This is a genomic window from Gottfriedia sp. ABJ_BB2_2 (genome assembly GCF_055484705.1).
In genome coordinates, this window is record NZ_JBVFKR010000003.1 from 115,344 (window position 1) to 230,686 (window position 115,343).

95 protein-coding genes and 1 pseudogene (2 of these 96 cut by a window edge) are annotated in these 115,343 nt (G+C 32.9%); 61 read left to right on the forward strand and 35 right to left on the reverse strand.

Annotated elements, in window-relative coordinates:
* Nucleotides 1-621: the 3' end of a uracil/xanthine transporter gene (locus tag ACX6U0_RS09290; protein ID WP_464959673.1), read on the forward strand. It extends 663 nt beyond the left edge of the window; only the last 621 of its 1,284 coding nucleotides appear in the window; its start codon lies beyond the left edge, outside the window; it ends in the stop codon at nt 619-621.
* Between the two features lie 761 nt (nt 622-1,382).
* Here ACX6U0_RS09290 and ACX6U0_RS09295 read toward each other — a convergent pair.
* The 3 genes from ACX6U0_RS09295 to ACX6U0_RS09305 all read right to left on the reverse strand — a co-directional run bounded on the left by ACX6U0_RS09295 (nt 1,383) and on the right by ACX6U0_RS09305 (nt 3,930).
* Entirely contained in the window at nt 1,383-2,021 is a 639-nt protein-coding gene (locus ACX6U0_RS09295) for a FusB/FusC family EF-G-binding protein (protein WP_464959674.1), read from the reverse strand.
* A 144-nt stretch (nt 2,022-2,165) separates the two neighbouring features.
* Entirely contained in the window at nt 2,166-2,429 is a 264-nt protein-coding gene (locus tag ACX6U0_RS09300) for a CD3324 family protein (RefSeq protein WP_464959675.1), read from the reverse strand.
* Nucleotides 2,430-2,898: 469 nt separating this feature from the next.
* Nucleotides 2,899-3,930, reverse strand: coding sequence for a UvrB/UvrC motif-containing protein (locus ACX6U0_RS09305; RefSeq protein ID WP_464959676.1), 1,032 nt, complete (start codon nt 3,928-3,930; stop codon nt 2,899-2,901).
* A gap of 242 nt (nt 3,931-4,172) precedes the next feature.
* Here ACX6U0_RS09305 and ACX6U0_RS09310 point away from each other — a divergent pair, with 242 nt between their 5' ends.
* The 3 genes from ACX6U0_RS09310 (at nt 4,173) to ACX6U0_RS09320 (ending at nt 6,614) form a co-directional block, all read left to right on the forward strand.
* Nucleotides 4,173-4,508: a hypothetical protein gene (locus ACX6U0_RS09310; protein ID WP_464959677.1), complete on the forward strand. Its 336-nt coding sequence runs from the start codon at nt 4,173-4,175 to the stop codon at nt 4,506-4,508.
* Nucleotides 4,509-4,589: 81 nt separating this feature from the next.
* Nucleotides 4,590-5,321 carry an AAA family ATPase gene (locus tag ACX6U0_RS09315; protein WP_464959678.1) on the forward strand — a complete coding sequence of 244 codons (732 nt, stop codon included), beginning with the start codon at nt 4,590-4,592 and terminating at the stop codon, nt 5,319-5,321.
* 130 nt (nt 5,322-5,451) lie between these two features.
* Nucleotides 5,452-6,614 (forward strand): IS3 family transposase gene (locus ACX6U0_RS09320; RefSeq protein ID WP_464959679.1). Its coding sequence is split into 2 segments (ribosomal slippage): nt 5,452-5,731 and nt 5,731-6,614, totalling 1,164 coding nucleotides; the frame shifts between segments, so codons are not numbered across the junction.
* Between the two features lie 68 nt (nt 6,615-6,682).
* Here the strand turns inward: ACX6U0_RS09320 and ACX6U0_RS09325 are convergent.
* Nucleotides 6,683-7,228, reverse strand: a complete 546-nt coding sequence (locus ACX6U0_RS09325) for a GNAT family N-acetyltransferase (RefSeq protein WP_464959965.1) — start codon at nt 7,226-7,228, stop codon at nt 6,683-6,685.
* Between the two features lie 539 nt (nt 7,229-7,767).
* Here ACX6U0_RS09325 and ACX6U0_RS09330 point away from each other — a divergent pair.
* From ACX6U0_RS09330 to ACX6U0_RS09340, 3 genes are read left to right on the forward strand one after another with little or no spacing between them, the layout of a single operon-like run.
* The gene (locus ACX6U0_RS09330) at nt 7,768-9,213 is read left to right on the forward strand and encodes a spore germination protein (RefSeq protein WP_464959680.1); all 1,446 of its coding nucleotides are present in this window, start codon (nt 7,768-7,770) and stop codon (nt 9,211-9,213) included.
* 25 nt (nt 9,214-9,238) lie between these two features.
* On the forward strand, nt 9,239-10,330 hold the full coding sequence (locus ACX6U0_RS09335; RefSeq protein ID WP_464959681.1) for a GerAB/ArcD/ProY family transporter: 1,092 nt from the start codon (nt 9,239-9,241) through the stop codon (nt 10,328-10,330).
* Complete coding sequence (locus ACX6U0_RS09340; protein WP_464959682.1) at nt 10,327-11,448, forward strand: Ger(x)C family spore germination protein; 1,122 nt, start codon at nt 10,327-10,329, stop codon at nt 11,446-11,448. Before ACX6U0_RS09335 ends, ACX6U0_RS09340 begins: the two co-directional genes overlap by 4 nt.
* A 41-nt stretch (nt 11,449-11,489) precedes the next feature.
* Here ACX6U0_RS09340 and ACX6U0_RS09345 read toward each other — a convergent pair whose 3' ends face one another.
* Nucleotides 11,490-13,715 carry a heparinase II/III domain-containing protein gene (locus tag ACX6U0_RS09345; protein WP_464959683.1) on the reverse strand — a complete coding sequence of 742 codons (2,226 nt, stop codon included), beginning with the start codon at nt 13,713-13,715 and terminating at the stop codon, nt 11,490-11,492.
* 165 nt (nt 13,716-13,880) lie between these two features.
* A complete protein-coding gene (locus tag ACX6U0_RS09350) occupies nt 13,881-14,120 on the reverse strand; it encodes a hypothetical protein (protein ID WP_464959684.1) in 240 nt (79 codons plus the stop codon).
* 190 nt (nt 14,121-14,310) lie between these two features.
* Here ACX6U0_RS09350 and ACX6U0_RS09355 point away from each other — a divergent pair, with 190 nt between their 5' ends.
* Nucleotides 14,311-14,868 carry a GNAT family N-acetyltransferase gene (locus ACX6U0_RS09355; RefSeq protein WP_464959685.1) on the forward strand — a complete coding sequence of 186 codons (558 nt, stop codon included), beginning with the start codon at nt 14,311-14,313 and terminating at the stop codon, nt 14,866-14,868.
* A 69-nt stretch (nt 14,869-14,937) separates the two neighbouring features.
* Here ACX6U0_RS09355 and ACX6U0_RS09360 read toward each other — a convergent pair whose 3' ends face one another.
* The 6 genes from ACX6U0_RS09360 to ACX6U0_RS09385 all read right to left on the reverse strand — a co-directional run bounded on the left by ACX6U0_RS09360 (nt 14,938) and on the right by ACX6U0_RS09385 (nt 21,284).
* Entirely contained in the window at nt 14,938-16,269 is a 1,332-nt protein-coding gene (locus tag ACX6U0_RS09360; RefSeq protein ID WP_464959686.1) for a cytochrome P450, read from the reverse strand.
* A gap of 183 nt (nt 16,270-16,452) precedes the next feature.
* On the reverse strand, nt 16,453-16,752 hold the full coding sequence (locus tag ACX6U0_RS09365) for a hypothetical protein (protein WP_464959687.1): 300 nt from the start codon (nt 16,750-16,752) through the stop codon (nt 16,453-16,455).
* Between the two features lie 149 nt (nt 16,753-16,901).
* A complete protein-coding gene (locus ACX6U0_RS09370; RefSeq protein ID WP_464959688.1) occupies nt 16,902-18,083 on the reverse strand; it encodes an MFS transporter in 1,182 nt (393 codons plus the stop codon).
* Nucleotides 18,076-18,531: a MarR family winged helix-turn-helix transcriptional regulator gene (locus ACX6U0_RS09375; RefSeq protein WP_464959689.1), complete on the reverse strand. Its 456-nt coding sequence runs from the start codon at nt 18,529-18,531 to the stop codon at nt 18,076-18,078. Before ACX6U0_RS09375 ends, ACX6U0_RS09370 begins: the two co-directional genes overlap by 8 nt.
* Before the next feature lie 400 nt (nt 18,532-18,931).
* The gene (locus ACX6U0_RS09380; protein WP_464959690.1) at nt 18,932-19,690 is read right to left on the reverse strand and encodes a hypothetical protein; all 759 of its coding nucleotides are present in this window, start codon (nt 19,688-19,690) and stop codon (nt 18,932-18,934) included.
* 136 nt (nt 19,691-19,826) lie between these two features.
* Nucleotides 19,827-21,284, reverse strand: a complete 1,458-nt coding sequence (locus tag ACX6U0_RS09385) for a S8 family peptidase (protein WP_464959691.1) — start codon at nt 21,282-21,284, stop codon at nt 19,827-19,829.
* 294 nt (nt 21,285-21,578) lie between these two features.
* Between ACX6U0_RS09385 and ACX6U0_RS09390 the strand changes: the two genes are divergently transcribed.
* Both ACX6U0_RS09390 and ACX6U0_RS09395 read left to right on the forward strand, forming a co-directional pair.
* Nucleotides 21,579-23,231 carry an FAD-binding dehydrogenase gene (locus tag ACX6U0_RS09390; protein ID WP_464959692.1) on the forward strand — a complete coding sequence of 551 codons (1,653 nt, stop codon included), beginning with the start codon at nt 21,579-21,581 and terminating at the stop codon, nt 23,229-23,231.
* A gap of 134 nt (nt 23,232-23,365) precedes the next feature.
* A complete protein-coding gene (locus ACX6U0_RS09395) occupies nt 23,366-24,232 on the forward strand; it encodes a LysR family transcriptional regulator (protein ID WP_464959693.1) in 867 nt (288 codons plus the stop codon).
* Between the two features lie 41 nt (nt 24,233-24,273).
* Here ACX6U0_RS09395 and ACX6U0_RS09400 read toward each other — a convergent pair whose 3' ends face one another.
* Entirely contained in the window at nt 24,274-25,170 is an 897-nt protein-coding gene (locus tag ACX6U0_RS09400; RefSeq protein WP_464959694.1) for a PhzF family phenazine biosynthesis protein, read from the reverse strand.
* A 263-nt stretch (nt 25,171-25,433) separates the two neighbouring features.
* Between ACX6U0_RS09400 and ACX6U0_RS09405 the strand changes: the two genes are divergently transcribed.
* The 7 genes from ACX6U0_RS09405 (at nt 25,434) to ACX6U0_RS09435 (ending at nt 30,405) form a co-directional block, all read left to right on the forward strand.
* Nucleotides 25,434-26,360 (forward strand): DUF2716 domain-containing protein, encoded by a 927-nt coding sequence (locus tag ACX6U0_RS09405; protein ID WP_464959695.1) that lies wholly within the window; start codon nt 25,434-25,436, stop codon nt 26,358-26,360.
* A 360-nt stretch (nt 26,361-26,720) separates the two neighbouring features.
* Nucleotides 26,721-27,107: a hypothetical protein gene (locus tag ACX6U0_RS09410; protein WP_464959696.1), complete on the forward strand. Its 387-nt coding sequence runs from the start codon at nt 26,721-26,723 to the stop codon at nt 27,105-27,107.
* A 29-nt stretch (nt 27,108-27,136) separates the two neighbouring features.
* The gene (locus ACX6U0_RS09415) at nt 27,137-27,457 is read left to right on the forward strand and encodes a YbjQ family protein (RefSeq protein WP_430509689.1); all 321 of its coding nucleotides are present in this window, start codon (nt 27,137-27,139) and stop codon (nt 27,455-27,457) included.
* Nucleotides 27,457-27,684, forward strand: coding sequence for a hypothetical protein (locus ACX6U0_RS09420; RefSeq protein ID WP_464959697.1), 228 nt, complete (start codon nt 27,457-27,459; stop codon nt 27,682-27,684). The genes ACX6U0_RS09415 and ACX6U0_RS09420 overlap by 1 nt, the downstream gene beginning before the upstream one ends.
* Nucleotides 27,685-28,056: 372 nt before the next feature.
* Nucleotides 28,057-29,043 carry a cation diffusion facilitator family transporter gene (locus ACX6U0_RS09425; protein ID WP_464959698.1) on the forward strand — a complete coding sequence of 329 codons (987 nt, stop codon included), beginning with the start codon at nt 28,057-28,059 and terminating at the stop codon, nt 29,041-29,043.
* A 154-nt stretch (nt 29,044-29,197) separates the two neighbouring features.
* Nucleotides 29,198-29,569, forward strand: a complete 372-nt coding sequence (locus ACX6U0_RS09430; protein ID WP_464959699.1) for a VOC family protein — start codon at nt 29,198-29,200, stop codon at nt 29,567-29,569.
* Nucleotides 29,570-29,775: 206 nt separating this feature from the next.
* Entirely contained in the window at nt 29,776-30,405 is a 630-nt protein-coding gene (locus tag ACX6U0_RS09435; protein WP_464959700.1) for a class I SAM-dependent methyltransferase, read from the forward strand.
* A gap of 34 nt (nt 30,406-30,439) precedes the next feature.
* Here ACX6U0_RS09435 and ACX6U0_RS09440 read toward each other — a convergent pair whose 3' ends face one another.
* Complete coding sequence (locus ACX6U0_RS09440; RefSeq protein ID WP_464959701.1) at nt 30,440-30,598, reverse strand: hypothetical protein; 159 nt, start codon at nt 30,596-30,598, stop codon at nt 30,440-30,442.
* A gap of 189 nt (nt 30,599-30,787) precedes the next feature.
* Here ACX6U0_RS09440 and ACX6U0_RS09445 point away from each other — a divergent pair, with 189 nt between their 5' ends.
* Together ACX6U0_RS09445 and ACX6U0_RS09450 are read left to right on the forward strand one after the other, a co-directional pair.
* Complete coding sequence (locus tag ACX6U0_RS09445; RefSeq protein ID WP_464959702.1) at nt 30,788-31,081, forward strand: hypothetical protein; 294 nt, start codon at nt 30,788-30,790, stop codon at nt 31,079-31,081.
* A gap of 204 nt (nt 31,082-31,285) precedes the next feature.
* Entirely contained in the window at nt 31,286-31,645 is a 360-nt protein-coding gene (locus ACX6U0_RS09450; RefSeq protein WP_464959703.1) for a hypothetical protein, read from the forward strand.
* Between the two features lie 63 nt (nt 31,646-31,708).
* On the opposite strand, the gene ACX6U0_RS09455 is transcribed toward ACX6U0_RS09450, so the two are convergent.
* The gene (locus ACX6U0_RS09455) at nt 31,709-32,257 is read right to left on the reverse strand and encodes a helicase (protein WP_464959704.1); all 549 of its coding nucleotides are present in this window, start codon (nt 32,255-32,257) and stop codon (nt 31,709-31,711) included.
* Between the two features lie 277 nt (nt 32,258-32,534).
* Nucleotides 32,535-33,491, reverse strand: coding sequence for a phospho-N-acetylmuramoyl-pentapeptide-transferase (gene mraY / locus ACX6U0_RS09460; RefSeq protein WP_464959705.1), 957 nt, complete (start codon nt 33,489-33,491; stop codon nt 32,535-32,537).
* Between the two features lie 390 nt (nt 33,492-33,881).
* Here mraY and ACX6U0_RS09465 point away from each other — a divergent pair, with 390 nt between their 5' ends.
* The 6 genes from ACX6U0_RS09465 to ACX6U0_RS09490 all read left to right on the forward strand — a co-directional run bounded on the left by ACX6U0_RS09465 (nt 33,882) and on the right by ACX6U0_RS09490 (nt 38,430).
* Nucleotides 33,882-34,193, forward strand: coding sequence for a hypothetical protein (locus ACX6U0_RS09465; RefSeq protein WP_464959706.1), 312 nt, complete (start codon nt 33,882-33,884; stop codon nt 34,191-34,193).
* 591 nt (nt 34,194-34,784) lie between these two features.
* Nucleotides 34,785-35,687 (forward strand): DMT family transporter, encoded by a 903-nt coding sequence (locus ACX6U0_RS09470; RefSeq protein WP_464959707.1) that lies wholly within the window; start codon nt 34,785-34,787, stop codon nt 35,685-35,687.
* A gap of 107 nt (nt 35,688-35,794) precedes the next feature.
* On the forward strand, nt 35,795-36,082 hold the full coding sequence (locus ACX6U0_RS09475) for a DUF3784 domain-containing protein (protein ID WP_464959708.1): 288 nt from the start codon (nt 35,795-35,797) through the stop codon (nt 36,080-36,082).
* 164 nt (nt 36,083-36,246) lie between these two features.
* Complete coding sequence (locus tag ACX6U0_RS09480) at nt 36,247-36,996, forward strand: Dph6-related ATP pyrophosphatase (protein WP_464959709.1); 750 nt, start codon at nt 36,247-36,249, stop codon at nt 36,994-36,996.
* Nucleotides 36,997-37,194: 198 nt separating this feature from the next.
* The gene (locus ACX6U0_RS09485) at nt 37,195-37,569 is read left to right on the forward strand and encodes a spore coat protein (protein ID WP_464959710.1); all 375 of its coding nucleotides are present in this window, start codon (nt 37,195-37,197) and stop codon (nt 37,567-37,569) included.
* Between the two features lie 297 nt (nt 37,570-37,866).
* The gene (locus ACX6U0_RS09490) at nt 37,867-38,430 is read left to right on the forward strand and encodes a hypothetical protein (RefSeq protein WP_464959711.1); all 564 of its coding nucleotides are present in this window, start codon (nt 37,867-37,869) and stop codon (nt 38,428-38,430) included.
* 127 nt (nt 38,431-38,557) lie between these two features.
* Here the strand turns inward: ACX6U0_RS09490 and ACX6U0_RS09495 are convergent, their stop codons facing one another.
* The gene (locus ACX6U0_RS09495; RefSeq protein ID WP_464959966.1) at nt 38,558-39,952 is read right to left on the reverse strand and encodes a PQQ-dependent sugar dehydrogenase; all 1,395 of its coding nucleotides are present in this window, start codon (nt 39,950-39,952) and stop codon (nt 38,558-38,560) included.
* Between the two features lie 253 nt (nt 39,953-40,205).
* Between ACX6U0_RS09495 and ACX6U0_RS09500 the strand changes: the two genes are divergently transcribed.
* Nucleotides 40,206-40,385 carry a hypothetical protein gene (locus tag ACX6U0_RS09500; protein ID WP_464959712.1) on the forward strand — a complete coding sequence of 60 codons (180 nt, stop codon included), beginning with the start codon at nt 40,206-40,208 and terminating at the stop codon, nt 40,383-40,385.
* A 46-nt stretch (nt 40,386-40,431) separates the two neighbouring features.
* Here the strand turns inward: ACX6U0_RS09500 and ACX6U0_RS09505 are convergent, their stop codons facing one another.
* Both ACX6U0_RS09505 and ACX6U0_RS09510 read right to left on the reverse strand, forming a co-directional pair.
* Nucleotides 40,432-41,010: a hypothetical protein gene (locus tag ACX6U0_RS09505; RefSeq protein ID WP_464959713.1), complete on the reverse strand. Its 579-nt coding sequence runs from the start codon at nt 41,008-41,010 to the stop codon at nt 40,432-40,434.
* A gap of 108 nt (nt 41,011-41,118) precedes the next feature.
* Nucleotides 41,119-42,462, reverse strand: a complete 1,344-nt coding sequence (locus tag ACX6U0_RS09510) for a D-serine ammonia-lyase (protein WP_464959714.1) — start codon at nt 42,460-42,462, stop codon at nt 41,119-41,121.
* 369 nt (nt 42,463-42,831) lie between these two features.
* Here ACX6U0_RS09510 and ACX6U0_RS09515 point away from each other — a divergent pair, with 369 nt between their 5' ends.
* Complete coding sequence (locus ACX6U0_RS09515) at nt 42,832-44,847, forward strand: extracellular catalytic domain type 1 short-chain-length polyhydroxyalkanoate depolymerase (protein ID WP_464959715.1); 2,016 nt, start codon at nt 42,832-42,834, stop codon at nt 44,845-44,847.
* A 66-nt stretch (nt 44,848-44,913) separates the two neighbouring features.
* Here ACX6U0_RS09515 and ACX6U0_RS09520 read toward each other — a convergent pair whose 3' ends face one another.
* Both ACX6U0_RS09520 and ACX6U0_RS09525 read right to left on the reverse strand, forming a co-directional pair.
* Entirely contained in the window at nt 44,914-45,114 is a 201-nt protein-coding gene (locus ACX6U0_RS09520; RefSeq protein WP_464959716.1) for a cold-shock protein, read from the reverse strand.
* Nucleotides 45,115-45,271: 157 nt separating this feature from the next.
* Nucleotides 45,272-45,988, reverse strand: coding sequence for a 3-ketoacyl-ACP reductase (locus tag ACX6U0_RS09525; protein ID WP_464959717.1), 717 nt, complete (start codon nt 45,986-45,988; stop codon nt 45,272-45,274).
* Between the two features lie 357 nt (nt 45,989-46,345).
* Here ACX6U0_RS09525 and ACX6U0_RS09530 point away from each other — a divergent pair, with 357 nt between their 5' ends.
* The 3 genes from ACX6U0_RS09530 (at nt 46,346) to ACX6U0_RS09540 (ending at nt 49,492) form a co-directional block, all read left to right on the forward strand.
* The gene (locus ACX6U0_RS09530) at nt 46,346-46,852 is read left to right on the forward strand and encodes a protease inhibitor I9 family protein (protein WP_464959718.1); all 507 of its coding nucleotides are present in this window, start codon (nt 46,346-46,348) and stop codon (nt 46,850-46,852) included.
* Nucleotides 46,853-47,352: 500 nt separating this feature from the next.
* Nucleotides 47,353-48,654: a cell division protein FtsZ gene (gene ftsZ / locus ACX6U0_RS09535; RefSeq protein WP_464959719.1), complete on the forward strand. Its 1,302-nt coding sequence runs from the start codon at nt 47,353-47,355 to the stop codon at nt 48,652-48,654.
* Nucleotides 48,655-48,844: 190 nt separating this feature from the next.
* Entirely contained in the window at nt 48,845-49,492 is a 648-nt protein-coding gene (locus ACX6U0_RS09540; RefSeq protein WP_464959720.1) for a glucosaminidase domain-containing protein, read from the forward strand.
* Nucleotides 49,493-49,537: 45 nt separating this feature from the next.
* Here ACX6U0_RS09540 and ACX6U0_RS09545 read toward each other — a convergent pair whose 3' ends face one another.
* Entirely contained in the window at nt 49,538-50,044 is a 507-nt protein-coding gene (locus tag ACX6U0_RS09545) for a hypothetical protein (protein WP_464959967.1), read from the reverse strand.
* 100 nt (nt 50,045-50,144) lie between these two features.
* On the opposite strand from ACX6U0_RS09545, the gene ACX6U0_RS09550 reads away from it, so the two are divergent.
* The 3 genes from ACX6U0_RS09550 to sstT all read left to right on the forward strand — a co-directional run bounded on the left by ACX6U0_RS09550 (nt 50,145) and on the right by sstT (nt 53,256).
* Nucleotides 50,145-50,729, forward strand: coding sequence for a vWA domain-containing protein (locus ACX6U0_RS09550; protein ID WP_464959721.1), 585 nt, complete (start codon nt 50,145-50,147; stop codon nt 50,727-50,729).
* Between the two features lie 204 nt (nt 50,730-50,933).
* The gene (locus ACX6U0_RS09555; protein WP_464959968.1) at nt 50,934-51,617 is read left to right on the forward strand and encodes a YwaF family protein; all 684 of its coding nucleotides are present in this window, start codon (nt 50,934-50,936) and stop codon (nt 51,615-51,617) included.
* A 400-nt stretch (nt 51,618-52,017) separates the two neighbouring features.
* Nucleotides 52,018-53,256, forward strand: coding sequence for a serine/threonine transporter SstT (gene sstT, locus ACX6U0_RS09560; RefSeq protein ID WP_464959722.1), 1,239 nt, complete (start codon nt 52,018-52,020; stop codon nt 53,254-53,256).
* A 217-nt stretch (nt 53,257-53,473) separates the two neighbouring features.
* On the opposite strand, the gene ACX6U0_RS09565 is transcribed toward sstT, so the two are convergent.
* Nucleotides 53,474-53,851, reverse strand: coding sequence for a hypothetical protein (locus tag ACX6U0_RS09565; RefSeq protein WP_464959723.1), 378 nt, complete (start codon nt 53,849-53,851; stop codon nt 53,474-53,476).
* A 207-nt stretch (nt 53,852-54,058) separates the two neighbouring features.
* Here ACX6U0_RS09565 and ACX6U0_RS09570 point away from each other — a divergent pair, with 207 nt between their 5' ends.
* The 3 genes from ACX6U0_RS09570 (at nt 54,059) to ACX6U0_RS09580 (ending at nt 58,005) form a co-directional block, all read left to right on the forward strand.
* On the forward strand, nt 54,059-55,018 hold the full coding sequence (locus ACX6U0_RS09570; RefSeq protein WP_464959724.1) for a nucleotidyltransferase family protein: 960 nt from the start codon (nt 54,059-54,061) through the stop codon (nt 55,016-55,018).
* A gap of 234 nt (nt 55,019-55,252) precedes the next feature.
* A complete protein-coding gene (locus ACX6U0_RS09575) occupies nt 55,253-57,580 on the forward strand; it encodes an Ig-like domain-containing protein (protein WP_464959725.1) in 2,328 nt (775 codons plus the stop codon).
* Between the two features lie 146 nt (nt 57,581-57,726).
* On the forward strand, nt 57,727-58,005 hold the full coding sequence (locus ACX6U0_RS09580; protein ID WP_464959726.1) for a DUF3892 domain-containing protein: 279 nt from the start codon (nt 57,727-57,729) through the stop codon (nt 58,003-58,005).
* A gap of 284 nt (nt 58,006-58,289) precedes the next feature.
* Here ACX6U0_RS09580 and ACX6U0_RS09585 read toward each other — a convergent pair whose 3' ends face one another.
* Together ACX6U0_RS09585 and ACX6U0_RS09590 are read right to left on the reverse strand one after the other, a co-directional pair.
* Nucleotides 58,290-58,985 carry an LptM family lipoprotein gene (locus tag ACX6U0_RS09585; RefSeq protein ID WP_464959727.1) on the reverse strand — a complete coding sequence of 232 codons (696 nt, stop codon included), beginning with the start codon at nt 58,983-58,985 and terminating at the stop codon, nt 58,290-58,292.
* A 450-nt stretch (nt 58,986-59,435) separates the two neighbouring features.
* Nucleotides 59,436-61,838, reverse strand: coding sequence for a bifunctional metallophosphatase/5'-nucleotidase (locus ACX6U0_RS09590; protein ID WP_464959728.1), 2,403 nt, complete (start codon nt 61,836-61,838; stop codon nt 59,436-59,438).
* A gap of 721 nt (nt 61,839-62,559) precedes the next feature.
* On the opposite strand from ACX6U0_RS09590, the gene ACX6U0_RS09595 reads away from it, so the two are divergent.
* On the forward strand, nt 62,560-63,390 hold the full coding sequence (locus tag ACX6U0_RS09595) for an NPCBM/NEW2 domain-containing protein (protein ID WP_464959729.1): 831 nt from the start codon (nt 62,560-62,562) through the stop codon (nt 63,388-63,390).
* A gap of 311 nt (nt 63,391-63,701) precedes the next feature.
* A complete protein-coding gene (locus ACX6U0_RS09600) occupies nt 63,702-64,769 on the forward strand; it encodes an endonuclease NucS domain-containing protein (RefSeq protein ID WP_464959730.1) in 1,068 nt (355 codons plus the stop codon).
* 372 nt (nt 64,770-65,141) lie between these two features.
* Here ACX6U0_RS09600 and ACX6U0_RS09605 read toward each other — a convergent pair whose 3' ends face one another.
* The gene (locus ACX6U0_RS09605; RefSeq protein WP_464959731.1) at nt 65,142-66,524 is read right to left on the reverse strand and encodes a hypothetical protein; all 1,383 of its coding nucleotides are present in this window, start codon (nt 66,522-66,524) and stop codon (nt 65,142-65,144) included.
* Between the two features lie 339 nt (nt 66,525-66,863).
* On the opposite strand from ACX6U0_RS09605, the gene ACX6U0_RS09610 reads away from it, so the two are divergent.
* From ACX6U0_RS09610 to ACX6U0_RS09655, 10 genes are all read left to right on the forward strand, one after another.
* Nucleotides 66,864-68,939, forward strand: a complete 2,076-nt coding sequence (locus ACX6U0_RS09610) for a Druantia anti-phage system protein DruA (RefSeq protein ID WP_464959732.1) — start codon at nt 66,864-66,866, stop codon at nt 68,937-68,939.
* Between the two features lie 18 nt (nt 68,940-68,957).
* Nucleotides 68,958-70,520, forward strand: a complete 1,563-nt coding sequence (locus ACX6U0_RS09615) for a hypothetical protein (protein WP_464959733.1) — start codon at nt 68,958-68,960, stop codon at nt 70,518-70,520.
* 5 nt (nt 70,521-70,525) lie between these two features.
* On the forward strand, nt 70,526-71,989 hold the full coding sequence (locus ACX6U0_RS09620) for a hypothetical protein (protein ID WP_464959734.1): 1,464 nt from the start codon (nt 70,526-70,528) through the stop codon (nt 71,987-71,989).
* A gap of 12 nt (nt 71,990-72,001) precedes the next feature.
* Entirely contained in the window at nt 72,002-76,696 is a 4,695-nt protein-coding gene (locus ACX6U0_RS09625; RefSeq protein WP_464959735.1) for an FtsK/SpoIIIE domain-containing protein, read from the forward strand.
* Between the two features lie 102 nt (nt 76,697-76,798).
* Nucleotides 76,799-77,491 carry a DNA/RNA nuclease SfsA gene (locus tag ACX6U0_RS09630; RefSeq protein ID WP_464959736.1) on the forward strand — a complete coding sequence of 231 codons (693 nt, stop codon included), beginning with the start codon at nt 76,799-76,801 and terminating at the stop codon, nt 77,489-77,491.
* Between the two features lie 186 nt (nt 77,492-77,677).
* Complete coding sequence (locus ACX6U0_RS09635) at nt 77,678-79,396, forward strand: competence protein CoiA family protein (RefSeq protein WP_464959737.1); 1,719 nt, start codon at nt 77,678-77,680, stop codon at nt 79,394-79,396.
* Nucleotides 79,397-81,316, forward strand: coding sequence for a hypothetical protein (locus ACX6U0_RS09640; RefSeq protein WP_464959738.1), 1,920 nt, complete (start codon nt 79,397-79,399; stop codon nt 81,314-81,316).
* Nucleotides 81,303-82,388, forward strand: coding sequence for a hypothetical protein (locus tag ACX6U0_RS09645; RefSeq protein ID WP_464959739.1), 1,086 nt, complete (start codon nt 81,303-81,305; stop codon nt 82,386-82,388). The genes ACX6U0_RS09640 and ACX6U0_RS09645 overlap by 14 nt, the downstream gene beginning before the upstream one ends.
* A 15-nt stretch (nt 82,389-82,403) precedes the next feature.
* Entirely contained in the window at nt 82,404-87,926 is a 5,523-nt protein-coding gene (locus ACX6U0_RS09650) for a DEAD/DEAH box helicase (RefSeq protein ID WP_464959740.1), read from the forward strand.
* A gap of 200 nt (nt 87,927-88,126) precedes the next feature.
* Nucleotides 88,127-88,516, forward strand: coding sequence for a (deoxy)nucleoside triphosphate pyrophosphohydrolase (locus tag ACX6U0_RS09655; protein WP_464959741.1), 390 nt, complete (start codon nt 88,127-88,129; stop codon nt 88,514-88,516).
* Nucleotides 88,517-88,551: 35 nt separating this feature from the next.
* Here ACX6U0_RS09655 and ACX6U0_RS09660 read toward each other — a convergent pair.
* Nucleotides 88,552-88,907: pseudogene (locus ACX6U0_RS09660) on the reverse strand (DUF3427 domain-containing protein); the annotation flags it as partial.
* Nucleotides 88,908-89,077: 170 nt separating this feature from the next.
* On the opposite strand from ACX6U0_RS09660, the gene dcm reads away from it, so the two are divergent.
* A complete protein-coding gene (gene dcm / locus ACX6U0_RS09665; RefSeq protein WP_464959742.1) occupies nt 89,078-90,325 on the forward strand; it encodes a DNA (cytosine-5-)-methyltransferase in 1,248 nt (415 codons plus the stop codon).
* Here dcm and ACX6U0_RS09670 read toward each other — a convergent pair.
* From ACX6U0_RS09670 to dptF, 4 genes are all read right to left on the reverse strand, one after another.
* Nucleotides 90,317-91,654: a Sau3AI family type II restriction endonuclease gene (locus ACX6U0_RS09670; RefSeq protein WP_464959743.1), complete on the reverse strand. Its 1,338-nt coding sequence runs from the start codon at nt 91,652-91,654 to the stop codon at nt 90,317-90,319. The genes dcm and ACX6U0_RS09670 overlap by 9 nt on opposite strands.
* Before the next feature lie 97 nt (nt 91,655-91,751).
* Nucleotides 91,752-96,980: a DNA phosphorothioation-dependent restriction protein DptH gene (dptH, locus tag ACX6U0_RS09675; RefSeq protein ID WP_464959744.1), complete on the reverse strand. Its 5,229-nt coding sequence runs from the start codon at nt 96,978-96,980 to the stop codon at nt 91,752-91,754.
* Nucleotides 96,961-98,343, reverse strand: coding sequence for a DNA phosphorothioation-dependent restriction protein DptG (dptG, locus tag ACX6U0_RS09680; protein WP_464959745.1), 1,383 nt, complete (start codon nt 98,341-98,343; stop codon nt 96,961-96,963). The genes dptH and dptG overlap by 20 nt, the downstream gene beginning before the upstream one ends.
* Complete coding sequence (gene dptF, locus ACX6U0_RS09685) at nt 98,343-100,574, reverse strand: DNA phosphorothioation-dependent restriction protein DptF (protein WP_464959746.1); 2,232 nt, start codon at nt 100,572-100,574, stop codon at nt 98,343-98,345. Before dptF ends, dptG begins: the two co-directional genes overlap by 1 nt.
* 274 nt (nt 100,575-100,848) lie before the next feature.
* Here dptF and ACX6U0_RS09690 point away from each other — a divergent pair, with 274 nt between their 5' ends.
* Nucleotides 100,849-101,424, forward strand: coding sequence for an excalibur calcium-binding domain-containing protein (locus ACX6U0_RS09690; RefSeq protein WP_464959747.1), 576 nt, complete (start codon nt 100,849-100,851; stop codon nt 101,422-101,424).
* 75 nt (nt 101,425-101,499) lie between these two features.
* On the opposite strand, the gene ACX6U0_RS09695 is transcribed toward ACX6U0_RS09690, so the two are convergent.
* Nucleotides 101,500-101,793 (reverse strand): YHYH domain-containing protein, encoded by a 294-nt coding sequence (locus ACX6U0_RS09695; RefSeq protein ID WP_464959748.1) that lies wholly within the window; start codon nt 101,791-101,793, stop codon nt 101,500-101,502.
* A gap of 90 nt (nt 101,794-101,883) precedes the next feature.
* On the opposite strand from ACX6U0_RS09695, the gene ACX6U0_RS09700 reads away from it, so the two are divergent.
* From ACX6U0_RS09700 to ACX6U0_RS09745, 10 genes are all read left to right on the forward strand, one after another.
* Nucleotides 101,884-102,213 carry a pyrophosphohydrolase domain-containing protein gene (locus ACX6U0_RS09700; protein WP_464959749.1) on the forward strand — a complete coding sequence of 110 codons (330 nt, stop codon included), beginning with the start codon at nt 101,884-101,886 and terminating at the stop codon, nt 102,211-102,213.
* A 213-nt stretch (nt 102,214-102,426) separates the two neighbouring features.
* Complete coding sequence (locus ACX6U0_RS09705) at nt 102,427-103,170, forward strand: metallophosphoesterase family protein (RefSeq protein ID WP_464959750.1); 744 nt, start codon at nt 102,427-102,429, stop codon at nt 103,168-103,170.
* A gap of 37 nt (nt 103,171-103,207) precedes the next feature.
* A complete protein-coding gene (locus tag ACX6U0_RS09710; protein WP_464959751.1) occupies nt 103,208-103,732 on the forward strand; it encodes a hypothetical protein in 525 nt (174 codons plus the stop codon).
* Nucleotides 103,733-103,973: 241 nt separating this feature from the next.
* Nucleotides 103,974-105,464, forward strand: a complete 1,491-nt coding sequence (locus ACX6U0_RS09715; RefSeq protein WP_464959752.1) for a spore germination protein — start codon at nt 103,974-103,976, stop codon at nt 105,462-105,464.
* Nucleotides 105,457-106,656, forward strand: a complete 1,200-nt coding sequence (locus ACX6U0_RS09720; protein ID WP_464959753.1) for a Ger(x)C family spore germination protein — start codon at nt 105,457-105,459, stop codon at nt 106,654-106,656. Before ACX6U0_RS09715 ends, ACX6U0_RS09720 begins: the two co-directional genes overlap by 8 nt.
* Complete coding sequence (locus ACX6U0_RS09725; protein WP_464959754.1) at nt 106,656-107,768, forward strand: GerAB/ArcD/ProY family transporter; 1,113 nt, start codon at nt 106,656-106,658, stop codon at nt 107,766-107,768. The genes ACX6U0_RS09720 and ACX6U0_RS09725 overlap by 1 nt, the downstream gene beginning before the upstream one ends.
* A gap of 153 nt (nt 107,769-107,921) precedes the next feature.
* On the forward strand, nt 107,922-108,731 hold the full coding sequence (locus ACX6U0_RS09730; protein ID WP_464959755.1) for a metallophosphoesterase: 810 nt from the start codon (nt 107,922-107,924) through the stop codon (nt 108,729-108,731).
* A 105-nt stretch (nt 108,732-108,836) separates the two neighbouring features.
* The gene (locus ACX6U0_RS09735) at nt 108,837-109,079 is read left to right on the forward strand and encodes a DUF2187 family protein (RefSeq protein ID WP_464959756.1); all 243 of its coding nucleotides are present in this window, start codon (nt 108,837-108,839) and stop codon (nt 109,077-109,079) included.
* A 61-nt stretch (nt 109,080-109,140) separates the two neighbouring features.
* The gene (locus tag ACX6U0_RS09740; RefSeq protein WP_464959757.1) at nt 109,141-109,551 is read left to right on the forward strand and encodes a DUF4275 family protein; all 411 of its coding nucleotides are present in this window, start codon (nt 109,141-109,143) and stop codon (nt 109,549-109,551) included.
* A gap of 224 nt (nt 109,552-109,775) precedes the next feature.
* On the forward strand, nt 109,776-113,333 hold the full coding sequence (locus ACX6U0_RS09745) for an InlB B-repeat-containing protein (protein ID WP_464959758.1): 3,558 nt from the start codon (nt 109,776-109,778) through the stop codon (nt 113,331-113,333).
* Between the two features lie 57 nt (nt 113,334-113,390).
* On the opposite strand, the gene ACX6U0_RS09750 is transcribed toward ACX6U0_RS09745, so the two are convergent.
* Complete coding sequence (locus ACX6U0_RS09750; RefSeq protein WP_464959759.1) at nt 113,391-113,516, reverse strand: hypothetical protein; 126 nt, start codon at nt 113,514-113,516, stop codon at nt 113,391-113,393.
* A 332-nt stretch (nt 113,517-113,848) separates the two neighbouring features.
* Between ACX6U0_RS09750 and ACX6U0_RS09755 the strand changes: the two genes are divergently transcribed.
* Nucleotides 113,849-114,415 carry a hypothetical protein gene (locus tag ACX6U0_RS09755; protein WP_464959760.1) on the forward strand — a complete coding sequence of 189 codons (567 nt, stop codon included), beginning with the start codon at nt 113,849-113,851 and terminating at the stop codon, nt 114,413-114,415.
* A 199-nt stretch (nt 114,416-114,614) separates the two neighbouring features.
* Here the strand turns inward: ACX6U0_RS09755 and ACX6U0_RS09760 are convergent, their stop codons facing one another.
* Together ACX6U0_RS09760 and ACX6U0_RS09765 are read right to left on the reverse strand one after the other, a co-directional pair.
* Nucleotides 114,615-114,818 carry a YbdD/YjiX family protein gene (locus ACX6U0_RS09760; RefSeq protein ID WP_464959761.1) on the reverse strand — a complete coding sequence of 68 codons (204 nt, stop codon included), beginning with the start codon at nt 114,816-114,818 and terminating at the stop codon, nt 114,615-114,617.
* Nucleotides 114,811-115,343: the final stretch of a carbon starvation CstA family protein gene (locus ACX6U0_RS09765; RefSeq protein WP_464959969.1), read on the reverse strand. It continues 1,543 nt past the right edge of the window; 533 of the gene's 2,076 nt are visible here — the last part of the coding sequence; its start codon lies off the right edge, out of view — the gene reads right to left on this strand; its stop codon occupies nt 114,811-114,813. Before ACX6U0_RS09765 ends, ACX6U0_RS09760 begins: the two co-directional genes overlap by 8 nt.

Here is a 115,343-nt window from a genome sequence, read left to right on the forward strand (position 1 = left end):
TTTTCACTATTTCCATTAGGTAAACCAAACCTTGAATTTGGCATTATAGCAATTGCATTCTTTGCAGGCTTAATGAATTTAAGTAATACCTTTGCTTCATTACAAGCGGCATCTGAGGTAACTGGAATCGAAGCGAAGCCGAAGCAATATCGTTACTCGCTTATTTTAACAGGTTTGTTTTCAATGGCTGCTCCGATATTTGGACTTGTACCATATACACCTTTTACATCATCAATTGGATTCCTACAAAGTACGCAGCTCTACGAGCGAAAGCCGTTTTTAATTGGAGGTTTACTTCTTACGTTTGTTGGATTAATTCCGCCAATTATTACATTTCTAGCAACAATGCCAATTACGGTTGGTAATGCTGTATTATTTGTAGCGTATATTCAACTATTTGGCACAGCTTTTAATAGTACAAAAGGTCAAATATTTACATCCAATTCTATTTTTAGAATTGCAGCTCCTGTATTAGTAGGTGTTAGTCTAATGAATATCTCACCTACAATATTCGGTGATATACCAATATATTTACTGCCGTTTTTAACAAATGGGCTTATTATGGGATTGATCATTTCTATTGTGTTAGAGAAATTTGTAAAATGGGATGAATTATCATAATGAACCTGGATGGATCTAAATGAAGAAAAAGACTGATTTCATTTTTTTTGAATCAGTCTTTTTTGTTATCAACTAACAATTACAAAATCACAAGTGGTCTTTCAAATTTCGTACAAAATGTTGTGACGAATTTAGCATATTCCTTAACATTTAAACAAATTATTATTCTGCTGTTATATATTATTAGTAAGTTGATGAATAAATGGAGGTAGTTTAGTCTTTACCAAACAACTGATTTAGTTTCAACTGAACATGGTTCGAATCAATATGCATACAGGTATCAAGATATTGGGGCAAAATTTAACATGCAAACTAAAAAATATGATACAGTTTACACAAGTATATGAAGCTGGTGGTTTGGTTCAAAACCGTATTATGCATTGGTATATATTCCACCCCTAATACATCTCACTTCTTTTATTTGTTTGCGATTTTTCCTATAATCATATTAAACTTTAAAGTTAAGAAATATAAAATGGGTTTATTTTTTATCATTTTCGGTATATTTATTACACTGGTAGGTTATTTTAGTAAAATTGATTAAATGCTTTCTATATTAATAGGATCTGCTTTAAAAGATTGTGTTGATCTGGTTAAGTTAATAAAACATTTAACGATCTAACAAATATCCCTAAGCGTGGCACGCTTCTTCCTCGTTCTTGGTGGGGATATAATTAACTCATATTCTAAGGTCATCTCTGCTTTTCTCTATACAAAAAGGCAAGCTTCATAAGCTTGCCTTTTACATATGCAATACGCCATTAACTATTCACTAATTGTATAAAATCATGCAGTTTATCTAATGAAGTAATATTTTGATTACACTTCCTGCTATCTTGGCAAATGTAATTTCCTCTTTTTGTAAAAGTACCTTGTTCCGAACCTTTTGTTTTTGTCATGAACATTCCGATATCTTCAAATTTGTGGCAAAATGTACAAATTCCTTTTTTGTTTACTACATTAAATGTTCCTTGCAAGCCTATTAATTTTTGATTGTAGTAGGTAACTATATATTTTTTATTTGAGCCAATATCATCCCAGCCTATATAAGTAATTTCTGTTAAATCTAGATTTTCTAATATTGGTGTCTTTAATTTTTTAGCTTTCGGGAATAATTTTTTTATCGTTTGTTCGGTAATCTTCTTAAAAGGAAATACATACGGCTTGATTTGTGCTAGTATTTTTTCAGATTCAGACTTATCTTCAATTGTGATGATTGGTGAAAGTAGCTGAATATGTTCTTCGTTCATGTCTGGAAACATATTAAATACTTTTTCTTGTGTAAGAGATTTTAATGCACGTAACACGATTCGGTCATTAACAGTTGAATGTGCATTCACAAGCACCTGTATTTGTGTTCTGATGAAGTTATATTGATCACTTCTTATAAAGGGTTCCATTTTTTTCACTCCTAATCAAGGTATACCCATATACAATCATTAATTTTAATTTACACAAGATACACCATAATTAATATGTAGAAAATGATTAGCAATCGAACTTGCCATAAAAAAAGCACTGATTTGCATCAATGCTTTTACATTTTATTTCTTATAAATAATTTTTTTGATGGTTTCAATAGATAGGAAATATTCATCAGCCAATTGATCAATTGAGATCCCAGCTTGATAAGCTTTTTTAATTTTAATATTTCTTTCGTCAATGAATTTTCTAGTGCCTGAACGAGAACCCCATTTATTATGTGACATTTCAGGCTTTGGAATATAAATTGTTTCTCCCTGAACATACTTTTGAATTTCCGAAATCAATTTTTCAGGTAAAATAGCCGTTGCTTTTATATATGTCATGACTGTTACGCCCCTTATTTATTTTTTGTTTAAAATAAGGTGCAAAGCCAATATTTAAAAAAGCATACTTGGGCGATTAAATGTAGTACTCACCCCATGCAAAGTATCGCCTTTCCAATATTAGGCTTTGCATGAGACGTTGCAGAATCTGACAAACGCACATTACTTGTCATTTTCTATCACCTCCCTAAGGTAAATTGTTAATTGCATTCTTTTACATTATAAATGATGATTTAGCTAATTGTCGAAGAACGAGTTAGTTAATGAAAACTCCAGGATGCACCCTTACCGTGGGGTATAAGCTGAGAAAGGGAGGCATGCTAATAAAACCACGACGTCCTGTCGTAACGCATGCATGACCCAAATCCTCTGGGCCTCCTGCTACTTCTCAGGCTTCCCGCATCTCCCACAGGAGTCTCTCCCCTTAATTGTAATCAACTTCTGACTAAAATTTCAAATATCTAAAAAGTCATTCCTTAAGAAAAAAACTAAATTTCAAAAGCTCTTTATCTAGAGTTGAAGAGTTCAAAGGTTGTAGCCACTGATCCTCAATCATGACAGAATGACATTTTGGACTGTTAAGATAGCTGTATATAATATGTGCTTCATCTATTTCATCACGACTTACATCATTAGATTCTTTCAATTCACAATTGAGAAAGTATTCTCGAGTTTTTAATTTAATTGTTTCTAAAAATTGGTCAATTGATAAGTTTTTCATTTGGAATATTTTAGTAAAAAGTACTTGAGTACGTTTTACTAAAAACAACTTTATAGAAGTATCATCTAAGCGCTCAATCATAATGATATTATGATTTTCTTCGGTAAATTCAATCACTTTTTCTTTCTTTAGTAGTAAGGAAACAGTGTCAATCCAGTCACGATATTTAGTAGCAGCTTCAAAATTATATTCTTCAGAAGCTTGATGCATCATTTGTTGCATTTCTTCTATTAAGCTCATATCTGTCCGATTCAAAAAGCCAATCAGTCTATCAATAATTGCGTTATATTCATCAACTGCCTTACCGCCTAAACAAACGCCGTTGCATGTACCTAATGAATAATTAAGACATGCACTATTTTTAATCGTTGAAAATGCACAATTAATTTTAAAACAATCTTTAATACCATTAATCGCTCGTTCAACTAAACCTCTACTTGTAAAAGGTCCGAAGATGAAAGGATTGTCAATGTCTGTTGGTTGATTGCAAACTTCAATTTTTCGGACTTTTTTATGTCGATCTATTACTAAGTATGCAAATGACTGAGGACTTTTCATCATCCGATTATAGTGTGGTTTGATTTCTTTTATTAAGTGACATTCCAGCATAAAAGCATCAAATTCTGTATCTGTTTGAATCGTGTCAAAATCCTTTAAATGTGCTACAAGCTTTTTTATTTTTGGGGAATGATTTTTTGTATTTTGGAAGTATGTTTGTACTCGTTTTTTCAAGCTTTTCGCTTTTCCAACATATAAAATATGACCTTGTGAATCTTTCATTAAATATACGCCAGGAGTAAGAGGTAGGTTTTTTACTTTTTCTTGTAGATTGATATTGATTCATTCCTTTTCTAAATATATATTTACCATTTTATCACGAGAATGAAGAGCATAGTGTATTCACTATGTTCTGTTCCATAAAAATTTAATCTGACAAGAAAGAGATAAAGCATAAAAGAAGGAGGAGGCGCGTAAAAATTGACTACAGAGGATATCTGTAAAATAGAAGGAGAAGTGATCAAATGAAAACGATATATACAACATCTTCCTTCTTCACATGGATTGTTGCTTTCATATTGAATGCTGTCATCATTTGGGGATGTTATAAATTCGCTAATGTAGTTGACTGGCGTTATCTAGACATGGCTTTCTTTTTTTACCTTGTCATTTTACTATTTTACTTTATTTGTCTTAAAAAAGATGAAGGCTTTCCAGCACTTTTCAGACAGCATATTCTTCGCAAAAAATTCTTATTGCTTCATGTGTCAGCATTTGAAGTGACACTGGTCCTATTTAGCGTTTTTCATATCGTAAAAGCACTCATATTATATAGAGATGCAATTGTAACGCTTTTTTAAAGGGAACAACAGAGATATTCTGTTGTTTTTTTTGTCCCGAAAATCATTTTAAATATTGTATAATTTGTTTAGGTGATGAACATGTTTTTAAAGAAAATTACACTATTACACGAGGAAGTTCCTTCATTTTCAACCTATCCTTTCTCGATTCCTTCTATTCGAAAGCTAGATGAACTGAATTTAGAAAGTAATATTACATTTTTTGTTGGTGAAAATGGTTCCGGTAAATCAACTCTACTAGAAGCGATAGCTGATAAGTGTGGATTTCATACGGCTGGTGGGGGACGTAATAATAGCTATGAAGTTTTTGCGTCTGGATCAGCGCTCAGTAATTATATAAGACTCTCTTGGTTGCCAAAAATAACAAATGGCTTCTTTTTAAGAGCGGAGTCTTTTTATCATTTTGCAACTTATCTTGATGAAATGGAAGACCCTTTAGCATATACAAGCTACGGGGGAAAATCATTACATGAACAATCTCATGGTGAATCATTTTTGTCATTATTTTTAAATCGATTTAATGGAGATGCAATCTATCTACTAGATGAGCCTGAGGCAGCACTTTCTCCGGCTAGACAATTAACATTTTTAAAAATCCTCCATGATTTAGCTAAAGAAGGAAATTCCCAATTCATTATCGCAACGCATTCACCAATCTTACTTGGCTGTCCAAATGCGAATATATTAAGCTTCGATAATGGTGAAATATCCGAAATAGCATATGAAGACACAGACCATTATCAAATCACAAAGTACTTCTTACAGCACCGAGAAAAGTTTTTAGCTGATTTATTAAGGGAAGATGAAGAATAGTCATTAAATAAAAAGATAGTAAAAAGCACAGTATGTATTAGAGAATTGGAGAGACCCAAATAAGTGAGACAAGGAAAAAACACCCCCTGAATCGTATTAGTTAACTAATCGATTTTGGAGGTGTTTTTTTATGGGGAAGAAAGTTAATTATCCAGAAGAAATAAAATGGGAAGCTGTTCGAATGAGACAAGAAGGAGCGAGTCACAGTCAGATTCAAAAGAAGCTAGGGATTAAAAACAAGGCACAGATTCAAACTTGGATGCGTTGGTTAAATAATGGGGAAACCTATCGGTTTGCTCAACCAGTGGGAAAACAATATAGCTATGGGAAAGGTGTCGCTGAAGAACTTACTGAAATTGAACAATTAAAACTAAAAAACAAACAATTAAGTGTAGAAATAGAAATTTTAAAAAAGTACAGAGAAATCGAAAGGAGATGGTTCCAGAAGCAGTTGTAGAGTTAGTTGAGTGTCTAAAAGAGAAATACCCCATTAAATTAATCTGTGAATGTTTAAATGTACCAAGATCTAGTTATTACCGATGGTTAAAGAAAGGAATTAAAAAAAGAAGTGATTTAGAGATCAAGATTAAAGATATATGTAGAAAACATAAATTTTATATTGGACATCGTACTGTGAAAGCTTGGCTATTAAGAGATTTTAATATCCAAGTTAATCGGAAGACAGTTCAAAAAATTATGCAGAAGTATAATTGGCAATGTAGAGTTAAGCCCAAGAGGAAAGTGAAAATCTCTGGAGAAAGTAAGTGGATTGTGCCAAATCGTTTAAACCAAGATTTTAAAGCGTCTAAGCCGAATACAAAATGGGTTACTGATATAACCTACATTCCGTTCGGTCAAACTATGATGTATTTGTCGTGCATTTTGGATCTGTACAATAACGAAGTTATAGCCTATCAAATAGGTTTAAATCAAGAAGTATCATTAGTAGCTGAAACATTAAAAGAAGCAATTAAGGGGCGAAATGCACAAGGGGTTATTCTTCATAGCGATCAAGGTTCACAGTATACCTCTTACGCATATCAGACCTTAGCAAAAGAAAACGGCATTATCACAAGCATGTCTCGGAAAGGCAACTGCTTTGATAACGCCGTAATTGAATCCTTCCACTCTACCTTAAAGTCGGAAGCATTCTACTCTCATCCACGAGAGCATCTTACAAATCCTATTGTAGTAGAAAAAATAAAAAATTTCATCTATCATTACAATAAAATACGACTTCAGGCAAAATTAAATTACCTGTCCCCTATTGAGTATAGGGAACAGGCAGCATAGGTGTTTTTTCTGTGTCTCAAATCAGTGGGTCAGTTCAAATACTGTGCTTTTTTTTCTTTTTACATCGTTCAAAATTCCTTATTACTACGTAAAACTGTAATAAAGCCATTTAGGATATCATGACTGACTGTAAATCCTTTTCGTTTATAAAATTCTAGGGCTTCTTCATTACCATTAGAAACGTAAATGAAATAGTCATCTATATCATCAAATTGTTTTAACCAGTTCATTGACATTTTAAATAGGACAGAGCCTACTCCATATTTTCTGTATTCTTCTTTTATATAAAACTGGGATAAGCATCCTACAAATTGATTCTCAACAGATGATAGGTCAAAAAAAGTGGCAAAGCTGTTTGAATAAACTTCTTTCGGTGAGATATTTGCATAAACATAACCTACTATTTTATCAGCATCTTTTACGATCACAATATAATTATGTATGGCATTTTTCACTGAAGGAACTAATCTCGTATCGAAATTCATACTATCAAATAATTCTGGTGTAATATATGCTTTTGATTTCTGGAATGTCATTAGTTCATTACATAAATCTCTACAATACTCTATTTTATTTTCTGGTATCACTTCATAAACTAAATTCAAAATTCCCACTCCCATAGGCTATTTTTTCTGACGTTCAATCTCTATTTTCCGAAAGCTATTGTTACGAATCATTTTATTACATAGAGAAAAAGAATCGCAACTATTTCAAATGAGCCGTTTCCTGATACTCTCTCTATTTTTGAGTGCGTTAGTTGATTACAACTCCAGGATGCTCCCTTTCCGTGGGGCGTGAGTTGAGCCTCCTCGGCGCGCCTCCGGGGTCTCAACCTTCCCGCATATCCCACAGGTGACTCGCACTTTCCGTTGTAATCAACTTCTGTCTGAATAGTTAAATACTCAAAAAGTAACAATCTAATAGAAAAAAAGGGTTCTAACCTCAATTGAACCATCAAAAGTGAAAAAGAAGATTGTGAATTAATCTTCAGGAAAAATGAAAATAACAGAAGTGCATCTTTAGTGGTGTTCTTCTTTTTATGTTCACTTCACAAATTATGAAGAAAATACCATGCATATTTAAGCCTTAAAATGCACAAACTTAGTTGCTAGGAGTGAAATTGTTTAAGGTCATTTTTTTGAGAGGTAACTAAATGGATTTACAAAATGGTAGTTTCAAAAATAAATATAAAATACGCTCATCGACAATTAATATCGATGGGAAAATCGAAGAAAATGAGGAATTAATCCGTAAAATCTTTTCAACCTCTGATATCAGAAAAAAAAGTTTAATCATCAATAAAAAACCAGCCTTTCTTTTTTATTTGACGGGTTTAGTAGATGAACAAAAGATTGATTCATTTGTAAATAATATCTCAGCTGGTTCAGATGAACTTGAACTGTTTATGAGTAATCATGCCGTTAGATCCAATAAAATTATAGACATTGAGAAATCGATTTTAGCAGGGAAAAGTATCTTATTTTTAGAAAATGAGCCTTCAGCCTTTATTTATTCAACAGAAAATTTAATGCAAAGACCTTTTTCACCACCAACTATTGATAACTCGCTGAAGGGTACAAAAATATCTTTTGTTGAAACATACCAAACTAATATTGCACTACTAAGACAATATATTACTACGAGTAGTTTTCGAACATATCAAACAGAAATTGGTACCGAAAATAAACGTACTGTTTCCATTTCATATATAGATGGAGTAGTTGATCAGGAATTATTATCTTCAATTCAGAAAAAAGTCTCTGAAATAAAGGAGGATTCTATTTTAAATGTGAATCAATTGGCTCAGCTGATGGAAAGAAATGCATTCTCTCCTTTTCCGCAATTATTAACAACTGAACGTCCCGATGAGGCTGCCTCGGCTTTACTAAAAGGAAGAGTCATTTTGATTTTAGATCGGTCAGCGGAAGTCATTGTCCTACCTTCGAATTTTTTATCTTTTTTTCAAAGTATTGATGACTATTCTTCAAGAACACTAGTTGGTTCATTTAATCGGATTCTTAGAGTTGTCGCTTTATTTATCACGCTTTTTTTACCAGGTTTATATATTGCAATCATCTCTTTTAACTATGAAATTGTTCCTTTGAAGTTACTTATTTCAATCGGAGAATCACGGACAAGAGTGCCATTTGATCCTTTGGTGGAAGCAATCATTATGGAAATTACACTGGAAATGTTAAGAGAAGCCGGTATTCGATTACCGGCTCCGATTAGTACGACTGTTGGAGTAGTAGGAGGAATAGTAATTGGTCAAGCTGCTGTTCAAGCAGCGATTGTTAGTAATATCATGGTCATCGTTGTTGCACTGACAGCAATATCTTCTTTTATTATTCCAAACTTTGAAATGGCGTCTAGTTTAAGGATTATTAGATTTCCAATCATGGTAATGGCATCTTTATTCGGGCTAATTGGTCTTATTGTTAGTTCGATGGTCCTCATTGTCCATGGCTTGACATTAACTAATTTTAAAACATCATACACAGTACCATTTTCACCACTAAAGATTTCACAATTAAATGATACCTTATTTAGAATACCGCTAAGATTTCTATGGAATAAAAAAAACAAACAGAACGAGTAAATAAGTTTGTTGGAAGGGTTATGAAATGAATGGGAAGATAAATATATCAATTTTACAATTCATATTAATGGTATTTGGCGTTCAAATCGGCATAGGCATGTTAGCCCTTCCTCGTGAATTAGCGAATAAATCTGGTACGAGTAGTTGGATTGCAATTATTTTTGGTGGGATTATTTGTACAATTATTAGTATTACTTTTATCAAAATAAGAGAAAAGGCACCAACAAAAAGTTTCGTTGACTTTTTTACTTTTTATTTAGGAAAAATACTTGGAAAAATCATTGTATTTTTATTTTCCATTTATTTTCTGTCTATGGGATATACGGTAATCGTAAGAACGATTCTTTATATTCAATCTTACATACTTCAACAAACTAGTTTAACGATTGTATTATTAATATTTTTAGTTCCAACATTTCAACTTGTGTCTGGTGGAGTGCATTTAATTGCTAAATATATTGAAACGATTTTTCCTATTATCGTATTTGTATTATTAATGCTTCTTTTTACATTAAAAGATATGAATATATATTTTATTTTGCCAATCATCAAAGATGGGTGGCTTCCAATTTTTAAAACGATCCCTACTACAACAATGTCGTTTTTAGGGATTGAAGTTATTTTTATTATTTATCCTTATTTAAAAGAAAAAGAAAAGGCAATAAAGGGAGTTATTATTGCGAATGCAATGAGTACTTTTACATATTTATTTGTGACGTTAATTTGTTTTGTTGTTTATAGTCCTTATGAAATATCAAGAATTTATGAGCCTGTCATCGATATTTTAAGTGTTCTTGAATTTCAATACGTCGAAAGACTAGATTTCGTGTTATTATCTTTGTTTTTATTGGTAATTTCAAAGACCTGGGTAACTTATTTGTGGGTGGGAATGTGTGGGATCTCTGAATTATTTAAATTAAAAGGATACATACTTGTTCTATTTATCCTTTTTCTTGTATTTGTATTGATGAGTTACATATTCATTCCTACCTTCACAACGACGAATATTTGGATCAAGTATATTACAATTACTGGAATTTGCATTATTATAGGAATGCCTATCATTTTATGGTTAGGTGGTTTATTCAAAAAAAAATTTAGGGTGAATAAAGGTTGAAGCTTTTTCAAGTATGCATACTTAGTATTTTCTTAATAATTGGTGTAACAGGTTGTAGGGATAAAATGAATATAGAAGATATAACAATGTCATTATTATTAGGTATAGATGTAAATGAAGAAGGTAAAGTTGAAATGTATATGTCTAGCCCTGTCTTTAGTGAAGAAGCTAAAGAAAAAAATGAACATTTTGAAGTGAAAACTTTGTCAATGAAAGAAGCAAGAAATTACTTTGATACGATGGCAACCGGAATTACTTCTGGTGGTAAGGTCCAAGCTATATTAATCGGTTCAAAGGTGATTGAACATAAAAACTGGTATTCAACTTTAGATTTTCTATATAGAGATCCGAAGTTGAGACTAAACGCAGATATCATTTTTGTGAATGGTCCAGTATCAGATGTTTTTAATCTTGATTTAAAAGATAAACCAAGACTATCAATTTTTTTACCACAATTATTACAAACTGCAAACTTTAGGGATGTTGCTGTAAGAACTTCATTACGAAAGTATTATCAAATGTATTATGAAAAAGGTATCACACCATTTGCACCGGAACTCAGTATAGTGGAAAATAATTTAAAGATGACTGGAACGACATTATTAAATGACCAGAATTTGTATAGTAAGACATTATCAATGAAAGAAACACAGTTCTTCAAAATATTAAATGATAAAGTAGAAGGACAGTTATCATTAACATTAGCTTTAGATAAATTTAAAAAAGATGATGTTGATATTTTTAAAGAAAATGCAGTTAGTTTTTATGTGAAGGATATTAGAAGAAAGATTCATAAAAAATATAAAAATGGTCAATATCAATATAATATCAAACTCAAAATGCCAATTGTGATAAATGAATCGCCAATAAAGTTAAATGATCAAACTGAAAAATCTCTGGCAGTTGAAATTGAAAAAAAATTAGAGAAGAATTTAAACGATTTAGTTACATCATTCCAGGAAGGGAAGGTAGATCCTTTAGGCTTAGGAATCTATGCATCAGCGTTTAATCATTCAGTATGGAAGAAAAATGATGATAAATGGATTTCATTTTATAAAAAAGCTAATATTAAAGTAAATGTTGAAATTATTATCTTTGATAAAGGTATATCAATGTAAAAAAGGTATTGTTCTGATAGAACAGTACCTTTTATTATGTTTCAATTAAGCTTCACAGTTCTTGTATCACTAATATTTCCACTTGAATCTTTGGCATAAACCTTGATTGACATTCCTTTTTTGGGACTTGGTATCTTCAATTGATAATTTCCAGTTGAGTTGGTTGTAGTCGTATATATTTTATTGTCTAATTCTATAAAAACAGTAACAAATTTTTCTGATGTTCCAGAAAGTAAATGAATCGATTGTGTTATTGGATTAATTGTTGGAGTTGTTGGAGCAGTTTTATCTAACACAATTGTTTCGGTCGATGCCTCTTCATAAAATGAATTTTTACTTTTTACATTAACAGTAAGCTTTTTACCTGCTAACTGCTTGTTAATCATAATGTTAAAGTTCCCGGATTGATTCGCAATACCTTTGGCGATTGTATCGGTTCCTGAATGAATACTGACAATTGCATTACCTTGTGTAAAACCACTAATTTTTAAGCTTTTATCAGACACAGTACTTACAAAAGGTGTGGTAATTGGTTTTGTCACAATGTAATTTGTACCATCAGATAAAGTAATTCGATATTGATCTGCAACTAAGGAAAATTGTGAGACTGTTGTTAGAGAAGTACTAATACTAGTAAAATATTGAATATTTTTACCACTAGATTCAAAATCTAATTGTTTAATAGGAAAAATTTCATTAAAAGTTGTTGATGCAAAACCACGGATTGGATTCATTTGTCCATAAAATTCTTTTAATGAAGATGGATGATGCTGTTTCATCGTGATGGAGTTATGTAAGATAACTGTATTTGGATCTATTGTTTTTGTAGGAATATTTTTTCCGATATTAAAGACTTGATTTGCAATATGTTGAGTATCAGAGAGGACTTCGTCTTGTATTAATGTAATTTTCTTTTCTTTTAAGTAAATGATGGTTCGATAAATAGTTACTCCAGAATAAATAGTATGTTCACCAGTCATGATGACACTGTCTTTATTTTCTACTACATTAGAAATTTTTGATTTTCCTGCGTTATCTGATGTAATTGGATATGATTTACCATCAATGGTGACAACGTTGTGAGCAAAGGTTGTACGTAAATATTTTTGAACAGCTTCTCTTGTGTTGTAATTATATTTGCCACTATCTATGAAAATGTCTTGTCCATTTTGAGAAAAAAGGAATGATAAATCATCTGCATGCTTATGAACAACGCTAAAATTACTTGCTGAAAAGACGATAGATGAAGTATCATTTCCCCAGCCATCACGAATGATAGCGAGTGAATCAGATATGTTAGAAACAAGCGGAGGTTGCTTTCCTTTTTCTCCTCTGGTTATGACATATTCAAATTCAGGGTCAAGAACAGAATAAGAGTTAGTAATTGGTGCAGGCGCATAATCTGAATCTCCTAAACCAGGTAATCTAAAGTCGGATAAAACAATTTTTGAAAATGCGTTTTGACCTTTTAAGACTAATTGTGACAATTCTGGATCCCCAGCAATTTTATTAATATCTTCAATTAAGTTCATCACTAGTAAAAAATATAGAGGACTATGCTCTTTATGTAAACCTTCTGGGGTGAAGTCTTTTATCATATGCTGCTTCGTTCGATATAAAGCATGTTCCTTCCAATCAGAGCTAGTTGAAAATTCTGGAAAATAAGAGGCCAATTCAATTAAAGATCGATCTTCATAGATACCATGGTTTGAACGGAAGTTATAGAATTTGTCATCGTTTAAGACAACACCATGTTTTCTAATGATAACTTTTAAATAGTTTTGAAACTCTTTAGTTGCAATAGGTGAACTCACATAGTAGTGGTAAAAATACATTAGATTATTCGTCCGGTTCGCCATTGCATGTGACTCATATGTATAAGAATCTGTAGCTTTTTCAGGGGAATAATTCACTTTCCAAAAAGATTGGATCATCCCTAATCCATAAGTTAAGTATTTTGGATCATTTGTCATTTCATAAGCATTAGTTAAATAGCTTAAAGCATCCAAGCTCTGGTAATATAATCGCCAGGTTGTACTTTTGTAAGGATCTTCTTTCCAACTTATAGGAGTCGTTATCTTATAAGCTGGATAATTAGGAGAAACAAATAATTCCCCATCTAATATTTTTTCTGCATATTTCAATGTGTTATCCGAAACAGCACTTCTCTTTGTTATGTATATTTCCTTATTCTCTTCTGCAAATGTTTGTAATGAAGATGATATCAAAATAACCAAGGTTAAAAAAGTACATAGTATCTGTTTCATAAACCCTCCATTTAATGAATATTCTAACTATTTATTATACAACAAATATAGAATACATACTTATATGAAATGATGGAAACAGTCGAAAAAAAGTGGAAAAAGTAGATTCAATGAACTATTTTATCACCAAAATGTTTTTGCTAAAAAAAGAAATTAATCACCATGCTAATTTGTTTCGGTTGGTTTTCTTTTAAATAGATAAAAGAGTAATGTTGTGACGATAAAACAAAGTACAAATTGGACTAGATTTGTATGAGTAAAAAAAGTGGAAGGGGACTTAAATAAATTCTTTACGCCATTTAATCCATATAAAAACCAAATAATTAGGTGATATAAGACAATACTTGTAAGTATGCCCTGTTTAATCCAACTTGGAATACTTAGCCAGTGCTCTACTAAATTCAATACGAAAACCCCATTCTACAAAATAGTTAGTATCAATTTAAACATTTTCTGCGGAAATATAATTCATGTTATCTAATTATAGCATTCCAAATAAACCCGAAGATGTATAAGTGAACTTATTTTTAAAAGAGTCATAGAAATTTTATGTTAAAATATATTTAATATTTTGAAAGATTGGGAGAAAAGAGATATGTTACTACATAAAATTGATGAAGAAGTTTCATTAAGAATGTTTAATGAAGATGACGCTGAAGAATTTCACAATCTAACGATTCGTTCGAAAGCATATTTGAGAGAATGGTTAGGCTGGCTCGATTATGTTGAAGGTGTAGAAGATACGGCTCAAAATATTAAATCAAGATTAAATGAATATGTAGAAAATAGGGGATATCCTAAATCGTTTGCGATTATTTACAAAGGGAAAATCGCAGGTACAATTGGATTTAATGACATTAATAGAGCGAGTAAAATTGGTGAAGTTGGCTATTGGTTGGGTGAACAATTTCAAGGGGAAGGAGTCATGACAAAAGCACTTAATGCATTGATTCATTATGGCTTTGAAGAATTAGGTCTTAATCGTATTCAGATTAAAGTTGCAGTAGAAAATAAAAAAAGTAAAGCACTGCCAGAACGCTTAGGCTTTACTCAAGAAGGCATTATTAGACAAGCAGAATGGTTATATGATCATTATGTAGACCATGTGTTATATGGACTTTTGGTTAATGAATGGAAAGAAAACGTTAAGTAATGAGAATTTCATAACAAGTGGCAACTAATTGACATACTCATTAGTTGCCATTTTGTTTTATGTTGCCTATCACTTTCTTTTTTTTACAATCATTCGTAAACCATTCTTAGGACGAAGGGTAATGAGAGGTTCTGCTTCGACCTTATGATGATCTGAGACAAGCTCAAACGAATAGTGTTTTACTAATGTTGCGAGTACTAATGTTGCCTCCATGATGGCAAAATGGTTCCCTATACAAACACGTGGCCCACCGCCAAATGGGAAATATACAAATTCAGGAACACCTTGCACTTTACCATTCTGAAAACGTTCTGGCATAAATTCATCTGCATTTGAAAAATACTTTTCAGAGCGATGCATGATATACGAACTCATCATGACTGTTTCACCTTTACGGATTTTATAATTTCCGATTATTACGTCATCTATTGCTTTTCTACTGATTAGCCAAGCGGGAGGGTAGAGACGCATACTTTCCCAAATGATTTGCTGCGTATAGATTAAGTCTTTCATAGAATCATAATCTGCTCGTTTTTTACTAAGAACACGATCAACCTCTTCGTATAAGAGTTTAGCTTTTTCAGGGTGTTGGGAAATCAGATATAGGCACCATGACAATGCATTTGCTGTTGTTTCATGACCAGCAAGGAAAATCGTCATTGCTTCATCCCTTAATTGTTGATTCGTCATTCCTTCATTTGATTCTTCATCTCTTGCTCGCATTAGCACATCTAATAAATCATTTTGTGTGTCTGAGTTACTCCGCTTTTCTATGATTTCAAATAATACATCATCTATTTTCTTTATCGCATCAGTTAGTGATTTATTTTGTGGTGTTTTCAAAGCTAAGGGAGATTTTAAGACTGAGCGGATTCGCTTTGTTGCTATATTCATAATAACATCAAAGTGCTGTCCAACTTTTTCATAACCTTGTTTCATGTCCATACTAAACATTGTTTTGGCAATAATAGCTAATGTGAGTTCCATCATATCTCTGCTAGTGAGACGTTCTTCTTCGTCTTTCCAAGACGAGATAAACTCCTCCGTAACCATCGTCATTTTCTCAGCATATGTTTGTACATGCTGTTTTGTAAAAGAAGGCTGAATTAATCTACGCTGCTTCATATGGAAATCATCTTCGCTGGTCAATAATCCTTCTCCGAGTAACGTTTTCATTTCTTGAAATGGTCTTGATTTATGAAAAGATTGTTGTTTAGAAACTAGTACTTCCTTAATAAGGTCTGGCTCTAAAAGTAAATGGATTTTACGATGAGCAAATCGAAAAGAGACAATCGTTTCATATTGATGATAAAGATCACTTAAAAATAGTAGAGGGTCTTTTCGAAACTCATTTAAATGACCTAATGGTGAAAAAGAAGCCAGTCCTTTTACTTCAAGCATATCGTTTCACTCCAATCAGGAAAGTTTTTTCACAGATATTCCTATTATATTAACGATATGTTGTAACTCATGCTATCCATCGGTATCTTTCATAACATGTCTTTAATTCTTAATTGAAAAACCCCTAAAGTAATTGTTTAGGGGACAAAAAAAATTGGTCAATGATTTGTTTAATGAATGTCTCTATCGATTATTAAAATATACAGATAATGCATCTTTCATATGTTCGAAGTCTCCACTTGTTTGAATCTTATAATGGTCGCCACTTAGAGCAGAAGAAAAATCATGAATTCCTTGAATTCGTAAAAAGTCTTCAATATCTGATAGCTTTTCTCCGGCACTTTTTAATGTTTTGTGTCCGACAAACTCATTATTTACATACACTTCATATGTATCCTCATTTAATTTTACATTGTTCTCTGAATCTAAATTTACACCTACAATTGAAAATGGATAACCGTCGCTCGGATTTTCTGTACTCACTTTGGATTCCTCCATAACATTTTTAGTATTACGTTTTCCTTATTAGAGTTGAATTATGCTGGTATTGGACAAAAGTGACTATGATGATCATTTAAAAAAAGAAAAAACTCGCCAGGAATAGCGAGTTTTGTAAGTTTGTTCTAATTCAATTAAGCTGCTTGTTTGCTAATTTCTGGTACCATTTTTTGTTTTCGATCGTGTAGGAAATAGTAAATAACAGTAGTTACTAAAACAATTATCGCAGATAAAAGGTACATTGAATGGAAAGAAGTTTTTGCAGTGACAATTCCAAGTACGAATGAACCTAATCCAATACCGATATCAAAAAACATAAAATAAGTGGCTGTTGCCATTCCTTTTCTTGCAGGAGCTGCAGTATTAATCGCTAATGTCTGGAAGCTTGGTGCGATTGAACCATAACCTAAACCAATTAACACGGCTGAAAGTAAAAAGATGGAAGGGATATTTGAAAATCCTAACACGATCAGTCCAATTGAAAATATAATGATGCCAGGATAAATGATGATATTTTCGCCTTTACGGTCAAATAATTTACCAGTAAAAGGTCGTGACATTAATACGACAACCGCATAAACGATAAAGAAAAAGCTAGCGATTTCTACAAATCCTAATTCATTCGCATAAAGAGTAATAAATGACATGATACTACTATAACCAAACGAAATAAATGCTGCTGTTAATGAGATTGGTAAAGCTTTTCGTTCAATTAAATTAGAAATTCGTATTGGAGTTTTCGTACTAATGCTTTGTTTTGGGATGTTTGTCGTCATTCCGAACACAAAGGATAGAATTCCAAATATACCACAAACTAAAAATAAAATAGAAAAACTGAAATGGTTCATAAATGTGATCCCTAAAAAGGGACCAAATACCATCGCTAAAATCATTGCCGAGCTAAAATAACTCATACCTTCTCCTCGTCGTTTAGGAGGTATGATTTCTGCTACAATTGTACCTAATGCTGTTGTGGCTAATCCAAATGAAATTCCTTGAATAAAACGAAGTGTAAGTAATCCGAAGAAATTGTTCACGATTAAATATAAAAATGTAGTGATTGCAAAGAAAGCTAATGAAGATATCAATATTTTTCTTCTTCCAATTGTATCAAGCCAAATACCACAAAAAGGTCTGATAATCACTGCTGAAATCAGGAATACTGTGATAACAAGGCCAACCTGACTTTGTTTTTGACCTAAATCATTTAGTACATAGATAGGCAATGTTGCTGTTAATGTATAGAAAACTAAGAATGCAAAGAAAGCACTTAAGCTAACGCTAATAAAATCCTTTGTCCATAAACGTTCATTCAATTAAAATTCCCCCAGTTGTCTCTCCTTCAGATGCTTTCATATTGTTCATCATTTTTTGAAAAACTTGATGTGCAATCTCAAGCTCTTCATCGGATATATCTTTTATCACTTCATTTTCAAACGAAATGATTTTCTCTTGCCAATCGTCAATTTGATTGATTGCCTTTTCGGTAAGGTGAATCATTTTTTCTCTTTTATCGCTACCTTCTTTTCGAACAATTAAATCAAGACTCTCCATTCTGCACAAAGTTCTTGTTAATGTAGGTGGCTCAATATTCAAATTCGAACAGATTGTACGTTGTGTACATGGTCCATGGACGTTAATGTAGCGTATAACAGACCATTGAGCTAAATATAATCCTGTCGGAACAAGATTTTCATTAAATGATTTTGAAAATTGGCGTGTAACTTGATTAAGTGAAAAAAAGAAAGGCTGACGATTTCGCATAATGATTCTCCTAATAATTAAATATAGTTAGCTAGCTAATTAATTTAGTTGTCTAGCTAATTATATTTAAAATTGTAGGGATTGTCTAGTGTTCTAAACTTGAAATGATGATCTGTTAAGTTCGTTGGTGTTTTGTTTTTTATGAAGATATGTGATAGTTTCCACTACAGGACTCGCTTCCCGTGGGGTAGGAGGTGAGCCTCCTGGAAAAGGTGGCATGCTAAAACCACGGCGTCCTGTCGTAACGCATGCATGACCCTCATCCTATGTGCAACCTGTGGGATCTTTAGCTGTCCCAAAACTCTCACAGGAGACGAGCACCTTTCGTTCCAATCAACCATGAAATAAAAAGGTGCTTAAAAACCAAAATAAAGCATCTCAATTTAATTGTTTATTTCATTTAATACTTTGAATTATATCCAAAATAAGTTTTCAATTTATGCTTCATCGCTTCCTTATTATCAGCAAACTGCTTGTGACGATGTCCGTTCCCACCTGATGTATGAGGAAATCCGTGTAGGATTGAGTCTGAATCCAAATAGCTGTTATCTTCAAGGAAGGTTAAGACTTTGGAGACATTTACGCCTAAAGGGATAATGAGTGGATGATGAAGTCTCGTAATTTCATTCGCAAAATTTTGGATGATGTATTTCCTTAGTAATTCAGTATTAATTATATTTGGTGTTGACCCATTATAGTTTTTACCCTTATAGAAGACAGGATAAGTAATCACTGATGTAGTCTGAACTAAATTGCTAGCTGTGCTAAAAAGCTCACTTGTTGATGAGATTCCTAAGTAGTTATGTAATTGTAATTCATCTAACATGGCAATCAAATTTTTGCGCATTGGCCCTTCGAAGCTAGACTGTTTTTTGACCTCGTGAAGAATGAGTTCATCGCTTGCGGGATTTTCTTTAAAGCTAGCTACTGTTGAATAAGCTCGCTTCATTTGATGTAAACCGGGGGTAATCCCGACAATCAAAACCTTTGCTTGTTCATTGATGTACTCAAATGGAGCGTAATAAATTTCTAAATGTTTCTTATCATCTTGATCGAGTAAAAACTGTTCATTCTTTAAGGAATTGTCTTCAAGTGGAGTTGATAAATTAAAAATATGTTTTTTATATGTATCAAATAATGAATAGGGTGCGATTGTCAAAGAAACGTCCTCCATTTTGTATGTCATTCTATTTCATACTATTTTATTCTTTATACTACTATTGACTAGGGTTGGCAAATCAATAAGTATAAACTGAAACAAAAAACCGCTGAGATAGGACTCAGCGGTCTGATGCTTATTTGTCAGTTGATAAGAAATTATAAATATTTGCTTCACCAGATCCATAAAGTGCATCTGCTCCGGATTTTCCATAATCAGTTGCACTTTTTCTAATCGCAGCAGCTACTTGAGAAGGTGAGTATTCAGGATGAGCGGCTTTAATAACTCCAGCAATACCAGCAACTTTTGGTGCTGCCATAGAAGTTCCATGTAAATATGAATATCCATGCCATTTTCCATCGCTAAATTGAGTAGTTGCATTTCCTCCACCTACTGGATATGAAGGATACGTAGACAAAGTACGGTACGTAAAGTCACGTTTATTTAAATAGTTTCCTGCTGGGTTTTGACGATACAGGCTATCATATAATGGTCCATTATCTCCACCTGGAGCTGCAACGTCAATTGCACTTCCATAGTTAGAATAGAAGGCGATGCTGTTTGTTGACCATTCATTTGAAGAAGAAACAGTAATTACACCAGGAATTTGTGCAGGAACTACACGAGATGGACCTTTAATATCTAGACCATAAGTTGCTTTCCAGTAAGCTTGCATATCATGTAAATTGTTAAAATCTTTTGAGTCATTTCCAGCAGATACAACTACCGTAACTCCTTTTTTAATCGCGTATTGGATCGCGCGGTGGTAGGCAACCATTGAAGCAGAATCACCTTTTTCATCTAAGTTATGAGCCATCCAACGCCATCCACCAATTGACATATTAATGACTTCAACACCATCGTTTGCTGCTGAAACAATCGCATCCGTAATCCAAGATTGTTGAGCTCCACCAGTTGCTCCAAATACACGATAAGCTCGAACCGTTAAATTCGGTCCTACTCCTTTAACTACACCATTTGCAGCAATTGAACCAGCAACATGTGTCCCATGACCATTTTGGTCCCATGCATTTGTTGTACCAGGTACAAATGTTTTTGAACCTGCAAGGTCAGCGTTATCCTTTAAATCTGGATGACCAAAATCAATTCCTGTATCAATTACAGCAACAACTGTGTCATGATTTCCTGAATTTATTTTGTACGAGTCGCCATCATGCGTTAAACGCTGCATGTCCCATTGTTTATCCCAATAACTAGTAGCATTTGCATCCAATGTTACCTTACCACCATCTGGTGTACCAGGGGTGAAATTAAGGGAATCATCGGGATCTTTTTCTAAATATGCTTCAAGCTCTTTACCAGCAGACGTGATATTTGTATCATTTTTTATATTTGTAAGGAAGGCAGAATCAGCTGATGCAACCTCAACAATTCCAATTTCTTCGATAATTCGTTCAACTGTACCTCCAGCTTTTGAAATAGTATCAGAGAAATTACTAGGTAGATTTCCCTTATATGCTAATACGTAATGTACCTGTTCGGGTGCAGCCTTAACTTTAGTTGTTTGCGTCCCAACAAGCAAAGAAAATGATAAAGCAGAACAAATTGATAAAAAAGCTAATTTCTTTTTCATTTACATTCCCCTTTATTACTCATATTAACGTGAATCACGTATGACTAGATTTTAATACAAGCTCTTAAGGGCGTTTGTCGAAATAAGATAGCAGTTTTAGTAAAAAAACTGACAAAAATTTTAATGAGTAATTCTTTCATTTTAGGAACAGTAGCAGTAGGAATAATGACTTCAACTTGTAGCACGTTAAAATGTAAGGTATCATTATAAATGACAGAAAATTAAGAATTCAAACAACTCAATCTACATAAATTGATATTCTTTTTAAATTAAGTAAATTGTGAGGTGTTAGAAATGCAAAAATACGATGCAATCGTTGTAGGTGCTGGTTTAGCAGGTTTAGTAGCAACTGCCGAAATTGCAGATGCAGGGAAGAAAGTGTTGCTATTAGATCAAGAACCAGAAGCTTCATTAGGTGGACAGGCTTGGTGGTCATTTGGTGGTTTATTTTTAGTCGATACGCCAGAACAAAGAAGACTTGGTATTAAGGATTCTAAGGAACTCGCATGGCAAGATTGGCTTGGAACAGCGGGATTTGACCGTGAAGAGGATGAGGATTATTGGGGCAAGAAGTGGGCAGAGGCATATGTCGATTTTGCAGCAGGAGAAAAAAGATCATGGCTATATAATATGGGCGTTCGTTTTTTTCCAGTTGTAGGGTGGGCTGAACGTGGCGGTTATCTTGCTGAAGGTCATGGCAATTCGGTTCCACGTTTCCATGTAGTTTGGGGAACTGGTCCGGGAGTGGTCGCTCCTTTTGAAAAAAGAGTCAGAGAACATATGAAAAATGGTTTAGTAGATTATCGGCCACGGCATCGTATTGATCAATTACTAACTCAGGATGGTGCAGTTGTTGGTGTTAGCGGGGCTATACTTGAAGAAAGTAGTGCAAAACGTGGGGAAGATAGTTCACGTGTTGAAATTGGTGAATTTGCGTTTGGAGCACAGTCAGTATTAGTTTCGAGTGGTGGAATTGGCGCAAACTTTGATTTAATTCGTCAAAATTGGCCGAGTCGATTGGGTCAAGCACCTAATAAAATGATTTCAGGTGTTCCAGCACATGTTGATGGGCGAATGCTAGCAATTACTGAAAAGGCAGGTGGACGAATCGTCAATCGCGATCGAATGTGGCATTATACAGAAGGGTTGAAAAACTGGAACCCAGTATGGTCTAATCATGGAATTCGTATTCTTCCGGGACCTTCATCAATTTGGTTAGATGCGCGTGGTCAAAGATTACCAGCACCGAATTTTCCAGGCTTTGACACTTTAGGTACACTAGAAACAATTCAAAAAACAGGTTTTGATTACTCATGGTTCATTTTAACGAAAAAAATCATTCAAAAAGAATTTGCCCTATCTGGTTCCGAGCAAAATCCAGATTTAACTGGAAAAAGCATTAAACAAGTGATCGGCAGAGCAACAGCGGGTATTCCAGGTCCAGTTAAAGCATTTATGGAAAAAGGTGAAGACTTCGTAATTGCAGATTCACTAGAAGAGCTAGTAAAGGGAATGAATCAATTAACTGGAGAAAATTACATACAATTTGAAGAAATTGAGCGTCAGTTAAAAGCGCGTGATCGTGAGATAGATAATAAATTCACTAAGGATTTGCAAATTACAGCACTAAGAGGAGCTCGTAATTATATAGGCGATAAATTAATTCGAGTAGCACCACCTCATAAGATTTTAGATCCAAATAATGGTCCTCTTATAGCTGTTCGGCTAAATATAGTCAGTCGGAAAACATTAGGCGGTCTTCAAACGAATCTTGATGGTAGCGTGCTAAATGAATCAGGTAATGTGATTCCTGGATTATATGCTGCAGGTGAAGTTTCAGGATTTGGTGGCGGTGGTGTACATGGGTACCGATCAATGGAAGGAACATTTCTTGGTGGTTGCTTGTTCTCTGGCAGACAAGCTGGTCGCGCGATTGGAAGAAAATAAATAGAAGTAGGATGAAGTGGAGGCGAGCAATTCGTTCTTCACTTTTTTATGATGAGTAAAATAATTGTAAGGATTATGAATCAATGCGATGATTTAAATGTCGATAAGTGAAAAGCGAAAGGAGGCATTCGGCGTTGAGTACTTTTCAATATGAAGTGTTTTTAGAGGTTGTTGAAACTGGGAGTTTTACGAAAGCAGGCGAAAAGTTAGGCCTTACTCAATCAGGTGTGAGTCATAACATTTTGACACTTGAAACAGAATTAGGTGTTGTACTTCTTCATCGAAACCGCAATGGAATATCCTTATCAGATGCAGGTGAAAGATTGATTCCTTATATTCGTGAAATCATTCAAACTGCCAAACGATTAGAACAAGAAGCAGCACTCATACAAGGTATTGAAATAGGAACTATTAAAATCGGAAGCTTCCCAAGTTTTTCGTCGAAGTTTCTTCCTGGTGTGATAAAAGATTTTCAGAAAATTTACGAAGGCATTAAGATAGAACTGTTCGAAGGTGATTACGGACATATAAAAAAATGGTTGACACAAGGAACAATTGATCTTGGTTTTTTACCCTTACCAATTCAGGATTTTGAAACAATTCCATTACGAAAAGATCAATTATTTGTATTTCTTCATGATCATCATCATTTAAGTACTTTAGAAAAATTGAACGTAGCTACATTACAAAATGAATCTTTTATAATGCCTAAATCAGGCTGCGAGATTTTAGTAAAAGGATTATTTAAAGAGCATCACATCGTACCAAATATTGTATTTGAAATTGAAGATAACCAAACAATCATCTCGATGGTAGAAGAAGAAATCGGTTTGACGATTCTACCAGAGTTGGTATGTCCGAAGCATTTCTCAAATACAAAAGTGATTCCACTTGATCAAGAAGTGTATCGTGAAATTGGATTAGTGATAAAATCAATGAAGCAAGCCTCACCATCCGTTAAGAAATTTATTGAAATTATAAAGAAAAATATAACAGCTTGAATTGAAAACTAAAAAATGGATTTAATTCAAGCTGCTTTTTTTTATAGCGTTAAAATGCCTCTAATTGTAATCGTTGCTTTCCCTGCGACTTTAATTTTTGCAGTATCATTCTCAGGGATAACAGTAATGTATAAAGTTCCTGGTCTGCCAATCGCATGTCCCTGGGCAACCTTCAAGTTTGTTGTTTCATTTTTTGAGATAATCCCTTCTAAAAAGAGAAAGCCTGCTAATGCACCATTTGCTGCTCCAGTTACAGGATCCTCATTAATCCCTATACCTGGTGCGAAATCTCTCGTGTATATATCATATTCATTATTTGTATTAAATGTATAAAGATGAGTCGTACTGATCTGATATTCCTTATTATGTTTGGCTAGAGAAGAAAAATCTGGATCTGCAGCATCAATATCCTCTTTATTTTTCATCGGAACAAGCAAATGCCAGTTACCTGTACTTGCTAATTTAATCGGAAGGTTTACGTCAATACTCTCTTCTTTCACTCCGATGAGAGAACTAAGCGCATCAAGTTGTATCTCAAATCCTTTTGTTTTAGGGGCAACTTGTGTCATTTCAACAGTCTTTATTTTTCCGTTTTCTAAATGCCATATAACAGGGATATGACCTACATTTGTTTCTAAAACGATACCATCTTTCTCATCTGCTAAGCCCATTTCTGTTGCAAGTAACCAAGTTAATCCTACTGTCGCATGACCACAAAAATTAATTTCCTCAGCAGGAGTAAAATATCTCACTTTATAATCAGCAGCTTCATCCGTTGATGGTAATAAAAAAACTGATTCTGGTAAATTTAATTCTTTCGCGATATTTTGCATTTCAGACTCTGTTAGTTTTTCAGCATCTAAAATCACCCCAGCAGTATTCCCACCAAACTTCTCTGATGTAAATGCATCCACATGATAAACACGAATTTCCTTCATTTGAATATCCCCTTTCAAACTCCTTTGATAGTTCTATCATATGACTGGAGGTACTATTAGTAAAATGAATCTTTCTTATGTATTGGATTAGAAAAACTGATTTATTGATGGAAGGGGGAGCGTTATTTGATGAGTAGGAGAAAGTCTCTCTTTTTATTTAGGTATGTGGTAGATAGTTGAACAGGAATAGTGGATAATTGAGAAGAAATATTTAATTAATTGATAACAATAAGTTTGAAAGTAATAATAAGAAGAGGTTATTTATGGATTATGAAGAAAAAAAGTTTGCTATCAACGCATTAAGAATAATGTTTATTGGAAGCCAATTAGATGGAATAAAATTTGGTTTAGCTCCTACTAATACATTTATTTATTTTAAGCACTACAACACTCATGTGCCAGATATGTTTTGGATTGATATCAAGTCAAAATGGGGAATCTATCATCCTAATACTACTGTATTACCAAATTCTGAAGAAGAAATTGAGAGTTTATCAGAAGATGAACAATTTAAATTACTTTTTGATTTAAGAAGAGAAGAAATAGTTGATATAAGATTAGGTGAAAACTCTCCTCATCTTATAATAACTTTTGAATCAGGTAAAATCCTATTTGTTAATGGATACCATGAAACACGTATTTCTTGGTTAGCCGGAGACGGTGGAGGATATAGTGGAAATGAGTGGTTAGTTGAATGCCTACCAGGAAATGGAATAATAGCAGATGTTCCTAAATGGATAGCATTAGACGAGGCAGAGTATAAGTTGGTTTGGAATAACTTTAAAGAAAAATTGAAGTTCAAACCAAGTACTACTAACTTTCCATCATTTCAAGTTCCATCTCCATTTATTACTTTTGATATATCAGATGAATGGTGGTCTGACGAAGATGAAGAGCTTATACTAAAAGCCCTTCAAAACAGTACAACTGAAGGAGAAAATGTTTATGCTTTAGAGTGGAAGCATACATGTTATAAGGGGAATCAGTTACTAGAATTAGAAGTTTTAAATGAATTACCTATTTGTCTGTACCCCGATGGAGATTATTATTTTATTGTAAATGAGAATTTTAGCTGGGGTTTTCTTGCTCACCCATGGGAACGATCAATTACTGTATTTGGTGAACTAGTTTCAAAGATTAATGATGAAAGACCCGAAAATTTCAATAAAATTTTAAGACAAAGCTATTAATTAAACACTATATTTAAAACTCAAATAATGGCTTTGGGATCATATAAAAAAAACAAGTTCGGCTACAGAAAGGTAGAATTAAAAATAATGTCACCAAGATTATTAAGAAATAACATTCTTTTTATCCTTATAATGGGAGTGGGCGGTTGGATGATCATGCATGACTATAAAATCGGGATCTTTGCCGGACCTATTTTATTCTCATAAGGTTAATTTGGGATCTGATTGAGAATAAAGTTAAGAAGAAAAATCTTAAGCAAAATGAATTTAATAGATTGATAAAAAAGGAGAAATAAATTGAGATGAAGAATTGAAACAGAGTATGCATTTATTTCATCTAGATAGTAAGGATGTAATAGGATGACAAAAGTCATTAAAGGCATCTCATACCTGTTTCTAATTGTTTCTCTTTCTGCTTGCTCAATAAATCAAAATAAAGAAAGTTTTAGGGTATTCGATGAATCTCAAAATGAAGCATCAAAAGAAATTAAGAACGAGAACGAGTTTAATAGATTAGAAAAATTATTGAATGAGGCTAATCTACCGAATGTTATATGGCCAGATCGTGAAGAAGACTATACGATTAAGCACGAGAAAGTAGGTCAGGCTGAATTAATAAATAATTATAAAGTTTGGTTTGAGGACAGTCAGGTAATTTTAGTCGATATTCATAATCATAAATATGGCACTCTTGATGGTGTAGATGCACAGGAACTTGAGGAATTATTAAAAATAGAGGGCCTATAAATAATATGCAACAATAGGAGGAGATTCATATGTTGGTAGTAACCACAGAAAAAATAGAAGGCTACAAAGTAGTTGAAGTAAAAGGACCTGCCTTTGGTTTAATTGTTAGAAGTAGAGGACTCGGTGGGGATATTATGGCAGGGCTAAAATCGTTAGTAGGCGGAGAAATCAAACAATATACTGCTATGCTTGAAGATTCGAGAAAAGAAGCCTTGGATCGTATGATTAAAAATGCGAATGAAATGGGCGCAAATGCAATTATCATGATGCGATATGACTCTGGAGAAATTGGTACAAATATGAGTGAAATTGTAGCTTATGGAACAGCTGTCGTAGTGGAGAAAATATAATGGAACTGGTCATAGGTTATTATGTCTTACAAGTTGTCATCATTATCGTTTGCATATTGCTTGGATATTTTATCTATGACAAACGTTTTAAACATAATCATGGGACAAAAATTCCCCATGGTTTTCAATATACGGAAGAAATAAATATCGACCCTGTATCGGGTGAGAAAACAAGGGTATATTATAATCCCAATACAGGTGAACGTTTTTATAAAAAAGAGAAATAAGCGAAGTAGCATGGAAAAATTATCATATCGTAGAACACCATTTGACTGCTTTGGCAGTCTTTTTGTTTTAAAACTAGTATAATTAATAAACTCATTTGGAAAATTATGTTATATTTGAAATGTGTTAAATATATTAGGAGTCTAAATTTATTTTTGTAAAATGAGATTTCTAAATCTTCCTATTCAAAATATGCGTTATTGATTTGACAGTAGCCTATGGCTGCTTATTTTTATTAATTTTATGGAAAAGATAGTGAAATAGGTAAATATTAAGTTCCATAATACACCTTTATTGATAGAACATTTTTAAATAAAAAATAAATAAATAAATAAATAAATAAATAAATAGAAAATTTGAAAAGAGGATCTTGCATGAGGGAATTTATACAACTATTAAAAAAAGGAAATAAATCGGCGTTATTGGCAGCTATTGTTAATACTGTCATAGCTATTTTAAAAGGGATTGGTTTTGCAATGACAGGTAGTGTTGCTTTATTTGCTGAGATGATGCATAGTGCTGCCGATACTGCCAATCAACTTTTTGTATTTACTGGATCTGCATTAAGTAAAAAGTCTCCAACGGATCGTTTTCCGAATGGATTTGGTAGACTTGTTAATTTAGTTTTGTTAGGTGCTGTCTTAATAGTAGGAATTATGGCATATGAAACAATCGTTGAAGGGATTCATCATATTATTAAACCTACTCACCCATCGGGGTTTATTGTTAGCCTAGTTATTTTAGGAATTTCTGTATTGCTTGAATCATTTGTACTTTATAAAGCAATGAAAGAAATTAGTCATGAACTGGGAATAAACTCAAGTGGTTTTGGAGTGGTAACACAAGCAATTTCCAATTTAGGAAAAGCAAAACCAGCTACAAGATTAGTTTTCTTAGAGGATGCTGTTGCTACTCTTGGGGGCTTATTAGCCATGATTGCTGTAATAGTTGCTCATTATTCACCATTTCATGAAGCTGAAGGAATTGCTTCTGTTATCATCGGAATCATGATGTTCACAGTTGTTGGAAAAGTTTTTCTTGATAATGCTGCCGGAGTTATTGGAGAAGCTGACGAAGAAATGGAAAACAAAATTGGTGAGATGGTAATGAGTGATCCAGATGTAAAAGATATCCAAACTCTTACTGTTTTGAAAGAAGGCGAGGATTTACATGTTGAATTAGAAATTGAACTTGATCCTAGCTTAACAGTAGCTGAGGCTGATGATATAAAAGATCGATTAGAAGAAAAAATTATGAATCAAAAGGGCGTAACGGATGTAATCATCGAATTGGACGAAGACGATGGAATTCAAAAATGGGCTGAAGATAAAAATGAGAAAGAGTTAATCGAAAAAAAGTAGATTTTGATAGCCTACTTACATAAACTGTTCGCTAAAGTGAACATTCTTGAAGTAATCTATGAATAAAAGGTATTTCAGGCAATTAAAGAGAAATATTTATTGATTATTAAATCAAATGCAAGAATTTCTAAATACATAAATATTAGGAGGTAGTATGAAACTAGGTGCATTCTCTGTCAGTTTAACTGTAAAAGATATTAACAAATCAAAAGCATTTTATGAAAATCTAGGATTTCAAGTTCTGGGTGGTGATATTACCCAAAATTGGCTTATTTTGAAAAATGAAAATTGCATAATTGGTTTATTCCAAGGAATGTTTGAAAAGAACATTCTAACGTTTAATCCAGGATGGAATGAAAACGGAAAAAATCTTGATGCGTTTACTGATATTCGAGACCTTCAAAAGCAGCTTAAAGAAACAGGAATTAAATTTCAGTCCGAAGCAGATGAAACAAGTGAAGGACCAGCAAGCTTCATAATTGAAGATCCAGATGGTAATCCGATTCTTGTAGATCAACATAGGTGAATAGTGGATTAATTTTAAATTAATTTTCCAAGTTATTGAACAGGGGAGCCGAGAGAAATCGGCTCCTATTTAACTATTCCCAGTAATTTAATTAGAAAAGGTAATATAAGAGCTAATAGGATAATGTTTTGTTATAATCTAATACACAATTGTAATTAAATTAGAAATTAGAGAATGTAAAACTTAAAATAAAAAGGAGATAAAGAATGACAGAAATCTGGGAAGCAAGTTTTATTGAAAATCAAATGATGTGGGGATTTGAACCTTCAGACTCAGCAATTCTAACAAAGGACTTTTTTCTAGAGAAGAAGGTTAAAGATATTTTAGTACCTGGTTTTGGATATGGTAGAAACGCTAAGGTTTTTATAGATAATGGAATAAATGTTACAGGGATTGAGATTTCAAAAACAGCTATTGATATAGCTAGAGATAATGGGCTTGATATTAACATTTTTCATGGTTCAGTTACTGATATGCCTTTTGATGACAAGCTTTATGATGGTATATTTTGTTATGCACTAATACACTTACTGAATAAACAGGAGAGAGAAAAGTTCATTAAAGATTGCTATAATCAGTTAAAGCCAAATGGATTTATGATTTTTACTACTATATCAAAAGATGCTCCAATGTTTGGAAAAGGCAAGAAACTGGATGAAGATTATTTCGAAATCATGGAAGGAATGAAAATGTTTTTTTATGATGCTGACTCGATCAAGCAAGAATTTGAAAGTTATGGACTTAAAGAGTTTTCGGAAATTGTTGAGCCGCATAAGAATATGGAAAATAAACCTCCTTTTAAATTTTTAATGGTAAAATGTCAAAAAGTAATTTAAAAGCGAAAAAGAAAAAACCACATAAAGTGGTTTTTTAATCGCGCATTGCTCCTGCCTCTCGAGAAGTCATTGCTCCTTGACCTTGGCTAACGTCGTTCTGAATTTCTTGTTTTACTTTTTGTGGGTCAGTGCCCGCAACTTTTGGTGTCATCATCGATCCTAAATTTTCTTTACCTTTTTGATTCTGTGGCATAAAAGACCTCCTTAATTTTAATCGGTGCAATTATATTATTTACAAAATGACTTGGTATATGCGGAGGTTAATATGTATTAGTTGAATGACATCAGCATGAATACTAAACGTTTTTATAATTGGAAAAATATTAGAGATGATGCAATATCATTCAATTAGTGGGAACTAACTACAGGGAGGAAAAAGGACTTGTTTACTCTAACGGATTATCAATTTGTTATTTTACTTGTCTTAATGTTTTTATTTCTTCTGGCGCTTGTTAAAAATAAAAAAATGATTGCTCTGTTTATCTCATTTTCATTCTTAGTTATAGGTACAATTATGTTTTTTTCAGGATTTGGTAGGATTAAAGGGTTTGAAGGAATGGCTGTAACATTAGCTGGAATCATATATGGTGTAGTAGGGTTAGCATCGATATTAATAACTTCTTTAACTATTTATTTTCGTTCTAAAAGTGAATCTAACTCAATTGATAAATTCTAACCCCTATACTTGAGTGGAAGATTCCGTTTTAGCGTAACTTAGTTTAATCGATAACACCAAAACTACCTATTAAATTAGTGTTAAAACCATCAAAATAAACGAAGTAAGATACAAGATTAATTGAATTGTTTGTATTATGATAGCTTTTCAAAACATACACTATTCTTAATACTGTATTATTTTTTTACTTTAGGGGATGGGGAAATGAAATTTGAAATGCAAAAAGCAAATATGTTAGCTGAAAGTATAAATGGCTTTATTAAATTTATTCATAAAAGTCATGAAAATAGTAAAAACAACAACTATATTAAAAATACTGATAAAATATTTCAAATAAAACTTCTAATTAAGGAATATAAATTTCAAGTACTAGCGGATGAATTGATTAGAATTAATCGATTTACTTGGGATGAAAAATACAGTTTTTTATTAGTAGACAATTTTGTAAAAGGAATCAATATTATTAGTGAATTTATAGATCGTAACTACGATGAACTATATATTTTTACAGCAAGAGTATATACTTTAAAGAATTTAAGTACATCATTTAGTAGAAAGATATAATCTTCCGAGGACTGCAATCGGCAGTCTTTTTTCTATTTAATGTAGTATCGATCTAATAATTACTCACCTCAGGTTTGTTTGACAAAAGATAAAGTGATCACCAGGATTCCAAACGTGCAGGTGATCAGCACGGTATCCGCGTAGCCAAAGCTCATCGTTTATTCGTCTAAGATAAAAGCCTTTAGGAAATTCATCATCTTCAGTAAGGATTTCGGATGCGATAGTGATTGATCCGGATGGAGCCTGCTGACTTTGTATAGTTTTCCCTGAACTTTTTGGTTGATTAAGATAAACAAGTCTTAAGTAAGGTCCCAGCTCAAGTGGACACAATTTTAAACCAAGTTCGCTTGCTCTATTAAAAATTTGAGCAGTAGTAGCTCCTTCCAAAAAGCCGAGGTCACCAACGGTTAGTTCAACAGTTTGAAGACGGTACTTTGTGTCAGAAGTCGTAAATCTATCATCTGCTAATAACTTTTCACCATACTCATTCATCAAGATAGAATATTCCTGTAGCTTCATTATAAGCTGAGATTTTGTATGTCCGCCAACCTCTACAATTCTAGTAATAATTTGACAGTTTGGATAAATATTATCCTCATTTTCAATACCCATTTGAATTCACTCCTATCTATTTTTGTGAAGTTCCTCGTTTTAACAAAAAAATATTTCAAATTATGCCATATAACAGTAACCCCATAAAGTGTATCTTTTTATAATATTAAAAAGGGGTTCGATGACAATATGGAAATCATCTCCGTTTATTTAATGATCGGGTTATTGATTAGTGGAGCAATTTATGCGGTGGCAGATTTTCGGCCTTGGTATGTTTTTTCTGCATTGTGCATTGCCTGGTTACCTCTAATATTCATTGGAATGATCATAACTTTATTTATGGATTTAGAAGGAATCTCCAATAAGCTAAACAGATAAAAACACAAAACCAAGAAATGAATCCAAAAAACGTGACAATTGTATTTTCGGACCACCCATATTTTAAGCCAAAGTGATAGTGAATGGGTGTCATTCTGAAAATACGCTTACGAGTACGTTTAAAATACCAGACCTGTAAAATAACTGAAAGTATTTCAGTAAAATATATAAAGAACAAAATGGGAATTAAAATTTCAACTTTCTCAAGAACAGCAAGAAATGATAGTGACCCCCCTATAGCTAATGAGCCCGTATCCCCCATAAAAGCTTTGGCAGGATATATATTATAAATGAGAAAGCCAAGTAAACATCCAATCATTATTAAACAAAAAATTTGCACCTCTGATCTGTCTGAAACCATAAAAAAGAAAAAGTATGTAGGGATTGCAACAACTCCTAAAAGACCATCTAATCCATCCGTGAAATTAATTGCATTTGCCGAACCAACGATAAATAATGTGACGATAATAACAAATAACACCATCGGAAGCTCGAATGAAATATTCTTATAAATATTAATGTTGGTGTCTACGCCTAATTCGTTAATCACGTAAAAAAGCAAGGTACTTGTAAAAATAAATTGAAAAATAAGTTTGGTCTTACTTGATACCCCTCCTGGATCTTTGCGAGAAGCTTTCCAAAAATCGTCCAAAAAACCAACAAAACTAAAAAGAATGTAGGTAATTGATAAGAAATACATTAATGGGGTAGGAGAAAAAAGAATTGATACTATGATTCCTACAAACAGAATAATTCCAAACATTAACGGAGTGCCTTTTTTTAACTGATGCTCGGAAGGAAGTTCTTTTCTTATCGGTTGAATGAGCTTAAGTTTTCTCAAAACAGCAATTAATAGAGGAGATAAGATTGCAACAACTACAAAAGAAATTAACGCTGGGGTTATTTGATTAATCACTTTTCAATTACTCCTTTTCACTTATCTATCTATAATAAGTTCTAAAAAAAACATTTATTTCCTCTATTTCATAGAATCAGATATTTTAATAATTTAATTTTCTATTCCCGTAATTTTTACTCGAGTAATACCTTCGATAAAAAAAGAACTTGAAAAATGGAGTTCTTTTTTTAAAGCTTAAGTACTTAATTCAAGCGGATTGCAGATTCCCCCCATTTACGAAAAATTTTAATAGTATTACACTATTAATATTAAAGTTTCGTTTATTGATTTAAAAAACTGGTGACTATTTAATTCTACATACTCAAAGGGATTAAAACTTTAGGAGGCATAGTATGAAAAAAAAAGTTAATGGTACTGGCTTGCACAATTCTTTTATTTGGTTGTTCAATGAAAACAAAGACTGAGAGTAAAATTAGTCAAACTGTCGCAATTGTAGGCGTTACTTCCGTTAATACTATTATTTATTCAGTAGAAAACGATCATAATTTAATTAAATCTATTAAAAAAGGGTTCGAGACAAAAATATCAAAAAACGAATCAATCCAAACACCTAATATAACACTAACAATTATTAACGAAGATGGTAAGAAAGAGGAGTTTCAAGTAAATTACAAGCAAAGTATCTATTTGTACAAGGGGAACGTTTACCAACTTGATACCAAAACAACAAATCTACTTCAAGAGCAGTTTATGAATTAACGATGTTTAAAACTAATTACTTTTTGAAATAAAGACCAGAGCGACCAACTCTTATTTTTACTATCGCAATTAAGCTCATAAAAAGTTCAAAAATGAGCGGGCAAGGAAAAGGAATTTCAATCGTAAAACAAAGAAAAGGCACTAAGTTATCCGTTTATGCGATCGATTCTGCAAAAAATAGAAGCGGAAGCACAATAGTAACCGTGTACTAAGTAAAAAAGAGACTCACAGGATTTTCTGTGAGTCTTTTTTATTTGAATAGTTTAGTTCGTATGATGAACAAAATGGGACCCTTTTAAAAAGGATATTGTTAATATGCTTCATTTTTGTGCTGTAGCAATTTAATTAAATAAATAATAATTGAAACTAATTTCAACCGTGACACTTTAAAGGAAAATCATGTAAGTTCAAGAATTATCATATTATGGAAATTGAAGGTTGTGGAATATGAGTAGGAATTTTCAATTTCGATTATTTTCTCAATGTAAGTACTTTTAATATGTCAAAACTGAGTACTTATATATTAGATTCAGTTATAGTCGTGTGTATCTCTTAAAGGGGTTTGACTAGACATGATTTGGAGTGATTGTTATGAATAAAGTAACTAAAGGCTGGATTAATGGATTCATAGGAGTACTCATCTTTAGTGGTTCGCTACCTGCAACGCGCCTGGCTGTGGCTGAATTTGATCCGTTGTTTTTAACAGTCTGCCGTGCTGGGATAGCTGGTTTATTGGCAGGAGCTCTCCTTTTAATCTTCAAGGTGAAACGACCTGTCAAAAGCGACATTGTTCCATTATTGGTAGTGGCATTCGGGGTTGTGATTGGTTTCCCGCTACTGACAGCCTTGGCGCTTCAGTATGTTACGTCGGCACATGCTATTGTCTTCATTGGGTTACTTCCACTCTCGACGGCAATTTTTGGTGTAATTCGAGGTGGTGAACGCCACAGACCAGCTTTTTGGATTTTTTCAGCTATTGGTAGTATCTTGGTGACAGGATTTGCCCTAATCCACGGAGGAGAATCATCACCAATCGGTGATGCCTTTATGCTGGCTTCTATCATCGTATGTGGCCTCGGTTACGCAGAAGGTGCTCGACTATCACGTCGTCTAGGGAACTGGCAGGTGATCTCTTGGGCTCTCGTTCTGTCTCTTCCACTTATGCTTCCACTTTCATTCTACTTAAATCCAAGCTCGTGGGAGGACATTGGCCGTCCTGCTATTTTCAGTCTTGCTTATGTATCCTTATTCAGCATGCTCATTGGCTTTGTGTTCTGGTATCGAGGTCTGGCGCAGGGCGGCATAGCGGCGGTTGGACAGTTGCAGCTTCTCCAACCTTTTTTTGGACTATTGCTTGCCTCATTAATTTTGCACGAGAAAGTTGGATGGTTACTAGTGGCCGTGAATATCGTCGTAGTATTATGCGTGTTAGCAGCTCGTAAATTTGCAAAGGAACAAGTAACTCCACATAAAAGCGAGATTAAACAGAATTAGTAGCCATGAATAAGAATTAATTTAATGATCGGTAGCTTTGTGAAGGAATATCATTTAAGGGAACGGAATTAACATATTATGGAAAAGTTGTAAGGGAGGTGTATAAATTGATAGATTACTCATTATTGATTATTGGTTTAGCACTTTTATTTGTGTCGTACTTGGTCGCTATTAAAAAACAAACCTGGTTGCTAGCTGGTTTTAATGAGAAAATGATTAAAAATAAGTCATTATTAGCTAAAGTAGTAGGTGGAGGTTTTTTTCTTCCACTCAGCTTATTAATCATTATTAATAGTTTTATCGACTATCCTTATGAAGTAACGGTTCTTCTTATCATAATGTTGATTTTATTAACAATAATTTACTTATTTATAAATAGAAGATTACTAGATTAATTCAATAAATTCATGCATTATTTAAAGAAAAATAGGCTACTTAGGTAGTCTATTTTTAATTTTACCAACAGGCAGTTTAACAGAATTGTAGTGATATAATTAAAATATTAGTAATTAATTACTTATTGATTATAAGGTTATTTCTAAAAAGTCAAATACATTATTTGAACAGCAAAAGTCTTCTCAAAAAAGAAAAGCAGAAAAAGGAGGAGTTCACCATCATTAAGAAAAAAGTAGCCGTATCATTTAGTGGAAAAGATTCAACATTGGCATTGCATGATCTTTTGCATTCAGATGAATATGAAGTAGCTGTGCTGATTGCTTCTGTAACAGAAGGTTTTAATCGTACGAGTATTCATGGTGTTAGGGTTGAGTTATTGGAGGCGCAGGCACAGTCTATTGGACTTCCTTTGCGTAAGATATGGATTCCAGAAAATTGTTCTAATGAAAAGTATCAAGAGATCATGCTTCAGGTAAATACGGAGTTAAAGGAGCAAGGGATTCATCATATTGCTTTTGGTGATTTATTTCTTGAGGATGTACGTAAGTATCGTGAGGATATGTTAAAGCCATTAGGAATCAATCCAATCTTTCCTTTGTGGGGAGAAGATACAACAAGTGTACTAAATCGATTTTTATCTCTAGGCTATAAAACGATCATTACTTGTGTGGATTTAACAAGATTATCAGAAGAATTTTCAGGTAAAGAATTAAACGATCAATTTATTGAAGAACTTCCTGATGGGGTTGACCCTTGTGGTGAAAATGGTGAGTACCATTCTTTTGTTTTTGATGGTCCCATTTTTAATAGGCCAATAGAGTATCTAGTGGGAGAAATGAAGCTGACAGCCGATGTATATACAGGTGAAACTAGATTCTGTTTTACTGACTTGATTCTTGATGAAAAAGTATAATATCAAATGAAGTAGGAACATTTCTACTAATGTAATAGTTTAACTATTACGTACTCAGATGAATTAAGAACATTACCAACCAATATATCGTGTGATTTGCTAATTCTATTAAATTTCCATATTTGTACTAGGAGACTTGTCCAATCTCCTTTTTAATATTTTGAATAAGTTATATTAAATATTAAGGAGGTGATTTACATGGCGCTCTTACCAATCCGTTCCGTACAAAGAACTGATCATTCAATTGAAAACGCACAAGCAGAACTACAAAGATTAGTAATTCGCGATTCACACAACATTGCAGTTACTCAAACTGAAGCTCAAGGTTTAGCTTTAGTACAAGCATCACTACATGCTGCAATTGAGGCTGTGATTATTTTATTTGGTGATGATCCTAGAGTTAGTCAATTACAAAGAGTTTCTCAATCTTTAGAAAATCTTCAATTACAAGCTCAATCAGTTAGAATTGAAAATTCAGATGGAATTGTAGTAACACAAACAGAACTGCAACTTGAAGTAGTCATCCAAGCTGCAATTAATTTATTAGCACAATTAGTAGCAAAAATCGGCTAATAAAATTTGGACAAGCAATGGACAAATTTTTTATGTCCAAGCCCATACAGATTTGATAGATGATTTTTTGCAGGAATATATATTTTTTTTTTGAAGCTATTAGTGGCCACTGAACTTCAAAAGTTATCCTAATTTAGATTCAATTTTGTTTTTTGATACCATCTTTTTTGTGAATGAGACATAAAAGATGGTATTTTCGTTTTCCTCTACGGTATATTGATGTTTAAAGTATTTCTATTGGACTCATCTCATATAAATAGTGAATATCAAAATTGGTACTTTTAATGAGGTGGAAATGTGTATTTTTTTAGAGATATTTCTAAAGAGGTTCGATTCATTCAAATCAAATTCAATAAACATAAAAGTACAATGAAATTCATTTTAGTGTCTATTTTTGCCTGTATTGCAGCGATTTTTCAGGCCGCAGGTGGGTATTTACCAGGGGTTGGATTACTTTTAAGTCCGCTTGCTACAGCACCTATTCTATTGTGTTCGATGTTTTCCGTTTCATCTGGAGTAAAGTGCTATATTTTGACCATTTTATTATTATGTATTATTCAGCCGACTGAACTAATGGTATTTCCTTTTACAACAGGGCTGTTAGGACTAGGGATAGGTACAGGTTTTTACTTTTTTAAGAAGAGAGTTAGTATAATTGTAACTGGTGCAATTCTATTATTGTTAGGCGTATTGAGTCTATTATATATTTTTCACTTTCCAGTTTTAGGTCCGGGGGTTACAGATTCCTTTTCAATTTTTACAACTGGAAGTATCTTTATATTTGCTTTACTTTATAGCTGGCTGTGGGTTGAATTAGCTCTGATTATTTTTAGAAGAGTAAAATTGTTCTTTGATAAGTGATCTTCTAATTCTCTTACGTTTTGGGAACGAGCCATCTTGGTCGGCATAAAGGAGTACCGATTTCTTACATAAAATAAATAAACCACGGGAGCATAATGAAGCCCGTGGTTATTTCAATTTATAGTATTTATTGAACGATTTCAAAAATAGTTCCTTGATGATAGTCAGTCACTTTCATTGAGCCATAAACTCCTAAATATAAACTGGTTTGATTCAGATTCGTACCCAAACTCACATAATATGAAGATTGGGATCCAAAATCATATTCGGTTTGAATTACACTATAATCATTTTGTTTATCATCAGCTCTTACTTTTGTATAAGCTAAGACTCCATGAGATTTCTGGGCTAAATCTGTAAACACAACACTTCCAGTTAAACCTGGAATTCCATTTCCCATATATGGCTGAACACCTGTCAGTGCAATTCCTTCAAATTTATCGGGTCTTGAATCTTTATGAAAGTAACTAGTTAAAGGCTGAAGTCGACTGCCTGAAAGTGATACTGACTCATTGTAAAAAGCAATTGTTTTCTCATCCAATTTCGAATGATCTGGGCATGGACTGATAAATGAAGTAGGGTAAGCACCTTCCCAGCCTCGCCATCCAAAGTTAATCAATCCATCTTCATTCAGTTCGGAATTCATGGAGGAAGCTTGAATAAGCTGAGGAACTGGAATTGGTTTATAATGAACAAATGAAAAAATAGACTCAACTAAATTCTGACCGACATTTCCCGCATATTTAATATACTGATGATAATACTTCTGAAATGAAATGCCTGATATATTGCGAACCCCTTTGGCCATTACCGAGAGTGTTTGTTGAATTGTTGTGGGCAGTTCATTAAAACGTGTAACGATTGGTGGAGTATTGATGTTTGTATTCTGATTTATATCAATTTCAATGATTTTACCAGCGATTTCTAAATTGTCCTGGCTTAAGTTAAATGGATCAAAGCCTGAACCACCATCTCCAGTTGTTAAAACAAGTTTACCTGTTTCAGGTGAAAAGTTTAAACTGTTAAAGCCATTATGATTGGAAAATGGTCTCCTTAAGTTAAGTAATGTCCGTCTTTTTTGAGGCTGGGCATTAGATTGTAAAACCCATTCCTCAACTGTATCAATATGATCATATTGAGTTTCTCTATTCTCCCATTTTAGGTTTAAAGTTTTTGGGTCACATGGATTCGGTTTAAACGTTTTATGAGGAGCACCTGGACCTTGAGTTCCGGCTACCGAGTAATGAAGATAAAACAGACCGTTATGATTAAAATTAGGATGAAACGCTAGTCCTAGTAATCCGCGTTCATCATAACCACCATCAGAACCTAATTTTAAAACTAGCGGGCGAATATCTAAAAAAGTCCTAACATCACCGTTTCCTATGTAAAAGATTTCTCCAACCTGGGTTGCAATAAATAATCGTTCAATCGATTCACCTGGAAGTATAGTTGTTTTCAACACAGTCGGTAAATTAATCTTACTGACAAGGGGACGTAAACGTACCTTCACTTTTTGCACCAACTATACACCTCCTTTATCAATTTTTCTTCTATAAAAATATGTTAAGAGCGGTTTTATTAGTACATATTAAGTTTCTGGGCAAGGTAGTGAAAGTATAAAGTTGGAAGAACATAGTTCAAAAAGTCTTCTAGATTTATATTCAAGGATGGATTTTTATGAAGGCGCTCAATAAATTCATTCATCAAAAAGTGAATAGATGTTTTCGAATTGATACAAACTAAATTTAAAAAACATAAAAGAGGGTGAGCACTTGAGTATCGAATTCGAGGTAGGAAAAGACTATGAAGAGGGTTCAATTCTAGATGTTTTGCATGATTTAGGGTTTCAAGATGATGGCAGGTCATTTGCAAAGGATGGAAAGCGTTATAATTACGTAGGCTGTGATCGTTATCAAAGTTATGTGTTTTCGGTTACAATGGATCAACTATAAGGATTGAAAAAGAGAAACCTGTGTATAGGTTTCTCTTTTTAGTTTGTTATGAAGTTAAGTCTTCTCTTGTACACAACTCTAGTGAGAGTGCATATTCGGTTACGTCCTCTGATACTGCGTTTTTCCAAATCCATTGGAACAAATTATTATGATGAAGAATACCATTAACGATTCCTTTCCCAAGTTTATCTCGCATATCAATAAAAGTTTTTGCCTCTTTTTCTGATGTGATAGATACTTTTAATTCCTTAATTAATTTTTCTGAGAATGCTATTTTTGAAACCATTCGTGGTTGGTTTTTGTATGTTCCAGTACTCATAATATTCTTGTATAAGAGTAATTCTTTTTCTTCGTCTTCCAATTGCTTAATAAAATCTACGCGTAAGGTCGTAGCCCAGGCTATTTGTTTTTCACTACCAATTAAAGCAGGTAATCCCATTTCATTTGAGATTTCCATTGAATACTCATTCTTTTTCTGTTTATAATTCTCAAATTCTGCATTTCTACAATCGTAACATTTTTTCGTAAAAATCTTTTCAACATAAAATTCATTAAAGACTAATTGATCATCTAGCTTTATTTTGCCTGGGTGCCCACAAAGATAAGTTCCATTGTACCAGTTCATATTGTTTATACCTCCACCAATATTCATATTCTTCTTATGAGTATTGACGAGCGATATTGGTTTCATAATGTTTTACACAAGATTTTTCTAACTAGTAGCATGAAATGATTAACGACTTGCTAATTTTGAGCCCGTTTGAACATATAACGCCATTTCTTCCTTTGGTACCATACTGCCACCAGTTCCCCAAATGATATGGGTAGCGTTTTGCATTTTTTTCGTTAAATGATGCTTTTGGATATAGTCTGTTTTTTCATTACATAATTTAACTGGCCCAATCATACCTGCAAGGGCTGAAGGTTCTAAAAAAATCTTTTCAGTATCTAGTAGTTTTTTTAGTAATAAATATAATTGTTCATCACTTACTGTGTAATTCCCACTTAAAAATGGTTCGATTGTTTGTCCGACAAATCCAGAAGCTCTGCCAACAGCAAGTCCATCGGCGGCAGTAATATTATCGATGCCGACATCCTGAACCGAAATTTGATCATGTAAGCCTGTCATTAAACCAAGTAGCATACATGGTGAATGAGTTGGTTCAGCAAAGAAACAGTGTACATTATCTTGGAACAATAATTTTAATCCAAATGCGACTCCACCAGGACCACCACCGACGCCACATGGAAGGTAAACAAATAAGGGATGGTCTTGATCAACTTTTATTTGTAACGCTTCTAATTGCTTTTTTAATCGCGAAGCTGCTACAGCATATCCTAAAAATAGATCGTGAGAATTTTCATCATCAATAAAATGACATGTTGGATCATTTGCTGCCTGCAATCTACCTTCCTCAACGGCTTTGCTATAATCTGCCTCATATTCTATGACTTCAACATGTTTACTCCTAAGTAAATCTTTTTTCCATTGCTTCGCATCGGCTGACATATGAACTGTCACTTTAAACCCTAATTGGGCACTAATGATGCCAATACTAAGTCCAAGATTTCCAGTTGATCCTACTGCAATTGAAAATTGTGAAAAGAACTGTCGGAATTTTTCACTATGTAAAATTGAATAATCATCATCAATTGATAATAACCCATGTTGTAAGGCCAATGATTCAGCAGTTTTGAGTACTTCATAAATGCCACCTCTAGCTTTAATCGAACCTGAAATAGGGAGGTGGCTATCACACTTTAGGTATAATTCACCAAAAATCTGTTGTTCATATGTTTGTTCTAATGAGTTTTTCATTGAAGGGATTTTTACTAATGGAGACTCGATGATTCCATCTGACTTTTCTGTTTCAGGAAAGGCTTTTTTTATATATGGCGCAAATCTTTGTAAGCGATCTTCTGCTTCTTTTACATCCTCTTGAGTGAGAGGGGAGTTTTTGATTGCTGTTTGAAATGGTTCAATATTCGGATTCACCCAAAATACTTCTTGTAGAGAAATGAGATTGTTCAGTAAAGGATGTTGGTTTATTAATGCTTGAATTTCAGTTTCTTTCATAAGTTGTTCCCCCGATACATTTGTGTATGATTTCATTTAAAAAAAATAACTTTTGAATGCTTCGTTTTCCGTAATGACGGAATTTCGAGTCCGTATTTCTGGATTATTCCGAGTTTATGGAATAGTAACAAGTATTATATTTAGAATATTCTTAATTATAAATAAATAATTTTGTAAGTTAATCAAGTACGAATAGGAACATTTTGGTAATGTTACTTATTAAGTTAATAGAATGGCATAGAATTTGCAAATGAAAATGGTAATCGTTTTTACATGTAAACAAAAGGGAGGAGTGGATGATTCTTTTTTTGAAAACGTTTTCCTTGATACTTTTAGTTTCATATTTTATTTGAATTTGGAGGATTGTAAATGAAGAGTCTAAAAAAATGTTTGATGATGGGACTGATCTTTATGCTATGCATGTCATTTCTACCGATGAAGTCTTTTGCGGCAGGGAGTTTTACCTCAAAAACATATAATAGTAGAAACTATAAAATTTACATACCTAGCTCTTATCAAGCAGGACAGAAAGTACCACTAGTCGTCATGTTACATGGTTGTACTCAGGATCCTGATCAATTTGCAGCGGGTACGAGAATGAACGATGTTGCTGAGACCGAGAAGTTTATTGTGATCTATCCAGAGCAACCTTCTTCTGCTAATTCAAATAAATGTTGGAATTGGTTTGAGACAGCTCACCAGTCAAGAGGTAGTGGGGAGCCAGCGTTAATCGCAGGAATGGTCAATCAAGTGAAAACAGACTACTCGATTGATAGTGATCGTGTTTATGTAGGAGGGTTATCGGCGGGTGCTGCGATGAGCGTCATTATGGGAGCTACTTACCCTGATGTATTTGCTGCTATTAGTGTTGGGGCTGGATTAGAGTATAAAGCTGCTACAAGTGTAACAAATGCTTATACAGCAATGAGTAGCGGTGGTCCAAATCCGAGTCAACAAGGTGATGCAGCATTTAGTGCAATGGGAAGTAATAAAAGGGTTGTCCCTGTAGTTGTCTTTCATGGAACATCAGATTACACCGTTTATCCTGTAAATGCGAATCAAGTTATTACTCAGTGGGCACAAACAAATGATCGAGCATCTGATGGCGTCGACAATAATAATATAGATGATACGGCTGATCAAACGATTATTGGTACAGTAGCAGGGGGAAGAAGTTACACAAAATCTATTTACAATGATGCAGCGGGTGTTTCGATCATGGAAAAATACATGATCGATGGTATGGGGCATGCATGGTCTGGTGGAAGTACAGCTGGTTCATATACAGATCCAAATGGTCCAAACGCATCTCAAATCAGTTGGGAATTCTTTAAAAATCATCCGAAAAATGGTGTGATTGATACGACATCTCCAACAACAACTGCCTCACCAGCTGGTGGGACTTATACAAACGCAATCAATGTTGCATTAACTACAAACGAAACTGCAACGACTTATTATACAACTGATGGAACGACTCCTACGACAAGCTCCAGTACTTATTCAAGTCCAATTACAATCAGCGCAAACACGACATTAAAATTCTTTAGTAAAGACTCAGCAGGTAATCAAGAAACGATTAAAACAGAGGTGTATCAAATTAATGTTGGCCCTGATACGACAGCACCAATCACAACTGCTGCACCAGCAGGCGGAACATACACTAATTCGGTGAATGTCACTTTAACAACAAATGAAACAGCAACTACTTATTACACAACGGATGGAAGTACACCAACAACAAGCTCTAGTGTCTATACTAGCCCGATCGTGATTCATTCAAGCTCGACTTTAAAATACTTTAGCAAAGACACAGCAGGTAACCAAGAGAGCGTGAAAACAGAAAACTACACAATTCAAACAAGCTCAGCTAGCTCATATAAATCAGTCGCAGCTGATGATGGCTTTGTTGGTAGTTTAGCTGCAGATGGTAGTAGCACAACAGTTCATAAAATTGGTGACAAAGGAATGTATAATACTGACACATATCGCACTATCCTGTCATTTGATTCCAGTGCCATCCCAGATACTGCAACAATTAAAAGTGTGAAATTAAGAATCTACCGAAAATCATTAACGGGAACTGTAACCAATGTAAGCCTAGATATTAAAAATGGCATGTTCGGGGTGAATAGTAGTATAGAACAAAGTGATTTCAATGCAGCAGCCTCAGGGACAAATATTGTAACACTATCTATTCCTTCAGCGGATAACAGCTATACTGAGGTCGAATTACCAACTAGCGCTTTTGCTTATATTAATAAAACAGGAAAAACACAAATTCGTTTAAAGGGTTCAGCTGCAGCAGATTTTGCATCTGATGTGTTAGAAATTTACGGTGGCGAAGATAGTAACTTTGCACCTTTGCTAATTGTAGAGTATTGATGAGGTAAATGATTTGTCATGAAAAACAAAGTCAGAACCTAAAAGGTTCTGACTATTTTTTGGTAATTATGCTTTTTGAACGTTTGTAGCTTGTGGGCCACGTTGACCTTGCTCAACTTCGAAAGTTACAGCTTGGCCTTCGTCTAATGATTTGAATCCTTCGCTTTGAATAGCTGAGAAATGTACGAATACATCATCTCCGTTTTCGCGCTCGATGAATCCAAAACCTTTTTCTGCATTAAACCATTTTACTTTACCATGTTCCATTTAAAAAAGCCTCCTTGTGTGCTCGGCACACGAATTAATAACTTAATATTACCAGTTATTGTCAAGATAAGCAAATCGCCTTTAATCTTTCACTATAATTGGTTAAACTTCACCTATCAATGAATAGAAAAATTCATGATTCAATGGTCATCGATGCTTATGGATTTGTTGACCAAAGCCCAGCTGTTTTTACAAAAACTCTACGATTAAGTTTTAAACTAGAAACAATTAAGTCAGCTAAATCTTCAGGGTGCATAACGCTTTCTTCATTCCCTTTAACAAGATTTGTATCTATTGCCAAATCTGTTACTACCGTACTAGGTGTTAAAGCCGTTACACGGATATTATGCTTTCTTACTTCAAGCATAAGTGATTCTGTAAGACCTAAAACAGCGAATTTAGAAGCACTGTATGCACTTGTAACCGGAGCACCTTTTTGACCAGCAGATGAAGCGATATTGATAATATCACCAGTTTTATGCTCAATCATACCTGGAAGTACTGCTCTTGTTACATTATATACACCCATTAAGTTAACTTGGATGATTTTTTCCCATTCTTCAGGCGTTAATTCAAGAAATCCACCAAATTTAGCGATACCTGCATTATTGATTAAAATATCAATCGTACCAAGATCTGATTTAATATGTTCAACAGCATGTGTAACGGATTCAAGATCTGTCACATCTGCAACAGCCGCGGACACATTAACTTCAAACTGTGAAAGTTCTTCAGCTACCTTCTCAAGGTTTGACATATTTAAACCAATCAAGCCTAAATGAACACCTTCTTTAGCTAAAGCGATTGCTGTAGCTCGGCCAATTCCTCTACCTGCTCCTGTAATAATTGCAGTTTTTCCATTTAAAGAATTCATTTCATCACTCCTATAATTTAAAAATATTGTTAAATCATACCAAAAGTAAAATGTAATTACGAATAGAATGACTGGCGCTTTAAAAAGTTAGTAGTTTTTATTCAATCTTCATTTCAATTAGTGCACCTAATAATTTTTAAAATTTAGTGTAAATTAATGATAAGTGTAAGACTGTATAAAAAAAGTAGGTTTAACCATTTATTTTTAAGTACAAATTTTTTTATTCATTGAAGTATCTACTAAGGTCATAATTTTGTCGAAATTAGTTGCGAGAGTTTTGAACTATCATGTACAAGAAATTAGGAAGAAAATAATCATTCAAATGAACACTATATGCTAAAAGGAGTTGACATAAATATGAAGAAATATTATAGAGAATGCATTTTATTTATATCAATTCTATCTAGCTTTTGTAATTGGAATGAGCGTACTCTTTTTAAAAAAGATTTGATAAATCAAGTGAAGGTGGTTAAAGATACGATGAGTACTTCTTTCTATGTAGATCCGTCGATTGACCTTTCTAGTAATCAGTTCACTTCAATTATTATTGAATTCAAAACAAAGCCAGCCAAAATAGCTGTTTTGGAGGCTGAAGCCGAGGGGAAGCAGTTATCACTGGAAGAAGCAACTAAACAGGTTGAGGAAAGTCATAAATTATTTCAGAAAGAACTGAAGACTTTACTTGATGATCATCAAATTCCTTATTCTATTAGGCATACGTATACGACTGCCCTTAATGGTGTATCAATGGATTTACCTTCAAAGGAAATAAAAAGATTGTTACAATCAACTGTTATCGAAAAAATCTATCCAAACAGAAAAGTTCATCTAATGCCTCCAATCACACCGTTTAATCAAATGTAAACGTAAAAAACGCAAATCGATTTTTAACTTGTTGGTATAGAAATATTCACCGATATTACTCAAATAAAGGGGAGTATTAAAAAGGTTTATGAATTATTAAAACTCTGTATCAAACATTATCGTTTCATTTGCTTTACGTAATGATACTCGTGAAATTAGTGCAATTACACCACAAAATGAAATATCAAATATCCTACTAAACACTTTAAAATAACTTTATAATAAGGGAGGAGTACTTACTAGAGTAGGGAGCTTGCTTCGTAACTTCGAATGAACTCCTAGTAGCGGAATCTACATGAGCTTTTTTAAGCCATTCTCTTATTTATTTGATGTACTTAAACGTTTTGTAAATTAGATCATCAAAAGTTAGCGATATGTCAGTCTCCTATTCTACAAAAATACATATAAAAAGATAAAAGGTTCGATACATATGAGGGGTTCTTCGGTCAAACTTTGGTCAGCGTAAACCAATGGGATTTGAAAGACAAGGAGGAATAATCATGTTTGAATTTGATGCAAATATAGAACAACTAGCGAAAATTAAGGTCATTGGAGTTGGCGGTGGGGGAAACAATGCCGTGAATCGAATGATTGAAGATGGAGTTGAGGGCGTAGAATTTATTGCCTTTAATACAGATGCCCAAGCGCTTAAACAATCAAAAGCTGGGATTACAATGCAAATCGGAGCATCACTTACTAGAGGGTTAGGAGCAGGTGCAAATCCGGAAATTGGAAAACGTGCAGTAGAAGAAAGTAAAGATCAAATTGAAGAAGTATTAGCAGGCGCAGATATGGTATTCGTAACGGCTGGAATGGGCGGTGGGACAGGCACTGGTGCAGCTCCAGCAATCGCGAAAATTGCTCGTAATCTTGGTGCGCTGACAATCGGGGTTGTCACACGTCCGTTTAAATTTGAAGGCAAGAAGCGTGCAACAAACGCTGAGGGTGGAATTAAAGCACTTAGAGATGCGGTGGACACGCTAATCATTATTCCAAACGATCGCTTATTAGAGCTAGTAGATAAAAAGACACCAATGCTTGAAGCGTTCCGTGAAGCAGATAATGTACTTCGCCAAGGGGTTCAAGGGATTTCAGATCTAATTGCTGTACCAGGGTTAATCAATCTGGATTTTGCTGACGTGAAAACAGTCATGTCACATAAAGGAACAGCTTTAATGGGTATTGGTATTGCAAAAGGTGATGGTCGCGCGGTTGAAGCGGCTAAGAAAGCACTAAATAGCCCATTACTGGAAACATCGATCAATGGAGCTCATGGTGTCATCATGAACATAACTGGCGGTCACAATTTAAGTCTGTTTGAAGTACAAGAAGCAGCTGATATCGTTGCATCTGCTTCCCATGAGGAATTAAATATGATTTTTGGTTCGGTTATTGATGAAAACTTAAAAGATGAAATCATCGTAACTGTCATTGCCACTGGATTCACAGAGCAAAAGGATGCACCAATCAAAACTGCTCCACAGCCTAGGGTTGAGGAAGTGACCAGATCATATCAAAGAGAACAACGTACACAATATGAACCGATCAACCGAAGTGAAAGGGTTCAAGTACAAGAATATGATCGTTATGAATACGAACCAATCAACCGAAACGAACGAGTACAAGAATATGACAGATATCAATATGAACAACCAAACCGTAATGAACGTGTACAAGAATATGAAAGACCACAACGAATCACTCGTAGCGAGCAGGTACAAGAATATGATCGTTACATAGAACAACCAGAAGAATCTTCATATATCCCAGCGTTCTTACGTAAACGAAAAAGACAACAATGATTGAATCAAAAAGCTGATTTCTATTTTGGAAATCAGTTTTTTTGTATTGTATTAGTTTACTATGTTCGGAGCTCTAGTCAGAATAAATCACTTAATGAATTTAATTCAAGGAAAAGTCACAATACATTCAAGAGATTCCTCCAAACTAACTTATTTACATGATGAAATAACAGTTAGGAGGAGAAAATGAATGATTTCTTTTATTGATGAAATTCTGCCACATGCAAAGCGTATTCAAAAAGAATTTAATATTTTAGCTTCTATCATTCTGGCGCAAGCCATTCTTGAATCAAATTGGGGGAAAAGTAGACTAGCTATAAATGGGAAGAATTTGTTTGGTGTAAAGGGTTCTTATTTGGGTAAGTCCGTCACTATGAGAACTGCTGAATACAACGCTAAAAAAGTAAGATATTTCATTGAAACAGCATTTAGAAAATATCCTTCTTGGTATGATTCACTTTTGGATTTAGCTAAGTTATATCAAGATGGGGTTAGCTGGGATCGAAATAAATATAAAAAGGTAATTGGAGAAAAGGATTATAAACGGGTAGCCCAATTCATTCAAGAAGCTGGTTATGCAACTGATCCAAATTATGCTAGTAAGCTGATAAAAATTATTGAATTAAATGATTTAACCCGATATGATATTATGTCTTGTCCATTATTGAAGTTTGGTTCTAGAGGGGAATATGTTGAACAAATCCAACGTTTACTGGGTGTAAAAGTTGATGGGATTTTTGGAGTAAACACATTTACTGCGGTTAAAGCTTTTCAAAAAGAAAAGGGCTTGGTAGAGGATGGAATAGTTGGTAAAGATACATGGGAGAAAATGAAATAGCTAAAGTAAGACCCTATTCTTTTAATCGAATAGGGCTTTTCTCATTTACTTAATCATTGCATTCAACGGCTTTAAACTGAAGTATACCAAAGCTTGATTGACTATATCAATGTCATATATTTTTCTCTCTAAACAGAACTGGATGACTAAATCACTCGTATCACTATCTGATAATGAATAACCGGCAGTACTTAATAGTTCTTCAAATTCATGTTCATTTAGTTCAAGCGCTAAGGCAAGAGCGATAATGGTATTTTTCTTTGGAAGATAGTTTGGATTGGAGCGTATTTTTGAAAAGTGTTTTCGATCAATCCCAGCCTTTTTATATATCACTGGATCGCTCGTATTTTTTTGGTCAATAAACTGAAATAACAACTCGCTAAGTGATGGTTTACGTTTATTTTTTATAAAATCTTCTAATTCCATAGAGTGAAGATCGATACGTTCTTCTTGGAGACTATATTGGTATTCTTCTAAAACATGAGATGAGTTGGGATTTAAATGGCTATCAATATACTCCTGTAATTCTTTTAGTATCTTTTTAGTCAACATTTGAATCAATTACCCTCCTAGAAATGTCGCTTCGCAGGCGACCAATTCATCAATGAATTTCGTTACTATTATAACATCAAGAAACAGGAGGATGATGAGAATGAATCATAATAAAACAGAAATCATTTTTTTACTAGACAGAAGTGGATCCATGGCTGGACTTGAAAGTGATACAATTGGAGGATTTAACGCATTTATTGAAAAACAATGTAAGCTGGAAGGGGAAACTTTTCTGACAGCGGTGCTTTTTGATGATCAATATGAGATTTTATGGAATGGAGTTCAAGCTAACAATACAAAGTTAACTGAAGATGAGTATTTCGTTAGAGGGTCAACAGCATTATTGGACGCTGTAGGAAAGACGATTCTAGATGTAGGTTACAGATTGACGAAAACAATTGAAGAAGAAAGACCAGGAAAAGTAATCTTTGTCATTACGACCGATGGAATGGAAAATGCGAGTAGCGAATTTAAGAATAGAAAAGTACAAGAACTGATTAAACACCAACAAGAAAAATACAATTGGGAATTTATTTTCATGGGAGCAAACATTGATGCCGCAAAAGAAGCAGAAAGTATTGGAATTACGAAGGAAAATGCCTATCATTTTGAAGCTTCTGAAGCAGGGGTTGAGTCTATGTACAATGTCATTTGTGAGGCAGTTTCTGAGAAAAGGCTGAAATGATTTAAAGCTAGATATATTGAGGAGAATATGAGAGTTGAGATCTCGAATCTTAGCTCTCTTTTTTATGTAATATTTTTCATTCGTACTAGTCTGCTAGCGTCTTAGTTCATTGATGATGGAATACAATGGATAGTAAACAGCACTTCATTTTATATTAAGAGGTGAGACATCATGTTTTCTGTTACAGAAATGCGTGATTTCGAAATGTTTTCTTTGTCCCATATTGTTACCCTCATTTTATTCTTACTAACTTTTTTTACTTTAATTTATTACAGAAATAAACTTAAGCCGTACCAAAAAACAATTAAATGGGTGCTTTTTAGTACGCTGCTTCTTTGTGAGGTTTCCTTGCATCTATGGTTAATAGTAACAAATCAATGGGACGCGAGTGATCTTCCAATCCAGCTTTGTTCTCTTAGTACCTTTTTAGCACTGTTCTTATTCCTCAAAAAGAGTGATAAAGTGTTTAACTTGTTATTCTTTATTGGTATTTTTCCTCCTATTTTAAGTATGGTTACACCTGAGATTGGTTTCCATTTTCCTCATTTTCGATTCTTGAAATATTTCCTACATCATTCAGCAATTCCATTGTCCGTTCTGTATTTTATCCTATTTGAAGGCTACAGAGTTCCTAAGAAAGCCATTTTATATAGTTATATAAGTGTGAACATAATTGCCATACCAGTTTTTTTCTTGAATCAACAGCTTGATACAAACTTTTTCTATTTAGCAAGCCCAACCGATTCAAAAACAATCTTATCATTTTTAGGTAGTGACATCATGTACTATATTAATCTCGAAATCATCGCTATTTTTGTTTTTATTATCACTTATATTCCAATGGGAATGTTACTAAGAAAAGAAAATATGAAAAGAGAAAATGGATGATTCATTTTGGGTCATAAAGTATAAAATAGAACATAAAGAAGGGTACTAGGTTTATATCTAGTACTCTTATTTGTCTTATATCGAGAAGTTAGATAAAGTGTCCCAACCATCACTTCCAGTATTTATTACATAAAAAATATATTTAGAGAATAAAACTGAACTTGAACGATTGAGGAATTTTAATGATGAACCGTTTAAGTATTGGGATAACGTGGGAAAAAAGGTAGACACATGAATATGTGTTTACAGGAATGTAAGTTTTTTAGTCTATTGTAAAATAATTAAAAAATCATTATAATACTTTTAATCTAAATTAATAGATTAATTGAAATAATGAAAAGTTTTACAGAGAGAGAAACTAGTAGGATCAGTTAGTATTTTCACAAGGGGGAGAGCTTCAATGACAAATCTGATGAAAAAGTGGAATCAAATTAGTCTGGTAAAACAAATAGCTATAGGTTTGATTATTGGTATTATCTTGGCTATTACAATTCCAGAGGTAGCAAAACCTGTTACCATTTTAGGCTCTTTATTTGTAGGAGCACTAAAAGCTATTGCACCTGTTTTGGTACTGTTCTTAGTTATGTCAGCCATCGCGCAGCATAAGAGTGGTCAACAAACAAATATGAAATCTGTTATTATTCTATATCTTTTAGGAACTTTTTTAGCCGGTCTAATTGCAGTAATTGTAAGTTTTATGTTCCCTGTAGGTTTGACACTTACAAAGGGAGTTGAGGAAGTAACGGCTCCTGGTGGTGTGACAGAGGTCCTTAAAGGCTTACTGTTGAACATCGTTGATAACCCGGTAAAAGCTATTTTTAATGCGAACTATATTGGTATTCTAGCTTGGGCTATACTTCTTGGTTTGACATTAAAGAATGCCTCCGATACGACAAAAACAATGATATCTAATTTTTCAGATGCAGTTTCTCAAATGGTTACATGGGTAATTAAGCTTGCGCCATTAGGAATTATGGGATTAGTGATCGAGTCTATTACAACAAACGGAATCGAGTCTTTGCTAAGTTATGGAAAATTACTGATCATTTTGATTGGTTGTATGCTTCTAGTGGCTCTTGTTGTTAATCCAATTATCGTATTTATTGCGATCAAGCAGAATCCATACCCACTAGTATTTAGATGCTTAAAGGAAAGCGGTATTACAGCATTCTTTACTCGTAGTTCTGCTGCAAACATACCAGTAAATATGAGATTATGTGAAAAACTAGATTTAGATAAAGATACATATTCTGTATCAATTCCACTAGGTGCAACCATTAATATGGCTGGTGCAGCAGTTACAATTTCTGTGTTAACCCTTGCAGCGGTTCACACTCTTGGGATTCATGTAGACATCCCTACAGCAATCATCCTAAGTGTTCTGTCAGCTGTTTGTGCTTGTGGAGCTTCAGGAGTTGCTGGAGGATCTTTATTGTTGATTCCTCTGGCATGTAGCCTATTTGGAATTCCAACTGATGTTGCCATGCAGGTAGTTGGTGTAGGCTTTATCATAGGTGTTTTACAAGATTCTTTCGAAACTGCTCTTAATTCATCAACAGATGTACTGTTCACTGCAACTGCTGAATATAGGATGCAGATGAAGGAAGGAAAAAAAGTTACGGTCAATAAAATAGCATAAAAAAGAATAATAAGGTGCCCTCTGTCTGGTGATAGAGGGTGCTTTTTTATTTGCAATCTGTACGGTACACGAAAGAAGAAATGATATGTATCTTTAAAATTTGAGGGACTCATAGATTAACATGATACGATGAACTGTACCATGTTAATCTGTCCCATGTAAGGTATTCATATTAGATGTTAAAAAGTATATGACCTTAGAATTAAATACAAATCTCTTAGCTTTGGTTTCTATTAAGTCTGGACAATCTTGGTAATCTAAATTGCTCAACTGCCTCTTCCAGAGTTTCAGCACCTTCGTTATGCTGTTCAGTAGATTCTAATACGCTGTCTCTGATTCTACTATCTCGGACCTTAATACCTTGCTGACCACCTAATTCATCATTGTTTCTACCAGCAATACCACTTCTACCATTGCCATCTGCAAACTGTGAACGATTATTTGCAGTTGAGCTATGATCGACCGCTATTTGGCCTCCTTGGTTAGCATTTGCCCCAACATTTCTTAGAATCTGGCCGCCACCTTCAGCTCTTTGTTCAATATTGTCTCCAATATGAAAGTGGAATTCAACATTTACCTCAATCTTTTTTGCCAAAAGGATCATTCCCCCTTTCTCTTCATACTATAAATATTCAATATTTTTAGTTTGGATTAGACAGATTGATAGATTGTAGCTGAATTTTTCATATTTTTAATAGAATTGGGAGGGATTTTTAGATAAGTTATCATGGATGAAGTATGCTTATATAGAAAATATGGTAGTATATGGATAAATGTAATCGTTTTTATAAGGAGAAATTGTATGGACTTAATTGAAAATCAAAAAAGATTCTTTGAAAAATATAAAATAGATGAACAAGAATTTGAGCAGTATGCTTTAGGTTGGGCCAACTATATTGACATATATCAGGATTACTTAGCTGAAATACCGAATCTTGAAACAGTCGCTTCATTTATATCAGAAATACTTCGGAAAAATCCTCAAATTCATACAGTGAAATCAAGAATAAAATATCCTGAACATCTGATCGAAAAGATTATAAGAAAAACCATTAAAGGTAAAAAAAGCGACCCTACATATGAAATAAATGTATCAAATTATAAGTCCGAAATAGGGGATTTAATTGGTATAAGAGCACTACATTTATATAAGCATCAAGCTGCAGACATCGATCAAACGATTCGAATGAATTGGAATTTACATGAAAAAGCGACAATCTATCATCGTCTTGGTGATCTCACAAATGAACAATATATCGACCAAGAAAACTTTCAATTTTTAGTTCACGATGCAGGCTATAGGTCTTGGCACTATGTCATCAAATCGCAAATGACAAAAGTGAACTATCTTGCAGAAATTCAAGTCAGAACTATTTTCGAAGAAGGGTGGAGCGAAATCGATCATCAGTTAAGATATCCATATGATTTGGATAATAAAATATTAAATGAACAGCTGTTAATCTTAAATAGGATTTCCGGTGGTGCTGATGAATTAGTAAATGCCATCCTTCATACAAAAATGAGTATCTATCAACAAGAACAAGAAAAAGAAAATCGCGATCAACAAATTAAGGAGCTACTTAAAGAGATTACAGTTTTATCTGAGGAAGGGAAACTAAGTGCAGATGAAAAAGGATCTTTGGAAGAAAAGCTAAAAAAATTGGAAGAGACTCAAATGGTTACGGATCTTAGTAATTTATATAATTATCGATCGATTGAGAGTCAGTTGAATCCGAAAACAATGCCTTGTGATGATAAGTAAATCATGCGTTTTAATTTAATGGAATAATTGATCCTAATTGAACTGAATCTAATAAAATTTATGTCCTACTGGATCTAGTCCGGTAGGATATTTTTTATCTAAAATATTATGAAAGAGTATTAGTAATAAATAATAATTATATTAAAATTTACTAATTTACTGAAAATAAATAATCTTATATAATTAGAAACGTTGTACATCATCAAAGAATATAAACAGAGGGAAGTTGAACAAATGAAAAAGCTTATATCAATGATTCTTGTTCTATTGCTAGTTTTGCCAGTAAATTTAATTGGCTATGCAGCTAGTGATATTACACCACCAAAATTAATCAATGCTTCTATTAATATGAAAGAGTTAAAAGTGGGCGATGTATTAAAAATTACATTTGAGTTAGCTCCAGATTTAGAATCGGGACATAATACGAACCCTATTTCCCATAGTAGCATGGTTGAATTAAAACATAGTTCAGGCGAAAAAACGAATGGAGTTAATTCTTATATCGGAAATAATAAATTTCAATTTGAAAGAATAATAGATTCTGAATTTTTACAGGGTGAATGGAATGTAGAATCTGTCACATTTAGTGATAATGCAGGTAATTCTTCGAGTTATCATATTGAAGATGATGCGATATTAAAAGCTTTATCGTTTAATGTGAAGGATGGAGCAGTAGTACCAGTAAAGCCCGAATTAAAAGGAGTGACGATTCTTACACCAACAGCATCTGTAGGTGAAGATGTAAAATTAAAAGTAGAGATATATGATCCAAGTAACATAATTGTTCGAGGTTATGTTGATTTAGTTCATAAAAAAACTGGTGGCCGACAAATGGCTTCACTAAGAAAAAAACTAGACGATTCAACTTGGGAAGCCATATTAACGGTCCCAGATGACATAAAAAATGGAGAATGGTATGTTGAAGAAGTAAGTTTAGGTACTAGATATACTTCTTATCGATTCTTTAAAAAAGATTATAACTTTCTGCAAAATAAAAATATTACAATTTCAGGTGGATTAAATGATATTACAGCACCAATATTTCATTCGATAGACATTTCGAAATCGTCTGTTCAAGTAGGAGACTCTTTTGAAGTAACAGTTGAAGCGGAAGATAAAGAATCGAAGATAAAAGATGTAACCGTTGCATTTGGAAATAAATTTACAACACATACTTTGTATACACCAGATGAATGGACTGAAGATGATGGTAAATACAAATTTACAATACAAGTTCCAATTGGACAACAACCTGGTGAATATGTATTAAAGCATATTAACATTACTGATACAGCAAATAATACGAATTGGGTCATGCCAATGCATCTTAAAAATGTCCCTGAAATCAACATACAATCAATTTTCACAGGCACTGATGGAGATTTTAATAGTATTTTAACTGGTTCGACATTTGATCCTATGTATAATGTAAAAGCCATATCAAATTATGAAGGCGATTTAACAAATGATATTACTTACAATGGGAATGTAGATACGCAAACAAAAGGTGTATATTTAGTAACTTATAGTGTGGGAAGTAAAAACCAAAACTACACATATAAAGATTATCGTTGGGTTAGTGTAAATGATGAAAATACTTTAGATAATAGTACAGATGTCTCAACAGCTTATTTTAAATCAAATGTTGATGTAGTTGTGCCAAGTAATGTAAATGTAAGTTTAAAGTCAGCGAGTTCAAGCATAAGTGTGAATGGAAAAGCACAAGTGTCTAGTGAAGGTGAATACACTGCAACAATCAATTCGTCTTCATCTACACAAGCAAGAGCTTTATCGTCAAGCGGTTCTCCACAGACAAGTCAATTTAAGTTCGTTATTGATCGAACTTTACCTACTACAAAGGTAAACAATATTAATTCGACATCAACCTCTGTAACTGGTATAACTGAACCAAATGCAAAGATAGCTTTAAATATAAAAGATATATTATATGCAGGTAAAGCAGATTCAACTGGTAAATTTACCATTAAGTTTCCAAAACAAAAAGTAAATACAAATTATTCTATACAAGCAAAAGACTTAGCAGGTAATATTGGTAAAGCGGTGAGTGGAAAAGTAGTACTTCCATTAACAGTTAATTCAATTAGTAACCGTTCAACAATCGTTTCTGGGACTTCTGTTCCTTATGCTTCTGTTAAGATGTATATAAACAATAAATATGTAAAACAAACAAAAGTTAATAGTAAGGGAGAATTTAAGTTTGCTATTTCAAGCTTATCCCCTGGAAAAAATGTTAAAGTCGTAGTTAATACAAAAGATGCTAGTGCTACTTATACAAGAAAAGTATCTGATAAAATTGCACCAGTTATTCAAAGCATTGATAAAGTAACTAGTAGTTCAACGTATGTTTCAGGTAAGGTTGAAAAATATGCGAAAATTCGCGTAGACTGGATGGAATATCAAGGAGTTATAGGTGAGGGAAAAGCCTTAAGCAATGGTTCATTTAAAATTAAGATTCAAAAACTAAAAAAAGGTTCAACACTTAGAGTATGGGCTATAGATGCAGCAGGTAATGAAAGTTATAAAATCATAAAAGTTAACTAAGTAAAAAGAAGGTATGATAATTTAACACATACCTTCTTTTTTTATATGGAAGGTAAGTTCCAAGACCTCATAATTGAAGGAAAAAGAATAAATATAGCAGCCTCCAACCATACTAAACTTGAATACCTTACATGGAGGTGCGCGAAATGACTTTCCAAAATCGCGGAGCAGGAAATCCTGAACATCATATTGACCCGAATAAATTACAAATCGTGGCAGTTCGAAAAAATGGTGACGGGGATATAGCGGAAGTGAAGTTCCAAAATGGTGAAACAGCAACAATCGAACAAGCCATTGTCATGGCAGAGCAGGATTTAATAGAAGACGTAAACACAGGGACAACGCGAGGGCATCAACATAAAACGCTTCGTTCGTATCCAGATGGTGATCCGTCTAATAATTTGAGTAATTTACCATCATTTTAAAGCGTAAGGAGTCACGATTAAAAGTGGCTCTTTTAACGTTATGATGGGTTTAATAGTTCGAAGCCTGTTAATTGGATCTGAATCATATATATTTTTTTTAGGCTCTGTTAAATATCATTGTTGATTTTTGGAGCAAAAAAAGACTATCGACAAATATGCCGAAAGTCCTGAATTTTTCAAATTGATTTTAAGTTTTTGTTGCGAGTTAATTCTTCATTTTACTCGCCTCTTAAGTTTTGTATCCTCAATTCTCGGATAATTTTTAACCAATCATATTTTTAAAATTAATTATTTTTGGAATCTGGACTTATTTTTATTTGTTTCTCTATAATACTTACAAGATGTTTATCTGCTGTATTCGTAATTCCACTAGCATCAGAGATAATTAATTTTGCATCATTATCCACATAATGATAGTGAGCATGCATCTTTAAACCATACCAATCAAAATCAATTCCATTATTAAAGTCACCTGTATATTTGCTTGTGTAAACATCTGTACTTTCTGTTGTATCAAAAATTGAAATTGTGTGTGCATCTTCATCTATCAGATAACAAATGTCATAATCCTGAAAACGAACCCTATATCCTTTTTCATATTTACTTTTTTCAGTATTTTTAGGAGTAGTATCACTCTCATTTTCTTTTGGGAAAGTATGGTATGTAATGACTACTTCTACGTCGTTAGAGTACCAATCATCTGGTGAATATTCTTTATCTCCATCAACCGAAACAGACTTAACCTCGCCATCTTTTGTTAACCAACCAGTTACTAAATCATCAATTTTTTTTGTTTTAATTTTCTTAAAACCACGTTTCTCAAATTCTTTTACAACATCTTTGTAATCTCTTCCCTTTTGAACACTTGAACCTGACGGTGTCTGTGCTTCGCCCTTATGACTCTTCGAGCCACTATCACCACACCCAACTAACGTAATAATCATAAGACATGCAATAAAAATACATACTATTCTTTTCATTTCTTTCTCCTCTAAAAGACGAATTGTAATTAGCACATTAAATCGCTTGTTTTTGTATAATAAATTTATGGGAAATAAATGTCCTGTGCTAATTCCTTGTTGTTTTATTACATAATTATACTATGTTTTTTTAGAAAACGACTAGATATTGTACGAGGTCACTGATAAAGTGTAACTTTTTCAGTGAGCTCAAGCTATAACAAAAACTTAGGCTATAGTTCCCCTTTTTAACTATGTGCTTGCGACACTAAGCGTATTGATAATACTCCAGCTTACGAATGGTGAAGACGTTTAACAGTTATAGCACTGTTCTGTATAACGAAAACCGAAAAGCCGATCTCTAATTTGAAATCGGCATAAATTATTTTTAATCAACATTATCCTTTAACAGAGCCAAAATTTATGTAAAAAAACCCCTGAAAACGAATTTCAGGGATCTTTCTATGTTTCTTATTTTACGATTACTTTTGTTACAGTACTTACATTTCCTGCTTTATCTTTAGCAGTGAAGTACAGGATTGTACCAGATTTTAATTTTGAAACTTTGAAAGTAAACAATCCTTTTTTATTGCTAATTGCTTTGTAAACTTTCTTTCCAACCTTTAATTGTACAGAAGAACCTACTTCTGCCTTACCTACTAAACTAGTAGTAGTACTTGTTACTTTTGTCACCAATACAGGTGCAGTTGGAGCAGTTTTGTCAACTACTTTTGTAGTAACTGTAGGGCTAGTGTTGCCACCTTTATCTACTGAAGTTACAGATAAATTAGTTCCAGCTTTTAAAGTTTTCGTTAATGTCACTGTGTATGCTCCACGATAGTTAGCGTCTGCTGTGCCTACTACAGTTTTACCAGATTTAATCGTTACTTTTGTACCTGCTTCTGCTTTACCAGTAATCTTAGTGTCATTGTCGTCTACTTGATTAATTACAGGTTTTGCCGGCGCAATAACATCCTTAACCTTAACTTGTGCATTACTTACATTTAGTTTAGCATCACTTGCAATGACATTAATTGTTGTTCCAGCTTTTTGAACTGGAATGTCTACTGTAAAGTTTCCTTCTTTAGAAGCAGTAGTTGTAGCTATTACTTTTCCATTTGCTTGTAATTTAACTAAAGCATCAGCAAAAGCTTTACCTGTAACTTTTGTTGATTTGTTTGTCACTTCACCAACAACAGGAGTAGCAGGAGTTACTTCCACTAGTTGAACTCTACCTTCAACAGTTGAGCTTACTTGTCCTTTAAATGATTTGAAATAATTAACAAATGCATCTAAATCTACAAGACTTGTCACACGGTTTTTCCCAGATTTTAGGACAGTAAAGCCGTCACCACCATCAGCCATAAAGTTATTTACAGTGATTGAATATTCTTTAGTAGGATCGATTTTAGATCCATCTGGAAGATAGATATCAAGTATTTTCTTACCGTAATCATTTTTATCAGTCCAAGTATAATGAAGACCAGCGATTGCCATGATCTTGTTATAACTTGGAGGAGCATTGAATTGTTGATTTAATAAAGTTCTTAGTTGCTCTCCAGTAATCTTCATTGTAACTAAATCGTTACCGAATGGCTGAACCTTGAATAAATCTCCCCAAGTAATTGTTCCTTTTGGTAGTGGGTTACGAATCCCACCAGAATTCATGAAAGCAAAATCTGTACCTGTTGTTGCTTTCATACCGTCAGCAATAAAGTTACCAAGTGCTGACTCACCACTTGCATTAGCGTCTTTGCTCAATATATCTGAAGTTTCACCCATTACTTGACTTGTAATTGGTTTGATATCAGCTTGATAACCATCAAGCTCAGCTTTAATTTTTGCATCAGGTGTAATTTTGCTATGTAAAGTATCAACAATCTCAGCCTTCGCTTCAACGATATCTTGAGTAGCTGGGTCAATTGTTAATTCAACATCTGAGAATGCTGTTCCATAAGACCATGATTGTACTAGAAGCTTACCATTAACTTTTGCATTTAAAAGTTTATGATCATGAGCACCAAAAATCACGTCAACTGATGCGTCTGTTGCATTTGCAATGTCGACAACTCTTCCAGTTGGATTTGAACCGTCTGCTTGTGAAGAACCAGGATTATGTGCAAGAACGACAATTGACTTAACACCTTTATCCGTTAATTCTTTTGCATACTTGTTAATAGCTGCTACTTCATCCGTAAATTTAACACCTTCAACACCTTTTGGAGTTACAATCGATGGCGTTTCAGTTGTTACAACCCCAATAAATCCGATCTTAGCTCCACCAACTTCTTTTACTACATATGGAGGTAAAATAGGTTCATTTTTATCATCTACTACGTTTGCTACAACATAATCCATTGTTGAACCAGTAAACTTGCCATATTTTGCTTCATATTTTTCAGTTTTCGGGTTGCTTCCACCATCGATTAGACGCTTCATTTCAGCAACGCCTTCATCAAATTCATGGTTACCGATTGTACCTACATCAAAGCCAAGTTCATTCATAAAACGAATCGTAGGCTCATCTTGTAATATTGCAGATACTGGAGGACTAGCCCCAACAAGGTCACCAGCTTGAACCATAAGTGTATTTGCAGGGTTTGTAGCTTCTCTTTCTTTTAAATATGCAGCTAAATACTCGATACCACCTGAGTAATCAACTACCTTACCAGTTGCATCTTTAATAGATTTCCAAGTATCAAGCTGACCATGATAGTCGTTAATGCCTAATAATTGAACATGAATGTTACCGTTTGTATCCGCTTTCACAGATTGAGTAGAAATATTTAAAGGAGCCATTGTAATGGCTAACGCAGCTACAAGAGAACCGTTAAACAGTTTCCTCTTAATATTTTTTGATTTATTTCTATTCACAAGTTTCCCACCTTTTGACAAAATATTTTTTATTGCAAGAATATTTTACTAGTATTATAGATAGATTAATAGACTTTTTTGTAATTTTTTGTTAAAAATTTGTTTAGGTGGATTTTTGCTTGAAAATTTAAGGGAGAACCTCCAAGACTAATATTTGAAGAACGACATTTAAAGTTGATATTATTGGTATTCATCGTATAAAATCATCGGTAAAAAGAAGGTGTGTTGCATTCAGGGGAACAATAGATAATAGAATAGAAAGATCACCTAGTAACAAATAATTTTCTCTTGAAAAGAAATACAAAAGACTTAATGATTAAGGTTAATTTATTTATTGAAGAAGCAGAAAAGCCAAGGATATTTCCTTGGCTTATTTTTTTGATTTGGTAAAGGAATCGAATGAAATAGATGTAAATTGGAAAATATCAATCTATCATTACCATAGTAATCTCACAAATGAACAATACATAGAAGAAGAATACTTTCAAATTTTTAGCGCATGATGCAGGGGATTAGATAATATTCGTTAATAAAACATTTTTTAAGAAATTATGTTTTTCGTCAGTTTTCTTTTATTAAATCAATTTTTAAATTGTAAGTGTTCTTTATAATTGTTAAAAATATCCAAAAAGTCCTATTTAACATACAGGAGATTAGGCCGAAAAAAAATAAGGTAAACGTAATAGGGGGACTCTTCTACTTATGTTGGAGAGATTTTTCTGTGATAAATTACATAGAAAGTAGGAATGAAATGAAAAAATCATTAGTCGTTATTGCATTAATTATTTCTTTTATTCTTGGTTCATTTTCGCCAAGTATCATCACAAATGCAGCTGTATCAGTAAGCCAATTACAAAAACAAATTAAAGTATTACAAAGTGAAGTGAAAAAGCTTAAATCACAAAATGCTTCAAAGGATCAGGAAATTAAAACTCTTAAAAATGCAATACCAAAACCTATTAATTCAAAAATTGCATACAATGGTAATATAAAAAGTGGGAATTACCAAGTGGGTAACGTTACTGTGCCAGGTATATTAGAATATAAGGGTATAAAGTATACTCCAATTAACTATTTAAGTAGTATTTTGGAAGTGCCAGTACGATTTAATAGTTCTGAAGATACCTTTATATTTGGAAATTCTCCAACAGGTAATTATTTAACTGATATTATGGAACCATATTATACTTCATATGGAGATTTCTATCAAAATGAAAAGATGGTGTTGGGTGGAAAAACATATTTTAAAGGTTTTAGTAAACAAGTATATGAATCAGATGAAAATAGGATAACGTTTGGATTATATGGAAAATATAAATCTCTTTCTGGTATTGTAGGCATGGATTTTGAATATTACAATGAGTTTGTTGCAAGGTATTCAATTCTAGTCGATGGCAATGAAGTATGGACAGGGGACCAAAGTCCGGGGCAATTACCACTGAACTTTAATGTAGACATAACAGGGGCTGAAAAAATTGAGTTTGTTGTTTACAAATTAGACGGCGAAGGCTCTATTGCAGAAGTTAATTTTGTAAATCCACTAATCAAATAATAATGTAGCGTTTACCTAACCTCCTCAATTTACTGAGGAGGTTTTTATTATAATTAAACGGTTTGTAATGCACCTTAGTATATAATCCAATATTTTAAATTTTGATATATAAGAACTATAGCCCTATCTTAATAATGACCTAACTATATACATTGTTGTATAAGGAGAAATCCTAATAGAGGGAATACCTTAAACTAAAAAGAATATAGAGATGTAGATCTAGTAGTTTTTACTTAGTTCCTAGATTTGGGATGAAGAGTAATATTAATATAAGATGTATTTATCAATTAAAAATTAGGGGAGATTAGTTAATGACTTTGAATATGAATCTTTGGAAAGTAACAAATAACAAATTAAAAGAACTTCCTAAATCAAGATTAGATAGAGAGGAACGACTGGAGAACTGGATTGAAACTGATAGTAATATTACAGGTTTAGATATTTTATTGATAGGAAAACAAGTAGTAACCTTTTTCGGGGGACGAATTGATCTACTTGGAATGGATATTGAAGGTAATATAATAATTTTAGAGTTGAAAAGAGATAAAACACCACGAGATATTGTTGCACAAACCTTAGATTATGCATCATGGGTTAAAGATCTAAATTATAATCAAATCGATGCAATTGCTACAAATTATTTAAATAAAAATATACGTGAAGCTTTTTTTGAAAAATTTCAAACAGATATTCCAAGTGAAGTTAATAAAAGTCACGGTATTGTAATCATAGCTTCAGAATTAGATCCTGCCTCTGAAAGAATAGTCCAATATCTTTCAACTGAGTATGATGTAAATATTAATTGTATTTTTTTTGACTTTTTTGTTGAAGGAGATCAAGAGTTTCTAGGACGTTCTTGGTTGCTGGATCCTGAAGAAGTAGCTGAACGAAATATATCGAAAAAAAGTTCACCATGGTCTGGGTTGTATTTTGTAAATGTAGGGGATGGAGAATACAGAAGCTGGGAAGATTGTAAAGAGTTTGGATTTTTAAGTGCAGGTCAAGGAAATAGGTATAGTAGGGCGATAAAAAATCTAAAAGTTGGAGATAGGGTTTTGGCGTATCTCAAAGGTAAAGGATATGTCGGTTATGGTGAAGTAACTAGTAATGCATTAATGGCAAAGGATTTTAAATTGTCCGATAATACGTTGTTATTTGACAAAAAACTTAAACAACCAAATATTAAAGAAAATAGTGATAATCCAGAGTTATGTGATTGGACGGTTGGGGTTAAATGGTTTAAAGCAGTTGAGCGTGAAAAAGCATTAACTAAACAGGGGATTTTTGCGAATCAGAACATAGTATGTAAATTAAGACATCAACCAACAATTGATTTTCTTAATAGTCATTTTTCAATAGATTCAATAGAAATAGATTAAATCTTTGTATTAGTCGGTCCATTCCATAAACAAGTATAACCCACAGAGATATTACTTCATTTTGAGTTATTGTTTGAAATTAATTCTCTGTAATTGTTAATATGCAGAATTGCTTTAACATTTATCTTTTCTTTTACTTACACGAATAACTTTCTGTTTAAACTATCTTTAAATAAAACCTTGCTTGTTAGTATATTGATAGAAACAAGGTATTATTAAAATTAGTAAGTGAATGTATTAAAGATGAAGAAGAATTATAATCGTAAAATTTAATTTTAAGTGTCCAAATAATAATAATTGAACATCAATTTTAAAAATCATTTTAATAAAAAAACCAAGGATGGTCCTTGGTTTTTTATTTTTCAACTACTTTTATATCAAGAAAATAGCCACAATCGTAGTGACCACTAAACCTATTAACACAGGCAACAAATTCCGTCTAGCCAACTCAAACGGACTTACATTACAAATAGCTGCCGCAGGAATGAGTGCCCAAGGGATTAATGTTCCGCCTCCTACCCAAATTGCCGCAATTTGCCCCATAGCAGTCAATGTTGCAATACCATGACCGATAGCTGTTGCAAATAGAGATGCAACCGATCCAGCAAGTGAAATACCAGAGAAGCCCGATCCATCTAACCCTGTAATCGCACCTACAGTTGTTAATGTTACTCCTGCTACTGCTGGGTTTACTGGTACTGCATGAGCAAGTGCAAACCCTAAGTCATTGACAATACCATTAGATCCTTTTGGTAAGAAGTCCCCGATTATCGTTGTAAATCCACTATCTCCAAGATAGAAGAAAGCTGCGATTGGAATAACCGGACCAAATACTCTAAACCCAAATTTAAATCCATGAATTAAATAGTTAGTTACTTCCTCAAATCCTTTTGATTTATGTCCCATCATTGAAAGTATTGAAAGAATGATCAGTGAAGTACCCCCGATTAATGCAGTAGCATCTCCACCTTGTAAATTAAAATGAACCATCGCCCAAATATCCACTGCGAACAGAATGAATACAAGTGCTGCCATCCATTTTTGTTGAGCCGAAGAAAGTAAATAAGTTTCAGTTTCGGAATCGCTTTCAACAGATTCTACCTTCAGAAGTCCCTTTTTCATGTCTCGTTTTAAAAAGTAGAATGCTGTTACAGTTGTAACGACCCCCATAATGATAATTAATGGCACACTAGCTGAAATGACCTCAGAAACAGGTATACCAGCTGCATCTGCAGTTAATTTTGGTGCGCCTTGAATGACAAAATCACTTGAAAGAGCAATACCGTGACCGAATAAGTTCATCGCCATTGCAACACCTAATGCAGGTAAACCTACACGAAGCGCAACCGGTAATAACACTGCACCAATTAATGCTACTGCAGGAGATGGCCAGAAAAACCACGAAACCACCATCATTACAATTCCTATTGTCCAGTATGCGAGTGAGGCGTTTTTCATTACCCTTGTAAATGGACTGATGAGCGCCTGGTGTACTCCACTTTCAGTTAAAGCTTTACTCATTGATACGATGATCGAAATAACTAGAATTGTAGAAAGTAATTCGGTAATTGCATATATGAAACTTAAAAACAAGATACTGACTGAACTAGTAAGTGATTCTGTTGCTACAAGACCTAAAAGAAAAATCCCAGCTAGACAGACTAAACTAGTGTCTCGTCTTAAGATTAAAAACAAGATGATAATTCCTATAAATGTTACATAAAGCCAGTGTATGGCTGTTAAATCGACATGCATTTAATTTCACCCCTTTATGGCTAAAGATATTGAATAGTAATATATGCATTTGCCTAAAGGTGGTGAATGGTTTAGATTTCTTATATACGAACTAATACTAAAATTAATCGAGTTAAGTAAATAAAGGTTTAAAAAGGTAGGGGATGAAACAGGTAGAGTCTGTGAGATTGATTTATTTTTAAATAGACATTTCTAGTTGAAAAATAAGAAAGTTATTACTGTATAATAAATTTAGGGAAGTTTATGTTTATTCTCTTTCTCCTTTATAATAGATACAAAAATGTGTAATATAGTAAGGGAATGTACGTTCGTTTCAAGGAGTTTTATGGAGGGATTTATATGAATAATTACATTGCAGTTCGAGAATCAAAACATGGTTATGTAAAAAAGGAAATAACCGATAATGTGGGATTTACCTTATTTAATCCAATTCTTGCAGATTCTTATAAGAAAAAATTCTCAAAAATAGTAAAAGGAATCTTAGAAGAATTCCCCAATCAAAGAAGTGTTATGCTTGACGAAGTTATTAATGAAAATATTGGGTTAGTAAAAAACAATGACAATCCCTTAGAAGGCCTTAAATTCTTATCCGCTTTGTCAGTTTTAAGAGACTTACTAGCACAGGGGTGGAGATTAAAATTAAGTTTGGATAATCTTGTAGAACTTGCACCCCCAAATCCCAAAAGCAATGACAGTAAAATTTATCTTAGACGACAACTTCAAGTTGAACGAAATGCACAACTCAAAATAGATAGTGTAGAAAAATTTATTAGAAGAATGGAAAATAAAAAACGGTTTAATGATAAAAAAATTAATATTTCCGTTCTTATAGGTGACAGTGAGTTGTTATCACAAGGTTTAAAAGTAATGGCGGATGAAAAGGATATAAATACAAGATTTGAATTATCCAAAGCAGTCATATCTCCATATTTACAGTTAGTAACAAATGAAAGGTGTGTCTTTACTGGATATAAATTAATGGATATATGGAGGTATTTTAGATATACGTGGTCTATACCTTATAAGTCTACACCAGGTAGAAATATGTTTTACTTAATTAGGGATGCTGCTCAGCCGTTTCACCCGATTATTGGTATAACAGCACTAGGGAATACAGTATTACATCTTACAAAAAGAGATAACTACATTGGATGGACTTTAGATAGTATAAAGCAAAACTTAAAAAAGAAGGTAAAGTTTGAAAATTTTGAAGTTATGCTTAAAGGTGAAATGGGATTAACAAGAGATGTAGAAAAAATTACTCCTTTGGAGACTGATTATGAGTACGAAATCAGAATAAAAGAAGAATGTAGAAAACTACTTACGAATGTTAAGCAATTTTTAAATGAAGCAATCAATGAAATTAATTTAGAAGGCCTTATTACACATGATGAAGTATATCGACTTAAAGATGAAACTATACATCGACTTGAAAATTTAGTTAAACAACTAAGGGAGAACCAATTTAATAATAAAAGGTCAACTGGAAGTATTGACTGGCAAGCAGAGTCACATTCTCCTCTTTTTAAAAAGAAAAGAGCTCAAGAGTTATCTAAACTACTTAGTTCAATGCAAATCATAAAACAAATAGAAGAAAATCACAGCGATCCAGAAGATATCATTAGAAAATTAATATCATATAAAGGTGGTAAAGTAATAAATATAGCCTTACAAGCAAATAGAAAAAAGAAGATTGGGTCTAATGTAATGGAAATTATTGTATGTGGCTCTATCCCACCATATAATGAATTATTAGGTGGAAAGTTAGTAAGTATGCTAGCTATGAGTCCGACCGTGGTAAACGATTATAACAAACGGTATGCAAGTCAAATAAGTGAAATCGCTTCTAGAATGAAGGGAGAAGTGGTTATTAGGGATTCACAGCTTGCATATTTAGGTACAACCTCTTTATATCATATGGGGAGTAGTCAATATAACAGAATTAAAGTTCCTGCAGAGAATGGCGAACTTGAATATAAAAAACTTGGAGAAACAGAAGGATTCGGTTCAGTTTTCTTCACGAACCAAACAAGTTCATTTATTAAAAAAATGCTTTACGAGATGGAAGGAGGTAGAAGAATAAACAACGTTTTTGGTGAAGGAACCTCTCCAAGGATGAGATTAATGAGAACCGGATTATCTAGTTTAGGAATTCCAGAGCAATTTACAAAACACCATACTAGAAGAATCGTATATGGTATTGAACTAGCTTCTAACTCCTTGGAATACTTGACCGGGAATGATAGCAATTTAAATTATTACTCACCCTTAAATGGTGACGAAAGTATTTATACAGTTGAGATGATAGATTATTGGAGGAAACGTTGGCTTTTAAAAAGAATTGATAATGTTGATTTAATAAGTAGGGTTTCTGTATTCAATAAAGAGTCTATCTTAGTTAGCAGTTATATATAATGAGAGGAGGCTATTTGTTTGAGCTTTAACATGGACTTTATATCAAAGATATATAACAACAGAAACAGTTATGCCGAAGTATTTGAAGAAGAAGATATTAAGAAAATACATGTGGAAACTGCTATTGAGCATGTTTTAAATGAATATATAACAAAAAAGAAGTTTATCCTACTTACTGGTAATCCAGGTGATGGAAAAACTCATTTGATTAGATCATTAAAAGGTTTACTAGATGAGAATGGTGCCTTTATCGAACTTGATATAAATGAAGTCGAAGATTATGAAGAATTTCTTGATAATTTAAATCAGGCAATTGAAAATGATAGACCATGCATTATAGCTGTTAATGAATATCCACTTATCTCTATGCTAGAACAATTAAAAGAACAATTTCCATATTATAAAAAAATTCTTGAACTTAAAGATAATTCAATTATTTATAATAACGATGTTAATTCAGATATTGGGAGTTCAAAAGTAGTAATTATAGACCTGAATAGTAGAAATCTGCTAAAAAAAGAGATTTTGACTGCTTCGTTAAATAGAATAATTAAAATCAGTAATGTATGTGATGGCTGTAAGGTAAATAATAAATGTGACACTCCGTATAACCTTGATGCACTAAGTAACACTATTGTACAAGAGAGATTAATAAAGATTGTTAGTATGCTGGGCAATACAGGGACACATGTAGTAATGAGAGACATATTAGGTTTCTTTTCATTTATCATCACTTCGGGTCTAATTTGTGAAAAGAGAAAGGAAGAAGAATACAAATATTATAATCTAATGTTTAATGGGGAAAATGAACTATTTGAAAACTTAAAACAATTTGATCCCTATCATTTTTCCCACCCGGAAATTGATGAAGTACTGTGGAATGGTGCATTAATAGATGACTGGTTATTTGACGCACCCTCAAAAAAACCTATTGATGCTGAAACCGAAGAAGAAGCAAATGAAATTTTTATTTCAATTAAGAGAAAGTTTTTCTTTGAAAATAAAAGAGGCAGCGAATTACTGAATTTAATTCCAGAAGAATATAACGCATTTTTTGACTTATTAAGACATGCAAGTGATAGAGAATTAGATATGATAAAACAAATTGTGTTAGCCATAAACAAATTTTTTAATTCTGATGAAATTGAAGATGAAAAGCTAAAAGTTTGGATAACACATAAGTTTGAACTGAGGAATCATCCCAAGGTTGCAATTTCAAATAAGAGTTTCTCATTAAATGATATTATTCTTTTAGTCCCTAGTCTTCCTAATCATCTTAATGCAATAGAGTATACACCAGACCATTTTCTTTTTAGTGTATATGGACCTAGAGGACAAAAAGAATCAGTAGATTTGAAAATAGATCTAAAATTTTATAGGATGCTCTTTAATATAAGTGAAGGGTATCCCCCTCAAATTGTACCTGACAATTACAAATTCAAATTATATCGTTTTATGAATGAACTTGCGTCATTCCAAAGTAGAATACGATCAAATGAATTTATTATTAGGGATATGAGTAACAGTTATTCATATAAATTATCTATTAGAGATAATAAATATCAACCAAAACGTGGGTGAAGATAATGTCAAACAACAGACTTAAAAGATATAGTAAGGAAGTCCTTGAACTTATCGGGTATGAACCAGTTTCTAATCAAATTAAGCCAGTCCATATTGCAAATGGACTTTTTCGCCATGTTATTGGAGAAGAATATAATATTAAATCTTTAAATGAATGGTCTAAGAGATTTAGTCAAGGTAAAGAAGTTAATACTGCAGAAAAAATAAAGAGTGAATACAAAGATGTTTTAGAACAGGATGTTACTTTTGAAGAATTAAATGAGCTTAGGTATTTTATTGAATTAATTTTTAATGCTGACAATGCTGCTACTCCAAGCTTAAACTTTTCTACTTTAACGATTGCCTCTAAAACACAAGTTACTAAAGCGGTTCAAAATGAATTCGGAATCCCAAAATTTTTATACAAGATATTGTGTGCCAAGATAGATGGGGAAGTTTCACCTTGTTTAAGTATAATAAAGGAGCACCTCAATAATGAGGATGATGAGATTAGTAGACTAGCGCAACCACTAGTTAGTATAGATAGTTCATTAAGTAAAGAGGTTAGCTTTGAAGAGGGTGAAATTAATCTATCTGGAATTGAGCTTAGGTTAAGAAAAGCGTACGATAACATTGCACAGAATGAAAAAGGAAATGGTAATAAATTAATATTCTTAGAAAGAATAGTTTTATTTTCATGCTTTGCAATAATCATTCATTTATCTTCAAGGGTGCTTGATATTTCAGAGAAGTACAATGGAGAAGATAGAATACCTTTACTATTTGATGCAGATGGAAAGCTCGAAACTATAAAGTTTGCTAGCCAGGAAACTCTTTTGCTTTCAAGACTAGGGATAGAGGAATATTTTGAGAAATCATTAGAACATATTCTTAAAAAAGATCAATACAATGAATTATCATTGGAAGTAATGTTAGAAAGAATTGAAGAGACATCATTAACTGTTAGTAATAAAAAGAAAAATACCACATCAGAAGATGAAAAAAGAGATGACTATAAGAAACTATTCTTAGGTTTCTATGAGCAAAGTCAAAATGCTTTTGATTCATTCATAAAAGCAACTAGGTTTTTAATCTTTTCTGATGTTTACTCAACTGATCCATCTGTATTTATTTCTGCACTCGGAGGTAAAATTGGTTTACTTGCGCCTAGAACGGGAGGAAGAGGTAGAAAGAGATTTTCGCCAGACCCGATAATATTAGAAATCATAATACTTAGTCTAATAAGGAAGGGAGAAAAGATTCAGCTTTCTGAGTTCGGAAAGAGGCTATGGAAGTATTACGGCATTATTATTGGATCTAATCCAGATGAGGATTTAAAACAACTGGATCGTTGGAATCTAAGCCAGAGCATTCCTGGAGATTTGGCAGGCGGTCTGACGATAAATGCTGAAAAAATAGCTGAAATGTATATATCCATGGGGTACGCTAGAAGGTATGCAGATGGTGTAACAATGCTGAGTATTTAGGAGGAGTATAATGTGTCAGTAAAAAAAATAATTGCTGAACTGCTTGCGAGTTCAGTTGTAAATAAAATTAAAGATGATGCACATGGAATTATACTAATGGACTTACCTGGATACAGTTATAATACATTTTTAGACACCTTACTTTCAAAGGTAAATGAAAATGAATTATTGATTCCTTATATCTTTTTCGTTGGATTTACTCAAGATGAGCAAATAGAACTGAAAGAAAGAATTGGAAATGATTCAGAATTGAAAATTTACTATACGGTAGAAAGTGCAGAAAAATTTAGACATGATAAAGATGTTCTTTCTACCAGAATTGTTATAGTTAAAAGGCATGTTCCAAAACTATCTTCATTATTATGGTTTGAAAAGATAGAGGTTAAGGATCTTTATAATTCGTTATGTGAATTAGCTCAAGAGGAATTTAAGGTAATAAATAATAATATCGTAAGGCTTTGGAAAGCCTTTAAACATAATAGTATAAGAAATATTATATCGTTAGAAAGATTAGTGGATTACTATCAATTTTTAATTCAATTAAGTGAAGATATTCCTAAGCAGTCAGTTTACCAATTCTTTAGATTAGGCTTACTTATTGATGAATCACTATTTGAAAGCACTAATTTAGAAAGTATTAGAAACAAACTTATTGAAAACTATAGGTCCGTTCAACGTCTTCGCCAATTAGACAAAGGGGATCAAAGGGCTCTCCAATCAAGTGAAATTACAGGTGGAACAAAAATTAGAGCCAATATACTTTCATTTTATAAGACACGTTCTAATGATAGCTTAAAAGATTTAACGCTAAAAGAAGTATTAAATATATTAACTAAAGTAAACAAACAGAAAAAAATTAAGAAAAAAGACGAAACAATTGAAGAAGAGAAAGTAGATACAAAAAGGGAGCCTAAAACAATAACTCCATCAAATCCTGATTCTGTTGGTGTTGACCTAATTATTGAACACGATGAAGAACAAATTAAGGAAATATTAATACAAATAGAGGAACAGTTTGAAGGCTGGGAAAAAGGAAAGAAAGAAACTATTTCAATTGAAAGTGAAGAAGGGATTAAATCAAAAGTAGAATTTATTCCAGAGGTTTTTAACCTTATAGATGCATTCGTTGGTGAGAGTTCCTTTGGAGGTATCATTAGAACAGAAGAAAAAACCCCTACAGATGTATTAAATTCAATAAATAAAAATCAGATATATCAATTCAATGAAGATTATATAGAAAAAATAAGAGAAAAGCTAAATCTATTAACTGAGGAGTTTAGCGAAGAAGCTAGTGAGGTTTTAGATATATTTGATTTATTTATACAGAAAAGAAGGTCTATATGTGACTACGCATATAGATTATCGGATTCACCTATATTAAAGATAGTAGAGTCCGATGTTATCTATAATGAACTAGTAGACTATATTGATACCTATACACAATTTATGAAAATATTACGTAGTAACTTCAACAAGTTCTCGTTATATAGTGCGTCTGGGACAAAAGAACTAGTTGCAACTGTTAATACACTAGATATGGTGTATGTATTGGGAAGAGAAAAATATCATTCAATTTTGTCTCCTTTAAACCCGTTATATTTGTGGAAATATGTTGAACTGACTAGAAGGCTTAGAGAAACCTCTTCTAATTTGAGTGAATTAGATAAAGAGTTTTTAATTAGAGCTTCTGATGATATACCAAACCCTTTAATTACAGTATTCATAAGTAGCATGATATCTAATTCAAAAGACGAAGTCATTGCTGAGGTTGGTAAAATAGGTAGACTACCTATTTATTCTAGCGAACAACAGGTTAACCAAATTTCTGATGGATTAGATGCAATAAGAAAATCATTAGATAAGTTCATTAATCTATATCCACATAGTAAAAACGGATTGAGAATTGCGTATATTAATCCGCCAGACTCCAAAAGTGTTCTTGAATTAGTAAAAGACAAAATAAATAATAAGATCCTAAGAGGAATCCATATTGATTTATTTAAAACAAAAGAAACGTCAAATCGTTGGTCAAACCTAGAAGATGTTGATGAAAGTTTACTAGCACTGTTTGGAGAAACAAATGAATTTACTTTAAAAATCCATTCAAAAACGTATGAGCTAGAGCAATTAGTAAACAAGTTTAAATCAAAGCAATATCATTCAATAGTACTTTTTGATCCAAGTAAAAGAACGGTAAGTGAAGTGAAAACTGAAAGCAGACTAAACCTAAGAATTCATCCATTATGCGTACCGAAAGTATTTCAATATGATCCTATGACGGATCGTTTAGAAATAATTCCTTCCTCAGAAGGGAATATTTTTTCTGATCACCATGAGTTAATAGCTAGGCTAAATGACAGGCCAAGAGGATGGCACAATACAGTGGTAGCAAACACTGATAGCATTAAGGGCACACTTGAAAAATTAATTGATTCTTCGGAATGGCTCGTCATTGCTGACCCTAATCTGAAAAACTTTGAAATTAGTACGATTGGATCAGAGAACTGTATATACTATCAGTCTGGCACTTATCGAGAAGTTGGAGTTTATTCGAAGAACTGGTCTAAGCTTACAAGTGGGATTGATAGAATAATTAGAGAAATTGGAAACTATGACCCTAAACCTAATTGTTTGGAAATGGTATTAAAAGAAATACAATCACTGAATGAAAAAGGTATATTAAATATTGCTTCCTTATCTACAAACCAAACATTTAATCAAAATCATAGTAAAGGTGCTATTGGAACTGCAATTGCATCCTTTTGGTATAAACAAACAAATCAAGAAAGTATCTTAGTAAGCCTTGATACTGATCTGGCAAGACGATGGTTAAGTGAGAGAGAAGACAACACAATTTCAGATCTTATAGGTATTAAGAAGATAAATGACTTTCAGGCAGAAATTGAAATCATTGAGGTAAAAACTTACAAAGCGTATACAGTTGAAAAAGTAATACTTGAAGATGGTACTGAGATAAACGAAATTAAAGGTGAAGCTATAGAACAATTAAACTCTGTCTATAGAATTATCTATGAAATATTTTTCGAGCCTGATAAGATAACCAGTGTTTCAAGAAGAGAATTATTGAGATATCAAGTATTTAAGATTCTACATGGCTTAGGATTGGGTAAGTCAAAAAAGAAGATGTGGACAAACTATATTAATGATCTATTTGCAGGTAATGTTGAAATTAATATAAAATTAGCCTTGTATCACATATGTTTCAATGTTCATGGAAAAACAAATCAAGACGGTATAAAATGTGTTGCTGAAAATGACATAGTATTATATGAAATAAAAGATGATATTATCGAGAACATATTAACAAACTGCAAAATTAATAAGAATATTGAAACAGGAAATAAAGATATTGATGATGATTTTGAAAAACACGTTTCGTGGCCTATATTAGAGAAAAAAACCTCAGAAATAAGTCGTGGAGAAATCCAGGTAAAAACATTAGAAAACGCTAAACGATTATATATGGGGAAGATTGATAATCAAGAAGAAAAAAACACTTCAGATGTAGACGAAAAAAAGGCCTTCGATTTAACGAAATTGGTTGATCTTGAGAATGATAATAAAGTAATGGATGATAATGATTCTATTGATAATGAGTTAAAAGAATTCATTGTATCAAAGGCTGTTTCAATCAAAAGAGCAATGAAGGATTTTTCGATAGATGTTCAGGAAGTTGATCCGTTAAAAGCTTTAATAGCATCTAGATTCGTTCGCTTCAGAGTAAGGCTTCGCCCCGGAGAAACACTCCAAAAAATCATTAGAGTCCGATCTGATATAGCTAGGGAAATAGAAGCAACAAGTGAGATATTAATTGACAACGAACGTGGTACGAATTTTATCTATATTGATGTTCCAAGAGAAAAGACTGATACAGTAAACCTACTGGGCTTTTTAGATGCTATTCCTAAATCTGATATTGGAAATTTAAACGTAATTTTGGGACAGGAGCCAAGTGGTGGGATAAAGATTCTAAACATAGCAAAAGCACCCCATCTTCTTACTGCAGGCTCGACAGGTTCTGGAAAGACAATATTCTTGTATAGTATAATTGTAAGTCTTATTTCTCAATATAATGAAAATGAATTGGAATTAGTAATAGTGGATCCAAAGCAAACCGACTTTATATTCTTTGATGAACTTCCACATTTAAGAAATAATGAAGTAATAATAGAAGCAGAAGATGCAGTTGCTATTCTAAACGACTTAGTTGAGAATGAACTACCTAGAAGAACCAATTTGCTAAGACAATCTAGGAATAGAGATATCTTTACCTTTAACGAAAGCAATCCAGATTGCCGTCTAAAACCTATTTTGGTCATAATTGATGAATATGCGGATTTAGTTTCAGTTGCTGATTTAGAAGGTAATAAAGCAGAATTCGAAAGAAATATGATTAGACTTGCCCAAAGATCTAGAAACGTAGGTATCCATCTTGTGATTGCAACCCAAAGGCCAAGTGCTGATATCGTTACATCTCGTCTTAAAGCTAATGTACCTACGAGAATATCATTTAGTTTACCAGCAAACCAGGACTCTAGAACAATATTGGATGCATCTGGAGCTGAGGATTTACTTGGCAAAGGTGATATGCTTTATTCAGTAAACGGTGAACTAAGAAGGTTACAAGGATTATTTATTAGTGAAGGAGAGTTGCAGGACTTCCTAACTAATAAATTTAAAATTTAAAATTTAAACCGAGCCTCTAGGGATTCTTACCTGAGGCTTTTAATATGCTGTTTTTTAAGTATACTTATAAAGAAAGATAAATATTTATTAGGAGCATTTATTATGTTTAATTTAATTGAAACAGTTGAAGGTATTTTTATAAAAGAAAGTAAAAATAGATTTCTATGCGAAGTATTGATAAATGGGATAAAAGAAGAATGTTACGTTCCAAGCTCCTCTAGAATGGAAAACTATATAAATTTAATAAATAAAAAAGTAATTTTAACCAAGAATACAGGCAATAAAATTAGAACCAAATATTCACTATTTGCAGTAAAATATTATAACAAGTATATTCTATTAAACCTTAATAAAGTGAATGATATACTTAGTTATTATATAACAGAAAATATATTACAGGATTCTATTGTTTACTCAATAAAAAAAGAAGCAATTATTAATGGATATAAATCTGATTTAGTAATAAAGGAGTTTTCAAATAATGGTGACAAAATTATTGAAGCCAAGGCGATTATTGATATAAGAAAAGAGACTCAATTTCCTAAAGTTCATTCTGAAAGGGCCATAACTCAGTTAACTCATATAAAAAATCTTTTGGATAGTGGATATAAAGTTGATTATTACTTTGTTTCATTAAGCCCAATCGTTCGAAGAATTACTATTGACAGGACAGCTTCAGAATATTATAGATTACTTAATGAATGTTTAAACAAAGGTCTTGAGATGAAAGGGATATCAGTTAACCTAGATGGGAAACAAGTTGTGAGCTTTAGAAAATTACAAATAGTTATATAGTTATATATTTTAATATATTATAAATTTAGGAATATTGCGTTATTTAATGAAAATAAAAATTGTAATTATATCATAATATAAATAATTTTAGAGGCATTTTTTTATTTATTACTAGGAGTAAATGCTAGATTACCAAATTAAAAAATGTACTAGACGGAATAAAATAATATTAATTGGAGGTTATACATGGAATACGCAATTAATTCTATAAATGGTAAAAAAGTCATAGCCTCTGATCTAACTATTACAAGAGGACCCTATTATGTGTGTCCGATATGTAGATCTCCTGTTTTTCTTAGAAGAGGTAGCGGAAAGGTTCCGCATTTTGCACATAATTCTAAGCAAGCAAAATTAGACTGTGAGCTTTATATATCCTTAGGAGTTGAGGCGCACTCACAAAACTATCAAAAAGAGCGTGAAGCACCATATCGTACATTAGGGTTATATATAAGACTAGCAAATGAACATAGTCTGACGTTTAAATGGTCATTAGAAATAAGTATTCCTGAGCCTGATGTAAATATCGGAACAGTCCGTTTACCATTTGCTTTAGGAGGTCAGAGAAATATTCCAGCATCAACAATAAAAAGTGGAGGACTACGCGTACCGATATCTCCAAGAGTAGGTCCTTTTTCTTTAGTTTTGGATAATATTCCTGAAGGAAGATGGAGAAATCGAATTAGCCAGCCTATTCTTGGTCTCAGTACAATAAATTTAAATGTTTTTCGATATTCGCCTTTTGGTGGGAAGCTTTTAAACGATGAGGGTTCATTGTATTGGGGGAGATCATACGTATTACTATGGACGATAAATTCTAAACCTAAATGGTTTCCATCGAAGAATGTGGTTCATACTGTACCTTTAAAGGACTATATGGCCTGGGAAGGAGTATATTTACGTTTACCTGAAAAATACAATCAACAGGTTGAAAAGTGGGTATCTGAGAATACAGGGCGCTCGGTTTTACAACCTCCAGCAGAGGTTGAATTAATTAATCCCTTTCCTGAATATAGACTTCCGGATGGCAGTTATGTTATCCAAAACGACAATACGGTTACTTTAGGAATTATTGGAAAGGGTGGAGCAAGTAAATGGAAGGTGGTCAATTGCTATAATGCAAAAACTGGAGTAACTAAGAAGCTTAAAGGAGATGGTAGAGTTCCTACAGTGGTTCAACTTCATCTGGATGCTGGAAGAAATGATATTTGGCTTGATGATCATATAGAAGGAAATCAGCAAATTATAGTTGATGTAAATGCCTCTTACCCCTTAAATATTTCAGGTGTTAAATTGTTTGCGATTGATAATAAGAGTTTAGAGGAATACGAAGTATTTTTGTACAATAATGAGGCAATAGAATTGGTAAAAAGAGCTTATGAAGGTAATGTTACATTTACTAAGGTTTATATTCCAGCATATGTAAAAATTCGCCTTAATTGGCTAGATGCTAATAATGAAGAACAATCTCTTTATATGGCAACAATTGAGGTACAAGAAAATAAGGAACCAACAGATTTTGAAGAAAAAATGCTTGAGTTATTAAATAGCCTAAGTAACCTTAATAAAGGTTATTTTTCAATTGATGCGGGTGTGTTCGGGAGATTAAAAGTTGAACCAACTAAAAAACAGAGTGATTCATCTAATCTTATTTTAGATTTAGGGGATAAATGGAGAGAACGTGCATACAATCTTTTAAATTTATCCAGTTCTAGGACTAATGCACGATATACTATAATTTACAAAAAAATTGAGCTTTCTATATTCTCTGAAATTGATCAAAAAATATTAAGAAAGATAATTTCTCGAAGGAAGTGGCCAGTAGATCTTGCTCCATATTGCTGGAATCTCCTTAATGAAGTTCAAAAGGTAATAAGTATTAATAGAGTGAGGTATGGGGGAAATTAAATGACCAATAAATATACACAAGATGCAAAAGAAAGAATAATAAATGCTGATATTAATGATTTTATGGAGGTTATACATGCATTAGATAAAGGTAGGTTGGAGGTTATCCTCAAGCATTTACCAAAGTTAAACGGCTTTAGATCAGGAAAGGGTACAGATATTCGACTAAATTTGTATTTTAAACGTTCTTCATCCTGGAATGATAAAGACTGGAGTTTATTACAAAATATTTGGCTTGCTTATACGGAATATCAATCTGCTCTTTATAATATCTTTGATATTCAAAATAAAAAGATGCTAGAAAAAGTTATAGACGAATTACTCAGTTCATCGGAAAAGCGACAAGAAGTGATAGAGAAATCTATAAGTCAAAGACACATAGGAAATATCACCCAAAAAAGCCTTACGAATTGGATACTGTTCAGCCCATTTCCTAAGGATGAGGCAGTAGACAAGCTATTAACGTTCGTTCCAAAGGAAAATCCTAGTGAATTAAAGTCTAAAATAAGTTCCTTAGAGGCTCAAATTTACACTATTAAAAAGGAATCAGTTCAGGTTAGTCAACTGCATTCAACAAATAAACTTATTAATAATTTAAATTTGGCCTTAATGGACAATTCAAAGGAGTTAAACAAAACCAAGAAGGAATTAGAACAAATAGTATCAATGATAAATGAAATAGAGAAAATTAAGAGTCAGGATATTGTTGACATAAAAGCTCAAAATGAGTTAAATCAATCCCTGCAGACTGGATATACAGAATTTAAAACATTAGTTAAGGATTTGCGAAATGAGATTAATTTAATTAATAACAGTGTTAATAAACTAGATTTAAATCAGGAAAAGCAAAATTTTTGCATCAATAATTTAATTGCTGATAATGAAAACTTAAATACTAGTGTTGAGATGCTGATGAAGGAAATTGATGATCTGAAAAGTGTGGAAATTAAAACTGAAAAAGATTTTGATAATATTACTAAGGATCAAAATTATAATGAAACAAAAGTCGGTTTTCCAAACAACATAAAACATACTGACATAGTCAATTTAAATTCTTTAAAAGAATCTGTTAAACATTTGGAAATTAATCTAAACCTTTTGGGGATTAAATTACCTCATGCACGACGTTTATCGAGAGAGATTATGGCTGGACTAGTTTCCGGACAAATGGTATCTTTTCAGGGCTCCTTAGCATCAATGGTTGCCGAGAGATGCGCCTCCTGTCTAACTGGTGATTCATATAGAATTATAAAAATTCCATATGGCTGTATTGATTCTTCTATTGATGCAGTAATTGAAAGAATAATAGAAGAATATGAAGCTGCGAATTCTCCTACAGCAGTTATTCTTGAAGGTATTAATCGTTCTGCATTTGATATTTATGGTCTAAGTATTTCTCAGTTTATTATTGATAGAATATTTCAGGTTCGTCCTAACTATAAGTCCTTATTACTTTTTAGTACAATTTCAGAAGGACCATCAATGCTACCTATGGGATCTAATCTTCTTGAACTAGGTCCATTACTTAACATAGATTCAATTAAGTGGATGGACAAACCATCTACAAGTGGTCCTATTGGTTTTGTTGAAAAAGATATATTCAATAGGGAAGTTCCTTCTTCACTTCATGAATATAACTGGGATGAATCAATAATACCTAATTGGCTTTACACCTTAGGTGGTCCGCTTTGGCGTAGATCCTTAATTGTTGCTGACTCTTATGGAAGTGAAATGGCATCAACATTTGACAATCCATTTGAGTTTTCAATATTTGGATGGATAATTCCAATGGTTGTACATCTTGATAGTAGTAAGCTTGTAGATTTTACTGAATTTGTAGAAAACGATGATCGTTTCAGATTTCTTCTAACAAAGTATTCACCTGAGTTGGTTGGTGGTTTTGAACATGCGGTTTATTGATAAACAAGATGAACTACTTAGGCACCTGATAATTGCTTTAAGGCTTCCTATATTTCAATCTGAACTAGTTCAGCAGAATGCTATTATTTCAGAATTTCTAAGAGACTGTATCCAAAAATTAACTAATAACGAATTCAGTGATAATCCAGGCAGTGAAATTAAAGCAGTGCATATAAGAAAAATTATGTATGTATTACGTCAACAACTTGATGCAGTATGGCCTGTAAATGCTTCTATTAAAGATAATTTATTGACGGATGACCATCCATTAGGAACTGAAAATATAAAGCGAATGCTTGATAATTTACAACAGCTGGGTGATATTCTTCATGTTGGGAATGGATATTGGGTTCCTACTCCGATACGTTTAATTCAACTTCCTAATAAAGAAGATATTGCATTTATAGGTGGTTGTTCTACAACAAATGCCTTTAATATTACTGGGTCTATTTTGCAAGAAGGTTTAGGAAGAGTGATTAAAAAGGGTACGATTTTAAAAAGTGCTATAGAGGATAAAGCATTATGGCAGCCCTATTCACAGTGGGTTGGTTGGGTTCCTAAGGACTTATCTGATTGGACTAAGTCTCAGTTAGAGAATGCAATTAAGGAAGGTGCTAATTCCATGTCCTCCTATGAGGATTATGAAGTCTTTACTTCCTTTACTTCAAATCGAAATTTTAGATCACCTTGGATTAGAGTTGTTGAGGTTTGTGGCGACTTACCAAACAAAGCAGTACTTTTATGTAGAACAAGAGATAAACGAGTTTTATACTTTCTTGGTGTATTCCAGAATGGGCAAATTATTAAGGAACTTCCAATAAAAGATAAAGAGATTCTTTCATGGTTAAGACTAGGTTTAAGGAATTTACATGGAAGAAAGCTTACTGGGCGTTGGACTGATGGGAAATTGAAAATATATCCCCAACTACCTCTATCACTTGAGAGAATTATACTATTGTATTCGTACAAAATTAAGTCATCTGAAGAAACAGCTTATTATGTATTAGATGAGAATAGAAAGATAGTTGAAGAGAATTTAAAGAATTATGGGTATGTATTTATTAAGAGGTGAAAAGGGGAGCTTTTAATGAATGAAAATGTATCATATGGAGTGTTCGCTTTAGCGGAAGAATTGCATGAAACACTAAAATCGTATCTAGAATCAGCGTATCATATTCGTGATAATAGCTTAATTGCAGAAAGGCTAAGGCTTTTAGAACAAGTTGGAAATATAGTACAAGACCCTTATGTTGAATCTACACCAAGCTATGAAGTCGGTAAATCCTTTAATGAGTTAGATATCCCTTATTCTGCAAAGGAAGCACTTAATGAGGTGTCGAAACTACAAGTAGGGGTTTATCCAAGGCCATATATGCACCAATCAGAGGCACTTGAAGTTTTTCTAGGAGAAAAAAATGACATTATAGTAGCAACTGGTACGGGCTCCGGTAAGACGGAAAGTTTCCTTATGCCCATTCTTGGTGCTTTGGCTAAGGAGGGGGTTGAGCAGCCCGAAACTGCTTCAATGCCAGGGTGTCGTGCAATTCTTCTCTATCCAATGAATGCATTAGTTAATGACCAGTTAGGTAGAATTAGAAAGCTATTTGGAGATGAAAGAGTTGCCAATATTCTAAAAAAAGGTAGGAATAGACCTGTTCGCTTTGGGTCCTACACTTCCAGAACTCCTTATCCAGGTGAGTCTAACGCTAGTAAAAATATGCTTCACTTAATGCCTATATTTGAAGACTTTTATCTAAAACATGCAGAAAATCAACAGGCTGTTGAGGAGCTAAAGGATAAGGGGAAATGGCCAAGTAAGGATTTAGTAGAGTTTTATGGAAAGGATAAAGAGGTTGAGGGCACATACAATAGTGGTAAAAGAAAAGGAAAAAAAAGAATTCAACGTAACTGGCAGGTTAGATTAAAGACACAGCCTGAGGATAGAGAAATGTTAACCAGACAAGAAATCCAGGCATATTGTCCAGATATACTTATTACAAATTATTCAATGCTTGAATATATGCTTATTCGCCCTATTGAACGTTCAATATTTCAGCAAACAAAGGATTGGCTAATGTCAAATCCAAAAAATCAGCTTATTTTAGTCCTTGATGAGGCACATATGTACAGGGGAACGGGTGGTGCAGAGGTTGCTTTGTTAATAAGAAGATTAACTGCTAGATTAGGCATTAAAAGAGAACAACTACGTTGTATACTAACAAGTGCAAGCTTAGGAGAGGGTATAGAGGCTGAAAACGCCGTGAAAAGCTTTGCACGTGAGCTTACTGGGCTCTCTGAAAATTCAACTTTAAAGCTAAAGCTTATAAAGGGAGTTAAAGAGTTTAGGCAAGGTGAAAGGCCAGGGAACTTGGCGGAAGCTAAGGCACTTTCTATACTAAACCTAGGAGAATTTCAAAAAGCTGGGGTAGATATAAATGCTGCAATGCATGCTGTGTCTTTAATTGCGCCTGAGCTTGGATGGAATCAGCCTAATAATAATTTAGCTGATTACCTATATGAGAAGCTTACAAACTGGGGGCCGGCAGAGCTATTGGTTAAAAATGTTAGTGGGAAGGCTATGAAGCTTAATGAGTTATCCTACACATTGTTTCCAGGAATATCAGAGCAATTAGCAAGATCTGCAACAGAATCCTTAATTGCACTTGGTTCTTATGCTCGTCGAATTTCAGATAATAAGATATTTTTACCAACTAGATTACATCTCTTTTATCGAGGTCTTCCAGGACTGTATGCTTGTACAAATCCTAAATGTACAGAAAGACGTGATAAAGAATCAGCGGCAATGCCCATTCTAGGAAGACTTTATACAGTACCACTTATGCATTGTAATTGTGATGCAAAGGCACGAGTATTTGAGCTATTGACCCACAGAGATTGTGGAACAGCAATTTTACGAGGATATACTCGAGGCCCTGAAGGAAGCTTTATTCTCCACGAGCGTACTAACTTTATTGGCACAGAAGAGGACGAGACTGATGAGCTTTATGAAATAGAGCTTCTAGTTGGACTTGAGCCACATGAAAATGCATTAAAAGATTGTATCGAATGCTGGTTGGATGTAACAACTGGAAAAATGTTTGATAAAAAGCCGAGTACAATGGATGGCTTTATTAAGGTGTTTAAGCCTGTAGGTCAAATAGGAGGGAATCACAGAAAATTCAAATCGTGCCCAGTCTGCCTAAAAAAATGGAGAGGACCTAGTAAAATAATGGATTTAGCAACAAAAGGAGAGGCTCCCTTTGCAAATCTTGTTAAATCGCAGCTTTTTCTTCAACCGCCTAGCAAATCTGAATCTTTAGAAACACCTAATGGAGGTAGAAAGGTTTTGCTTTTTTCAGATGGGAGACAAAAAGCTGCACGTCTGGCTCGGGATATCCCGAGAGAGGTTGAATGGGATTCCTTTAGGCAAGCATTAGCTTTAGCTGCATATAAATTAAAAGTGAATATGAAAAAGAAGCCAGTCATTAATTCATTATTATATCGGTCGTTTATATCGGTAGTATCGCAGTACAATCTTCAATTTTTCGATGGCGAGGATAGACTTGCTTTACTTCGTGCAGTTAATGAACTTAGAGAGGATTATGATAATTCTCTTGATGATGCACTTGAAAATGATTGGGATGTCAAGCCCACACCTAGCTACTACCGTGCATTATTACGTCAGCTATGCAGTAATCAATTCTCTCTTAAAGCTGCAACCGTTGGCTATGTAATGCCAAGCAATATAAAGGCTATTCAAACTGATATTAAAAGGATAAATGATACTATACCAGATTCTGATGTAGAAGCGATTACATTTAAATTCATTGAAGACGTTCTTTCTTTTTTTGCTTTTGAGACTACTCAATTGATATCCGAATCAGTAAGACGTGAAGCTGCTGGTTATCCTCAGGATAATTGGGGGGCGGTAGGTAAGTTTTCTGAAGAGATGCGAGGTTTATTAGAACAAATTTATAATTGTAATAAAAAACAAATTGATGATATTGAAGCTGTGTTTAGGGCAAGGCTTTGTCATAATGTAGGTGATCTATATGTTCTAAAGGGCAATGCTGTTGTACTAACAATAGATACAGATCAAAAATGGTACAACTGTCAGAAGTGCATTAATCTATCACCAGTCAATTTTTCAAATAAATGTATAAATTGTGGAAGTAATCAAATTGAGGAAATCGATCCTAATAATAATGAATACATCCGTTCGAGAAAAGGATTTCTTCGTCAATCAGTGGTTCAAACACTAGTTGGTGAAACGAGACCAAAACATATATCTGCAGAAGAGCATACTGCCCAGCTTTCTAACAAGGATAAGGGCGTCGTCTTTGCTACAACAGAGAAATATGAGCTGCGATTCCAGGATGCAAGTATAGATGATACGGATCAGGGGCCGATAGATGTGCTGAGTTGTACAACGACTATGGAAGTAGGAATAGATATTGGTTCCTTGGTGGCTGTTGGATTAAGGAATGTTCCCCCACAAAGAGAAAACTATCAGCAGAGAGCTGGTCGTGCTGGTCGACGTGGTTCATCAGTATCTACAGTAATTACGTATGCACAAGGTGGGCCGCACGATAGCCATTATTTTCATAACCCTCAGGAAATTGTAGCTGGTGCACCACGTATGCCACTTATCAAAACTGATAACGCTAAAATTGCAAAACGACATATACATTCATTTTTGTTTCAGACCTTCTTCCATGAAATGATAGATAACGGTCATATTTTAAGTACATCAAATAATCTTTTCTCGGTTTTAGGACCTGCTAGCGAATTTTTTAATTTTAGTAGTTCCTCTCCACTTAATCTAAAAGAATTTAAAGCATGGATATTTTCGAATGTTTTAAAGAGTAATTCCAGTAGATTAATGAACCAAATTGTACAGTGGCTTCCGGAGGGGGTATCTGATGAAAAAGTAAAATGGATTGGTCAAGTTTCAAAGGAATTAATAAAAAAATTACAAGATATAGCAGATGCTGGGCAGTATCCAAGAGCAGATTTAATAGAAATAGAGGAGGAAGAAGAAGAAAGTGATAATTCTGACACCTGGGCAGGAAGAGATGAACTCCTCGGTTTTTTATTTGATCAAGGAATACTTCCGAGTTACGCTTTCCCAACAAATCTGTGCAGTTTTGCTATTGAAAAAACTGAATATAAAAGAGGGGGCTTAAAAGTATCAGTAATCGAAAGACCACAGCAGTCAATTGACTCGGCCTTAAGTGAGTATGCTCCAGGCAGACAGATTGTGGTCGATAAGATAACATATAAATCCGGTGGAATTACTGCTAACTCTTCATTAGTAACAGATATTGATAGAGCAGCCCCTTTGTTTAGAGAAAATTTAAATCGTTATGTAACGTGTAGGCGTTGTAATTATGTTCAGGATAGAGAGCTAGATAAAGAAGAACTAGAGAAATGTCCAATTTGTGGGGAACGGGAATTAGATAAAGGAGATATGCTGATACCCGAGGTATTTCATCCCAATGAAGGGAAATCAGCTCAATCAGGAGATAGTAACCAGGAGTATACCTATGCAACTTCAGCTCAATTCCCTGTGCCTTTATCAGAGGACGATCTTACTGATTGGGTTTATCAAGGTGAAAATCTTTCCTTTACTCATGCTCGTGACAGACGTCTTGTAATGGTTAATAAAGGAAATGATGACAATAATGAGGGCTTTTTAGTTTGTACTAAATGTGGCTCCGCTTCCGTATTTGATCCCAATAACCCAAGAAAAGGTTTTCACAATCGACCTTACAGTGTAGAGACAAGACCGGGAATAAACGTTCCATCAAGATGTGATGGGGAATTTAAAAAAGTATACTTGGGGTATGAGTTTAGATCGGATTTACTCTTACTTCGATTAAATATTAAAGCGCCTTTAGTAAAAAATTTAAGCTCGAATACTTCAATTGCAGTTCTTAATGATACATTAAGAACTCTTTCTGAAGCAATTCTATTGGCTGCAAGTCAAGAGCTTGATATTGATCCTACTGAATTCCAGACTGGGTATAGGCTTGTTAACAATGATCCTAAGAAAATGTCCCTACGTGCAGACATATACTTATTTGATACATTGTCTGGGGGTGCCGGTTACGCAGAACAGGCAGGAGAGAATTTAAATACCATTCTTCAGCGCACACATAAAATATTAACTGAATGTCCAGCTAAATGTGATCGTTCCTGTACAGAGTGTCTACGTCATTATAAAAACCAGTATTTTCACACTCAACTAGACAGAAAGCTCGGAATTGAAATGTTAGAGTACATTTTAAATGGGAAAGTACCTGAATTTGACAATATCTCTAATCAAGTTCTCAAACTTAGTCCATTAATTCGATTACTACAGCTAGACGGCTATAAATGTGAGCCTAATGAAATTATTAATGGTATCTTATTTCCTTTTGTTGTAAAAGGAATAAATAATGAACTACCACTTGTTATGTCACCACCATTAATTGAGGAATTAGAAGCAAAAGAACTGCATCCGTTGGTTAAAGAGAATATAGAGCAGATATATATAGCTAACGAATATCTGATAAATCATAATCTTCCTCTTGTGTATAACAAAGTGAAGAATTATTTAAATTTCTAATATTAGTTACGCTCAAATTTATTAAAGGTAAGGGTTAGAAGATAAATGATTATAGTAAAATGGGTAGGTTTTATTCGACTACCCTTTTTTCTCATATTGAGTGTAATTTTTAACTAATATAGTTTCAAAAAAATTATTAAATTGAATTAGTCCCATTAAAAAAAATAATAAAACTAAATAAAGAGGACTGACTTAAATAATTGAAAAAACAAATCAAAGTAGTAGGAGCAGTAATCCGAAACAATCAAAACCAAATCCTATGCGCACTACGTTCACCAGAAATGAGCTTACCGAACCTTTGGGAATTCCCAGGAGGAAAAATCGAAAAAGACGAACAACCAGAAGAAACTCTAGTTCGCGAAATTAAAGAAGAATTAGGCTGCGAAATCTTAGTTGCTGATTTTGTGGAAGAAGTAGTTCACGAATATCCAGCAATTATCGTAAATCTTCTAACTTATGAAGCAAAGATTACTAATGGATCACCAGTCGTAAGTGAGCATGCAAAACTTGAGTGGAAAGAAGTATCAGAACTTCACGAACTCGAATGGGCTCCAGCCGACATACCAACAGTAGAAAAGTTAATGATGTAAAAAAGGCGTTCTCTATTAAGAGAACGCCTTTCGTTTTATTTAATCAAATCAATAAACAAATCTTGAGGTACAGCATCATGAAGTCTCCAATGAATATTCATCGGACTATTTCCTTTACTAGATACAAATCAATTTCACCTAAATAAGTAAATGGAAGCGTCAAGCCATGAATTTCGGTAAATTTTCGTACGAATAAGTGAATGTGAATAACTCTTTCTTTATGATGAATGTAATCTTGACCTCTTGTAGATTCGTGCGTTGTTTGGTTCTGACTTTGCCAATGGAAGTTCATTGGATCCATGAAGTAATTATGATATTTAAGGTGGTCATCAATTTTGTCATGCTTATTAAGATTAATGAATAAACAGTATTGATCTCCAACTCTAATTACATCTTATGCTATTTCCCTCTTTATTTATTTAAGTAATTACCATTTTGTGAATATTATTAATAAATAATACTTAATATTTCTTCATGTTTTCTACAAAATCATATAACATAATGATATAATTAGTGTAGAAAGTATGTTCGTGTTTTGTTTTGTAGAAAGGATGTAAAAAAATGCTTAAAGTAATTGAGTTGTTTGCAGGAGTAGGTGGATTTCGACTTGGTTTAGAAAAAACTAAGTTTTTTAATATAGTACTTGGTAATCAATGGGAGCCATCAAAAAAAGCTCAGGATGCATTTAATTGTTATGCTACTAATTTTAATACTGGAGTACATCTTAATCAGGATATAGCGACAATTGAAATTGAAAATATTCCAGAAGCTGAAGTGTTAGTTGGCGGATTTCCATGCCAAGATTACTCAGTAGCCCGTACATTAAGTGGTGAGCAAGGTATACAAGGTAAAAAAGGTGTATTATTTTGGGAAATTATGAGGTTAGTGAATCAATTAAATACAAAGCCTAAATATATATTATTAGAGAATGTTGATCGACTTTTAAAATCACCTTCTAAACAAAGAGGAAGAGATTTTGGAATTATGCTTAGTAGCTTAAGTAATGCTGGCTATGATGTTGAATGGCGAGTAATTAATGCTGCAGATTATGGTTTATCTCAAAGAAGAAGAAGAGTTTTTATTTTTGCATATAAGAGTAATAGTGAGTATGCAAATTCACTCATCGCTAAAACAAATGATGAAATTTTATTTGAAGATGGATTATTTGCGAATAAGTTCCCTGTTGAACCATGGTTAAATAATTTGACTAAAATTACAGAAGGTAATATTACTTCAGACATTCTTTGGACTTCTGATAATTTTAAAGCCCAATTTTATAATGCTGGTATAATGAGAAACGGAATGTTTTTATCACAAGAGGTTACACCAGTTATTGAAAGTCCAACTCCTTTAAGAAATATTTTAGTTAGCAATGTTGATGAAAAATATTACTTATCTGATGAAGCAATAGCGAAATTTGAATATCTAAAAGGACCGAAGAAAATAGAGCGTACATCAGCAACAGGTCATCAGTATATCTTCTCTGAAGGTGGAATGTCATTCCCTGAAGATTTAAATAAACCTGGTAGAACAATGCTAACTAGCGAAGGTACAACGAATCGTAGTACTCATGTTGTTGCAGATCTGGAAACAAATCGTTTGAGGTACTTAACACCTGTTGAATGTGAAAGATTGAATGGATTCCCTGATAATTGGACAAACACTGGGATGTCTGAGCGTATGAGATATTTCTGTATGGGTAATGCCCTTGTTGTCGATTTAGTAGAAAGAATGGGAGATAGAATTAAAGAGATTGAATTAGAATTTAATAAAGAGTTAAATAAAAAACAAGAAAATGTCTCAATATGAGCCATTTTCTTGTTTTTTTATTTGTTCGAGAATATATGAATTGTTTAACCAGAAGCACTTTTTTACGACGTTTTCTCCATATGGAGTTGGGTATGTGTCCAACGCATTTTTAGCATGTGGTCTAACATGAGCTACACGGCTTTCTGTTTGTTTTGGTAAATCATGAGCTTTACCATTTTGGATTTGAGCAACTGTTTTATTCCAAACATGCTCAACTTCTATTAAGTCTTCAGTTGGTATTGTCCAAAAGAATGCATTTGAAAATACATAATCATCCTGAGATTTTTTGAAAATAACAAACAAAAAGCGCGTATCAAGAAACATATTTTTTAATTCTGATTCATCCCAAGTTTCATTTACGATTTCAGTATATTTAAAAGTAGGGAATGACATGTGTTCTTTTATTTTCCCATTTTCTTCAATACGAATTGCTTTAATCTTAGTATTTGATTTAATGAATTCCTCTGATTTATTTAAATCCGTTAATTCTGAATTCAGCATTTTTGCAGCTACTAAAAATGTTTTGCCTTTACTAGTTTGATTTATATTAAATAAGTCACATAGATTTGATAGGCTTTTACCAAAGTAATTATAATAACTTTCAAGGATAAATTCATCAATTGATCTACCTTGTAAGTCTTGAGTAATTGGTGTATATGTTTGTTTGCGTTTTAATACATACTCATTTAAAACATAAGTCATATAGGACGATTTAAGTGAAAAAGCACGTTGTTTTGCTAGTTCATTTGAAAAAGGCTGTTCTCTAACACTTTCCTTATTTGCACCTTTTGTACAAGCACTTAAATAATAAGTGTCGGATTCAGAGAGTTCATGAGCTTTACCATCTTTAATTTTATTCACGATTGTATTCCAATCTGATTTAATAATTTCTAAATCTTTTTCTGGAAATTGGAATAATTGAGCATGAGTAATTTTATATTCTTCTCTGGAAACATGTTCATCAAATAAATAAAAAATCAATAAGATAAGTTTGTTTTTATTCCAAAAAGAACTATTTTCAAAGTCAAACTTATACTCATTCATATAATTAATAATGTTAAGGACTAATCTCTCTTTAGCTGAGTATGATTTGTTTTTATTTTGTTTGTATGGCGTTACTTTTAGTTCTACACCTGCTTCAGCAAAATCTGCCTCACTGTTAGAATTTGGTTCATAACCAAAATGATATTTTTCAACAATTGTACCAAGACCACCCTTATGGTCCTTATTAGTGCTAATATCTTTTGGCATTATTTCATAAAATGTTTTGTTTTCTAATATTTTAGCATGACGTTCAATATCAATAGGATCATTTACTTTGTAATCCATATAGACTCCTTAATAACAGTATTTTGCTTCTTGAAGATTTCATTAGTTTGAATTTGAAAAATTAGTAACCTCAGTGAGTGAGGTTACTAAAGTTATATTACGTAAGTCCGATTTCAATTTTATTATGAACTGCAATCGATGGTACTTTTACAAAGTGATGTTCAGGTAAAGATAACCCGCCATTTCCTTGTGAAAACTGACCAACAACTAGGCATTGTCCTTTTTGTAAATTTCTTAAATCATCTGGTGACGATAATCCAATCCTATTTGCAATGATTTTTATTTCACTTTCTGCAGGAGCGAAATAAATCTTAGTTCCAGAGTTGTCTAGTACAGATAATTCTTCTTTCGCGAAATTATTAAAGGATTGAGTAGCAAACCAAGCTGACCATCCGAATTTTCGACCTTCTCGCAAAATTTTTGCTGAAGGTGAGCCATCGCTAAATGAAAGATTTTGTGCTTCATCTAATACGACTGGTAGTGGTTTATCTTTCGTTCCATTTTGAGAATAATACCATAAATCCCATAAGATAAATTCTGCTAATAATTTCTTAATCTCATCTTGATCATATCCTGCAAGTTGAATAATAGTCACATTTCCGTAAGGAGCAAAAATTTCTTCCCATTCATTTTCAGCATCGTAGTCGAAAGGATCCATATCAACTAATTGTATAAGTCTACTACTAACAGAAGAGATTACAGCCTTGCTTTGTTTTTCTAGGTTTTCAAGCTCTTCAAGCAACTGTTCCATTCGCATATTGTCACCGTATTTTTCAATACCATGCTTAGTAGCTTCATAAATCGCGCTCTTTTGCTGCTCTCCAAATGACTTATAAACTGCTGCAAAAACAGCTACTACTCTTCTAGCTACTTCCGCAGGTTTTTCAAGTTCGCTTATTCCACCAATTTCTTTCTTACGTCTTTGGAATGGATTAAGAGGGAAGCCTTCATGATAGACTATTCGCTCTTTTAATCGATCACCAATATTTTTAACAAAAATTGGATCAAGTTGTTGTTCGGTATAACTATTTGAGTAGTCAATTACAACTGAAGATTGATTTTGTTTTGACATTTGTAATAGTAAAGATTGAATAAAGTATGTTTTACCTTGACCAGAGCGTCCACCAATCAAGAGATGTCTATTAGATAATTGACCATGACCAAATTCCCAGAAATAACTATCTGTTCGTTCGTTACCAATTAGTAATCGAATATCTTGAAGCGCTGGGTTCGAAGGGATGTGATTACTATTGTTTGGATGAAGAGCAGTATCATCATCTGTTTCAGTTGGTTGAATTGTACCATTATCATTTGGTATATCGTCTGTTTCTTTTATTATTCCACCAGTAACTGTTAAACCTTTAGTTAAAGTTTCATCTGGATTTTCTATTGTTTTACTTGTTTCTTGATCAGAATCATTTTTAAAAGCAGTAGTGCTTTTATTTTTCATTTCATCTTCAAGTTGTTTTATTGATTTAGGTACAGTTGCATATCCCTCAAATTCTGGAACCTCGTAAACAGTAACTCCATTACGACGGACTTTGCTTTCACCTGTTGCTAATTTACGGAACGAGACAACTACACCTGCTCCATATTCAGCTTTTAAAGAATCAACGATATCAAACTCATCATTTAATAATTTATCAATGATTTGCTGCGGAAGATCGTAATCTCGTTCATTCCAAATATTGTTCATTAGCATTTTTTTGGAGTTATTAATAAACAGACGTGCAAAATAATTCCTTAAAAAGCGTGAATCGAATGAGTTTGATTCAACTAGTTGCTCATTTATCCTTCTATTTAATTCAAGTATCTGATTAATACCTTTTTCTATCACAGTTGCTTCATTATTACCGATTTTAACTTCAACAGGGTACATATGAAGATTTAATTTATCTTCAATTATTTCAAGACCTAGCATAAGTATGTCATCACTACAGTTGCCGCGAATTCCAATTGTTTTACCTGAAAACAATCCTTGTTTACGGCTTAATTTAACATTGCCTGTTACACGTACAATTTCCTCCATTGAGATAGGTACCCATAAATAATTTGGACGATCAAAGAATAATAGCATTTTCTTTATTGCAGAAACGATACTCATCTTCTCACGTTTGTCTTGTCCACGGCCCTGAACGGCACGGAGTAACCATTCTCCATTGAAAGTATTGAAAGCTTGAATTGCATGTTCGATATTATCTTCATTAAATGTTACTTTTTGTGAAGATAAAAATTCTTTTATTATATTAAAGTATTGATCAGATTTGTCTGTAATCGTAATAGCATCATAGCTATTTGTAGATGATAATTGATCAGTATAATGAACAATGACTACATTACTTGATGCTTTTTGGAAATAGCTTAAATCTACAGATGGATCAATAAATGTAACCCAATGGGATTGTTGATATAGATCCTTTAAAAATTGCTCATCCTCTAAACCAATATGCATAGATAACGAAATATCTTTCATATATGCATCGTGTCCACCATTATCCATATTTGCAGCTAATTCGTTCATTAGATAAGCGAATCTTGTTAAATCTGTTCGATTAACATCAGCTCCTCCAATACCAAATCCAGCTCTAAATCCTAAGTCATCGGCTTTTGTTGAAACGATAGTTGTAAATAGACCATTTAAATTTAAACTATTAGGTAACTCTTTCATTGGTTGCTTTACAATTCTATCTTCCTGTCCCATTTTAAAGAAGGAAACATGTGCATAATTAATTGGATCATCAAGATTATGTTTCATGTATTGAACAATTTTCTGTGTTGCATGTAAAACGTCATCAGCTTCATAGTTATTCATTGAAAAATCGATGCCAATTGTTTGTTTCAGCAATTCTGCACTTGTTATTTCATTTAATGCATCGAAGGAACTTGTAGTATTTGCCCAATTTCCATAAGCCGAAATTTCAATCTGACGAAGGTTCGTAAAGCCTTGACGTAAAGTAATCTCTTTTTTAATCCACTTAACAATTCCATTTAGTACTTCACGGTCATTTGGAATATTAATGATATTAAGTCGAATTGGTGCGGTTTCATCAATTGCGAATAAATAATCATAATGATCACAAAATTGTTCCATTTTTTCTTGTACCACTTGCGCTAAATAACTATTTGTTTCACCAATTGTTACAATTTCACGTTTCTTAAATAGATGCCATTCTGGAAGCGAGCTGTCATCTGTTGGTTTACAGATGTTTCCTTGTGTATCAGTGATATAAGGGAGTGTATAAGCAGCCTTCAGTTTTTTTATGATATTTGAATCTATCATTTCATCTCCAACTTCACTCATTAATTGCAATTGATAAGCTACATTTAATGGAGAAAACGGAGTCATGTAAAATTCAGTTTCAGATTGTAATGTACCTAATTGAAACAGATTACGATGACTATTATCCATAATTCTATTTGCTTCAATATCTTCAATTGCATTTAAATAAGCACGAAGATATTCTGTTGCAACATGTTTAACTTCTTCATCATAGAAGAGTAGGGAAGGAATGGTGTTTTTTTCTAGAATTATATTAATAAATTTCTCATATGCTTCCTCAACTAAGTTCGGAATATCTAATTGATTAGGATACAATTCATCTAATTTTAAACTAGCTGAACGCATGGAATTTGCAGTCCACTTTTGTTCCCATAGAAAGAATTTACGATCATTTGGGAATGTAGAGTATTTATTATTTTCGATTTCTACTTTTTTTCCTTCTTCTAGTAGTGGGAAAGAACTTTGGTTTAGACGCTTTTTCTCCCAAATCTTTGGTCCATCAATTGGTAATGATCTTAAAACTTCATCGCGTATAGAAATCGGAATTGTAAATCCGTCATTTCTAATCGTGAAACGAAGAGTAGACTCATCTTCAGAGATGATGTTTGAAGAAAAAATAATTTTAGCTTCATCGTCAACATCTAAGGTTGCATTTTGTTGTTCAAGTTTTATGGTTGATTTTGCTTCACCTAAATTGATTTCATTTTCTCCATCCAATGTAAGACGTATAGCCTGTTGATTTTTTGGAGTTGTATCAATTAGAAAACCTACCCGATGTGAATCTAAAAATCTAGTCCCAATTTTAATAATAGAAATATTAAAAACAAATTCACTACTAGAACTGTTTTCATGCTTGTAAACAACTCGCTCAAACGTTGCTTTTTCATGGTCAATAGGCAAAGTAGTAACAAGAGAGTGCCCTTTAGTTTCAGTATGCTTAGAACTAGCACTTATAAGTGATTTTTTTTGAGTATGTCGATCAAATGGAAACTTAATTTCAACATGTGTCATATCATCAGATGCAAAGATTAAAAGATGCCATTTTCTTTGTCCAGCCTTCGTATCCGAGGTTGCACGCTTCCAAAATTGATCACTACCAAGTTTTCTATCTAGATCATCTGTAATAGATATCTTTTCTGGTTCAAAACAAATATCGCGCTTTTGTTTAACTTTTTCTTCCCAAGAAAGTAGTTTACTAAAGTCTTGCTTATACCAGTCTTCATCATTTAGGCTCTTAGCACCATTATCGTATAAATCCTCTAGTTTTTCTTTGGAATTGCCTAATGTCAAAATTCTCTCTATTTCTTCATGCTTACGATTGTTTTCATCTAATCGTCTTTCAATTTTTCGTTGAAGTTGGTTCCATTTTCCTGATTCAAATACTTCGTTTTCTTGTTGACTAATCATTGAAATGAGGTCGCTGTCTTCAAAGTAATGAAGAGATCTATAATCCTCTTTAATTAATGAGCTCTTTTCAACAAGTGCAAGTATATCTTTAAAATCTAGGAATGAAGAATTTTCAATTCGCTGACCAGATTCTCTTTTTTTAAGGTAATGTGCAATTAGTTTACGTTCACTAACTGATAAATTACTTTTTAGTAAAAGTTGATCAAAATATTTGACTATCTGTTTTATATGGAGAGGTAAACCTTCATTTGTTAAACTGATGCTTCCTCCTAAAATAGAATCTTTTACTATATCGCATAAGAGAACAAGAGAAGTATTTTCCCACTGATTCAATTGTTTACTCATTTCATTTCGTAAGGTTACTAGAAAATCCTCGGAAGTATTCGGACCTGTAGTCGCAATAACATACTTAATATTTTCATAGTTTAAGCTAATAGTTTTGAATTCCTGATCGCCTTTTTCATGTGTATAGTAAAAAGTATGACTTTCAGGTAATTGCTTTAATGCATCAAACAATGATTCCACATGTTCATATGAAGGTAAATGTAAATAAAATCTATCATTATTATTCAGATGGGCCTCATTAGCAAAAAACTTTGATAATAGATTTCCAATAAAATTATAAAATTGATTTGACATACTGAGCATCCCCACTATCACTTTTCTTTTCTAAGTAGTTAAGTTTATCTAATGTTTTAATGACTTCTTCTTTTGTTTGATAGTCCATCCAAATACCTCTCTTTTCGAATTCCTTCCATAGCAAGTTTAGTTCAATTCGTTCTTGTTTTATTGAGACTGCAACGAGAAGAATCAATTGCTCTTGTGAAAGTGATAATAGCGTACCTAATGAACCACCATGTTTTCGATAGAATTTAAGAATGATTGCTTCAAATGCCTTTGGATAACGAGATTTTAACTCATTGCCTAAATTGGCAGAAACAGCTTTTACTAAATCAGAAAAAGCATCATTTAATTGTTTAGTTTCACTAAATTGTTCAACTGTGATTCCTGTTTTTTCTGCAAAAACTTCATTTAGCCATTTATAGACTGATTCAATATACTGTCTTTCAGCTTCTGGACCCGCCTGTTGCAGCTTTTGATGAATATCATGATAATAAAGATTTCTTTCTGTTGTAAATGTTGTTTTACCAATAATATTGAGGGAATGTTCGTGTGAATAGAAGTCATTAACTTGTTCCCTTAATAGTTTAAATCCTTCTTTATAATTGTTACGCCAACTAGCACCATTCTCCCAATTCATTATAAAGAATAAGGGAACTAGCTTATTTTCATTAAAGTCAGTTAATTTGTTAGTTTGTAATACAGTTTGTGACATTAAAATAAATAAATAGTGAACAAATAATATATTAATATTTTCAAGCATAAAAACTGAGTTTTTAGAAAGGTGTTTCAAGTCTTCTAAAAATTGTTTTTTTAATTCTTTAAATAAGATTGGATATATTGGAGTATATTCTTTCGACTGACCCAATTCTTGGTTTAACGAGATAATAATATTATTTAATAAATCAAGTTCATTCTCGTTTTTAAAACAAGAAGTTAACTCATTTGATGATCCAGCAATTAATGTATCGAATAAAAATTTTATATAATCAATTTCACCTTTTTGTTCAGCCTTTGATTCAGAAAGAGGTATATTTTCAATTTGAAATAATTGTGATACTTGGTGACGTTGGACATCATTTGACTGTTCTTGTAGATAGTATTTAAATAGTTTCATAGTTGCATCAGAATCAAATTTGCCTGCTAGAAGTAATGCTTCAAAGGATTCTTCGTTTGATTGGGGTACAATATCTTTCTCAAAAATTAAACGAGTAATACCAGCAGTGATCGACCAAAAACCTCGCTCAAATTTCGCACGTTCAGGTTCACGTGTTGGAAGAGGGAGTAGGTAAGTAATATCACGTCTTTCATTACGGTATTTTCCATTTTTATCAAGAGCAAATTTTTCAATCGCTTCAAAATTAAGTTCATACTTTGTCATTAGTGCACCTGCTTTACTTCATACTTAGAGGTTGAAAACTTTGGTTTTTTAAGTTCCAATATCATGCCATCTTTTGTTGAGACAATTAGCATATTTTTTGTTTTATCAGTATTGCGTATCAAAGACTCATAGAATTCAGAGAACTGAATTGCATTTAAAATATCTTTGCGATTTGGTCTGTAACCTTTTTGTATTTTCTTAAGTAAATCATACAAAGAATAATCTAATTCAAATAAATGATTTTTACCGTTTTGCTCAAATCCAATTGCGATTGAAGGAATAAATTTGGAAATTTCAGTAGAACCATTTAATGATCCGAATCTTTGTTCATCAACTGCTGGTTCAATTTGTAATGGATAAGCAGTTCTAAACAACTTATTTGGAGAATCTATAAAAATATAATCTTGTTTTGGTGAACCTTTCCATTTAAACAATACATCAGAAATAAGTTCAAAAAGAGAGCCAATTTCATCTTCGTTTCCGTGATAGTAATGAAATAGGTAATTAATAAATTCAAGGTAAGATTGATTTTCAGTTGTTTCAAATAATAGAGAATACTGTCTAACTAAAAGTTTAGAAAATGCAATGAATTCTTCATTTTTAATATTTGGACTGATAAAACTCCAAATCTCTAAGTCTTTAGTTTTCTCAATAACTTGTTTTACTTTTTGGCTCAAATCAATAGACAACATAAATTCAGAAACTAATTGATCTGTAATACTACTTCTATACTTAATAGGATCAAGCTTATGAATAGCCTCTAAAAGATTAGAACGGTCAGGATGTCCAAATAAAAGATTTGGTAACATATAATTTATTTTATTAACTAATTTGTTTTCCTCGATTACTGGAACAATAATGTCATAAAGTAAATTATAGAAGGAACGTGTTGATACAATTATTTTTTGCTGAACCATAGATTTAATAATTGTCGAAACAATTGCTTGTTTAATCTCAGGTTGCAATAATAGTCCAAAGTTTTGGTGAGCAATACTAGTAACACCATTTTCTTTATCTTTAATCCAAGAATTATAAAATGGATTTTCTGTAGTAACAGCAGTAATTCTTTCTAGAATATTAGTAAAAAATAAAGAACTTGCTCCTGAGTTTGTTAACTCGTATGGTTGATAATCAGCATAATTTAATATATGAAATTGATTGTCCGATTGAATGCTAATCTCATTTTGGTTAAAAATGCCAGTCTTATCAATAAAGTTACATAAATGAACAAAACGATTATTTGAGCGTTGTTTATTATAAAAGTTATGAAGTACCCCTAGATTTATAGCAATAATAGTATTTTTTCCATTTGAAGGTAGGGTATCGAATTGTTCTAGTATTAACTCTAAAGTTTCCAATGAATCTTTAGATGGATTAAATGATTCTGTTGAATCATTATGAATGTAAAAATCATTTAGCAATTCAGAATGTTTTTCCTTTAGATATGCAAGTAGATGACTTTTTCCATCACCAACACTACCACATAATAAAATTAGCTGAGGTTCTGGGGTGTTTTTAATACTTGTAAGAATATGTTCTAACTCTAGCTGTATTGGACGAACGACGTGCATATAATTTCTTAACTCTCCAAAGTTACCAGCATCCGCAACAGATTCCTTTGATGAAGATTGAAGTACTCTTAATTGTTTCAATAATTGACTTTCAGGTTGGTTACTAATATTTTCAGATTGCACAAGTATTTTTTCTGATATTTTAACAGGTTTAATCACAGGATAATCAATAGCTTCTGGTGTAGAAGGTATTAAGTCATTTTTAGTTTCTATTAGATTATTAACAGTTACGGTTTGTGTTTCTTCTATACTATTGCCATGTTCTTTTAACCATTCTTCAGCAAGTAATAAAAGAATATGTAATGCCTCTTTTGCTTCATTTATACTAATATTTCTCTGATAAACAATTCGACTTATCTTTACATAATTGAGTGCAAGTTTATATTCTTTCATAGGCGCATTTAAATTAACCTTCATAAGATGCCATCCTTTATCAATCGCTTGCATATGAAAGTAATTGATAGAAAGTTCGTTAAGGGAATGTTTCTTATATAATTGTTGCATTCGTTGGATTGAAAGTTCTCTAAAAAGTAAATCCATATATACGATCTGCTCACTTGGGTTATTATCTATCATTTGCACCATTTCTGAATAAGTAAAAAAAGGTTCATCATCTGGTACTAAAATTTTCAATTTTGTCCATAGATTTTCAAAATTCATATTAAAATTCCTTTCAATTCCTAGTTTTGGCCGAAAAATTACTACAATATTACTATTATAACAAACTAATTTCGATTTTGAATGCGTATTCGTAAAACTTACATTGGTAAAATTTATTATTTTCTCCTATGAATTTAACCTATAAAATTATTCTTAATTGGTAAAAATTACATCATGTTTTTCTAATGCTTTTTTAATAATAATTACTCACCGATAAAAGCTATTGTGATATAATCCATAGGGCTTTAATAAATCAAGGGGTTGGGTTTTTATCATGAGTAAGAAATCAGTAGCAATTTTATTTTTAATTCTTTTTTTTCCATTAGGACTTTTTTTAATGTGGAAACACAAACACTTTACTAAGAAGACCAGAATTATTATCACTATTATCTTATTATTATTAGTACTAATATCATCATGTACTAACGATACTTCTACGAAAGGTACTTCAAATAACGTAAAAGAAGCTCAGAGTAATGATGATAAAGAAGATACTAAAAAACTAGCAGAAGAAAAGAAAAAGTTAGAAGAAGAAGCTAAGAAAAATGCCGAAGAAAAGAAAAAAATAGAGGCAGAAACTAAGAGACTAGCTGAAGAAAAGAAGAGACAAGAAGCAGAAGCTAAAAGATTAGCGGCTGAAAAGCAAAAACAAGTAGAAGCTAAGAGAAAAGCTGAAGAAGAGAAAGAACAAGAAGCAGCAGCTCTAATAGAGCAATCGGAAGAGAAAAATGTATTCTATGAAAATTGTTCAGCTGTTCGAGCAGCTGATGCTGATCCTATTTATGAAGGTGAGCCAGGTTATGCAAAGCATCTTGATCGAGATGGTGACGGTATAGGCTGTGACAGATAAAATTGTAGAATCTATTTATAATTGAGAACAAAAAAGAGAATCAACAGATTCTCTTTTTTTATTTCTTGAAATTTTTTACTTCAAATTCTTATTATAAATCCTCTTATAAGAAGCCCAATCTATAATCTTCACATTAACTTCATAATTATCAGCGCTACTATTGTAATTAAGTATTAAATTTACAACAGCCTTTTTAGTCTTTGCTTTGTTAGTAATGGATGAATATGAGTGAAAATGATATTGACCTGTTTTTGATACGAAATGACCTCCTAATTGATCTGTTCTCCCACTGTGCGCGTCCGCGTCATGAAACACAAAAGTTAAACTAAGAATAATTGCAATCAAACATGAAAAAATTTTCTTTGACATTTCTTCTCCTCCTTTAATTAAACTGTTACTATTTTACTGGGAGATTGAATGTTAAAACAATTTAAAAAAATCGACATTTGAGGAGGAAATGTGGCTATCAAACACTATAACAAACTAATAAGAGATAAAATTCCATTAATAATTGAAGAAATTGGAGATGCTTTTGAAACAGAAATACTAGGACAAATGGAGTATGAAGAAAAATTAAACGAAAAGTTAAAAGAAGAGCTAGATGAATTTTATTTAGCTACACCAGAAGAAGTCACTGGAGAAATAGCTGATGTTTTAGAAGTCCTTTATGCTATAGCAGAAACGAAAGGAATTACTATTGAGGAAATAGAGAAAGTAAGATTGCGAAAGAAAGAAGAGCGTGGGGGATTTAAAGAAAGAATATTATTGAAACATGTTGTGGAGAAATGAAGAAATAGTAATTTAATCATTAACGAGATACTTAAAATGTTGATATTGAATAATCAAAAATCCAGTAACATCTTGTATATAAACTACAAATTTACTAGATTTTTTCTTTTGCTTTTAACACCTTGAATTTTTACAATTTTACATAAAATCTGTCATAATAAAAGAATTATTAATTTAACATTCTTGAAACTCATTTCAGAAAGGATTCCCATCATGCAAAAACAAACAATCTTCACAATCGGCGACATCCACGGCTGCTACAACGAACTAAATGAACTACTAAACCAATGGAATCCCGAAAACGAACAACTCGTACTTCTCGGAGACCTAGTAGACCGAGGCCCACAACCATACGCCGTAGTCCAAAAAGCCATTCAACTACAAAAAGATCACGATGCAATCGTCTTACTAGGAAACCACGAAAGAATGCTCCTAGATTGGCTAGATCAACCACAATTCAAAAAAGACTACTACTACGGACAAGGTGGTTATGAAACAATTAACTCATTCTTTGGAACTGATATAACAAATCAAAAAGATGCAGAAGAAATCGCTCAATTAATGAAAGTACAATTTAAAACTGAATTAGAGTTTCTTGAATCTAGACCACTTTACTATGAGTGGGAGGATTTCGTTTTTGTTCATGCTGGCGTGAATCTGAATCTAGCAGATTGGAAGAATACGAGTGAACGAGAATTTTATTGGATTCGTGATGAGTTTCATTTCGGTCACAACAATACGAATAAAACCTTTATCTTCGGTCATACGCCTACATCCATTCTTCATAAAACTGAGAATAAATTCGATATCTGGACTTCGCCTTGCAGTACGAAAATTTGTTTAGATGGTGGAGCGGTTTATGGTGGTTATTTACATGGAATGAAGGTAAATAAAGAAGGTATTGTATCCACTCATTCTGTTTTATGTCATTCAGGATCAAATAAATATCAAGTATAAATCACAGATTAAAACATCTAAAGGGAGTCAACACGTGATGGACAGAAAAACAACATTGCAGAAAGCCAGCAAGTACATAATGGAGGATTTGCTTTATTTTTCAAATATGAGAGAAGGTAGAAGAAAGGAGAAGTTTTTTTCTACTACTTTTATCGAAGGATTAGTTTCAGATGCAATTGATGATGTATTAAGAGAACAAGGAAAAAAGTTTACTAAGAAAAATCGGGCAGTATTTGTCACGAATGATGCACTGGTCCAATTAAACAATAATGACCAAAGTAACTTAATCATTGAACATATTGTTTGTAAGAATATTTATTTTAATGAAATAAAAAGCTTACTTTCAAATAGGGAATTAACTGATGAAAAAATCTTTGAGATTTTATATAACTATTACTTTACAGCGATTGTAACCAAAAAAGAGGATATAAGCTTAGATACAGCAGGGTTAAGAACGAAAATGGTTGTGGATGGAGAGTGGGATAGAAAGGATATTTTTACAAGGTATCATTCAACTGGTATTGAATTGATAAAGAATCCTTATTTTATTTTTGTTAGTTAAATTTCTTGAAGATGATTATGATGTAACGATTTTAGAAGTAAATGGTTCAAACCTGACAATCATTTCTTCAAACATTTGTTTTTTTAAAAATTAAATAAGTAGAATCATTTTAAGACCGAAAGACACGTTTTCAATTAAGTGCTTTCGGTTTTTTTATTTGAATATAAATAAAAATGCAATGCATACATAAGAAAGTCATAACAAATAATAACCCATATTATGGAATTTAGGTGGACATATTATGGTTGATCAAAACACGATGACTTTTGAGAAGTTAATGAAACTTGCGAAAAAATCAAGGGACTTCAGTCAAATAGAAAATAGGGTTAACAATACAAAAGTTCTCATTTCATACTTTTCTACTTTAGTGAATCATGAACTGATGCAAACTTCATTTCTTTCAAACCTTAACGTAAAAGATAAGAATCTTGAGATAAAGTCATTACAAGACCTAGAAGATTTATTACCACTTTCAGAGATGAGTATTACAAAAGATATTGCTGAAATTGAGAATAAGCTTTATAAAGGTCAATTAATTGTACAAATTGAAAACGATACGTCTAATTTTCTATTAATCAATATAAATAGCTGCCAAACTGGGCTAAGACAATTTAATGATTCAGAGAATGAGTTTAGTGTTGTTGGCCCAAAAATGGGTTTTGTTGAAGACATTGATACGAATATGAACCTATTAAGGAGAAAGATTAATTCTCCTAAGCTTGTCATTGAAGAAATTCTGATTGGCTCTTTATCAAAGACCCGAGTGATGATTGTTTATATGGATGGCATAACAAGCAAGCAACATATTAACACTGTTAGAGAAAGATTGTCAGATATAGATATTGACATTGTTTGGGATACTTCTCTACTTGACCAAGTCATTAGGGATAATCAAAATACGCCATTCCCACTTTATTTATCGACTGAGAGAATCGATCGGATAACGTATACCATTGTGAGTGGACAAATCGCCATTTTTAGTGATGGAACACCTTATGCTATTTCAGGACCTTCAACTTTATTTGATTTTTTTATTTCACCGGAAGATTATTATTTGAATTGGGTTTTAGGATCATTTTTTCGTTTCATTCGTTTCATGGGCGTATTTTTTTCGATTTTTACTTCGTCAATTTATGTGGCGGTTTTAACGTTTCATTATGAAGTGATTCCTAAGGATTTATTAGGTCCATTAATTGAGTCGAGAGCAAATGTACCATTTCCACCTATTTTAGAAGTTATATTTTTGGAATTAACGATAGAGTTATTACGGGAAGCGGGAGCCAGATTACCAACTAAGGTTGGACAAACACTAGGAATTGTTGGCGGGATTGTAATTGGTCAAGCTGCAGTAGCTGCTGCGTTAACTAGTAATATTCTCTTAATTATTGTCGCTTTGTCAGCACTTTCATCCTTTACAACACCAATTTTTGTTATGTCTAATACGATACGTGTATTAAGATTTGTATTTATCATATTGGCATCCTTTTTGGGCGGATTAGGGATTATTTTGGGCTTCGTTTTCTTATTAGCTCATTTATTTAGATTGAAATCATTCGGAACACCATATTTGGTTCCACTGTATCCTTTTAGACGAAACGCATTAGCAGATACATTTATTCGCTCATCTTTTAAATTTATTAACAAAAGACCTGAATACCTTCGCCCAGAGGAATCTTTAAAATATCGTGTAAAAAAGAAAAAGAAACCCAAAGGAGACTTGAATGATGAATAGCATGAAAGCTTCATACATGAAATCGAAGTTCATCATTATGATATTAGTCTTAATGGTTTTTTGTACGATGCTTTCTGGCTGTGTCCCAAGAAGTATTATAGATGAATTAGGAATCACGCACACGATTGGAATTGATGAAGAAAAGGGGAAGCTGACAGCTACAGTTTTGTATCCTAACTATACGAATAGTAATAAGGCGAGCGTCATTAAAACAGCGGCAGATAATCCTTCCACTTTAAAGTCTAATTTGGGGCATAAATCACAAAATCAAATTGTTCTTGGTCAGATCAGAACATTCGTTTTTGGTGATTCCTATAGTAAAGCAGGTATTTCTAGAGTATTAGAAACCATTTGCAAGGATGCAACGATTGGTAACATTACCTTTGTTGTCAGTGATACGAAGGCAGAAGACATTATTAATGGATTAAAAACTGCACCTCCGCTTTCTCTTTCAAATTTACTCGAAACGAGTGTAAAACATGAGGGTACACCTGAAACAAATACACATACATTAACCAGTCAATATTATGGAACTGGGATTGATATTTACCTTCCAAATATCAGTTTTGACAATGCGAATCAATTAGTAGTTAGTGGATTAAGTATTTTTAAAGGAGATAAGCTGAAATTAACGATTTCTAACAAAGAAGCGTTTCTTTTTAAACTAATGAAGGATAAAAATAAAAGTGGATATTATGATATAACACTTCCAATAAAGGACAATCAGGATAATCAAAAAGGGAAAGATAACAAAAAACAACAGAACCAAAATAATGACAAAACGCAAGGGAATCATCATGATAAACGACCAGGGAATGAAAACAATTTTGCGTTAAAGTCCTTATATGGTAACCATAAAGTTACCCTACATAAAAAGGGGAATGAAAATACAATCAACCTGAATGTAACATTGAATGTGGAATTAAAGGGTGTACCAGAATCAATACATATAGAAAAAAAAGAAGACTATCATTACTTGAAAAAAAGTATGGAAAAAATCATCGCAAAAGATACTGAAGCTTTACTAAAAAAGCTTCAACAAAATGAAGTTGATCCGTTTGGTTTTGGTATTATTTATCGAAGCGAAAGTAAAGAATGGAATGAAAAAGAATTTTATCAAACGATTTATCCTAAAATGAAATTTTCTGTAAAAACAGATCTAAATTTACGTCAGTTGGGAGTGGGTGAATAGTGAAAAATATTGTAAAGGAACAATTTCTCGTTTCAACTTTTTTCACATTTTATTTAGTCCATTCCTCTCAAATTGGAATTGGAATTCTTAGTTTTCAACGTGAAATCAGTAAAGATGCCCAGCAAGATGCTTGGTTATCACTCATCATAGCAGGACTCTCTATTCATATATTAATTTGGTTAATCTATCAAACACTTGATGAAAAACATAATGATTTAGTTGCTGTTCATGATTTTTGTTTTGGACAAGTCATCGGGAATATATTATCGATTTTCGTTTTATTCTATTTTCTACTATCAGCATTTACTGTATTTCGTACATATATCCAAATCATTCAAGTATGGGTCTTTCCAACGATTAAAACTTGGCAATTGGCTTTGGTATTGGGTGTCATGATTTATTATATTGTATCTGGAGGATTCCGAATCCTAACCGGATTTAGTGTTTGGGGAGTAATCATACCTGCTTTTTTACTATTGCTCCTTTACTTTCCACTACAATATATGAATCCGCGCCTGTTATTGCCTGTTTTTAATCACACTGTTAAAGAAATTCTACTTTCTACAAAATCGTCTGTTCTTCTCTTTGTAGGGTTTGAATGGATTTTTATGTATTATCCTTTTATAAAAGGTGCTAAAAAAAGTCAAAAATGGGCACATTTAGCGAATGGTATATCAACAGTTTTATATTTAATCGTTCTAGTTGTTAGCTTTATGTATATCAATCAAGATACACTCCAACATGCTACTTGGGCGACATTATTCATGACAAAGATCATCGAATTGCCATTTATTGAACGATTTGAATATATTTTTATCTTCATTTGGATATTAGTCATTATTCCTACACTGTGCATCCCGATTTGGGCTTGTACAAGAATTTTAAAAAGAATTTCTAATTCCAACCATTTTAAACCAAAAATCTCTCTAGCTTTTTTCATTGTTGTTATGATTGTAGCTGCTACCTTTATTGAAAACTTCGTTGAGGTTGATAAACTAGGTAAATTTATTTCAAACGTTGGATTTTACTTCCTTTACTTATATATTCCGTTCATTTTTCTAATGAAATTATTTAGAAGTCAATTTTCAAAAATGCTTAGTAAAGCACAATAATTGAAGATAGTTGAGGCAAAAAAGAGGATCTATTTTAGATTCTCTTTTTATTTTCGATATACTTTCTTACACTCAATTCTCCATTAATTTCCAAAATTTGTTATAATTAAATAGGATACTCGTATTTTACAAGTGTAAGCAAGGAGGTAAAGTATGAAGATATGTATTTGTAGTGATCTTCACATTGACTTCAATGAAAAAAAGCTAGGCATAGCATTTGATGAAGAGTTTATTACTTTTGTGAAGAAGAAAGAGGCCGATTGTGTTTTAATTGCTGGTGATATCAGTAATTCAGTTCAAGTTACGTTAAACTTTATCGATCATGTGCAAAAAGCTACTGGTATTCCGATATACTTTATTCCAGGAAATCATGATGTTTGGGCTAACGGTGAGGGAGAATCTACTCATGCGATTGAAGAGCTTGCAAAGCATCCGTCATGTTTAATTCATCATTCGATCGAGTTAACAAATGATGTAGTTATTGTCGGTGACAGTGGTTGGTATGACTATAGTTTTATCGATGAAATGAATTTATCAGAGGAAGATATTAAAGGGTTTAAGGATACGAATTGGGATGGGCGTTATACGCATCTTACATCAAGTGATAAAGAGTATCTGAACGACTGTTTAATTCGAATGGAAGAGAAACTAAAACAATATGAATCTAAACAAGTTATTTTGGTGAATCACTTTATTCCCCGGGAAGATTTTTTAGTCTGGAAATCAGATCGATTTTGGAACCTTTGTAATGCTTATATGGGTTCAAAAAAAATAGGTGAATGTATCAAAAGATATGAAAATGTGACACATTGTATTTTTGGTCATACACATAAGCGTTTTGGAAGTGTAGAAAAAGATGGTTGTACGTATATTTGTACGCCATTAGGTTATTATGGAATTGAGTTCTTTGATCGAGATTTACAAGTTATGTTAGAAGAAAGTTGCGTTATTTTAGAAGTTTAATGTAGAAATAGTAAAAAAGTTTTTTATTTTTAGTAGATTACTCACTTTTTAACATTTGTAATATTCTATATAATTGAATTAAATACTTATAAAGGTGTGGAAATAATGAATAAAAATAATAATCAATTACCTAATACGAATGTAAAACCTGGTGATGAAATAGAATTTATGTCAATTGAAAACAAACAAAGAGAATTGATGCCGATTTTATTAAAAGGCATTGTGACGAAAGTGATGACAAATTCGGTTATCGTTGATATGAGTAATGATAAAAATCATGTGGGTTACTATGAAACTGAGCATACTGTTGTGAATCATAGAAGATATAAAATTATTTCAGTTGCTTAAGTAGGTATTATTTAAGACTTATTTAGTAGTAGACTGGAATAATCAATAAGGAGTTAAATGATTGAGATTCCAAAAGTTAAAGTTCATTGAAATTCATCAATGGGGAAACTATTTACGAAATAAATGGCGTATTAGTTTTGCAAATCACCTATCTAATGAAGAACAATTAGAAATAGGAATGGATGGATTTTTGTGGCACTTATGTAGTTGGCGTAAGGTTAATTGTTTTGAAGGAGAAGAAGCAATTGAATCCTTTACACAACACTTAAAGTCTAAGTGTCTCATTTTTTATCAAAATATAGATGAAGCCTATTTGATTGAAAATGCAAAACTATTTACAATCGATGAGCTACCGTACAACAAAAATCATATGTACTATAGTGATATATATATTATGGATTGGGATTCTAAATGGACTTTTATTATGACACATGAAAGCGATTTAGGTCCTTACTTTATACGGAAAGACTAGATTAAAATGGTTATTAGGGAGTTGTTGTTAATGCTAACAACTCTCTTTTTGTTGTTCAAAAAAATCTTGAGTTGTCTTCAGTACATAATACCTAGTCAATTGTTACTAATTAATACTCTATAAAACTATGTTAAAATAATAAGGTTAACCTAGTTTTAAGTTAATACAAATCATGATAGAAAAATTATTACACAACATGGTAAAAGCAAAAGGGGACATTACATTTGAAGAAGACAGCTTGGTTATTAATAATTTTTTTATGTTTGCAGTTAGCTCCTGTAAATATTCAAACGAAAGTTCATGCTGCAGATTTAACTAATACTGTGACTTCACTGACACAGGTACCTGAGGGGTATATTGGGATATATAGTGAAGAAGATTTACATAATATCCGAAACAATTTAAGTGGTAAATACATATTAATGAATGATATTGATTTGACTGTGGCTACTAGTAACGGAGGCAAATTTGATCATAATGGCTTTGGATGGGAACCGATTGGTTCAAAGAGTAGCCCTTTCAAAGGGATATTAGATGGAAACGGATTTAAAATCATTGGTCTGCATATAAATATTGTTTCTGATCAAGAAGTTTACGCAGGCTTAATTGGCTATTCTTTGAATTCAAAGATTGTTAATCTTGGTTTAGTAAATGGATCGATTGATGCAGAAAGTACATCGCTTGATAGTACTAATAGTAATGTTTATGCTGGTGGAATAATTGCTTATGGGACAAATGTTGAAATAACGAATTCGTATAATGAGAATCCAGTGCGCGCTATTTCTTATACTAGTAGCTATGCTGGTGGATTAATCGCTTCAATTTCTGGTTCAACAAGTGTACATTCAGTGATTTCAAATAGTTATAATACTGCTGAGATAAAAGGGAAAAGTGCTACAGGCGGAATAGCCGGTAAGGTTAGTTGGACAGATATCTTGAATACTTATAATTTAGGTGATATCAATAAAGATCATTCAAATGGTAATACGGCAGGTGGAATTACTGGTACGAGTAACAATGTAACAATTAGTGAAAGTTATAATAAAGGAAATATTACGACAGCAACTTCCTATTCAAATGGGGGTGGGATTTCTGGTTCAGCATCTACTACTTCAATTAAAAAAAGCGCAAATTATGGAAGTGTAAGAAGTACGATAAAGTCCGGTAATGTCGCAGGTTTAGTAGGTTCTTTGAGCACAAATTCTTCTATTTTAAATAGTTTTAATACTGGAGAAATTATTGGGGCATGGAGTGTAGGTGGAATTGTTGGAACAGTATCTAATTCTTACACTTCACAATCATATAATGCAGGAAATATCGTAGGAAACTGGGCAGGTGGGATCTATGGATGGTCATCATCTTCACATGTGCGCGATAGTTATAATATTGGAAGTATAAGAGGTAGTATTGATACTGCTGGAATCATTAGTCATGGTGAAAATTCATCGATTCAAAATAGTTACAATTCAGGTAGAATTATTAGTTCCTATTATAACCAATCTGGTGCAATTGCAGCGGACTATGAAGGTATAATTGAGAATAGTTACTTTTTTAGTAACAATACACATGCTGTTGGTACGGGTTCTGAAGAAGGTACCGAGCGGAAAACTTTAGAAGAAATGAAACAAATGAGTTCCTATCAAAACTTCGATTTTAATTCTGTTTGGGAAATTGATCATTCAAAAGATTTCAAGCTTCCAAAATTAAGAAATACGACATTTAGTGGTAACGAAGAAAATATTTATTCTGATATCAAAACAAAACCTTTAAAAACGGTCTATGCACTAGGAGAGGAAGTCGACCCGACTGGAGCAGTGTTAACAGTTAGATCGAATTTTGGAAATGAGTTTGAAGTAGATGTAACAAAAGATATGATAAATGGATTTTCTAATCATTATCTTGGGTATCAATATGTACCTGTCTATTATGATGGATTACGAAGTGATTTTAGTATAACAGTCAAAAGAGAATATATTGTTACGTTTAAAAGCAATGATGGAACAGTTTTAAAAACGGAAACAGTTTTAGATGGTGATACCGCAACTGCACCTGATGTTCCGGTTAGAGAAGGACAAACATTCATTGGATGGGATAAGGATTTTTCATCAATAAAATCAAATGTAACGATTACAGCAAAATATGATATAAACAAGTACACTGTTTCGTACTTTGATGGGGATGGAAATTCTTTGGGACAAGAGGTCACATACTATGGGTCAAATGTCTCCCGTGAAGTACCCGTTAAAGAAGGATATACTTTTATGGGATGGTTTACTGACAAAAATTATCAATCAAAATTTGAAGTATATACACCTATTAAACAAGATGAAAATCTTTATGCTCGATTTGAAAAAACGCCAGATATTCCATTAAATATAAAGATTGCATCTGTTGATTACAACAAACTATCTATAAACTGGGATCTAGTGAGCGGATCTTCGGGTTATGAAATTTATAGGAGTACAACGATTGACGGTCCGTTTAATTACGGAATGGAAGTCCAAACTGGAAGTACTAGTCAGTACACTGATGTATTCCTAGATACTGGGAAAACTTATTATTATAAAATTAGGTCATATAAAATCATTGATCAGGATAAAGTTTTTAGTCCTTTTACCTCAGTTTATAGTGGAAAACCAGCATTGGGTCCCAGTTCTATTCTAAAAGCTACAGTAGAAGGTTTTAATAGCGTACAAATTAGCTGGAATGAAGTCAGTGGTGCTACTGGCTATGAGCTATACCGGGCTACTTCTTTGACAGGTAGTTATAGTAATTTAACTCCATATATAGACGGTAATGGTACTAATTATTTAAATGAGAATTTAACATCAGGAACAACGTATTATTATAAAGTAAGAGCGTATAAACTAATTGACGGAATCAAGGTTTACAACTCATTCTCATCTATTGTCAGTGCAAAACCAGTATTACCAACTGTAACGGCACCAAAGGCAACCGTAGCTGGTTTTAATAAAGTAAAAGTAAGTTGGAATGAAGTAGGAGAAGCAGATGGATATGAGGTTTATCGATCAACTGCACTTTCAGGTACTTATAGTAATATTGCTTCGCTAGAGTATAGTTCGACGCTAAGCTATATAAATACGAATCTAACTTCAAATAAAAACTATTATTATAAAATAAGAACATACCGAGTTTTTAATGGAAAAAAAGTTTATAGTACGTTTTCCAATGTAGTATTTGCAAAACCAGTTTTGACTTCTATTACCTCATCTAAGGTAGTTTCAGTGGGATACAATAAAGTGAATGTAACCTGGGGGAAAGTGAGTGAAGCAAGTGGGTATGAAATCTATCGTTCAACTTCAAAGACAGGTACATTCAGTAAAATCACAACACTTAGCGGGAGTTCAAATAGTTATATAAACGGAAGCTTAACAACTGGAAGAACTTATTATTATAAAATAAGAGTATATCGCAACAATAATGGAACAAAAGTTTATAGTTCATATTCAACTATTGTTGGAGCTGCACCGGTCTTAGCGATGCCAACAAATATAAAAGCTACAAGATCTAGTAGTACTTCAATCAAATTAACTTGGAATAAAGTAAGCGAAGCTAGCGGTTATGAAATATACAGAGGAACTAGTCAAACTGGAACCTACACAAAATTAGCTGCCACGACCAAAAACACAACCTTAAGTTATATAAATTACAAAGTATCAACAGGTAAAACGTATTACTATAAAATGAAATCCTATCGAATTGTAAATGGAAAGAAAATTTATAGTTACTATAGTAATGTAGTTAGTGGAAAGACTTATTAGTTGGAAAAAGAGAATCTAATTAGATTCTCTTTTTTTATTCTCAGGTATATAAATTCTTCACTTTTCACACTCATAAGCAACTAATGTAACGCTTAACTCATCTTCCAAGTTTTCTATTTTACTTTTCGCATCATCAGTCAAATGAGCAATATGAAAATCTTCATTACTTAATTCTTTGTTCATTTTTCATTCTCCTTATCACGATTTGATATCATATTCATATTTCCCACTGATAAAAAAAACTATCCTTAAATATGGTGAACATTTAAATTGAAATTTTATTCTGTTCAGAAACTAAATGAAAAGATAAATAAAAAAATAAGAGTAAAGATAGTACAACTTTTGTTTGACTTATCATACAGAATATAAGCGAAAGCTAACACGATCGCTTCCTTAAGGTATAGCGAATAAAATATTTACGAATGAGGATATTTTATATTTAAGGTAATTTTTCTAAAAAATGGAAATATTATGATAGAATTAGCGTGAATGGAATTGATTGAGGGGGATAAATTATGAAATTGTTTATTAAACTTTTAAGCACAACATTGCTACTTGTTCTCTTAACTGCCTGTTCATCTAAGCCATCTTTAGACCTTGTAAGTAAAAAAGTTGACATTGTTAAAGATAAAAAATATGTTGGTTCAATCATCTTAACAGAAGGTGATAAAAAGGGACAAGAGGTTATTCCAACAGCTTTACTCTATGAATTTAAAATTAAAAATAATGGAAATCGAAAAATCGGAGGAACAGTAGATACAACTTTAAAGGTAAAGTTTGTTCCTAGCAAAAAATTAGCTACTATTACAGAAGGTATAGTGGGATTTAATATATTTAATCCTTCGTCTTATTATGAAACGGGCTTAGGTTATGGTGTTCAGTTTGATGGTGAAATTAAATCTAATAAGATTGGAAAATACATTCTAACATTTGAATTAGGTGTAACAGAGGAAACTTCTGAAATTCCTGTGAGAGTTCCGTCAACAGACAAACTAGAAAAACTAAAAGGAAATGCTTTAGATGGTTCTATAATCGTAACATCAGGTGGAAAAGAAATTGCTAATTTTAAATTAAAAAAATAAAAATAAGAGTCGAAGATTTATATTTTTTTGTAGAAAGGTAAATAAAAAAACAAAGCATTGGAGCGAATTCCAATGCTTTTTTATGTGTTAAAATAATGCTAATTTATTTATTATTTTTATCTTTTGTCCCCCAGAAGAGAACCCGTTATTAAGTTTCATACCAACTTTATTCTTAGTAATATGAAAAATTGATTTTTTGTTAACAACACCTAGAAACCTTACCGCCTTTAGCGTTGTAACGAGCTTCTTGAGCTTCACAGAAAAATTCCTTTCTGGTTTTCACTGTATCATCGGGATGGCATTTTTTCATATGCTCCACGTATGTTTCGTAGCTTGGAACGCCAACAAGAAGACTAAGGAATTGCTTTCTATACGAAAAAATTTCCTTTAATTTGTTAAGCATAATTTGTAAAATCTCCTCCATCGCGAGGAACAGGAGCTGTCTCATGCAACGGTAATTTGTGGTTTGTCAGTACTTTAAACCAAATCCTGATTGCTGAAATTAATACTGTAATGACAACTGCCATAAAAATAACACATAGTGTGGCATCAAGATAATCATTTACCAGAATTTGTTTCATTTGTGCTGGCGATGTTGCAGGTGCTAGTACTTTTCCATCATTATAGGCCTCTTTAAAAATGTTAGCATGGGCAAGGAATCCAATTTTAGGATTTTCATGGAATAATTTTTGCCAGCCTGCAGTTAGAGTGACGATTAACAGCCATGTTGTTGGAAGCAATGTTACCCAAACATATGCTTTTTTGCCCATTTTAAAGAGGATCGTCGTACCGAGTAATAGGGCGATAGCAGCTAACATTTGGTTAGCAATACCGAACAGCGGCCATAGTGTATTTATTCCTCCAAGCGGGTCAATAACACCTTGGTATAAGAAATAACCCCAAAACGTTACACATAGAGCGGTTGCGA

Bases quoted from the DNA above. Each gene is read 5' to 3' on its own strand.
- ACX6U0_RS09295 (WP_464959674.1), bottom strand. From the start codon at position 2,021: ATGGAACCCTTTATAAGAAGTGATCAATATAACTTCATCAGAACACAA.
- ACX6U0_RS09300 (WP_464959675.1), bottom strand. From the start codon at position 2,429: ATGACATATATAAAAGCAACGGCTATTTTACCTGAAAAATTGATTTCG.
- ACX6U0_RS09305 (WP_464959676.1), bottom strand. From the start codon at position 3,930: ATGAAAGATTCACAAGGTCATATTTTATATGTTGGAAAAGCGAAAAGC.
- ACX6U0_RS09310 (WP_464959677.1), top strand. From the start codon at position 4,173: ATGAAAACGATATATACAACATCTTCCTTCTTCACATGGATTGTTGCT.
- ACX6U0_RS09315 (WP_464959678.1), top strand. From the start codon at position 4,590: ATGTTTTTAAAGAAAATTACACTATTACACGAGGAAGTTCCTTCATTT.
- ACX6U0_RS09330 (WP_464959680.1), top strand. From the start codon at position 7,768: ATGGATTTACAAAATGGTAGTTTCAAAAATAAATATAAAATACGCTCA.
- ACX6U0_RS09335 (WP_464959681.1), top strand. From the start codon at position 9,239: ATGAATGGGAAGATAAATATATCAATTTTACAATTCATATTAATGGTA.
- ACX6U0_RS09345 (WP_464959683.1), bottom strand. From the start codon at position 13,715: ATGAAACAGATACTATGTACTTTTTTAACCTTGGTTATTTTGATATCA.
- ACX6U0_RS09355 (WP_464959685.1), top strand. From the start codon at position 14,311: ATGTTACTACATAAAATTGATGAAGAAGTTTCATTAAGAATGTTTAAT.
- ACX6U0_RS09360 (WP_464959686.1), bottom strand. From the start codon at position 16,269: ATGCTTGAAGTAAAAGGACTGGCTTCTTTTTCACCATTAGGTCATTTA.
- ACX6U0_RS09375 (WP_464959689.1), bottom strand. From the start codon at position 18,531: ATGCGAAATCGTCAGCCTTTCTTTTTTTCACTTAATCAAGTTACACGC.
- ACX6U0_RS09385 (WP_464959691.1), bottom strand. From the start codon at position 21,284: ATGAAAAAGAAATTAGCTTTTTTATCAATTTGTTCTGCTTTATCATTT.
- ACX6U0_RS09390 (WP_464959692.1), top strand. From the start codon at position 21,579: ATGCAAAAATACGATGCAATCGTTGTAGGTGCTGGTTTAGCAGGTTTA.
- ACX6U0_RS09400 (WP_464959694.1), bottom strand. From the start codon at position 25,170: ATGAAGGAAATTCGTGTTTATCATGTGGATGCATTTACATCAGAGAAG.
- ACX6U0_RS09405 (WP_464959695.1), top strand. From the start codon at position 25,434: ATGGATTATGAAGAAAAAAAGTTTGCTATCAACGCATTAAGAATAATG.
- ACX6U0_RS09410 (WP_464959696.1), top strand. From the start codon at position 26,721: ATGACAAAAGTCATTAAAGGCATCTCATACCTGTTTCTAATTGTTTCT.
- ACX6U0_RS09415 (WP_430509689.1), top strand. From the start codon at position 27,137: ATGTTGGTAGTAACCACAGAAAAAATAGAAGGCTACAAAGTAGTTGAA.
- ACX6U0_RS09420 (WP_464959697.1), top strand. From the start codon at position 27,457: ATGGAACTGGTCATAGGTTATTATGTCTTACAAGTTGTCATCATTATC.
- ACX6U0_RS09425 (WP_464959698.1), top strand. From the start codon at position 28,057: ATGAGGGAATTTATACAACTATTAAAAAAAGGAAATAAATCGGCGTTA.
- ACX6U0_RS09430 (WP_464959699.1), top strand. From the start codon at position 29,198: ATGAAACTAGGTGCATTCTCTGTCAGTTTAACTGTAAAAGATATTAAC.
- ACX6U0_RS09435 (WP_464959700.1), top strand. From the start codon at position 29,776: ATGACAGAAATCTGGGAAGCAAGTTTTATTGAAAATCAAATGATGTGG.
- ACX6U0_RS09440 (WP_464959701.1), bottom strand. From the start codon at position 30,598: ATGCCACAGAATCAAAAAGGTAAAGAAAATTTAGGATCGATGATGACA.
- ACX6U0_RS09450 (WP_464959703.1), top strand. From the start codon at position 31,286: ATGAAATTTGAAATGCAAAAAGCAAATATGTTAGCTGAAAGTATAAAT.
- ACX6U0_RS09455 (WP_464959704.1), bottom strand. From the start codon at position 32,257: ATGGGTATTGAAAATGAGGATAATATTTATCCAAACTGTCAAATTATT.
- ACX6U0_RS09465 (WP_464959706.1), top strand. From the start codon at position 33,882: ATGAAAACAAAGACTGAGAGTAAAATTAGTCAAACTGTCGCAATTGTA.
- ACX6U0_RS09470 (WP_464959707.1), top strand. From the start codon at position 34,785: ATGAATAAAGTAACTAAAGGCTGGATTAATGGATTCATAGGAGTACTC.
- ACX6U0_RS09485 (WP_464959710.1), top strand. From the start codon at position 37,195: ATGGCGCTCTTACCAATCCGTTCCGTACAAAGAACTGATCATTCAATT.
- ACX6U0_RS09505 (WP_464959713.1), bottom strand. From the start codon at position 41,010: ATGAACTGGTACAATGGAACTTATCTTTGTGGGCACCCAGGCAAAATA.
- ACX6U0_RS09510 (WP_464959714.1), bottom strand. From the start codon at position 42,462: ATGAAAGAAACTGAAATTCAAGCATTAATAAACCAACATCCTTTACTG.
- ACX6U0_RS09515 (WP_464959715.1), top strand. From the start codon at position 42,832: ATGAAGAGTCTAAAAAAATGTTTGATGATGGGACTGATCTTTATGCTA.
- ACX6U0_RS09520 (WP_464959716.1), bottom strand. From the start codon at position 45,114: ATGGAACATGGTAAAGTAAAATGGTTTAATGCAGAAAAAGGTTTTGGA.
- ACX6U0_RS09525 (WP_464959717.1), bottom strand. From the start codon at position 45,988: ATGAATTCTTTAAATGGAAAAACTGCAATTATTACAGGAGCAGGTAGA.
- ACX6U0_RS09530 (WP_464959718.1), top strand. From the start codon at position 46,346: ATGAAGAAATATTATAGAGAATGCATTTTATTTATATCAATTCTATCT.
- ftsZ (WP_464959719.1), top strand. From the start codon at position 47,353: ATGTTTGAATTTGATGCAAATATAGAACAACTAGCGAAAATTAAGGTC.
- ACX6U0_RS09540 (WP_464959720.1), top strand. From the start codon at position 48,845: ATGATTTCTTTTATTGATGAAATTCTGCCACATGCAAAGCGTATTCAA.
- ACX6U0_RS09545 (WP_464959967.1), bottom strand. From the start codon at position 50,044: ATGTTGACTAAAAAGATACTAAAAGAATTACAGGAGTATATTGATAGC.
- ACX6U0_RS09550 (WP_464959721.1), top strand. From the start codon at position 50,145: ATGAATCATAATAAAACAGAAATCATTTTTTTACTAGACAGAAGTGGA.
- ACX6U0_RS09555 (WP_464959968.1), top strand. From the start codon at position 50,934: ATGTTTTCTTTGTCCCATATTGTTACCCTCATTTTATTCTTACTAACT.
- sstT (WP_464959722.1), top strand. From the start codon at position 52,018: ATGACAAATCTGATGAAAAAGTGGAATCAAATTAGTCTGGTAAAACAA.
- ACX6U0_RS09570 (WP_464959724.1), top strand. From the start codon at position 54,059: ATGGACTTAATTGAAAATCAAAAAAGATTCTTTGAAAAATATAAAATA.
- ACX6U0_RS09575 (WP_464959725.1), top strand. From the start codon at position 55,253: ATGAAAAAGCTTATATCAATGATTCTTGTTCTATTGCTAGTTTTGCCA.
- ACX6U0_RS09580 (WP_464959726.1), top strand. From the start codon at position 57,727: ATGACTTTCCAAAATCGCGGAGCAGGAAATCCTGAACATCATATTGAC.
- ACX6U0_RS09585 (WP_464959727.1), bottom strand. From the start codon at position 58,985: ATGAAAAGAATAGTATGTATTTTTATTGCATGTCTTATGATTATTACG.
- ACX6U0_RS09600 (WP_464959730.1), top strand. From the start codon at position 63,702: ATGACTTTGAATATGAATCTTTGGAAAGTAACAAATAACAAATTAAAA.
- ACX6U0_RS09605 (WP_464959731.1), bottom strand. From the start codon at position 66,524: ATGCATGTCGATTTAACAGCCATACACTGGCTTTATGTAACATTTATA.
- ACX6U0_RS09610 (WP_464959732.1), top strand. From the start codon at position 66,864: ATGAATAATTACATTGCAGTTCGAGAATCAAAACATGGTTATGTAAAA.
- ACX6U0_RS09620 (WP_464959734.1), top strand. From the start codon at position 70,526: ATGTCAAACAACAGACTTAAAAGATATAGTAAGGAAGTCCTTGAACTT.
- ACX6U0_RS09630 (WP_464959736.1), top strand. From the start codon at position 76,799: ATGTTTAATTTAATTGAAACAGTTGAAGGTATTTTTATAAAAGAAAGT.
- ACX6U0_RS09635 (WP_464959737.1), top strand. From the start codon at position 77,678: ATGGAATACGCAATTAATTCTATAAATGGTAAAAAAGTCATAGCCTCT.
- ACX6U0_RS09640 (WP_464959738.1), top strand. From the start codon at position 79,397: ATGACCAATAAATATACACAAGATGCAAAAGAAAGAATAATAAATGCT.
- ACX6U0_RS09645 (WP_464959739.1), top strand. From the start codon at position 81,303: ATGCGGTTTATTGATAAACAAGATGAACTACTTAGGCACCTGATAATT.
- ACX6U0_RS09650 (WP_464959740.1), top strand. From the start codon at position 82,404: ATGAATGAAAATGTATCATATGGAGTGTTCGCTTTAGCGGAAGAATTG.
- dcm (WP_464959742.1), top strand. From the start codon at position 89,078: ATGCTTAAAGTAATTGAGTTGTTTGCAGGAGTAGGTGGATTTCGACTT.
- ACX6U0_RS09670 (WP_464959743.1), bottom strand. From the start codon at position 91,654: ATGGATTACAAAGTAAATGATCCTATTGATATTGAACGTCATGCTAAA.
- dptH (WP_464959744.1), bottom strand. From the start codon at position 96,980: ATGTCAAATCAATTTTATAATTTTATTGGAAATCTATTATCAAAGTTT.
- dptG (WP_464959745.1), bottom strand. From the start codon at position 98,343: ATGACAAAGTATGAACTTAATTTTGAAGCGATTGAAAAATTTGCTCTT.
- dptF (WP_464959746.1), bottom strand. From the start codon at position 100,574: ATGAATTTTGAAAATCTATGGACAAAATTGAAAATTTTAGTACCAGAT.
- ACX6U0_RS09690 (WP_464959747.1), top strand. From the start codon at position 100,849: ATGAGTAAGAAATCAGTAGCAATTTTATTTTTAATTCTTTTTTTTCCA.
- ACX6U0_RS09695 (WP_464959748.1), bottom strand. From the start codon at position 101,793: ATGTCAAAGAAAATTTTTTCATGTTTGATTGCAATTATTCTTAGTTTA.
- ACX6U0_RS09705 (WP_464959750.1), top strand. From the start codon at position 102,427: ATGCAAAAACAAACAATCTTCACAATCGGCGACATCCACGGCTGCTAC.
- ACX6U0_RS09710 (WP_464959751.1), top strand. From the start codon at position 103,208: ATGGACAGAAAAACAACATTGCAGAAAGCCAGCAAGTACATAATGGAG.
- ACX6U0_RS09715 (WP_464959752.1), top strand. From the start codon at position 103,974: ATGGTTGATCAAAACACGATGACTTTTGAGAAGTTAATGAAACTTGCG.
- ACX6U0_RS09720 (WP_464959753.1), top strand. From the start codon at position 105,457: ATGAATAGCATGAAAGCTTCATACATGAAATCGAAGTTCATCATTATG.
- ACX6U0_RS09730 (WP_464959755.1), top strand. From the start codon at position 107,922: ATGAAGATATGTATTTGTAGTGATCTTCACATTGACTTCAATGAAAAA.
- ACX6U0_RS09735 (WP_464959756.1), top strand. From the start codon at position 108,837: ATGAATAAAAATAATAATCAATTACCTAATACGAATGTAAAACCTGGT.
- ACX6U0_RS09750 (WP_464959759.1), bottom strand. From the start codon at position 113,516: ATGAACAAAGAATTAAGTAATGAAGATTTTCATATTGCTCATTTGACT.
- ACX6U0_RS09755 (WP_464959760.1), top strand. From the start codon at position 113,849: ATGAAATTGTTTATTAAACTTTTAAGCACAACATTGCTACTTGTTCTC.
- ACX6U0_RS09760 (WP_464959761.1), bottom strand. From the start codon at position 114,818: ATGCTTAACAAATTAAAGGAAATTTTTTCGTATAGAAAGCAATTCCTT.